Below are 115,343 nucleotides of genomic sequence, written 5' to 3' on the forward strand. Positions count from 1 at the left end.
CGCGCGGTCTGCTCCGCAGACACGACGCGCCGCCACTACGTGGCGGAAAGACGGCCACGCTCCGCGTGCCCCACTGGCCGGCTCCGCCGTCCAGTGCCGGCCAACTCCGTTGTCCGGGGCTCGAATTGCTCCGCAATTCGGCCTGCAAAAAATTCGCTCCGCGAATTCCTGAAGCTGGCTACTGGGCAAGATCCCCGTTTACCTCCTTCCCGATTGACCTAACTGGCCGTCAGATCCCTTGACACCAGGCCAATTTGATCTGGGCGAAAATAAACCCCGATTTCCCCGCTCCCCAAGCTGAGGCCACAGACCCGGCCCGCTGTCCCAGCGAAGACAAGCCCCGCCTGCCTCCCCTGACCCGAGCTTGAATTTCCACCAAAACCGGCTGCGCGACAACCACGGTATGCCAGACTCGCCCGGCGCGCAGCGTACGGTCGCAGTGAGAACCATTGACGCAACCCAGCACATCCTCAGGCCCGGATCGCTACGCGACCCGGCTGACAACGACCCGCGCCACGCGCGGATCGTAGGCTGGCCGCGAGAGTGGGGTCAGGGTGCCCCGCCCGATGCCGTACACGTTGGCCGTACTAACCGCTCCACACCTCAGACCTGCACAGCGCCACCCGAGACCACCACAGCATCCAGGATGCGCCAGGAGGCCCGTCTCTGCTCCGTGAGCTGGGGTCCCCACAGCAGCTTCATGTGTACGCGGGCATGTTCGCTCTGGACAGCGAGCCGAAGAAGTCAGTAGCCGACGATGGTGGTTCGGAGGCCGAGGGACTCGCGAATGTCCATAGCCGAGCGCGACTGGGAGCGAACGACGAGATCCTCGAAGAAGACCATGTAATCCATCTCTCTGAGTTCCGCTTCTTTGCGGATGTATGGCTCCATGATGTGCCAGAACTCGTCGAGAGATCCGAAGAATCCGGTGACGAGTTCTTCCGGCACCACCCCGTGGGCGATGAGCAGGCCGAAGTTGTCAAAGAGAAAGCCGACTTTGCGGAGGGCTGCGCGGGCTTGTGGTGGTTGCTGTGACACGCCTAGGTCGGGCGGGAATTCGGCGGCCAGTCGCTCGTAGATGAAGTCCCGCGCCTCGAACCACTCGGGGCTGCGGGCCTCCCGAAAGGCTTCTAGGACCACTGGAAGAAGACTCTGGCGTGACATCAGTCGCGCCTGCCGAATGGACAGCGCTACCGCAACAACAGCCGCTAAGGCGCTGGCCACGCTTACGACGCCTGTGACGCTCATTGTGCCCTCCCTACCAAAGGTGCTCTGCGTCGTCGCTTGAGCGCTCCGCCGCGCTCCCTATCCGCGCACCGGGGCTCCTTGCACTGCATGGCCGAAAGGCAGAGCCGAGGGAAGGTCCGACTGCACGGGCGCCTCGTTGCCCCGCGCCTCACGGCACGTACTGCACGCTCCCCGGCGCGATCAGCGTCATGGGCCCTATCTGCCACAGCCGGCCGGGCGGTTCTGGCTGGATCGCGTCGAACTGCGTCGGCCAGGCCCCGCCGGCCGGCAGCCGCGGCTGTTTGAAGGTGTATCGCGTCCGGCCGAAGGTGTAGCCCTGGAACGCGGCCAGGGAACGGGTGGGGTCCCAGACGTCGCAGATCTTTTCCACGTCCGTCCGGTAGCTCAGGTGGTTGGCGGCGACGTAAAAGCTGATGAGGTTGGACGGCAGGTCCTCCTCGGAGAACGACGAGCCGGTGAGGAAGTCCGTCGAGGCCTGCGTCTCCTCGAACACGGTGGAGACGGCCATGAAGATCGCCAGGGACACGCGCAGCACCTGGTCGGGCGTGAGCGGTTGGAGGATCTTCGCCATCACGCTCGCGGCGTTGACCGTCACCCCGTGGGTCGCGCTCCGCTGCGAGGTGACGACGTGCTCCGCGGGCAGCGGGCGGAGTATTTTTATCGCGACGGCGCGGTTGCGACGCCGCCCTTCCTCGTGGGTGTTGCTCGCCAGGTACTGCTGCGCGCTGGCGAACGTCGTCGTCGTGAAGCGCTTCTGCAGCTCCTCGGGGAACATCCGGAGCACCGCCAGCGCCCTGGCCGCCCGCAGGTCCACGTTGGCGCGCTCCACGCCCACGCAGTCCGAGAATCCGTAGATCTCCCCCGACGCCTGGGGGTCGGCGGCGAGTTCCGCGGCGATCGGAGAGAGGGCACCCGCGAACAGCGCGGCGTCGGACTGCCCGACCTCGAAGCCGTACAGGTCGGTCTCCGCGTGGTTCGGGAACTGCGTGCGCTCGAACAGCGGCGCCCGCGGGTGAGCCGAAGCGGTGCGCTCGCCGGGCGCGTACTGCCCCGGGCAGTCCTCGTACACGCCGACTCCCGGCTCGTCGTGCCGTACTGCGTGGTGGCCGGGCTGCCCGGAGCGCCCGGCCTCTTTCGCGCTCAGCACCGCGGACGCCGCTCGCACCTGGCTGATCAGAAGCTCGGCCGCCTCCGGCCGGACGTGGCCCCAGTCGATCCATCCGCAGTGCGTGGAGTAGCTGTAACGGGGCCGGGCTTCCTGGACGCCGTCCGCGGTGACCTTGCGCTGGACGGCCGGGCCCGTGCCGCCCGTCTGCTGCACCACGTGGGTCAGTTCGTGTGCCAGCAGCCGCTGTCCCTGGCTGGTTTCCGGCGCGTATTGTCCGGCGGCGAAGACCAGATGGTGGCCGAGGGTGTACGCGTCGGCGTGCACCGCACGTGCCGACGCGGCGGCGCCTGCGTCGGTGTGGACGCGTACACGGCCGAAGTCGTGGCCGAAGCGCGGCTCCATGAACGCGCGGGTGGCGGCCGACAGCGGTTGGCCACCGGTGGTCGGCGCCGCGGTGTCGCCCGGCGCGCCCGCGTCGGTCGACACGCGCCGGCGCACGAGGGGCGTCCCCTCCTGCGTACCCGGCGACTGGGTGATGCGCTCGGCGATCCGATCGGCTTCGCGCTCGTACGCGTCGCCAGCCGGCCCGACGGTCAGCTTGGGCTGCGCGGCCCCGATCCGCCCACAGCCGGCGCAGCCGCCCCCGCAACCACAGGGCGCGGCGGGGCTCATGGCGTCGTCGTCCCAGTCGCCCGTCCCCCGGCCCTGCGCGGCGGCACGTTGCAGATAGCCGTTGCCGAGGCTGCGCCGAAGCGTCGGGCCCCCGCTCCCCGCGTCGGGCACCGGCGCCGAGGACCGCTCCCACGTCACGGGCGCCCGGTAGGGCAGCGGCCTCTGGTGCTCCTCGGTGGTCAGCATGATTTCCCTTCCGGCGGCCGGGTTGCGGATCATCCCTGCCGGCTGGCGTCCCTCTCGCCTGTGCCACCGCTGCGCGCGCCGCCGTCCCGCAACAGGTCCGTGAGGTCTGGCGCCGGCTCCACTCCGAGCTCCCGCTCCAGGAGGCGCGCGTACACCTCCAGGCCGCGCCGGCCCTCCACCCAGTTGCCGGCGGCCAGGTGCGCCAGGAGGAGTGTGCGTTGCGCGCTCTCGCGCAGCGGCTCGGTGCTGACCGCCGTCATCGCGACGTCCACAGCTTCCGCATGGCAGCCCATGAGCCGCAACTGCTGACTCTGCGAGTCCAGGGCGTGCAGGAGACGCTGCCGGACGCATTCGCGCTCCATCAGGGCCCAGTCGTCGTACCAGCCGGGCAGCAGCTCCAGCGCCTCCAAGCCGGGCGGCGCGGAAAGCAATTCATCCTGCGCCGCGGTGTGTTCGATGACGCGGGTCGCCCAGGCGCTGACCGCGTGCAGATCGACCACCACGTCATCGTGCACGATCAGCCCGTGCTTGTCGGCCGACAGTAGGTTGACGTCCACGCGGTTCAGCCGCCACAGCGCTGAGCGCAGGTTGCCGTGAGCCCGGTCTCCATCGTTGACCGGCCACAACGAGCCCGCGGCGTAAGCCCGGTCTACCCGAAAGCGGCGCAGGGCGACGAAGGCCAACAGGCGTCGGCAGCTCATCGGAATGTCCACCCGACGTGTTCCCACGCTTACGTGGAGTTCGCCGAACAGGTGGAGCACTGGAGGTGGTGTGCCGATGTTTCCAGAGGTCAGGAGGTTCGGAAAAGCTGGTTCCATCAGTCCCCCGTCCGGAATGCACCGGTCGGAGAAATCAGGCGATGGGTCGCCGTTCAGCCGCCAGGTGCCCGGAAGCTGGTTGTATCAACTCCCGGGTGTTTCGGCGAGGAAAGACTGCAAGAATTCCCGCATTGTCTGTAAGGCGGATTCGACGTCTGCGGTAGATGATTCAGCACCCATCGAGAATCTGTCGATGTCGGGGTTGATCCGCAACGTGATCAGCGCTCCGTGACTCTGCACCAGGATGCGGACCACGCACACTCCCGTTCTGCCTCTTCCGGACGTCATGATGCCACCCTGTCGCCGCCTCGTCACCGTGGCGTCGCCGCGGGCGGCGCGGGGTCGGGCACCGGCCCGCGGTGACGCGCGGGTGACGGCGCAGGGTGATGCTGGCGTTGTGGGTCCTGCGCTGCCGCCGCGGGACATGGCGTGGCGTGAGCACACCCGCAGCGAGGAGAGTCGACGTGGCCGTAAGGATCAGAAGTCTCCTTCCCTCCGTGCCAGTCATGGTGGAGCTGGCTTCGGGGAGCGCGGTACGGCTGTCTCCCGGGGAGGTCTCCCGGGAACTGCCCGACGCGGAGGTCGCCGGCAGCGCCAAGGTGGAGAAGCTGCGAGCGCAGCGGGTGATCGTGGTCGAGGATGTACCGGCACAAACCACCGAAGAGGTCGCGCAGGAACCCGAGTCGGCCCCGGGGCCCGCCGAATCGCCGGGTCGCAGGGGAAAGGCCGCCGCCAAGCGGTCCGAGGTACAGGACGGCTGAAGGAGCCCAGAATCGGCCATGAGCGTGAATGCGCCGGGTCGATGTATGGCGACAGGAGACGACCATGGCGACTCTGACTTATCCGGGTGTCTACATCGAGGAGATTTCCGGCGGGACGCGCCCGCTGGACGTCGCCAGCACGTCCACGGCGGCCTTCGTCGGTTTTGCCGAGATGGGCCCCGAGGAAGCCACCCGCATCACGAATTGGACGGAATTCCAGCGCCGGTATGGGACGTACACGGACGATGGATATCTCGCGCACAGCGTGTTCCAGTACTTCAACAACGGCGGGCGGCAGTGTTACGTCGTGCGCGTCACCCGCACCGACGCCGCGACCGCCGCCGTCACCGTCAACAACCGAGCCACTCCGGTCGCCGGAGGTATGACGTTCTCGGCCCGGAGCAAGGGCTCCTGGGGCAACACGCTGTTCCTCCAGATCGAGGACGGAACGCTCGACCCGGGCAACGAGTTCAAGGTCAGCGTACGGCGCCAGGCCGACCCGGCGGTCGTGCCCGCCAACTTCAAGGACACCGCCCCGTTGGAGGTCTTCGACAATCTCAGCGTCGACCCGACCGCCCCGAACTACGCGGTCAGCGTCCTGGCGCAGGACTCCACCCTCATCAGCGCCCAACCGCTGTCCGGCAACCTCAGCGTGCAGCGCGGCATCCACCGGGGCGGCTTCGCACCGACCCTGCCGCTGAACGGCAACCTCGGCTTGCAGATCAACCTGGACGCCGACGGGTTCCAGGCGGTCACGCTGCCCGCGGCGGTCGGCGCCTCGACCGTGCCGGCGGACGTGGCGACGGCGGTGCAGACCGCGGTGCGCGCCCTGACCCGGAAGAAGACGTCCACCGACGCCACCGCCTTCACCGCCTTCACCTGCGCCGTGGAGACCGTGGCCGGGCAGTCCCGGTTCGTCCTGCAGTCCGGCACCACCACCCTCGCCACCTCGTCCGTACGCGTCCAGCCGACGGCGACCGCGGACGCCACCGGCCTGCTCAAACTCGGCGCAGGCAACGGCGGGCGGTCCGAGGACGGGGCGGCGGTCCGGCGCCCCGCCAAAGCCGACGTCGTGCAGATCGGCGACGCGGCGCTGACCGCTCCGGTCATCGCGCCGGTGACGCTCGGCAGCGACGGCGTCGCCGCGGCGACAGAGACGACGTTCAGCTCAGGCTTCCCCCGACTGGACAACGTGACGGACTTCAGCCTCCTCGCCGTCCCCGGCGAGGCGACGACGTCGATGCTGGACCTCGGCATGGCGTACTGCGCCAATCGGCCGCTCCAGGACGTGTTCTACATCGGTGAGACGGGCTCCCACGACGACACCGCCGACGAGGCCGCCGCCTTCCGCACCAAGCTCACCGTCGCCAACTCGTACGGTGCGCTGTACTTTCCCTGGGTCAAGGCGCTGGATCCGACCGGCCGGTCCCGGGAGCCCGTCCTGCTGCCGCCCTCGGGGTTCGTCGCGGGGCTGTACGCCCGTATCGACGCGAGCCGCGGCGTGTGGAAGGCGCCGGCCGGCACGGAGGCGAGCCTCAACGGCGTGGCCGGGCTCGCCGCGGAGCTCGGCGACGTGCAGCACGGCAACCTCAACCCGCTGGGCGTGGACGTCATCAGGCGCTTCGCCGGTGCGGGAGTGGTCGTGTTCGGCGCGCGCACCATCACCTCGGACCCGGCGTGGCGCTACGTGCCCGTCCGCCGTACCGCGATCATGCTGCGGGTCAGTATCTACAACGGCATTCAGTGGGCGGTGTTCGAACCGAACGACGAGCCGTTGTGGTCGCAACTGCGGCTGACCATTGGCTCGTTCATGACGACACTCTTCCGCCAGGGGGCCTTCCAAGGTGCCACGCCGGCGGAGGGATTCTTCGTCAAGTGCGACGGCGAGACGACGACGCAGACCGACATCGACAACGGGGTGGTGAACGTCCTGGTGGGGTTCGCGCCCCTGAAGCCGGCGGAGTTCGTCGTCGTGAAGATCAGCCAGAAGGCGGGCCTCGCGTCCGGGTGAGTGACGACCGCCAGCGGAAGGAGAGCGCCCGATGCCCAAGTTCAGCGTCAACGCGACGCGGTTCGACCCGTACCTCGGGTTCAAGTTCAAGATCAAGGTGGATGGCCAGTACGTGGCCGGCTTGAGCAAGTGCAGCGCACTCAAACGCACCACGGAAGTCACGCCCTGGTACGAGGGCGGGGATTCGAGCGGGCCGCACCAGATCCCCGGCAAGACGAAGTACGACGCGCTCACCCTGGAGGCCGGTGTCACGCACGACACGACCTTCGAGGCGTGGGCGAACAAGGTCAACAACTTTCAGGGTGACGCGGCGATGTCCCTGGCGTCCTTCCGCAAGGACATCAGCATCGAGGTCTACAACCACCAGGGGCAGAAGGTGTTGGCGTACAACATCTTCCGCTGCTGGGTCTCGGAGTACCAGGCGCTGCCGCAGCTCGACGCGAGCGGAAACGCCGTGATGATCAGCACCGTCAAGCTGGAGAACGAGGGCTGGGTGCGGGACACCTCGGTGACCGAGGCCAAGGAGACGTAGGGGTGTCCGTGGGGGTACTGCCGGGCGGCTACTGGGACGCCGAGGGGCGGCTGCACCGCGACTTCGAGCTCGCGGTGCTCACCGGGCGCGACGAAGAGCTGCTCGCCGAGGCGCGTGCGCCGAGGCCCGCGGCGCTGGTCACCGAGGTCCTCAGTCGCTGCGTGCGCCGACTCGGCGGCGTCTCGCCCGTACCGCCCGAGATGGTCCGGGGGCTGCTGGTCGCCGACCGGCAGTACCTGCTGCTCCACCTGCGCAGGGCGAGCTTCGGCGACACGGTCCGCGCACATCTCATCTGCCCCTGGGCGGAGTGCGGTGAGCGGGTGTCTTTGGAGTTCTCGCTCGCCGACGTGCCGGTGGAGGAGGCCCGCCGACGGGCTCCGTCCCACACGATGACGCTGACGGCCGAACCCCTGGAGGTCACCTTCCGGCTGCCGAACGGGGCCGACCAGGAAGAGCTCGCGGAACTGTCCGCGAGCAACGAGGCCGAGGCCCTGACCTCGCTCCTGGCCCGCTGCGTGCAGCGGCTGGGACCGGACGGCGACCCGCCGGACCAGCAGCGGATGGCCGAACTGCCGGCTGCCGCCCGGTCCGAGATCGAGCAGCGGATGTACGAACTCGCCCCGTCCGTCGAGCAGTCGATGGAGGCGCGGTGCGTCCACTGCGGCCGGGTGATCATCGCACCGCTGGACATCCAGCGCTTCTTCCTCGGCGAACTGCGCACCGACAGCGGGTTGCTCTACCGCGAAGTGCACTACCTGGCGTACCACTACCACTGGAGCGAACACGAGATCATGGAGCTGACCCGCGACAAGCGGCGCACCTACATCGAGGTGCTCGCCGACGCGATCGAGGTGCTCAACAGTGGCGCATGAGGGCTACCTGCGGAGTGTCTTGGCCGACGGGCGGCGGCCGTTCCGGCATCGCGCCCGGGTACGCGCGCTGCTCGGGCTCCCTGAGGACACCGGGGTGCGCGTCACCTTCGTGCCGCCGCTGCCGGGCGTCGGGTTCGCGTACCTGCGGCCGTGGTACGGCACGGGGGAACCGTACGGGGGGCCTGGGGGCTCGGGGATCGGGTACGGGATGCCGAGTGGTCCGGAGGTGCCGTACGGGCGGTCTGCTGGCGGGGATGTGCTGCCGGCCCGGATCGAGTACGACTCCTTCGACGCAGACGCAGACGCAGACGCCGACACGGCCACGGGCAGCGGCGCGGGCGCGGGCACAGACATGGGCGCGAAAGCCGACGCGCAAGCCACCGCGCGTCCCGTGGCTGTAAGCGACGGCCAGGAGGACGAGCAGAACCAACCGGCGCCGACCACTGCCGTGTCGTCCCCAAGGAAAGGTGACGACGAGGCGGCGGACGTGGTTTCTGTGACGCTTCCGGGGATCACGGCGATGCCGTCAGCGCCTCCGTCACCGTCACGGTCATCTGGCGGGCAGGAGCGCCCTCGACAGCGCGCGCCAGAGGAAGGCGCCCCACCGAAGCACCCATCAGGCAACGCCCCAGCACCAGCACCGACCACAAGCGGCGTACCGAGCCACGCGCCGCACCAACCGGCCCCGCGGTCGGCGCCCGCCCCGGCCGTACGCACCACTCCGCCACAAGCCCGCACCACCCCGCGGGAGCAACCCGCCATACCCCCGTCCGCACCGCCCCACCCGACGACGCCTCATTCGACGGCGCGCCCGGCGGCGCGTCCCGGCCCGGAACCCACCCCCGCCCAGCACCGCGGCACACCCCCACCGCCGCCTCCCGACCGCCGCCCGCGCCTACGGCCCCTCCCCACCCAGCCACTGCGCAGCGTCACCCCGCCCCGCCCCGGCCCCCCGGCGCGGATGCCGCGGCCGGAGGAGACCGCGGCGGCACCCACTGCCGAACCGCCGGCCTCCAGCCCCCTCCAGCCGGCCCCGCCCGTCATCACCAGCCCCCCGCCCCCGTCCCCTGACGGCATCGCCGCCTTCTGGGTGCGGCGCCATCTCCCCCGGCTGCGCGGCAGGATCCTGCGGTGAGCGCCGGGACCGCGATCGGCATGGTCAGTGCCTCGCTGCGCAGTCTCCTGGTCGGTGAGATGCGGCTCGCCCCGGCCATGGACGTGACCGTCCTCGCCCCTGACGAGCCGGGGGGCGGCCGACGCATCAACCTCTTCCTCTACAAGATCACCGAGAATCCGTACCTCAAGAACCAGGACTGGGCACTCCGGCCGGGCACCACCGACCAGCTCCTCGACGCCCCCCTGTCCCTGTACCTCTTCTACCTGCTGACGCCCTACGCGCCCAACGACCCGCTGAGCGGCAACGTGACCGCGCACCAGAGCGTGGGAGAGGCCATGCGGGTTTTCCACGAGAACCCGGTCGTCCCCCGCACCTATCTCGACCCCGGTCTTCTCGACGCCCGCGAGCGGTTGCAGATCGCGATCGCGCCGCTGGACCACGAGGAGCTGAGCCGGATCTGGAGCACCTTCGCCCAGCCGTTCCGGCTCTCCGTGCTCTACCAGGTGTCCACCGTCCAGCTCGACCGGCTGCCGGGCGCGGCCCGCCCGCTGCCGAAGCGGGTACGGCGGGTCGGCATTCCCGATGTACGGGCGCCCCTCAGCCCGCCCGAGGTCACCGCCATGTCGCCGGCCGCGGGGCGGGCGGGCTCGGTGCTCACGTTCACCGGTACGCACCTGGCCGGGTGGCTCGCCGACGTGCGTCTCGGTGGCGAGCCGGTCGGGGCCGCGGTGCCGCTGAGCGGTGACGCGTTCACGGTGACGCTCGCCGCGGGCCTGAAGGCCGGGTTCTACGAGGTGCGTGTGGACGTCTCGCACCTGTTCCGCCGCACGTTCGTTTTCGAGGTCACGCCATGACCCACCGCGCGTACCGGGACAACGGCGAGCATCTCGCCGACGAGTTGCGCCGCCTCGACCTGCTGATCGAGCGCCGTCTCGCGACGGTCAGCCTGCAGAACGAGGCGGCCCCGCAGCAGCAGGCGGCCCGCACCGTCTACATCACCCGGCAGGAAGTCGACTGGCTGCTCACCCACCAACCCCAGGAACCGCCCTCCCCCGCCACCGAACTCGACCGGCTGGACGCGGAGATCGACGCGCGCGTGCAGCGCAGCGCCGCCAACGGCGTCACGCTGGCGCTCCCCGCGCTCGGTGCGCTCTTCGCGTTGAGCCCGTGGGAGCTGCGGGCCGTCACCGTGTGCCTCGGCCCGGAACTGCGGCGCAAGTACGACCGGCTGTACGCCTACCTCCAGGACGACATCACCCGCAAGCGCCCCAGCGTCGATCTCGTCCTCGACCTGCTCTGCCCAGGTGAACGGCAGCGCTGGGCCGCTCTCGGCGCGTTCCAGGAGACGGCGCCGCTGCTACGCACCGGCATCCTGCGGAAGATCGACGACCCGCAGAGCCCCTCGGGGTCCACCGGCCTCGCCCAGTTCCTGGCACTGGACCCGCGGATCTGCCGCTTCCTGCTGGACGCGGACGCCCCCGACGCACGGCTGTACCGCGCGGAGGACGCCGCCGAAAGCGATATCGATGCCGAAGACGCCGACACGGATCTCGCGCAGGGCCTGCGCCGCCTCGCCGAACATCACCTCAAACAGGACGGCAACGCCCGCCCGCTGGTGTTCTACCTGTACGGCCCACCTGGCGCGGGCAAACGCGAACTGGCCCGCCGTACGTGCCGCGACCTGGGCATGGGGCTGCTCAGCCTCGGCGATCAGCCGGCGTACGGCACCGACCTGAGGGAGGCGCGGCTGTGCCGGGCCGCCGTCCACCTGCCGCACGCCGACGCGCTCCGCCACGACGACGCCGCACCGCTGCGCGCGGCCTTGGCAACGGCCGTCGCCGACTTCGGTGAACTGGTGTTCCTGACCGGCGAATCGGCCTGGGATGGCGAGGAGAGCTTCGCCGGCGCCCTGTTCCAGCCCGTCCCCGTGCCGCTGCCCGACGTGGCCCGCGGCACTGCACTGTGGCGCCGGCTGCTCGCCGAGTACACCGCCGAGCCGGGCGCGTGGGCCGCCGAGTTGGCGACGCTCTTCCGCCTGTCGCCCGGCGGGATGCGGGCCGCGATCCGGTACGCCCGCAACCGGCGGTTGATGGAGCCGCTGCCGCGTGGCATGACCCTGGCCGACCTGTCCGCCGCCTGCCGGGCGTTGTCCCGTCGGCGGCTCGGCGACCTGGCCGTCGAGGTGCGGCCCCGAGCCGGCTGGGACGACCTCGTCCTGCCCACCGACCAGATGGAGCAACTGCGGGAGGTCCGTGACCAGCTCCGCCACCGCCACCAGGTGTACGACCGTTGGGGCTTCGGCGGTGAGACCCACCGCGGCAAAGGGCTGAGCGTGCTGTTCAGCGGGGTCCCCGGAACGGGTAAGACGATGGCGGCGGAGGTGCTGGCGCACGACCTCGGGCTCGGCCTGTACGCCGTGGACCTCTCCGGTGTCGTCAGCAAATACATCGGCGAGACCGAGAAGAACCTGGCCCGCGTCTTCACCGAGGCGCGCACCGGCAACGCCATCCTCTTCTTCGACGAGGCCGACGCGCTGTTCGGCAAGCGCACCGAGGTGTCGGACGCGCACGACCGGTACGCCAACATCGAGACGAGCTACCTCCTGCAGAAGATGGAGGAGTACGAGGGCGTGGTGGTGCTGGCGACGAACCTGCGGCAGAACCTGGACGACGCGTTCACCCGCCGCGTCCGCTTCATCATCGAGTTCCCGTTCCCCGACGCCGACAGCAGGCTGCGGATCTGGCAGGGGCTCTTCCCGCCGCAGGCGCCGGTCGCGGCGGACGTCGACTTCGCCGCGCTGGCCCGGGAGTTCCCGGTGGCCGGCGGCAGCATCAAGAACATCGTGCTGAACGCGGCGTTCGTTGCCGCGGCCGACTGCGGACCCATCGGCCGGCGGCACATCCTGCGGGGAGTCCGGCGGGAGTTCGAGAAGATCGGCAAGCTCTGGACGGAGCCGGCCCCGGCCGGTGACCCCGTCGGGGCCGCCGGAGGGGTGGGGCCATGCTGACGATGCCGCACCGGACCACCCGCTCCACGGAGACGTACGGGCCGCGCCCCGCACCACCGCAGGCTCCCCGGGCGAGGGCCGCGACCGACCTAGCGTTGCGGCGCAGTCTCGGCAGCGAGTACCTCCAGCGCCTCGCCGAAGACAGCGACGGCGAGCACGACGTCCCCTCGGGGTGCGGTTGCTCGGGAAGCTGTTCCGGCTGCGGTCCCGTGCAGGCCAGCGCGCTCGTCGGGCCCGCCGGCGATTGGTACGAGCAGGAGGCCGAACGGGTCGCCGAACGGATCGTCGCGACCCCCGGCCCCGCACCCTCCGGCCCCGCGCCCGCTGCCCCGCGCCCCGCCATCCAGCGGCTGCCGACCGGGCACGGCGGCACGCCGACGGCCTCCCCGCCCACCAGCGGCGGGCGCCCGCTGACGCCCGCGTCCCGCGCGTTCATGGAGCCCCGCTTCGGCCAGGACTTCGCGCACGTACAGCTACACACCGACACCGCGTCCCATCAGTACGCGGCCGGGATCCGGGCCCGCGCCTTCACCTACGGCCACCACATCCACCTGGCGCAGAACGAAAGCGAGCACGACCACCGGCTGCTCGCCCACGAACTGACCCACGTCGTGCAGCAGCGCGGTGGCGCGGCTCCGGCGGCCGGGACCGTACAGCGGGCGATCAGCCCCGGACTCGACCAGATCGAGGACTACCTCGGCTACGGGCTGTTCGACTGGGCCATCACCGACCAGGACGCCACCCGTTCGCTGGACCTCCTCAAGTCACTGGCCCGACTCCAGCAGGCCGTGTTCTTCAACGACCCGACCCACGCGCGGCGGCTGCGGGAGAACCTCCCCGACGGGCGGCTCCCCGAGTACGACCGGCTCGCCGCCGATGTCGCGGGGCTGCAACCGCCCGCCACCACGCTGGAGACCATCGAGGACCGCCTTTCGTACGGGCTCTTCGACTGGGCCGTCACCGACCAGGACGCGGTGGTCGCCCTCGACCTGCTGAAGCAGCTTTCGGGAAACCAACTCGCGACCGCCATGGCCGCCATCGACTACGACCGGCTCCTTGACAATCTGCCGAACGCCCGCCGACCCGAGCTCACCGCGCTCTACGACCGGGCCCTCGGCACGGGCGGCACCCGGCAGACCGAGGAGGGCAGCCACCCCGGCACGCTCCTCAGCTCCGTCACCTTCCGGTCCGACCACGGACTGATGAAGAACAACGAGGACGACTGGGAGAGCGATGGCAACGCGTACGGCGAACCGGAGTGGTTCTCCGACAAGGGGCTCGCGAACAGCCGCCCGATCAGCCAGACCATGAGCACCGGCGTCCGCGCCGACGTCAACCTCGACATCACCCCGCTCAACGCGCCGGCCGCGCCCGTCCGGCTGACCGGCCGCAGCACCGAACCCGCGCTGAACTTCGAGTTCTCCGGCACCCTGCACGGCGGCACGGCCCAGATGCTGCCGCTCGTCGGCACCACCGCGCTGCCCGGCACCGTCACTTCGCTGGAGAACCGGCAGATCGTGTGGGATCTGGAGTGGCAGCAGTGGAAGCGCGAGATCGCCCGGACCCGGCACAGCGTGTACGTCACCGCCGGCCCGCCCCACGCACCGGCGGAGGTCACGCTCCGGCGCATGCGGACGTCGACGCGGATCGTCGGCGAAGCCGCCCGTGAGGCGGGCTCCCTCGACCCGCACGCGCTGGTGTCGAGCGTCATGAAGCGCTGGAACAGCTACAACCTGTTCGTCCGGCTCGACAACGCGTGGAAGCTGGCGGACGACCTGGCCACCGGGGCGCAGTGCATCGACATCGTGCGCTTCGTGCAAGGGGTGCTCCTCCAGGTCGGTCTGGCAGGCAGCACCGCGGCCGTCGTCGTCTGGGCCAGGCCCAGCAGCCCCGAGCACGCCGAGGAGACCTTCGGCGGCGGCCTGTCCGGCACCAGGCACCCCGACAACCCGTGGTACGCCGCGCTGATCGACGCCAACGGGTGCGGCAACAACTTCGAGGCGGCGCTGCGCTTCGCGCACGGCGGCGTGACCCGCTACTACCCGGGCGGTGCCGACCCGAACAAGGTCTACTCCACCCCCACGGACGTCCTGCACGTCTTCCAGTGCTTCGCCTGGGTGGAGCCCCTCGGCCCGCGCCGCATGAACGTACGTCAGATCCTGACCACCTATCCGCACGGCCACTGCACCACCGGAGAACTGACCTGCAAGGGCGGGGAGGACTAGGCGAGATGACCGACGGCTTTCCCAACAAGCCCCGCATTCTGCGCGGCGCGTTCGTGGAGTACGGGCTGAGCCTGCCACCGCTGCTGGTGGTGTTCCAGTTCAACCCCGTGCAGCTCACCCGTAACCGATCGCTGTCCTACACCTTCGCCGGCGCCGCCGCGGCGGCAGCGGCGGCGCAGAAGTCGGGCGCACTGCCGCGCACCCTGCGCACCGAGCACGGCCGGCGCTCCAGTCTGCTGGACGTCCAGCGGGAGCAGTTGGTGACCGTGGAGGAGCAGAAGCTCGGCTTCGACATCCGCCTCGACGCCACCGACCGGCTGGACGACGGCGACTCGGTCACCGAACAGTTCGGCATCGGCCCGCAGATCGCGACGCTGGAGCTGATGACGCAGCCGAAGCGGGAGAGTGTGCTCGGTGGCCTCGCCGCCCGGCTGCTGCACAAGCCCGACGGGTTCAGCTTCACCCGCAGCGCCAACCCGCCGCTGATCCTGTTCATCTTCGGCCGCAAACGGGTGCTGCCGGTGAACATCAACTCCCTCAACATCACCGAGACGGAGTTCAGCGCCGATCTGAACCCCGTCCGGGCCACCGTCTCGGTCTCCCTCACGGTCATCGAGGGCAGCAGCATCCCCTACCGGTACACGCAGACCATGACGGAGGTCATGTCGAGCGTGGGGTTCGCCAGCGCCGTCACCGATGCGGCGAACGTCGTCGTCCCAGGGTGAGTGACACATGTTCAGCAAGCTGTCCCGCTACCGCACCGTCCCCGACGTGGTGTCGCCCGACACCCGTGGCCGGATCCTGCCCGCCAAGGGTGTTCGGCCGCTGCCCGACACACCCGGCGCGCTGGAGCACACCGTGGACTCCGGCGACCGGCTGGACCAGCTCGCCGCCTCCTACTACGGGCAGCCCCTGCACTACTGGCACATCTGCGACGCCAACCCGCTGTTCCTCTCCCCCCTGGAACTCCTCGGACAGGAACCCGTGAGGTCCACCCGCTTCCCGCTCACCACGGCGGCGAAGGACCCGCCGTGGGCCGCGCTGATCGCCGCGCTGGCGGCGGTGAACGGGGTGCGCGACGTGACCGTGGCCGAAGACGTCGAGCTCGTCCCGCAGACGCAGACGGTGAGCGGGCAGCAGGTCACCGTGATCGTCGAGCGATTCGTCCGTGCCGTCGTCGTCACGTACCACTGCATCGACGTCCAAGCGCAGGACCTGGCCGCGCTGATCGCGGCGCGCGGCTTCGACGTCGGGCCGCCGGTCGACCGCGGGCGGCTCGGTCAGTCCATCGCGATCCCCGCGGCAGTGAGCGGATAGGGGGCCGGAGTGCGCCACGACGAGCTGCGCATCGACATCGACGGCGTGGAGGCCGCGGACCTCTACGCGGATCTGCTGGGCCTGGAGGTGGAGCTCGACGAGGAACTGGCCGGGATGTTCCGGATGACGCTGGCGCTGCTGCTGCGTCCCGACGGGTCGTGGACGTACCTGGACGACGAGCGGCTCATGGTGTGGCGGCGGGTGCAGGTGACCGCGGGCTTGCAGGACGATGTGCAGCCGCTGCTGACCGGCTACATCACCCACGTCCGCCCGGACTTCGGCCCCGGGCTCGAGGCCTGCCGGCTCCAGGTGTGGGGTACGGACGCCAGCGTCCTGATGGACCGCGTGGAGCGGCTCAAGGACTGGCCGAACAAGAAGGACAGCGACATCGCGACCGAGACGTTCCAGGCGTACGGGCTGACGCCGCAGGTGACCGACACGGGGATCGTCCACGACGAGGCGGTGTCGACCGTCATCCAGCGCGAGACCGACATCCAGTTGCTCAGGCGGCTGGCCCTGCGCAACGGTTTCGAGTGCTTCGTGGACGGCGACAGGGGCTACTTCCGTCCGCCGGCCGTCGACGACACGCCGCAGCCGGTGCTCGCGGTGCACTTCGGGGAAGAGACGAACGTCAACCGGTTCAGCCTGGAGGTAGACGCGCTGGCCCCCACGGACGTCGCGATGTTCCAGATCGACCACATCGCCGGTGACGTGCTGGAAGCGCACGCGGTCCCCGGCTCCCAGACCGCCCTGGGAGCGGTGCCGGCCGCCGGTGTACTCGGCCCCGGCATGGGACCCGGGCTCGTGTACGTGGCGCAGAGCGTGGCCACCGGCGTACCGGAGATGACCGAAATCTGCCAGAGCGTCTACGACCAGGCCGAGTGGCTGGTGACCGGGGAGGGCGAGGTCGCCGCCAACGAGTACGGCAGCATCCTGCGGCCCCGCTCCACCGTCACCGTCAAGGGCGTCGGGGCGACGCACAGCGGCGTCTACTACGTCGCGCACGTCACCCACAGGTTCACCCTCGACGGCTACCTCCAGACGTTTCGCATCAAGCGCAACGCACTGGCGTCCAAGGGCGACGAGGACTTCTCGACCGGTGGGGCCGACGCGGCGGCCGGACTGCCGGCCGCGGGCGCTCTGGCCGCGGAGGTGTCGCTGTGACGCTGGAGCGCATCGTCGCCGGCCTGGTGGAGGACACCGGGCGGCGCTGCTACGGCAAGTACCGGGGCACGGTGGTCGACAACGACGACCCTTCGCGCCTCGGCCGGCTGCGGCTCACCGTCGCGGACGTACTGGGCCCGGAGGTCGTCACCGGCTGGGCCACGCCCTGCGTCCCGTACGGAGGGGCCACGGGGCAGGGGTTGCTGTTCATTCCGGAGCGCGAGGCCGGGGTGTGGGTCGAGTTCGAGCGGGGGGACACGGAGTTCCCCATCTGGGTCGGTACGTACTGGAGCAGGCCGGGCGACGAGAGCCAGGTGCCGAAGCCGCGCTCGGACGCCGGCACCGAGGACGCGGAAGCGGTGCAGTCACCCCCGACCTCGAAGATCCTCGCCACTCTCAAGGGGCACACCATCCAGTTGGAGGACGCCGACGGCAAGGAACGGGTCCTCGTCCGCGAGGGCAGCCGCGGCCATCTCCTGACGATGGATCAGTCCGGAGTCACAGTCACCGACGCGGGCGGCAACACCGTCTCGCTCACCGACGACGGCATCCGCATCACCGACGCCACCGGCAGCTTCCTCCAGATGTCCTCCGACGCCGTCACCCTCACCGCGAAGACGCCCCTCACCATCAACGCCGCCGGTCAGAGCATGACGGTGGTCGCCGCCAGCATCGACCTGAAGAAGGGCTGAGCCGATGGCCAAGAGCATCGTCGTCAAGGGCGACAGCGTGCGGGGCACCGACACGCACCAGGTCTCGGGCACCCTCGAGAACGGCACGACGCCCTACGCGGGCCTCGGCAAGTACGCCTACCGGGGCTCGATCACGGAAGGGCTCAGCGACTTCGTACGGATCAACGGCGTGCCGGTGGCCCTGGTGACCAGCGGCAGCACCCTCGACGCGGGCCAGACGGCGCCGGGCCCGCCACCCGGCGGCCATGCCGGTCCCGCCGGCAGCGACTTCGTGCCCGCCGCGCCGAAACCACTCGCCACCTCGCTGTCGATCCTCGACGCACCGCTCGGCGGCGGCACCCCCGGCGCCGGTGCGGGCAGTGGGCTGCTGACCATCGGCGGCGTCAAGGTGCTGCTCGACAAGGACGTGATCGACACGTGCAGCGGCCTGCCCACACCCGGCGAGTCGAAGGTCAGCGCGGAGCAGCAGTCGCTGGTGGCCTGCTCCCAGTGACCGGCGTACGAGCGGCGGAGCGAGAGGGAGGGGGCGAGCGTGGCCACAGGGTTCGGGTTCCCGTTCGGCGTCGACGCGGCCGGTGCCATCGTGCCGGAGCCCGACGAGAGCGCGGAATTGCGCGGCAAGGTCATCCAGGTGCTGTTCACGGCGCCCGGGGAGCGGATCAACCAACCGGAGTTCGGGTGCGGACTGTTCAACCTGGTCTTCGACCCCGCCAACACGATCCTGGCCGCGGCCGTCGAGTTCACCGTCGGGCAGGCGCTGACCCGGTGGCTGGGAGACGACCTCGTGGTCAGCGGAGTGGACGTACAGGCGCAGGAAGAGACGCTGTCCGTCGAGGTGGCCTACGTACGGCGCCGGGACCTCGCCCGGCAGGCGGTCAGGGTGCAGTTCCGGTGAGCGGGAACGGGAACGGACGAGCGGGGGCGCGGCATGGCTGAGATCAAGAGGACGGACGACCGGCCGGTCATCGACTACATGGCCCGCGACTACGAGAGCCTGCTCGCGTCCATGCGCGGGCTGATCCCGCAGAAACTGCCGGAGTGGAAGGACTTCGCGGACGAGGCCGACTTCGGCAACGTACTGCTGCAACTGTTCGCGCATCTCGGCGACATCATCAGCTACTACCAGGACCGGGTGGCCAACGAGAGTTTCCTCGGCACGGCCCGCACCCGGCGCAGCGTCATCGAACACCTGCGGCTCATCGGCTACGAACTGGGCACCGCGGCCCCCGCGGCGGCCTCGCTGAGCCTGACCGTGCCCGGCAGCGTCACCGCGACGGTCACCGTGGCGCGGGGAGACGCGTTCGCGACCAAGAGCCGGCGCGACAAGCCGAGCGTCAGGTTCGAGTACACCCGCGAGGCGCCGCTCGTCATCGACTTCTCGAAGCTGACGGCCGACCCTGCGACCGGCCGGAAGGTCTTCGGGCCGGCCCAGGGCGGCATCCCGGTCGAGGAGGGCCGGCTGATCAGGGACGAACTGCTCGGCACGTCGGACAACGCGCCCAACCAGCGCTTCCCCCTCGCCCACCCGGGGCTGATCCTGCGACCGGCGGGCCAGGACGTGGTGGTGGAGAGCCGGCTCGCATCGGTGCCCTCCGTGTGGACGCTGCGGGAGAGCCTGGCGTTCAGCCAGGCGGGACAGCGCGACTACCGGGTGGAGATCGACGACGCCGACCGGGCCACCGTCGTCTTCGGCGACGGCACGTTCGGCGCGATCCCCCCGCAGGCCGCGGCGATCCGGGCCACGTACCGCGTCGGCGGCGGCTCGGCGGGCAACGTGCCCGCGGGCGCGGTGACCACCATCGTCGGTGCGCCCCAGCTCGCGCTGCTAGGCGCGACGGTCGGCAACCCGGCCCCCGCGACCGGCGGCGCGGAGCGCGAGGACATCGCACACGCCGTGCAGCACGCCCCCGCCGTGTTCCGCTCCCTGCGCCGAGCGGTGACCGCCGCCGACTACGAGGCGCTCGCCCGCAGCTTCAAGGGCGTCGGCAAGGTCCGCGCCGAGGCCACCGGCTGGAACCAGGTGACGCTGCACGTCGCGCCGCAGGGTGGCGGCAAGGTCAGCGACGTGCTGGAGGCCGACCTCAAGGGCTTCTTCGAGGACAAGCGCATGCTCAGCCAGCTCATCGAGGTCTCCGACGTCGACTACGTCCCGATCCGCGTGACGGCCGAGCTGGCGGTCGAGAGTTTCCACGTACGGGAGGACGTCGTCGCCCAGGTCCAGCAGGCCGCCGCGCGCCTGCTGGACTTCGAGCGGGTCGACTTCAACCAGACGGTGTACCTCAGCAAGTTCTACGAGGAGACGCAGGACGTCCCCGGCGTCGTCTTCGTGAACATCACCGAATTCCGGCGCGGGGACCGGACGGGCGCGCCGGTCGAACCGCACGGCACCCTCGTGCTCGGCCCCAACGAGGTGCCCGTCATCCCGCCGGAGCCCGAATACCGCCTCGGCCTGAAGGTCATCGTCCTCGAACAGGGAAGGAGGTGACGGACGGTGCGGCTGACGGACATCACGGCCACGGCCCACCCCGCCGGCAACAGGATCGACCTGAGCTGGCACAACCCCGATCCGGGGCGCGCGCCCGGGATCCGCGTGGTGCGCCGGGAGGGCACCCATCCGACCGGCCCCGACGACGGCCGGCTCATCGCCCACACGATCGGCCCCGACACGCGCACCGTCGACACCGGCCTGAGGGGCGGGACGGTCTACTACTACACGCTGTTCCCGTTCAGCGGCTCCCCCGTGCCCACGTACGACCCCGACCCGCACAACCACGCGTCCGCCATGGCCACGTCGCGGTACGACTTCGCGGGTCTGCTCTACGGCATGCTCCCGGCGATCTACCGCCGCTACGACGCCGACCGCACCCCTGTGGCGGGCAGCGGCCTGCCGGCCGACCGCGACAAGGGGCAGCTCCGCCGCTTCCTGGACCTGCCCGGCGGTGAACTCGACCGGATCTACAGCCTCGTCCGCGCCGGCCTCGACCTCGGCGACCTCGACCGGGTCGACGGCAGGCTGCTGCCGCTCCTCGCGCAGTGGATCGGCTGGCAGACCGATTTCGGGCTGCCGGTGGACGCGCAGCGCAACGAGGTCAGGTTCGCGCCGCGCATCTACCGGACCATCGGCGGGGTGCCCACGCTGGACGCCACCGTGGCCCGGGTCACCGGTTGGACCAGCCGTACCAAGGAGTACGTCCACAACGTGGCGCGCACCAACCAGCCGGAGCGGCTGAACCTGTGGTCCGCGCTGCGCGATGCCTCCGGCGTCTTCGCGCCCGCGGCGCTCGCGTCCGTCAACTTCGCCCATGACGGGCGGCCGGTGGCGCTGCGCGAGGCGGACGGTTCGTCGCTGTTCTTCTTCCACACCCGCCGGCCGCACGGCTGGGACATCTGGATGAAACGGTTCGCGGGCGGGTTGTGGGAGCCCAGCGCCCCGCGCGTGGACCGGCCGGGCATCGACAAACACCCTTCGGTGGCCGTGCAGGGCGGCGGCATCGTGTGGCTGTTCTGGCAAGGGTACGACCCGGAGCAGCCGCCCGCGGACCGCAAGTGGCGGATCTGGTACAGCGTGCGGACGGGTCCTGCCACCTGGTCGGCGCCCGCCGTGTTCGGGGACACCGCCACCGAGCGGCGGATGCCCACCGCGGTCGCGGACAACGCCGGCGGGCTGTGGCTGTTCTGGCTGGAGGCGGTGGGCGACGGCTGGGAGCTGCGCTACAACCGCAACGTCGGCGGGGCCTGGCTGCCCGCGCCGCTGACCCTGCCGGCGGACGGCGGCCGGCCGCCGCGGGTGGAGGACGACTTGTTCGTCCTGTTCCATCCGACGAGCACGACCCAGCGGTTGTGGCTGTTCTGGGCGCGGCACGAGAGCGGCGGCCCGCCGGGCCAGTCCCGTTGGAGCATCGTGCACCGGGTCAAGGCGGGGCTCGACCCGGCGGTCTCGGACTGGTCCCCGATCCGTGCGCTGCCGAAGGCCGGTGCCGACTACCACGACCGGCAGCCCGCCGCGCTGCTGACCGCCGACGGCAACATCGAGGTGTTCTGGAGTTCGACGCAGAACGGCGGCTGGTCCCTGAGCCGCAACGTCCTCGCCGTGACCCCGCTCACGTGGGGGGTCAACCAGCGGATCGGCGGCGGGCCGTACGCGCGGCGCGGGCCGTACGCCGTGGACACACCGTCCGGCACCCTGTTGGTGCACCGCTCCAACGAGAGCCTGGAGTACGCGAGCGCGGACTACGGTGCGACTCGCACCGTGGATCACCGGTACGCGGGGACGACCACCGTCGACGCCACGGGCGCGGCCAAGCTGGGGCTCCGCGGCCGGTTCGAGGACTTCCAGACGTACACGTACGACGCCGGGGCGGGCGGCGTGCGCACCAACGACGACCGCATCGGGCGGGACACCGTCGGCCTGTTCCTCGCGCCGCCGGGCACCGCCGACCCGGACCAGGTCAAGGCGATGGTCTCCCGGCTGGCCGGCGTCCTCGCCGACGCCATGCCGGTCACCGCGCGCCCCGTCTTCATCATCCCGTAGCCGTCTCGCCAAGCCATCACGCCGTACCGGAGCAACGCCGCAGAAGGAGGGGGACCGTGGCGGACTATTCGCAGTCACCGCTGGAACTGCTGCTGGCCAACCAGCAGAAGGGGTACGTGGGCATCCACGTCGAGCAGGGTGTGCCGGTCCTGGACCGGGACCTGAATTTGTTGCAGGACCTGATCTCGGCGACGGTCCGCGCGGTCATCAGCCGCTACGTCGGCAATGGGGCCGCGGCCGGGGCCAACGGCTTCGCCGTGCAGGCGCTGCCCACCGGGCAGAACGGTCAGGACTTCCTCATCGCCGCCGGCGACGCCGGGGGGCCCGGCAGCGCGCTGGTCGGCGGCGTCGAGGTGGTCATCCCGGCGGCGGTGACGTACAGGAGCCAGCCGGGCCTGCCCGCGCTCACGGCGCCCACCGCGGCGCAGCCCGATCCGCGGACGGACACCGTGTACCTGGACGTGTCGCTGGCCGAGGTGGACGGCACGGTGGACGCGGAGCTGAACAACAGCCGCGACGTGGGTGTCCAGACGTCCGTACGGCTCAAGCCGGTGTGGGTGGTGCGGGTCAGTGAGGGGGACGCGGTGCCGGCGCCGCCGTCCGGGCACAGCTTCTACCCGCTGGCCTCCCTCCTGCGGCCCCGGGGGGTGGCGACCCTCGAAGCGGCCATGATCGGCGATCTGCGGCAGCGCCGGCTGACCGTCTCCGACATGGAGCGCAGGATGAGCCTGATGGAGCGGACGCTGCTGCTGCCCGCGTTCACGGCCCCGGCGCCCGGGCAGCCGCAGTTCGTGCCCAAGAGCGGCGTCATCGGGCAGCCGATCACCCTGAACGGCAGCAACTTCGCCGTCGCCCCGGTGACCGTGCGCTTCGGCGACCTGCCCGCGAAGATCGTGGGCGGGGCGTCGTCGACGCAGGTCGTGGCCCGGGTGCCGGGCGGGCTGACACCGGGGGGTGTCTCCGCGGCCGTCAGGATCACCGTCAGCAACCTGGGCGGCGCGGTGATCAGCGACGACACGTTCACGGCGGATCCCGCGCCGGCGTTCGCCGAGCCGACCACCCAGTTCAGCCCGGGCAATGGCACCCCGGGCACGCAGGTGACGCTCAACGGGTTCAACTTCAACGCCGCCGGCACGCAGGTGCGCTTCGCGGCCGTGGCCGCCACGGTGGTCGGCGTGCCGACCGCCACCCGCATGGTCGTCCAGGTGCCGGCGGGCCTGGTGCCCGCGGGCAGCACCAACGCCGACGTCAAGATCACCGTGACCAACCCGGCAGGCAGCATCGTCAGCGACGACCCGTTCCGGGCCGAGCTGAACATCCCCGCCCCGACCTTCGCCACCACGCCGCCCCAGTTCTTCCCGAAGTCCGGGGTGGCCGGCCAGCAGCCCATCATCCTCAACGGCAACAACTTCAACTTCGCCCCGGTGACGGTCAAGTTCGAGACCTTCACCGCGGTGATCATCGGCACGCCCTCCGCCACCCAGATCTCCGTACGGGTGCCCGCAGGGATGACGCCGCCCGGCACCACCAAGGACTTGAAGCTCTCGGTCACCACCGCGGGCGGCACCGCCACCAGCACGGACATATTCACGATCAACGGTTAGGAAGGGAATGCTCATGGCGTTCCACGTCTATCCCGATCCGCAGACCGCCGCGCTCACCGTCAACACCGGGCTGCCGGTCTTCGTCGGCATCGACCAGTTGGCCGGGCCGCGCGACCAGGGCGGCTACGCGAAGATGATGTACGTCCGGGTGTGCGCGACGGGCGCCGTCGAACTCCCGACGCTGTTCATCCGGGCGGGACACCCCGACACTCCGGCCACCCCCGGCGACACCGAGGGACCCGCGGTGGAGATCAACGGATTCACCAGCGGGGTGTTCAACAAGACCACGTACCTGGGCGACGTGAAACGCGACGTCGAGGCCGACAACGTGGCCATCATCCGCATGGGGTTCGACCAGGCGGGCACCACGGAGACCTGGCGGCTGGGTTTCCAGAACAACAACGTGGGCGGCGCGCCCGTCGAGTTCACCTGGGTGGTGGCCGACGCGGCCACCGACACGGCCCAGCCCTGGCTCGACATCTCGCCGGGCACGGTGTCCAGCTTCCTCTCCCTCGTCAACAAGTCGGACTCGGACAGCGTGCAGGTGTCCAACAAGGGCACCGCCCCGCTGACCATCGCCACGGCGGGCTCCCTTCCGGCCGGCGGCTTCACGGTCACCTCGCCCCTGCCGCTGACCGTACGCCCCTCCCGCGCGGAGACCCTCTCGCTCCGGTTCACCGCGCCCGCCGCGCCCCCGCCCGACAACAAGACCACCCTGACCACCAACATCGTCGTGACACCACCGGACCCCACGGTGGGCACCTCCGCCGGCCACAACCAGCAACTCGCGTTGACCGCCGTCACGCAGAAGCTGGAGGTCGTCCTCCTGCTCGACTCCTCGGGCAGCATGGGCGGCGACCCACTCGGTGGTTCCCCCGCCACCGTCGCGGAGTCCCGCTGGGGGGAGCTGACCACGGCGACCAAGGGGTTCCTGCACCTCCTCGGCCTCTTCGCCGACAACGGCGGCCGGTTCGGCATCGCCCGCTTCCCCGCCGTGGGCGCCGGCCCCGCCGGCTTCGACATCGTCCCGATGAAGCAGATCGCGGCCTCCGAGATGGCCGACGCGGGCAGCGCCGTCGAGGCCATCGTGCCCACCGGCAGCACCCCGATGGGCGACGGCCTCGACCACGTCCTCGCGCCCGCCACCAGCTACTTCGGCACCGACCCGCTCAGCGTCAACACCAGCCGCCGCTGGCTGATCATGATGAGCGACGGGGCGCACAACTCGGGCACGCACAACCCGAAGGAGTTCACCGCACCACCCAACGGCACGGCGCCCACCGGCACCTCGCTCGCCGAGAAGAAGATCACGATGTACGGCATCGGGTACGGCGTCGAGGGGCACACCGACGTCGACCACATCCTGATCAAGACCCTCGCCGACGGCTCGTTCGGCGGCGTCTCGCACAGCGTCACGGAACCGGGGTTCACCCCCACCCAACTCGGCGCGGTCCTGCGCAACGCCCTCAAGGAGGGCCTGACCGACGCCTCCTCCCCCGCCGACCCGCCGGGCGTGTTCGTCTTCGGCGAGCGGGAGATCCGCCACGAGACGGTCATCACCCCCTACGACGACAAGGCCGCCTTCGTCCTGGACTGGAACACCCCCGACGCCAGCAGGCTACGGCTGGAACTCCTGACCCCCAACTGCGAACTGATCACGCCGGAGAACGCGGGCCAGGGCACGTTCTCCCAGGTCACCTTCCACGGCGGGACGCGTTCGAACATGTACCTGATCCCCCGGGACTTTCTGCGGGGCGACAGCGGCTCCGAGGTCGCCACCGGCACGTCCGGCAGCCGGGGGCGCGACGGCACCTGGCGGTTGCTCGTCAGCTCCGGCGGCGGAGTCATCGGCGCCGCCGACAAGACGGGCGCGACGAGCGCGACGAGCGAGGGCGATCCCGACGTCGAGCACTACGTCTACGACGTGCTCACCGACTCGACGCTGCGCCTGGAGGTCAGCCAGGACAAGGGCACCTACTTCGCCGGGGATCCCATCACCGTCACCGGCCGCCTCACCGCCGAAGGCCGGCCGGTGACCGGCGCCGCGGTATCGCTGTCCACCACCGCGCCGGTACGGTCGACGGACAACCAGATCGCCGCGCTGCGCGTACCCGCCGAGGCGCTGAAGCGCGCCGAGGAGCTGCTCGCCGGCAAGGACGCCACCCCGCTGCTCATCAGGCAGTTGGGGGCCCAGCTCGCCGGGCTGAACATCGACGGCAGCCGCCGCGAGCACGTCCAGGCGATGAGCGACGCGGACGGCACCGGCAACTACCGGGCCACCGTCACGGACACCTCGGTCCCCAAGCAGTACGTCTTCTACCTGTCCGCCACCGGCATCACCGCCGACGGAACCAGCTTCCACCGCGAGAGCAAGCAGGAGACGCTCGTCATGGTGCGGCCCGAGCCGCAGCACACCCGGATCGACCTCAACCAGACCGGGCCCGGCCAGATCGACGCGACCGTCATCCCGCGGGACCGGTTCGGCAACGTCCTGCTCATCAACCCCGACACCGCCGGCGGCTTCGGCCTCACCGCGCTCGGCGGCAAGCCCGGCGCGCTGACCAGCCGGCTCGACGGCTCGTACACCGGCACGGTGACGTTCGACCCGAAGGTCAACCCCGCCATAGGCCTGCAGTTCGGCGGCGAGGACGTGCTCGTACCGAAGCACACGCCGCCGGTCGGTGACCTGCGGTACGTCAACCGCGTCATCAAGTTCGAGGCAGGCGCGATCAAGGACGCCAACCAGCACGCCGACGCGCGCGCGGTGCTCGGCAGCGTCGTCGACAAGCCCGCGGGTACGTTCGTCTCGCTCGGCGCGGCGGGCCGGCTGGAGGTCGGCATCACCCGCCTGGTCATCCTGGCCGCCGGCGGCGACGACGACGTCACCGTGTTCGTCCGGCCGGACACGGACCTGCGCGCATACCGGGTGGAGGCGTACGCGGTGGAGCGCCGCGCATGGGTGGAGCTCGGCGAGTCCATCGGCGTCACCCAGTCGTTCGGGCTGCGCCCGGCCCACCTGAAGTTCACCATCGCCCTGCGCATCACCGACATCAGCGGCCGTACGCGCGACGACGCGTTCGTGGCGCTGACCACCCCGGGGGTGAGCCTGCGCGGCGTCGGGGCGCTGAAGACGGCCAAGGACCTGCCGTGCCGACCGGACCAGTTGCCCAATTGGTTCCCCTGGGCACGGTAGGCACGGGCCGCCCGCGCCGTGAGGGGCGGGCGGTTCTCCGTCGCGATGTTACGAAACTGCAAGTCCCTTGAGCGCGATATTGAGCTTGAGGACCCTGACGGTGGGCTCGCCCAGGACTCCCGGAGTGCGCCCGTCGGTGTGGTCGGCCACGAGCTTGCGCACCTCGGCGACGGTCAGCCCGTTGTGTTGCGCGAGCCTGTGGGCCTGGAGGGCGGCGTACTACGGGGAGATGTCCGGGGCGAGGCCGGCGCCGGAGATGAAGCTTCCCCTTGATCGTGGACACCTGGAGACTGGGACTTGAGGTTCCAGAGGAAGTAGTGCCAGGTGGGAAGCGAGAACAACCGCAGCAAGCGGTACACCGAGGAGTTCAAGCGGGACGCGATCGCGCTCGTCGCCTCCACGTTGCCGCACGGTCACCGAGGTCGCGCAGGAGCTCGGGGTGAGCCCCGAGTGTCTGCGGGGCTGGTACAAGCAACACCGCGCCGCTCGAGGTGCGGGCCGACCCGGCGAGCTCTCGAGCGAGGAGCTCAAGAGCTCAAGCGGCCGCGCAAACTCTGCGCCTGCCGAGAATGTCGTCCATGCAGCTCGCGAGCCTGGTCGGTGGTGCGGCAGGATGATCACCTGTGTTGCTTCGTCTCTGCGGATGCCGAACAATCATCCTGCCTGGTCGGAGGCGTGATCGGCGATCTCAAGTGCGGCCGGTGATCCAGGGTCCATGAGAAGTCGTGAGGTGAGCGGTTCGCCTGCTGAGCACGGGATGTGACGGCTTGTCGGCTCCTGCTGCAAGCGACCCCTGGACGCAGAACAGGCGTGGCCGCTGGTGATCATGTGGGTGTCGAGTCCGTATGAGCACCGAGCGAGTCCATGCCTGCGCACCCATCTTCCCGTATGCCGTCATGCCTCCAGCAACTGGGGGACGCCTCGAGCCCTTCTCTGCCAGAGAGTACTGCTGACCTGCGGAGTTACCTGGCCGCCGTGCCTGCCCCGCGCGCCCGTCCCTCCCGCCGCTAGCCGGAGTTCATGGCCACCCGCCCCGAACCAAACGATCACGTTCGGGAAGCGGAAGGCGTCTGAGAACCGCACAACTTTCACTGCGACAGCATCGAACTTTTCGCGGAGACCGCTCAAGTCGACATCGTGCTGGCCTCGGACGAGGTGGCGGTTGCCAAGGGGATCACGAAGAAGACCAGTGCTGCGAGGGCCGCCACGCTCGCTGCGAGTGCCAAAGTGCCGGGAAGAGACCAAGTCGCGACTGGTCCGGCAACTGCTGCCCCCAGGGCGAACCCGGTGATCTTCAGGCTGGCGCCGGTGGTGAAGATCTGGCCTCGCAGGTGATCTGGGGCCTCCCGGTGGCGGACTGCGAACAAGGCGGCCAGTTGGGGTCCTTCCCCTATGCCCACGATGAGTACGGCCACGATGAGTACGACTGGTCGACCCCACGCGGCCAACGCCAGCGCGGCAGCCTGGACAAGGGCACTGGCCCAGATGATCGTGTCGGGGGCGACTGAACGCGGGAACCCAGCAAGTACGACGTTGGCCACCAAAGCTGCGATCGCCACACAGGAGAGCAGCACCGCGCCGCGGCTGGCCCCGCCCAGAACGTGTTCACCGAGGAGTGGGATGCACGCCATCAACATTCCCTGGGCGATGCAGGAGACGGTCGAGGTGAGAGTGGCTCGGGCCAAGGACGGTCTTCCGAGGATGACCCGTACTCCGGCAACAAGGTCGCTGGTCACCGATGTTGGCTGCACTCCCAGCACTCGGCCGGGACGGGCAGGCAGCATCCATGCGGCGGGCAGCGCCAAAGCGATGAGCACTACAGAGACCACCACGGCCGTCGGGGCGCCCAGCGCCTCTGCCACGCCGCCGGCGAGAGCCGGACCGGCCAGGCTCGCCATATTGAACGTCATGGCATCGAGCGCGTTCGCCCGGGGCAGGTGGTCACCCAGCACCACACGCGGAAGTTGGGCCGTCCATCCCCCCGACAGGGCCGGGCCCAGCAGCCCTGTCACCGCTGCGATCAAGAACGTGACAGCGAACGGCCACCGTCCTAGTCCCCCAAGAACCATCCCCAGCCCCACCGCATAAAGAACGAGGGCACCAGCCAGCAGGCGTCCCGGCCGATCTGCTCTGTCGAGGAGCGCCCCAAAAATCGGCCCCCCTGCCGCGGCAGAGATCGTGATGCCTGCGAGCAGCGACGACGCGGCGACGGTCGATCCGGTCAAAGCAAATGCTGCCAGCATCAGCGCCGGTCCTGACATCTCGTCCCCGGCACGGGCTGCCACCGCTCCAACGAGATAGAAGCGGAGTGAGTAACGCTTCCCCATCAGCAAGACGTTACGGAGGTAACTCCATCATCCGCAAGATGCGTTACATTCCACAGGTGTCATTCCACAGCGACGATTGGTCCACCCGGCACTCCGTGCTCACCACAGCCCGGCGCACCGCCGCCCTGATCAACGCCCTGGCCGACGACTACCCCGACCCAGGCGATGTCGCCGGCGTGCTCCGCGCATATGGCGAGACCGCCCCCCTCGACCTCACCACCCGCGACGTCGCAGAGATGCAGGCAGCCGTCTCCCTGCTGCGGCCGGTCTTCGCCGCCGAACACGCCGATGACGCCGCGGCCACCCTCAACCAGCTCTTGAAGGACCACACCGGACCGCTCCGCCTGACCTCACACAGCGGCAGCACTCCCTGGCACCCCCACCTCGACCGCGAGGACAACGCCCCCTGGGGCGAGTGGCTCCTCGCCTCGTCCTGCATGGCCCTGACCGTTCTCGTCTGGGACCACCAACGTCCGCCCGGCGGGCTCTGCGCATCCCCCACCTGCCAGAACGTCTTCGTCACCCAGGGCAGCGGCCCGGAGCGTCGCTACTGCTCCCGCCGATGCGCGACCCGCGAACGAGTCGCAGCCCACCGACGCTCCCGCTCCGCCGAGCAGCCGAACGAAGATACATAGGGCGCCAAGGCCCAGCGCAACAGCGCTCAACCTTCCCTACGTTGTTCTGCGGGAGGCGGTGAGCCCTTCGTATGGTTCACCCACCCAGGGGCGTCGGGTGTGGCTTTCAAACTTCTGCCGTTGGTGGCTTCCATCGATTGGCCGCTCGACGCCCCACGACGACTCGGCTGCCAATTAGGAATTGCGAATGATCGCTCCGTAGGGAATCGACAGCGAGGTCGTCCGTCGGGAGGTACCAGCAGCACACCGTACGGAGGCACCACATGGCCGCGATCTGGGCCGGCATCGACGCAGGCAAGACCCATCACCACTGCGTCGCGATCGACGAGAGCGGCCGCCGGCTGCTGTCGCGACGCGTCGCCAACGACGAGACCGAACTGCTCGAACTCCTCGCAGACGTCCTCGTCCTGGGCGACGAGGTGACCTGGGGCATCGACCTGGCCGACGGCGGAGCCGCCCTGGCCATCGTGATCCTCCTCAACCATGACCAGCCGGTGCACTACATCTCCGGCCGGGCCATCCACCGCGCCTCCGAGAGCTACCGCGGCGAAGGCAAGACCGACGCCAAGGACGCCGCTGTCATCGCCGACCAGGTCCGCGTCCGCCACGATCTGCACCCCTTACGCACCGGCGACGAGACGGTGACCGATCTCAAGATCCTCACCGGTCGGCGCATGGACCTGGTCGCCGACCGCACCCGCACCGTCAACCGGCTCCGCGCCCAGCTCACCGGCATCTTCCCCGGCCTGGAGCGCACGCTGGACCTCACCAACACCGGCCCGCTCACCCTACTGACGGGCTACCAGACCCCGGCCGCCATCCGCCGGATCGGCACCAAGCGGCTGGAAACCTGGCTGCGCAACCGCAAGGTCCGCAGTGCCGACCAGCTCGCCGAGACCGCCGTCCAGGCCGCAGAGCGCCAGCACACCAGCCTGCCCGGGGAGAAGCTGACCGCTGAGCTGGTGCACACAATGGCGAAGGAGGTGATGGCCCTCAACCAGCAAGTCGCCGAGCTCGACAAGGCCATCGAGGCCCGATTTCGCGACCACCATGCCTTCGACGTGATCACCAGCATGCCTGGCCTGGGCGTCATCCTCGGAGCCGAGTTCCTGGCCGCCACCGGCGGCGACATGGGCGTCTTCGGCACTCCGGACCGCCTCGCCGGCTTCGGCGGCGTCGCGCCGGTCCCCCGCGACTCGGGCAAGATCAGCGGGAACCTGCGGCGCCCGCAGCGATACAACCGCCGACTCCAACGGGTCTTCTACACCTCGGCGTTATTCAGCATCCGCCACTGCGCCGAATCCCGCCGCTTCTACGATCGCAAACGAGCCGAGGGCAAGCGCCATACCCAAGCCGTCCTCGCCCTCGCTCGCCGCCGCGTCAACGTCCTCTGGGCCCTCCTGCGCGACGGCCGGCGCTACGAGCTCACACCGCCTACCGCCCTCGCGGCTTGACAAACAGCATTAGGAATCGATGAGAAGCACTCAACCTTCGCTGCGACGGGTCAACAGGGTGTGCGAATCTCGTCACGTGGGAAGCACGGGGGCTCGAACCGGCGCGAATCGAACATGGTCGAGCTGACAAGGCGACACCAGGTCAGACACCATGACCGGGACGCCAACTTCCATATGCGAGTCGGACCGCCCCGCGCGAGGCCCCGCCGCCGCGCGTCAAGAGTGTGAAGAACGAAGAAGAAGCAGCTCAGAGGCTTGGCGTTTCTCACTGATCAGCAAGAATCAGCAAGCTCTCAGATCTGGTTCTGCCCGCCGTCGACGTAGATGTTCGCGCCGACGATGTAGCTGCTCTGTTCGGAAGCGAGGAACGCCACGGCGGCGGCAACCTCCTCGGGACGCCCTATACGGCCCTTGGCCACGGTCGCGGCGACATTCTCCTTGACTGCGGACAGTGTCTCCTCGCCGCCGAGAATATTGGCGAGTCCGGGAGTCTCGACCCCGCCCGGCGACACCGCGTTGACCCTGATGCCCCGGCCCCTGAGTTCGTTGGACCATGTCCGCGCGAATGACCGAACGGCGGCCTTGGACGCCGCGTACGCACCGAACGCCTCCATGCCGTTGTCGGCGGCTGTGGAGGAGGTCAGGATGACCGAGGCGCCGTCATTGAGCAGCGGGAGCGCCTTCTGCACGGTGAACACAGTGCCCCGGACATTGACTCCGAAGGTCTGGTCGAAGTGGTCTTCGGTGGTCTGCTCCAGCGTGACGAACGCACCGACCGCCGCGTTCGCGACGAGCACATCCAGTCCCTGCCCCCGGGCGCGGACCGCGTCGTAGAGCCGGTCCAGGTCGGCTGCCTTGGAGATGTCGCCCGCCACCGCGGTGGCCCTCGATGCTCCGATGGTCTCGATGGCGGCGTCCAACTCGGTCTTGCGCCGACCTGTGATGAACACGTGCGCGCCCTCGTCTGCCAGACGTGCGGCGGTGGCCAGACCGATTCCGGTGCTGCCGCCGGTGATCACAGCCGTCCTGCCCTCAAGCTGTCCCATGCGAGTGCCTCCATAGCCCTCTGTGCTGACCTGCTTCGACAGCCATACTTCAGGAACACCCCGGTACGGTGCATCATGTGTAGTCCTTATTTCTTTATGTATCGTCCAGGAAGGGGGTGGGCGTGCTCGGCTCCAGCGATCCGATCACCGACGCCATCGGTCTTCTGCGCCCTCGCACCGTGATCGACCCCGGTCTCCATGCGGCAGGACCGTGGGCCCTGCGCTTCGACCAGCCCTCACATGTCAAGCTTGGTGTCGTCGCGCGCGGCACGTGCTGGCTGACCCTTGACGGGCACAAGCCCGTACTGCTGGAAGAGGGCGACTTCTACCTGCTGGGCAACCCCCCGCCCTACGTCCTGGCCAGCACACTCAGCGCACCATCGCGTCCCGCAAAGCCGGTGTGGGAGAGCGCCAGGGACGGTGTCGTACGCATCGGCCCGGAGGCCGAGGAAGACACATACCTCTGCGGCGGGCACTTCTCGTTCGAGGACACGAGCACCCCAGCCCTGACCCAAGTCCTACCGCTGCTCGTGCTTGTCCGTGCCGAAGACCCCCGCGGCAAGCTCCTGGCACACCTCAGCGAGCTCCTGGTCTCCGAGACCAGGACCGCGGCCGCCGGCAGCTCTCTCGTCCTGAACCACCTCGCACAGGTCCTGTTCGTCCACATGCTGCGCGCCCACGCCGAACAGGCCGATCAGCCCACCGGCTGGCTGGGAGCACTCAACGACGACGGTATCGGTGCAGCCCTTCGCGCCATGCACACCGACGCGGCGCACCCCTGGACACTCAAAGAGCTTGCCGGTATCAGCCACATGTCACGTTCCGCGTTCGCCTCATCCTTCAAGAGCCGGGTCGGAACCACCCCGCTGGACTATCTGATCCAGTGGAGAATGAGCCTCGCCCGCGACGCCCTGAGCCACGGCACGCGCACGATCTCCGAACTCGCATTCATGATCGGCTACAAATCCGAGAGCGCGTTCAGCACCGCATTCCGTCGCGTGGTCGGCTCCTCACCCAGACAATTCCGGATCAGTAGCAGTGGGGCCGACGACCCGAAGGTCGCACAAGCGCACGGGTGACCGAAAGGCGTCGCGCGCGGTGCGTCATGCGTCGCTGGCTGCGGTGGCGTAGTCGTCGTAGAAGCCGCGGCCGGTCTTCACGCCGAGGCGGCCGGTGTCGACGTACTCGTGCAGCAGTCGGCGGGGCCCCTCGGGCAGGTGCGGATTCTCCGCGGCGTAGTGGTTTTCGATGTCGAGGACGACGTCCAGGCCGACCTGGTCCATCATCCGGAACACCCCGACCTTTGCGCCGGTGTTCACCTGGAACATCGCGTCGAAATCCTCCGGCGTGGTCACCCCTTCGGCCACGACCGACAGTGCCTCGCGCTTGATCGCGGCCCAGACCCGGTTGAAGATGAAGCCGGTGCTTTCCCGGCGGGCCTCGAAGGGGTGCACTCCGTAGCGCGGCAGCTCGGCCTTGAGCCGCTCGATGATGGCGGGGTCGGTGGCGCCGTCGCTCATCAGGTCGACCGCGTTCTGCGCCGGCGGCATGTAGAAGTGCATGTTCAGCACCCGCTCCTTGTGCTCCACCCGGTCGACGAACAGGCGGGAGGCGTAGGAGGAGGAGTTGCTGGCCAGGATGATGTCGGTGGGGGCGATCCGGTCCAGATCGGCGAACAGGGTGCGCTTGAGGTCCTGGCATTCTTCGCCGCGTCTTGGCAGGGGGTGAGCCCGAAGGGGTCCCTCCACAGGTGCGGGCTGTGGACGTTGGTTACGGGATTGGGTGCGGCGGCCAGGCCTAGGGGATCCGGCGTCAGGTAGCGCGCTGTTTCCGGGTCGACAACAAGGCCCCCCTCGGCAAGGACATACCCACCCGCGAAGAAGCATCGGTCGGTAGCACCCCCGACCACAAATACAAGCGGACCTTCTTCGCAGAACACCCAGAACTCAAGGGCAAGGTCGTCGTCCACCACGCCATCGAACAACAAGTCCTCAAACGCTACCCTGGCCTCTTCTCACCGGACGAAATCCACTCCCTTGAAAATCTCCGAGGAATCCCCAAGGGCGACATAAACAGCAAGGTCCATCTCAGCGAAAATCCGCGTGGAATGGAACGAGTTCTACCGAGCGCACCCCAACCCGACCAGGCAAGAGGTCCTCGATCACGTCACGCACGTGGATGATAGGCTCGGAAACTGGTTCAGTCCCAGAATCAGGTAATGAACCGAAGAGCGGAGCGAAAATAACATGTGGCGCGAACTCGCCTCGGAATACCCTGGCGCAGACCTTCAGGGCCCCGCCGATGAGGCTTCACTGGCCGCAGCCGAGCGTGGACTGGGGCAGGCCATCCCGCACGCGTTGCGCGAACTCCTCCTCGAGACCGACGGTATCACCGACGACTACGGGACGGATGTCGTATGGAGGGCCGAGAAAATCCTGAGCGAGAACGAAAGCTTCCGGCAGAACGCACAGTTCCGCGACCTCTATCAGTCTTTCGATGCGCTCATGTTCTTCGGAGACAACGGCGGCGGAGACCAATTCGCCTTCGTCCGCCAGACGGCTCGCGACGACGAAATCTTCGTGTGGGACCACGAGACAGACAGTCGCACGTGGGTCGCCGCGTCACTCGAAAACTACCTGCGAAGTGCACTGGGCAGTGACGGTGAGGATTGGTACCGAGACTGACCGCTCCTACTGCTGCGTCGGATGGATACCTTGCCGACGGAAGTCACCGCTCTGTGATCGGTGACTTCCGTCGGCTCTCCATCCCTCTCATGCTCCGCCAGGTCCACTGCGGGAACAGCCAGAACAATGGTGAGCACCACGACTAAGCTGGATCCGAGTCCTCTGCATACCAGCAGTGAGACGGTGCGGGCGGCCCAGCTCTGTCATGTCAGTGGCGAAAAGCTTGCCGGGCTCTCTGCCCGTCGGAAGTCCCGCTTCGGCTTGCGCGGTTCGCGGCGACCGGATCGACATCCTCCCGCGCGCACATCACCACTTACTCGGCCAGTCCGCAGGCGTCAATAGTCCTCGACGCCCCACCGAGATCAGTCCAGATCTACAGCCACACTGCCGCCTGCTCATGTCGGCGGCCCAGCACCGGACCCTCCTCCGTCAGCGCTGTCGTGCCGCTCAAGCCATCTCTTAAGTCCATGGTTGCACCGGGGAGACATGATCACCCCGGACAGATTCCACGTCACCTTTGAGACGATCAAGCGAGCTATGGATGGCCGGGCCTCTTTTCGCCTCCTCCAGAAATACTTCCTTCGGCAAAGTACGCGACAATATCATTCACCTCAACGACGGGTACTTAGTTCACCTGACTATAGATGGACCCCTGTTTTTGGAGATTCGGTATGTCCTTTTGGGGGTGCCGTCCTCGGTCGACTTTCGCCATAGCGTCTTCGACTGCGGCGCCAATTTCTCAGGAACCCGTTAGCGATCTGGCCCCACCACTTGCACGGCCTGATCCGGGCCAATCACGCCCACCACCAAACGGTGCACGTTTGTCTGTACTTGGCGGAGCACTCAGAGGAGTACGCCGACACGGGCCAAGGCCCAGCGTGACCTCGGCCGCAGCGCCCAGTCCCGCGAGGGTATGCAGTACGTCGCCGACCGCGGCGGCCGGCTCGCCCCCGCCGCCCGGCGCGGCCTGGTCCACCTCGCCCGCCTCGCCGGAGACTTCCGCACCGCCCACACCGCGGCGCAGGTGTTGGGCTGGGAGGGACGCCAGCACCGTGACCTGGGAGATGTGTACTGGCCCCAGGGCGACATGGACCGCGCGGCCGCCGCCTACCTCGCCGGACGCACCGAGGCCGAACAGCACGGCCACACGGGAGAAGCCGTGCACAACCAGGCGGTGCGCGCCTTCGCCCTCGCCTTACCGGCCCCGCCCGCGCCGATGGCGAGATCGATCTCGTCCGCCACCTGCTGCACGGCCGCAGCCTGCGCGCCACCGCGCTGACCGTGCAGGTCGCCGCCCTGGTCCGGGACGCCGGACTCGCTACGGACGTCGAGGACCGCGGCCGGTTGCTGCGCACCGAAGTGTCCAACGCCGGCCTCCACTCCGTGCGCCCGGTACTCGAACTCGCCCTCGCCTTCCACCACACCGTCCTCGCCGACCACGACCGGATCACCGCCGACCTGGAACGCCTCGAGCAGCTCAGTGGCACCGGTGACCATGTCCACTGCGTCGACCTCGTCCACTTCATGGATGGCCGCCCGCTCGCGCCCCGCCCTCAGCCGGGGGCGAACTGGCTTGCCGAGGAACAGACCGTGCGAGAGCGGTGGCGGGCCCTCGTCCTCACCCGCCGCAGCCTCGCCCTCTTGGAGGGTCCCTGACCTGCGAGCGGAGCTGAACTGGGTGCTTCAGGCGGCAAATTCGCCGAGGGCGTGGCCTTGCCCTCGGCCCAGCGCTTCAGGGTGCGGTCGGTGACGGTGAGCCCGGCCGCGCGGGCGGCCGCCTTCGCCCGCTCGCTGCGGGTCAGGTAGTGCAGGCGGGCCAGCATGCCGCGACGCTGGCCGTCAGTTCCTGCTTGCGAGCCGCAAGTCGGCAGAACACACCCATCAGCGGCTTGCCCAGCAACGTATCCCCGATCATCACCCGGTGCATCACGTACAGCGAGAACGGCAGTCCGACCCTCTCGTCACACGTCGCCTGTGCCCAGCTCTCCAACGCGGTCGTCGTGTCGACCGCCACCTGCGCGCCGCGCACACCCCCCGACCCGCTTCCGTCGCCGACCACCTTCACCGGTACCTCCAGCGCCCCCGCCACCCCCTATGCCACCCGGCACTCGTGCTCCGACACCGAGGCGATCACCGCACCCCAGTCCACCCGGTCGTACAGCTCCGCCAGCACGTCCTGTAGCAAAGCCTCGATCCGCGCCGGCTGCGCCTTGACGTCCGCCATGTCCTGCGACCGTTGTCCGCGTTCCCCAACGTCGTGGCGAACCAGGAGTTCATGTCCGACCACACGCCCTCCACCTGGCGGGACACCTTCGCGATGTTGGCGTTGATCTGCGCCGCCAGCCTCTGCTGCTCGGCCATCATGTCCCCGAGTCGCTGCCTCAGAGCGGCCTGCTGCTCACCGGTGAAGGTTTCGATCTGCTTGATGAGCTCGCCGATCTCGCCTACCTGGTCGGACACACCGCCGACCTGCCCGGACACCCATTCCAAGCCTTCGAGCATCTCGCCCTGGCCGGCGAGGAGCTGCTCCAACATCTCCCCGTGATGTGCCAAGCAGGTCCTCAATGTCGATGCCCGACCCGTGCCGCCTCCCGTCAGCTTCGACACCAGGTCGACCAGATCCAGAACCGTGCCCGCCACGCCCAGGAACCCCATCGAGCCATGAAGCACCTCAGCGCCCCCACGTAACAGATGCCTGCCCTGGGGCGTCGTCAGCAGGACGCGTCCCGTGGTGCGCTGCCCAGACATATGGTCTGTCTGTGGAGCAATGGACCGAGTCTCACAGATCTATTACGTGCCGTGCCGGGCTTTTTACGGCAAGCACCGTAAGGGAACCAGAGGAACGGCCTCCGAAGACACCGCGCATACGGCGCGGCCGGTGCGCAGGGGAGCCCGTCACCGTCCCCGATCCGCTTGCCGCCGGCTGCCGCTTGGCCTGCTCCTGGCGGCCTGCCGGCCCCGCTTTCCGAACGACCCGGGACAGAGAGGCCCGCGAGGAGCGGACACAGGACCGAACCGTGGGAGGTCATGTGATCCACATGCCGGGCCTGCCCGTCCCGCCCCCTACGCCGTCCTCGTATACAGGGCGTCGCTGAAGCGGACAGGGAACCGGGTCCGGATCGATGACTGCACAGGCGCGGTTCGCCTCCCGCTGCGTGAAGCCGGCAGGGGCAGTTCGCGGCGCTCACCGGTATGTGGAGCGGATCTGGCTCAGGTACTCCTCCGTGTCTGTGTAGGCCCGGTCCTGTGCGCCGCTGCGGTGGAGGTCGATCAAGCCGTCGCTGTGCAGGCGCAGGGTGGTCGTGGCGCTGCGGGGACCGGGGCTGGCCTGGAGGGGATCAGGTCCGGCGCCGGCGAGCGACATGCTGTCCAGGACCGGGGTGTGGGGGGAGAACATCGCAAGGGCGTCGGTGGCGGTGGCCGCGGGCGGGCGTCCGGTGCGGTTGGCGCTGCTGACGTACAGGGTGGAGAAGTCGGCCAGGACGGGCAGCAGCGGCGCCCACCGGGCGCCGAACAGCAGGGCCCAGCCGTCCTTGGCCGCCGGCGCCAGCCAGGCGGGAACGGACACGTCCGCACGGAGCGGGACGAGGAGGGTGACGCGTTCCTCCACCAGGAGCCTGCGGGCCACCGCAAACCGGGCGGTGTCCAGCGTGAGGACACCCTCGAGCGCGGTGAGGATGTCCCGGTCGTGGGCCCACAAGGCGACGGCCTGCCGGGCCGGTCGTCCCTTGGCCGTGTTCACCGCGTCGGGACGGGTCGCCGCCACGGTGTAGGTCAGGGGTTCCGGGTTGGGCAGGACCACGGCCGCGCCCTGCCGCAGCCACGCGCGCGCGGCTGCGGCATCCACGGTGCCCGCGCCCGGCATCACCGGCCACCCGCGGTGTCGCACAGGCCGTCCAGGTAGCCCGCGAAGTGCTGGTCGTCGACGACGGCCCGGCCCGAGCGGTACGCCTGCCTCTTCACCCAGCCCATCGCGGCCTGTGCCTGTTCCCGGGTCAGCGTGTGGCCCAGCCGGGCGGCCACCGCGGTGACGACACGGGCGCTCGCCAGGTGGGTGAGCACCACACGCGCTTCAATTCCCAGCAGCGCCTGCGGGTCGTAGGGCTGGAAGAGCGCGGGGTGCACGAACGGGGTCCCGGTGGAGATCGAGCCCACCCCGGTGCCGACGACGGGGGTCGTCACCGTCAGCGGCACCCCGGTCTCGGACGAGACCATCCGGGCGATACCCGGCAGCCGTGTCAGCTCCGGGGTACTCCACCACGGTTCGCTGCCCTCGCCGAGGATGTCCGCGGTGCGATGAGCCAGCAGGAACAGCAACTGTTCGGTGGCCACCAGACCGCTGCGCTCGGCCATGCCCAGCCAGGAACTGGAGACGACCCGGACTCCGGCCCGCAGCGCCTGCAGGGTGTTGGCCAGCCCCAGGCCCAGGTCGTTGTGCGCGTGGGAGGCCAGGACCACATTCTGCCCGGCACCGGCTGCCACCTGCGTGAACAGGGCACACGTCTGCTCGGGCGTCTGGTGCCCGACGGAGTCGGCGAGGATCACCGTGCCGGCCCCGGCTTCGGTCACCGCGCCCGCGTAGGCGGCCATCAGCGCGTGATCGGCGCGGGAGGCGTCGGCAAGACACATATCCACCGCCACCCGGTCGTCCAGACCCCGGGCCTCCTTGACGAGCTCGACTCCCCGCTCCAGCGCTTCACGGGCGGTGCGATGGGTCATGACCGCGGCCATCGCCTCCGAAGCGGGCACGATGACCATCACCCGGGCCTGTGCACTGCCCCGCACCGACGCCACCGCCTGATGGACGTCCTCCGTTGTGCCCCGGCACACCGCCGCGACGCTCACCGCGCCCTCGGCCTCCACGGCGACCTGGCGCACCGCCTCGAACTCCTCGGCACACACCGCAGGGAATCCGGCCGCGAACACCACATGCCGCGGCCCGTCCGCACCGAAGATCCGCCCCTGCTCCCGCGCCAGACGGACCCGGAAATCCGCGCTCATGAGCGTCTTCGCCTGGGCACCGTCGCGTGCGGACTCCTCCCACACCACCACGCGCCCCGCCCGCGCCGACTCCCGCACCGCATCCACAGCCACAGCCCCCTCATCCTCTCCCCTGCCCGCACCGGGCACTTGTCGGAGAAACGATCCCCCCGCCAAAGCAGCGCGCGCGGCACAGCCGACCGCCTGCCACTCCTACGGGTGACAGGCGGCCACGGGACACGTCCCCTCTGCGCGCCTTCGGTGCATTTGACCGAAGCGACGCAACTGGCTCTGCCAGCGCGCCGGCCACGAAGACACCAGCGGCCTCCGGGCCCTATCGCCGTAGGTGGCTGGTCGGCAGGCTGATATTCAGCAGACCGGGAGTGACCTGTGCGGCAGGTAGGACGTTGGCAGAACATGTGTACTTCGAAGCGTGTAGCAGTCGCCGTCCTGACGGCCGCAACGATGTGGATGTCCACCGGACTCGCTCAGGCGGCCGACCCACCTGCCCCGCAACCACAGGTTCTCGTCGTGGACGGGAAACAGATTCCCGTCGACCAGAACCTGCGGAACCAGATGAACGAGGCCCTGCTGTCGGGGCGCGACACGATCACGGTCAACGGCGTGCGCTACAAGATGACGTACGAGCCCGGCCCCGGCCCCAACACGGTACTCACCAACGGCACATACGTCCGGCTGACCCCCGCCCGCTCGTAACATTGCATCAACCGGGTGCGGCCGACGGCAGATCGGGGTCGAGCAGCGCAAGGCGGACGTCTGGCGCCGCTGACGGGCCAGCACATGGCTCCCGGCAGCGCACCAGGGCCCTCACCGCCGGAAACTCCCCTGCTGCGGCGCTACTTGCAGGGGGGGGTGACCACCACTGCAGGCTGCGGCGTTGTTCGGTCCCGATCACAAGATCTGGCTGGCCGTGGCCCTGGCCGCCGCTCTGCTGGTACCCGCGACGGCAGTCTCTGCCGTTGCAGGCGGCTTCGTACAGGATGTCAGCCGGTGTACGCGTTCTGGAGGTGCCGGGTGCACTCCTCACGGGTGAGGAAACCATCACCATCACTGTCGGCCTGCTGGAAATCCCGCATGGCGTCGATCTGGGACACGCCTGTGGCCGACGGGCGTAGCTCTCCTCCAGTGAGCCCTTTCGAACGGGGTCGGTGCTCATCGCGGTGATGTGCCGGATCGTCGTGTCCAGGGCTCAGGTTCTTGGGGGCGGCGATGGTGTCCTGGCTGGAGGGGTTGGAGCGGCGGGAGGGGGGCGCGCTCGGGAGTAGATCTCGGAACTGCTGTGTCAGATCGAAGAGTTGTCGGGCCATCTGGCCGAGCGGGAAGCCGTGGTGTCCAGGCTGGAGATCACCCGGGAGACGATGAGCGAGATCCTGTCCGGGGACGATCCGGTCCTCGGCCCGGACGCGGGGACTGTGCCGGAGGGCGAGGCCCGGACGCCCGCTGTGGAGGCTGACCGGTTCGAGGTCGGTTCTCCGGTGGGAGTGCGTCTGGTGCCGTCGCGGTCGGACCAGTTGGGGGTGGATGTACTGCCGCCTGGTTATGTGGACATCGTGGAGGTGCTCGCGGATGCGGTGGATCCGATGCGAGCGCATCAGTTGTGTTCCGCATGGGGGCTGTCGACGGGCAAGAGCAAGGTAGAGGGGTTCCGGTCGAAGCTGACGCGGCTGAGTGGGTGGGGCTGGAGCGCGGAGATGTCGCCGGGCGCCTGTTCGCTTCTCGGGATACGCCTCCGCAGGGGCGTGCGCCTGAGCGGGGCAACGATTCCGTGGTGTCGCCGCGCGCCGGTGAGAGAGAGGGCTCTCGCGCCTAGCGTCGAGGGTGACGAAACCATTCGATGCCCTGGAACGAGAGCCCGATGGAAGACTACGAGCAGGCCGCGCTGGCTGACCCGTTTGCCCGTGCGGTTTCTTTCTTCACTCAGCTGATCTCCGATCCTTCCGGCCCCGCCGTGCTGGACCTGCCGCGTCAGGATGTAGAGGAGGTGGCCGCGGAGCGGGGCCGGGAGCTGGCCCGGCTATTGCTGCAGGCTCATCTCGATCCGCGGGCCCGCCGTGAGGAGGCGGAGCTGGCCGCACTGGATCCGTGTGCGCGTGGGGCACTGACCGGCGGGCGCACCCGGTTGCAGCGCGGACATCACCGTGAACCGACGACCCTGGTCGGGACGGTGAGGGTCACTCGGTGCGTGCTCAGGTCGCCGGGCCAGGTCACCTGTTATCCGGCCGACGAGGTGCTCGGATCGTGGGCTCTTCTTCGGGAGTGATTCGTTTGGTTGGCACCTTCGGATCTACGGAGAAGAGCCCCTTGGTGACCGGAAGTTGGTGCGGTCGTGTCCCGGACCTTGTCGGGCGAGGGTGAACTGTCCCGGCGCGTCCTCGTCCAGCCAGCCGCGCTCGACCAGACGCTTCAGCTTTCCCCGGGTGCCGTCGATCTTCCCGGTCGTCGTCGGCAACCCGATCCGTGGCACGATCTGTTTGGCCTGCACCGGTCCCGGCGCATCAGCGATGATCTCCACGATGTCCCGGTAGACATCCGGCAGCACCGCCACGGCCAGCCCTCGCGCCGCGGCGGCACCATCATCACTCCGGTGCGATGAGGCGCCGACGTCTCGTTCGACTCCGGAGTGTCCGGCTCAGCCGCAGTGTCCGCGGCCGACAGCTCCGCCAGCACCTTCGCGACGGTATCCCGCGTGATCTCCAGCCGTGACAGATCCTCCCGCGCCTTCTCCAGCCGGATGGCCGACTCTGCTGCCTCGATTTGGAGTTTCTCGACCTTCTGCCGAGCCGCGGCCTCTCTCGCTTGCAGTTCCTCCGGCAAAGACACCATGGCGCGCCGCCTCCACTCTGCAACGGTAGGAGCAAGCCGCCGTTTCCCGCACTGTCAGTCAGCGTCTTCCCAGGTCATCCACCCCGAGAGGCAGCACACATGAATTTGTTGGCGCTGATGCGACGAGGATGCGAGGCTGCCGTCCCAAGGCAGCGACGAAGAAGGCTCAGATGACGCACGCCGAGGCACTCAAGCTGCTCAGCCGCCTTGCGCGCGAGAGTGCATTCGGCAGGTACGTCGGGTCCGACCGCCTCATTCAGATCGGGCTGGATGCTCTGATCGCCGGCGTTGAGAGCCCATCACTCGCCATGCTGGCGGGACTCCTTCGCAGCGAGGAGCCCGAAGCACCCGAGCTCTTCGCCCAGGTGCTGGAGGAGCTGGGGCTGGCCTTTCACCCACCGGCCGACTCCCGGGCCGCGAAATGGGCGATGGCCTACTGGGTAGCTGCGGCCAGACGCCGGCCTCGGTCCAGTCCCGCAGGCGCCGCCAGGCCGTCACGCCACCGCAGCCGACCTGTTCAGCGGGCACGTCCCGCCAGCTCACGCTCATTCACAGCACGTAGACAATGCCTCTCAGCGCAGCCCGTCGCCTGCGGCGTCATGATCCCGGGTCGTCAGGCGAGCCCCCACTGACCTGCGCACGATGAAGCCCGTCGGACCGGTGGCGTCATGCGATGCGGGAAGGCGGAGTGCCCGTCCACCTTCCCGCCGCGCCGGTCGGCATTCGTTCCGTCCACCCTGGTGGGCAATGAACGCACCGGGCAGATCGAGCCCGTCCTCGACGGGAGAGGTCGCGTCCTCGCGTACGCATCACGGCGAGACGGCCGCCCCCTCCGTCAGGAACCGTTCGCCATCGCCGCCGGAAGCGAAGTGACGCTCTGCGCCTGTTTCGGCGCGGTGGCCCTCGCACGCAGCGCCTCGAAAGCGGCTGCCGTCGGGCTGGCCGGCTCGGCCTGGTACACCACAAGCTGCTGATGCGGAGCACCGTTGACAGTGAAGGCGGCGAACGCGATGTGCAAGTCCCCCACCTCCGGATGTCTCAGATGCTTGCCCTCCTGCGACTTGCTCTTGACCTCATGCAACTGCCAGAGATCGGCGAACTCCTCGCTTTCCGCGCTGAGTTCTTCGACGACCTCCGCGATGCGGGCCGAGTCCGGGTCGAACCCGTAGGCGGCCCTGATCTCGGCGACACAGGAGTGCGCCGCGCGCTCCCACTCCTGGTAGAACTCGCGCCCCGCCGGATCGACGAACACCATGCGGGCCAGGTTGTCGAACTGCTCGAAACCGCCATGCAGTGCCGTGGCAAGCGAGTTGCCTGCGAGGACGTCCAGGGCGGGACCCAGGACAAACGCAGGTGTGTGCTCCCACCCGTCCATCAGCTGCAAAAGCTGACTGCTCACCTCGCCGTGACCGTAGTCGCGAGGACGCTGCGAGGTGGCAAGACACAATCGGTTGAGGTGGTCGGTCGCTTCCGCGTTGAGCTTCAGCGCTTGCGCCACCGCTTCCAGGACCTGCGGGGAAGGGCTGCATTCCCGGCCCTGCTCCAACCTGATGTAGTAGTCGGAGCTCACCCCGGCCAGGAGTGCGACTTCCTCCCTGCGCAACCCCGGAACTCGGCGCCGGCCGTGTTCGGGCAAGCCGACGTCGTGCGGCTTCAGTGCCTCGCGGCGGGCTCTGAGAAATTCGCCCAAAGGCGTCCCATTGCTCATGCGCCAAGGTTAGACCGAATGTGGCTGGTTTCGAGTGCCAGCAATGTAAGGTCACGCGGGGTGACACTTGTTTCACTCAATGCAGCAGAATGTCTTGTGTGCCGGGATATCCGCAGGTCATAGCAGTGGCGTGGGTCACATCCCGCCTGTAAAGCCCCTCTGTCGCCTAGGCGATCGGCGGCCCCGTGGCTCGATCTGAGCTCTTCGGAACATCTTCGGAGCCTTTGATCCTGGGTGTGATGCACCCACAATCGACGGTCCCTTTCGGAGGCGCTTCCCTCTAGCCTCGATGGCATGAACGATGACAAGCACCCTGACGCGGTGGAAGGACTGGGCCGGTTTCTGCGCTCCCGACGGGAACTTCTCAGCCCCGCCGCCGTGGGACTGCCCAGTACCGGACGCCGACGGGTGCCGGGGCTCCGGCGCGACGAGGTCGCCGCCCTCGCCGGCGTCAGTGCCAGCTATTACATGCAACTGGAACAGGGCCGTGAGCTGAACCCCTCGCACCGCGTACTCGAAGCGGTGGCCCGGGTTCTGCAACTCGGCGACGAGGACCGGCTACGTCTTTTCCGCATGGTCCAGCCCTCATCGCGACGAATGAAGGCGCCCGTCAGGGTCGAGCGTGCCAGTACCCACATGCGACAGCTGATCGAGAGCTGGACGAGGACACCCGCGTTCATCATCGGTCACGTTCAGGACATCCTGGCCACCAACAGGCTGGCGGACGCCTTGTACTCCGACTTCACCCAACGGGACAACGTATTGCGCATGCTGTTCCTCGACCCGGCGGCCAAGGCCTTCTATCGCAATCCCGCGCGGGCCAAGCACCGCGCCGTGGCCGATCTCCAGCAGACAGCGGCACAGACGCCCGACGATCCACGCATCCTCGAACTCGTTGGCGAACTGTCGGTGCGCAGCGGCGAGTTCCGTTCGCTCTGGGCGCGGGAGTACACGCGTGTGCCCCCCTACCAGCTCAAGCAGATGCACCACTCGGAAGTAGGCGACCTGGAACTTCGGCACGAAGCTCTCAACGTTCGCAGCGCCCCGGGTCAACAACTCATCATCCTGCAGGCGGAACCCGGCTCCCCTTCGGCCGACGCGCTGGCCCTGCTCGGCTCCATCAGCGCCCCGGCGCTCCCTCGGCGGCAACCGCACGAGGACGGCCAGACGCCTCACGGGTCATAGGCGAACATCACCGATGCCAGGCCCTGCCGCCCCGAACAGACTGGAGTCACCACTGCGCGAGGGTCTGCCGCGGCACTGTGCGGTTCGAGCGCAGTTGCCTCGAGGGACCCTCTCACCCGCAGCGAGTGGGGCGAAAGCCGAGCCGACCGGCGGCTGTACCGGCGGCCATGGCTGTGTCGGCGCGGTAGATCCCCTGCTGCGCCGACCGCCCGGCCCACACTCCTCGCGTCCGTCGCACAACGCGTCCCTCTTCCGCCCTTCAGCCTCGAAGGAGACACCGTCTTGTGGGACCAGGAAGACCGGACAGGACCGGAAGGCGACGAAGAGACAGAGACGAAGATCGCACTCGGCCCGCTGGCCCTGTTCCTCGTGGCCGTCCTGGCCGCGTTCACAGTGATCCCACACTGACCGCTGACAACCCGTTCAGCACCTGCCGGCCATAGCCGGTCCGAACCCCGGGGCTTTCGCCCCGGGGTTCGGTCATGTCCGTGGACGTCGCTGCCGCCGCTCTTCCTAGGAGTGGGATCCCCAGGAAAGTCCCGGCCTTCTTACGGACCTCGCCCCCGAGCAGACTTCTGTGCGTAAGGAAAAAGCCCCGCTCACGGCGGGGAACGCAAGGAAAGAAGGCTTTCTCATGGCTACGTGGTTTGTCACCGGAGCTTCCCGCGGTATCGGCGCGGAAATCGCACGGGCCGCACTGAAGGACGGCAACAACGTCGTGGTCGCCGTCCGCAACCCCGAACGCGTCCCCGACGACCTCAAGGCCTCCGACACCGTCCTCCCCGTCGCCCTGGACGTCACCGACAACGCCAGCATCCCGACCGCCGTCCAGACCGCCATCGACCACTTCGGACGCATCGACGTCCTGGTCAACAACGCCGGCCGCGGCCTGCTCGGCGCTCTCGAGGAAATCACCGACGCCGAGGCCCGCTCCCTGTTCGACCTCAACGTCTTCGGCCTCATCAACGTCACCCGCGCCGTCCTGCCCCACATGCGCGCACAGGGCTCCGGCAAGCTCGTCCACATCGGCTCCCGCTCCGGCTTCGAAGGCGAACCCGGCGTCAGCCTCTACTCCGCCTCCAAGTTCGCCGTCGCCGGCATCAGCGAAGCGCTCTCCGCCGAGATGGCCCCCTTCAACATCCAGTCGATGGTCGTCGAACCCGGCGTCTTCCGCACCGACTTCCTCGACTCCAGCTCCCTGTCGGTGGCCGCCCGCCGCATTCCCGCCTACGACAACACCCCCGCCCACGTCACCCTCGACTGGATCGACCAGGCCAACCACGCCCAGCTCGGCGACCCCGTCAAGGGCGCCGCCCTCATCGTCGAAGTCACCAACACCGACACCCTCCCCACCCACCTCTACCTCGGCCAGGACACCCTCGACCGCCTCGACGTCAAGTACCAGCAGGTACAGAACGACCTCAAGCCCTGGCGCGACAAGTCCGCCGCCACCGCCCACGACGACACCGCCGCCTGACAGACGAGGTGCCGTTCAGGAGGCGCCTCTCCCCCCATGCCGCCCGGCCGGGCGTGTCCGCTCGCCCCGCCCCGCCGGGCGCCGTTTTCCCGAAGTGACCATCAGAAGCACTGAATTCGAAGAGGTAACCGTCATGTCTGCCGCTGTTCTCACCGGTACCCCGTTGTCAGGCCGTGTCGCCGTCATCTCCGGCGCCTCCAGCGGCATCGGCGCCGCCACCGCCGAACGCCTCGCCGCCCTCGGTGCCACCGTCGTCGTCCTGGCCCGCCGCAAGGACAAACTCGACCAGGTCGTCAAGGACATCGAGGCGGCGGGCGGCACCGCCCTCGCCCTCGCCGTCGACGTCACCGACCGCGCCGCGGTACAGAACGCCGCCGACCAGGTCGCCGCCGCCTACGGCCACGCCGACCTCGTCTTCAACAACGCCGGCGTGCAACTCATCTCCGGCATCGAAGAACTCAAGGTCGACGACTGGCAGCGCCAGATCGACCTCAACATCACCGGGTTGATGAACGTCATCGCCGCCTTCCTCCCCCACCTCACCCAGGCAGCGGCCCAGGGCAAGTCCGCCGACCTCGTCAACACCTCCTCCATCGCCGCGACCCGCATCCTGGAGAAGTTCTCCGTCTACTCCGGCACCAAGGCCTACATCAGCCACCTCACCCGCCTCCTGCGTGTCGAACTCGGCCCCAAGATGGTCCGCGTCGCCACCATCGAACCCGGCATGGTCGACACCGAACTTCCCGACCACGTCACCGACCCCGACGCCTCCCAGCTCATGGCCGGCCTCATCCACGACATCGACGTCCTCCAAAGCGCCGACATCGCCGAGACCGTCGCCTTCATGGCCGCCGTCCCCCGCCACGTCAACCTGACCGAAATCACCATCCTCCCCACGGCACAAACCGTCTGACTCGTGCCCCAACACGTGTGAGGGACTGCCGGGGCAGTCCCTCACACACGTTTGCCGGGGTGTCCGGCGGTCACAGCCTCCCAGGTACTGCGGGACGGTCCCGTGGCCGGCTGCGGCGCATCGTCGCGGGACTTCAGCCATCGCTCGATACGCGTGCGCACCTCCTCGGCACCGAACGCCTCGGCAGGTGGCCGAAGCATGTGGCGTGCCTGTGCCCAGGCCCGCATGACGACCGGATCCTCAAGAGCACAGGGGAAGCGGGCCGCCCTCCGCCGCGCCTCGTCGTCCGCGGCGGCTTGCGCCTCGCCGGAGAGTCGCGTCTCGTTGTCCTTGTCCGCCGACACCTGTAGGTCGAACCAGGGTTTGAGGACGGTCCGTGTCCACTGATCATAGGAGCGGGCGAACTCTTCATGGCGGTGCGCCCTGTGGGCTGTCTCGGCGACGTGTTCGGCCGCCCACAGAGCGAGGGATATCCCCTGTGTGAGGGTCGGGTTGGTGTGGATGAGGGCATCTCCCACCCGAACGAGGCCGGTGACGACGGGCCCCGATCCATCCGCCGTGGGGCTCCAGCGATTGTCGAGGCCCGCCATGACGTGTACGTCCCCCACAGGCTGCGGGGCCTGGGCGGACCAGGCTTCGACGGCAGGGAAGAGACGGGCCAGTTCGTCGAAGACCCGGGGGGCGCGCAACGCCGGGAGCGTGGGGTCCTTGACCGCGCAGACCAGGGCCACGCCCAACAGGTCGTTGTCCGAGGGGAAGGCGATGCTCAACGCCCGGGGCGTCGCGGAGGTGTAGGGCACCCGGGGAAGCCGCTCCCGGCTACGGGAAGTGAGGCGGTACCAACGGCACGCATAGGCGAGACCGACCCGGTGGGTCTCCGCCTCCGGCGTGCGCGTACCTGCTCCGGCCAGCCAGTTCGTGACCGGCGAGCGGCGCCCCCCGGCGTCGACGACCAGATCGGCTTTCAGCTCCCCGTCCGGGAGCCGCAGCCCGGTCACCCGTGGGACATCGTTCCTGCCCGGCTCGGTCACCAAGCCGTGCACTGCCTCACCTGTCTTGACCAGGATGTTGCTCTGCGCGTACACCGCCTTCCGGAGCGCTGTCTCCAGGACGATGCGCCGCAGCCGCACCAGAACCAGATGCTCGTCCCCGTGCCGATAGGGAGGATGCTCGGTGAACCAGTCGAACTCGTGCTGCTCCCAAGCGCCCAACCGCAACAGGTCCGCGTAGACGTCGGGAGTCCTCGCCTTCAGGACGGCTCGGGCCGGTCCGAGCAGTGCGTGCGGCTGGACGGCCTGAGGGACATGTGGACGCGAGCGGCCGAAGAAGTCCTCGTCCAGAGACCCGCTCGTCCCCATGACGTCCTGCTCCACCAACGTCACCTCATGCGCGCCACGCGCGAGGAACAATGCCGTGGCCAGCCCGGCGATCGAGCCACCCATCACAGTGACGCGCGTCATCCGTACTTCCCTTCGAACTCCGGTACGCGCTCCATCCGGTGGCGCGCTGTGGCTGTGCCTGCCGGCACGTTCCCCGGATCCTGCCGTGCGCGGGGCGTTCGTCGCATCGGCGAGACTTGCGGAGATGCCCGCGGCCCGGCGCCTCTCGCGCCGCCAGCGGTGGGCCGGGAGCCGCCACCGGCCCCGTAGTCGGTCAGGTCCGTACCAAAACCCGATAGCTGCGCAAAAACGTGTACGTACTAGTCGCCGATGCGCGGCAGGAACGTCCGGTGAGAGCTTGATCAAGGCGGCCGAGCAAGGCCGTCGGCCTCGACGATCATCGGAGATTTCATGGCAGCCAACGGCATCACGTACACCGGCCTCGACGCGCTTCTCACCCCGGAGAAGTCGGTGCTGCTGCTGATCGACCACCAGGGAGCCCAGTTCGCGGGTATGCGGAGCATGGACGCCGGCCTGGTCGTCAACAACGTGACCGCGCTGGCCAAGGGCGCCAAGCTGTTCGACGTCCCCACCATCCTCACCACCGTGGTCGAGGACCGCGGCGGTCGCATCATCCACCAGTTGCAGGACCTCTTCCCCGAGCAGACGCCGATCGACCGTACGACGATCAACACCTGGGAGGACCAGCGCGTCGTCGACGCCATCGCGGCCACCGGGCGCAAGGATCTGATCATCGCCGGTCTGTGGACGGACATCTGCCTGGCCTGGCCCGCGATCCACGCGCTTGCCGACGGCTACCGGGTCTTCGCCGTGACGGACGCCTCGGGCGCCACCACCAACGAGGCCCACGAGCGTGGCATCCAGCGCATGATCCAGGCGGGCGTCATCCCGACCTGCTCCGGCACCGTCGTCTCCGAATGGCAGCGGGACTGGGCCCGGGAGGAGACCGTTCCCGGCATGACCGAGATCCTCCTGGAGCACGGCGGCAGCTTCGGCACCAGCCTCGCCTGGGAGCTGCAGCTCCTCGGCCAGAACAAGGGCTGATCCCGCACAAGCCTCGGACTCACCCGAGGTACCGACCGGCCGACCACCGACGCAGGTCGGCGGCCGGCCGGCTCTCCAACCGTTCGTAACGGCAGGCAGCAAGGGTGTGACGGTCCCTGTGTGTGCCGTGACACCTCACAGAAGCACAGGACCACTGATGATCGACACGTCCCGCGTCGGGCCGCCGCCCCCCTTCGACCCCGAGCTGGTTCCCGCCCTGGAAGCACTGGGGAAAGCCATGCCTCCCGGCATCCTGCCGGAGATGATCCCGGCCCTGCGCACGTTCATGGCGGGCACGGCACCGAGCGACGACGAACTGCGCCGGGGCGGCGCTGTCGAGTTCGAGGAGCGCTTGGTCCCGGGCGTGCAGGGCGGGCCCGAAATCCCCTTGTTGCTCTGCCGTCCGGCCGGCTCCACCGGCCCCTTGCCCGCGGTCTACTTCACGCACGGCGGCGGCATGATCCTGGGGGACAACCGCAATCTGCTGGGAGAGATGCTGGACTGGGTGGAGCACTTGGGAATGGTGCTCGTGTCCGTCGAGTACCGGCTGGCTCCGGAGCACCCTTTCCCCGCCGGTCTCGAGGACGTGCACGCCGGACTGCGGTGGGTCATGACGCACTCCGACGAACTGGGAATCGATCCCGGGCGCCTCGTCGTGTCGGGCCCCAGCGCGGGGGGTGGCCTGACAGCGGCCCTGACCTTGCTCGTACGAGACACGGGCGGCCCCTTTGTGGCCGGTCAGTTGTTGTTCTGCCCGATGCTCGACGACCGCAACGACACCCCCTCCTCACACCAGATGGCGGGCTTGGGCGCATGGGACCGGACCTCGAACAACACGGGGTGGAGCGCCTTGCTGGGAGACAAGCACGGAGGGCCGGACGTCTCCGCCTACGCGGCACCGGCGCGCGCCGACGATCTGTCCGGTCTGCCTCCGCTGTTCATCGACGTCGGTTCCGCCGAGACGTTCCGGGACGAGGTCACCGCCTACGCGACACGCTTCTGGCAGGCCGGTGGCGAGGCGGAACTGCATGTCTGGCCCGGCGGCTTCCACGGCTTCGACGCACTCGTGCCGGACGCGGAGCTGTCGAAGCGGGCACGTGCGGCGCGAGTGCTCTGGCTGCGCCGCCTGCTCGATCTCTGACTCATCGCGTCCCGACACGGCGTTTTTGTTGATGCGACAAGAACTTGTGACAACAACTCGCGGATCGTTTATTGACGCGTCACCTACTTCTACCGAGGAGCCCAGCATGAACATCACCGTCATCGGACGAGGACGGGTCGGAGGCGGTCTGGCCCGGCTCTGGCAGCAGGCCGGCCATCAGGTGACCGGGCTCGGACGCGACGGCGGCGATGCGTCCGGCGCCGACGTCATCGTCGTGGCCGTCCCCGGCGACGCGATCGACGATGCCCTGCGAAAGATCACCGGCCTCGACGGCCAGGTGACCATCGACGCCACCAACCTCTACAGCGAGAGAGACGACACCTACCCGTCCCTTTCCCATCAGATCAAGGCCGTCGTCGGCGGTCCCACCGCCAAGTCCTTCTCGACCGTCTTCGCCACCTCCTACGACGCGATCGCCACCCAGCGAGTCACGCCCAGCAACCTCTACGCGGCCGAACCCGGCGCCAAGAGCATCACCCAACAGCTCATCCGGGACGCGGGCTTCGATCCGCTGTACGTGGGCGATCTCACCCCCGGCGCCCGCCTGATCGAGGACAGCTCGGCCCTCACCCGCGCACTCGCAGGACAGATCGGCCCCTTCTTCTACCGCTACGGCCGCCCCGGCGAGCTGTAGGACCCGCGGCACCCGGCCGCCGACCCGTCCCACGCATCGACGACTCACAACGGAGCCATCAGCCATGACCCGTATCGCCATCATCCTCGGCAGCACCCGCCCCGGACGCAACGGTGAAGCCGTTGCCAACTGGGTTCTCGACATCGCCAAGCAGCGCACGGACGCCGAGTACGAGCTCGTCGACATCGCCGACTTCAAGCTCCCCCACCTCGACGAGGTCACACCTCCCTCGCTGGGTCAGTACACCCAGCCCCACACCAAGGCCTGGGCCGAGAAGATCGCCTCCTTCGACGGCTACGTCTTCGTCACACCGGAGTACAACCACTCCACCTCCGGCGCCCTGAAGAACGCCATCGACTTCCTCTACAACGAATGGAACAACAAGGCCGCCGGCTTCGTCAGCTACGGCAGTGTCGGCGGCACCCGCGCCGTCGAGCACCTGCGCCTGGTCATGGGCGAGCTCCAGGTCGCCGATGTCCGTAACCAGGTGGCCCTTTCGCTGTTCACGGACTTCCAGAACTTCAGCCAGTTCACCCCGGCCCCGCACCAGACGGAGGCTGTCGGCGCGGTCCTCGACCAGGTCGTCGCCTGGAGCGGTGCCCTCGCCCAACTGCGCACCACAGCGTGAAGGCGGCGATCCTCACCATGAGCAACATCCTCGAAGGCAAGGTCGTCGTGGTCACCGGTGCCGCCAGCGGCATCGGCCGGACCATCGCGATCCGCGCCGCCGCGCACGGCGCCAAGGCGGTCATCGCCGCCGACATCAGGCAGACGCCGCGCGAAGGCGGCGACCCCACCACCGCAGCGATCGAAAAGCTTGGCGTCCCCGCTCGTTTCGTCGTCACCGACGTCACCCGGCGGACCGAGGTCGACCGGCTCGTCGAGGCCGCCGAGGAGTTCGGCGGCGTCGATGTCATGGTCTGCAACGCGGGCATCACCCTCAACGAGGACGGCGCGGACGTCAGCGAGGACGACTTCCACCGGCTGATGTCCGTCAACGTCGACGGTGTCCTCTTCGGCGCCCAGGCCGCGGCCCGGCAGATGAAGAAGCTCGGCAAGCCCGGCAGCATCGTGCTCATGGGCAGCATGGGCGGAATCGTCGGCGCGGGCATCACCGTGGCCTACTCCACCAGCAAGGGCGGTGTGACCTTGATGGCCAAGGCGCTCGCGGACGCTCTGGGACCCGACGGCATTCGCGTCAACGCCGTCGCCCCCGGCCCGATCGACACCTCCCTGCTGCGCGAGACACCCGACATCGGCGCGGCGGCCGAAGGCTTCAGACAGCGCACCCCGTTGCGCCGGCTCGGCGCTCCTTCCGAGGTCGGCGACGCGGTCGCCTACCTCGGATCCGATCTGTCGAGTTACGTCACCGGCACCGCGCTGGTCGTCGACGGCGGCCTCACCGCCGTGATCTGACCCCACTCCCCCGGCCCACCGCACCCAAGGAGCCGTCATGGCCACCACCGATATCAGCGAAGCCGCCAAGGCCGTCATCCGGCGCAACACCGAAGAGGTACAGGGCGGCGGTGACTACGCCCTGTACGACGCGTTGTTCTCCGACGACTTCATCGACCACACCCCGCAGCCCGGTCGAACCCCGGACAAGGCGGGCGCGCTGGAGCTCTACCAGACGCTGCGCGCCGCCTTTCCCGACTTCCACGCCGTGATCCACTGGCAGGCTGCCGACGGCAACCTCATCACCACCTACAAGACGTACCACGGCACCCACAAAGGCGAGTTCTTCGGCATCTCGCCCACCGGTCGCGTCATCCAGTTCGAAACCGTCGACGCCATGCGGGTGGTCGACGGAAAGATCACCGAACACTGGGGCGTGGCCAACCTCTTCTCCTTGATGGAGCAGTTGGGCGCCCGGCCCGGCACCCCGTGACCCGCACGGCCGTCCCGGACGACGCCGTCCACCCCCGCCGGAGGAACCACCGTGACCACTGACATCCCCGTTTCCGTTTCCACGCACGATGCGATGACATCGCCCGACATCCCGCCGCGGTTCGACGTCACGCACTGGCCACTGCGGGTGGAGGAGTACCTGCGCAAGACCGAGAACCCGCTGCACCGCGCCATGCTGAAGAACTACTACCGGCATCTGCTGCTGGAGCTGTCCGGCTACTGGGATCAGATCATCGTTCCCGAACTGACCATCGAGCAGCCCGCCTACCGGGTCTCCGACCATGGCACCGTCGCCGTACTGAACGGCAAAGAAGCGGTGGAGGAGTTCTACCGCGAGACCTACGAAGCGCGCGTGAACGTCATGGGGGCACGCACCATGAACATGTGCGTGGAGGACTTCGGCGTCACCACCGAGGCGTACTGGGCCCACGTGGTGCCGGGCCAGTACCTCATCGACCAGGGCCATGTCGCCGACGCGGACCCCGACGCCCACTACCTGATGAACTACAACATTTTTCAGGTCTTCGCCTACACCACCGACGCCAAGCTGATCGGCGAGCGCATCTACGCCGACGCTGCCAGCTACTCCTACGAGAAGCTGGCACCGGAAGACGTGGTGACCCCGGAGCAGGCGCGTGCGGCCCTTGCCCCTCTTCTGGAACGGGCGACGCTCGACTGAGGCCAGGAGCGGTCACCCGGGGTCGAGGTCCTGTCTGCCGCGGAGCTGACGTCGTGAGGTGATGTCGAGCTTGCGGAAGATGTTGCGCAGGTGAGCGTCCACAGTGCGCGGGCTGAGGAACAACTGCATCGCGATCTCTTTCGAGGTCGTGCCGATCGAGGCGAGGTGCGCGATATGCAGTTCCCTCGGCGTCAACTGCCGCAGCGGGTCATCGGGCCCGCGTCTCACCGACTCACCGGTGGCCTGCAGTTCCTTCGCCGTCTGAGCGGCGAAGGCTCCGGCGCCCAGGGAGGTGAACGCCTGGTGTGCGGAGCGCAGATGACCGCGCGCCTCCCGTCGTCGCCCGGCACGTCGCAGCCACTGGCCGAACAGCAGGCGTGCCCGGGCGGCGTGCAGGATGAGGGCGCACTTGTCCAGATGGCTGATCGCGGTCAGGAAAAGCTGTTCCGCTCGCTGGTGGTCCCCCGCGGTGATGGCTCTGCAATAGGCCTCGATGCCCTTGGCCCAGTCGGTCCGGGCAGGCCCGGTGAGTTCGACGAGCGCGTCCAGCGCGCGGTCGGCCTCTTCCTTGTGCCCACATCGTGCCGCGGCTTCCACCAGTTCCGCCAAGGCGCCGCCGGTGATGGCGAGTTCGTCGCGCTGCACCGCCAGGCGCGCGGATTCCAGAGCAGCCGGGTACTCCGACAGAGCGTTGCACAACACTGCGAGGGAGCGGTGAGCCATGGCGATCACCGGGCCGTCGCCCCGGGCCATCGCCTCCTGCAGAGTCCGCTCCATGAACTTCTTCTTGGAAGCCGTGGCCCGTACGGATTCGAGGTGGAGTTCCGCGCAGGGTACGGGTGTCGTACCGATGACGGAGACGATCGCCTCTTCCTCCGCGATGAGCGCGGTGGCCTCCGTATGGTTGCCGGCCTGCGCGGCCAAGGTCGCCATCATCGACAGCCCCACGGAGAGGTTTCCCAGGGATCCCGCCCTCCGGGCGGCTTCGACCTGAGCCCTGGTCAGTGCCAGATAGGCGCCGTCCTCCCAGCTCTCGACGGCGATGAGCAGGGCGAGGAAGGGACGCCGCAGCCATACGGAGTCATGGGGGTCCGCGATCGCCTGCCGCAGCAACGGCGCCGCCGCCGTATGTCCTTCGTCGAACAGGGCCAGCAGACCCCGCAGCACAAGGTCGATAGTCCCTTCGGGCCCGGCCGGCGCGGGTGCCCGGCGCGCCGCCTCGATCGCCACACCCATCTCGGGGCTGTGCCGACCGATCGTCGCGGCAGCGGCCAGCGCGTCCACCAGGCACTCGCGGGCCAGCTGTGCGTCGAGTGGTGCCACCCGCTCCGCGATGTCCACCAGCATGCATGGCGTCTCTCGCACCCGTTGCTGGGCGAAGGCGACCTGGCAGCGCACCAGATCGGCCCGGGCGTCACGCAGAGGCTCCGCCGGACCGGTCCGCGCCTCGACGGCGAGGCGCTCCGCCTTCTCGTAGTCCCCTGCCTCGAACGCCGCCTGGGCGGCGCCGAGAGCACGCTGGGCACGTACCGCCGGTTCCGGACTGAGCAGCGCGGCACGCTCCAGGAACGCCGCGGCGGCCGAGGTGCCGGCGCGTGTTTGAGCGCGTACGGCCTGTCGTTCCAGAGCTACGGCGATGTCCTCGTCCGGCGACACCACTGACTGCGCGCGGTGCCATACTCGCCGGTCCTCGTCCGCGGCTGTCCGTATGCACTCGGCCAACACGCGGTGCGCGCGGCGGCGTTCAGCCGGCTCCGCGACCCGGTAGACCACCGAGCCGACCAGAGGATGCCGAAAGCGCAAGGAGCCTTCCGCCACGGTGACCAGGTCGGCGGCCTCGGCGGGAGACAAAGCGTCGTCGCCGACCCCGAGCCGTTTTGCGGCGCTCCACACCAGGGCCGTGTTGCCCGTTCCTTCCACGGCCAGGACCAGCAGGAGCAGCCGCGTCGCTTCGGGCAGCTTCTCCAGACGTTGTCCGAAGCTGTCCTCGATACGGCCCGACAGCGACGCGGCTTGAGGAAGCCCGTAACCACCGGCCGCACGTGAGGGTCCGACCGTCCGCGGGAGTTGCAGCAGAGCCAGGGGGTTTCCCTGCGCTTCGGCCAGGATGCGCTCGTGCACCCGCTTGTCCAAGGGGGCGTGGAAGGCCGACGTGAGCAGAGTACGCGCTGCCCCGTCCGGCAACCCGGACAGCGCTGTGCGAGGAAGGCGGGCCAGCTCGGGAACGCTGTCCACGTCCCGGGTCGCGAAGGCCAGGGCGATCCGGTCACTGCTGATCCGGTTCGCGACGAACGCGAGGACTTGGGCAGAGGCCCGGTCCAGCCACTGGGCATCATCGATCACGCACACCAGCGGGCGTTCCTCACCCGCGTCAGTGAGCAGTGTGAGGAACGCCAGCCCCACCAGAAGACGGTTCGGTGCTTCCCCTTCCACCATGCCGAACACCACCTGCAACGCCCGGCGTTGCGGCTCGGGCAGCCGCTCCACTCCCTGCAACAGCGGTGCGCACATGGTGTGCAGCGCCGCGTACGAGAACGCCGCCTCGAATTCCAGTCCCGTGACCCGCAGCACGGTGAAGCCTTGCAGTTCCGCGAAGGCATGCTGCAGCAGGACCGTTTTCCCGATACCGGGCTCGCCCGCGACCACCACTGCGCCGCCACGGCCCGCCGCGGCTTCGGCGGCCAACGCACGGAGCCGGCCGGTCTCCCTCTCACGGGCCAAGAAGCCCGTAGATCCCAGGGATTGACTGATCATGTGGTGAAGCATCGCATGGTAGATCCATCCTTCCGAAATGACCGCTACACGGCTTCCAAGCTCATCACCGGTAGAGCCACCGGCCGAGAGCTTTGGTGAGCCCGGGCATGACGGCGTAGGACATGAGGCTGCTGAAGAGGACGGCTATCAGCGCTGTGCGCACAAGCAGCGGCAGATCGCCCAGCAGGGGTTGGAGAACGGTGCCCGCGAAGAGCGAGATGGGGAAGATGCCGAGGACCGCCGTGAGCGTCATCTTCCAGCGGGGCGGCGCCGCCTGCACGGAGCGGCCCGGAGGGACGAACCAGCCCTCGATGCCGCTCAGTCGGCGACGGTCGACCTCCCTGTGGTGACCGTCGGCCCGGTCGAACCAGGCGGCACGCTCCTCGGAGTCGTCCCATCGGGCGTGCGCCTCCGCGTCACGGAAGCGGTGGACCAGGAACCACGGCTCGCCGGGGCCGTTGGGCCGGAACAGCCCGTATCCGAGGTGCCCCGGGAAAGCGGCGGCAGCGGTCAGGATGCCCCTGGCCCACCGCTCGAAATCCGCCTCGTGCCCGGGGTCCACCTCGCGGGCGATGAGCAGGCCCACTTCTCCCGAGGGCGTGGGGGCCGATCGCCGCTCTTGGTCGGCGAGCTTCGTCATGGCTGACTCCTCATCCTGCGTGGCACGGGCGACACGGATCGTCCTCGTGCCGTGTACGCCGGTCCGGTCCTGCTGCGCGCGACGGGCCTGCGGCCCCCGGCGGAGCGGTTGTCAGTGGGCCGTTTGTCCGCCGTCGACGGGAAAGACTCCGCCGGTGGTGAAGGAAGCCGCGGGCGAGGCGAGGTAGAGCACCATGCCGACGATCTCCTCGGGGTCGGCGGCGCGGCCCATCTGCGGGCCCGCCATGACGATCTCGCGCTTGACCGGATCGTCGAGCCACGCCTGCGTCATAGCGGTACGGGTCAGGCCGGGCGCCAGCGCGTTGACCCGGATGCCGGCCTTCGCGTAGTCGACGGCAGCGGCTTTGGTCAGTCCGATGACTCCGTGCTTGGCCGCCACGTAGGGCGCCATGTCCGGGTCGCCGATGATCCCGGCGATCGAGGCGGTGTTGATGATGGCGCCGCCGCCCGCGGTCTTCATGTGGGCGATCTCGTACTTGAGGGAGAGGAAGACGCCCTTGAGGTCGACGGCGATCGCCTTGTCGAAGTCCTCCTCCGACTGCTCCGCCAGCGGGGCCGGCGGTACGAAGACGCCCGCGTTGTTGAAAGCGATGTGAAGGTCGCCGAAGGTGTCCACAGCCGTCGAGACGAGCCGGGCCACGTCCGAGGCGCGCGTCACGTCGGTGGGGACGAACAGGCCCCGTCCCCCCTCCTTCTCGATGAGGTCGACGGTCTCGCTGCTGCGCTCGTCGATGTCGCCGACGACGACTGTGGCGCCCTGCCGGGCGAACCCCAGGGACACTGCCCGGCCGATGCCGGTGGCGCCGCCGGTGACCAGTACTACCTTGTCGGTGAAATCGAAGAATTGTTGCGTCACGCTGTCCAGCTCCTGACTGAAGGTGCCGATGAACGGCCGGTTGCCTCGGGCCCCCCGGCGGGGCGCTCGAAGAAGGCGAGCGCCCGGCCGGGGGCGGTCGGGGTGTCAGAAGGTGACAGTCACCTTGCCGCGGATGTGCTTCGACGCGAAGTCGACCAGGGCCTGACCGGCCTGGTCGAAGGAGTAGTCGCTGTCGATCGGGACGCGCAGTCGGCCCGCGGCCGCCAGCGCCGCGAGTTCTTCGAGTCGGCCCTCGGGGGTACGGGTACCGCTGTAGACGGCGGTGACGTCCCGCTCGAAGGCGGATGGGCCGCCGAGGGGAGACACGATCCGCCCCCCGGGCCTTGCCGCGGCGGCCGTCGCAGCCAGCGCGGGACCGGCGTTGGCGAGGTCGATCACCACATCGACGCCCTCGCCCATCAGTCGGTGCGTCTCCTCGGCCACCTCGACCTTGCGGTAGTCGAGGACGTGGTCGGCACCCAGCCCACGCAGGAACTCCTCGTCCTCCGAGAGTCCCGTGGCAACCACGATCAGACCCGCGTGCTTGGCGAGCTGGACCGCATAGGAGCCCACGCCACCGGCCGCTCCCACGATCAGGACGCTGCCACCCTGGGGGGCACGGGCCTCGGCCAGCAGGGCCGCCGCCGTGAGCGCGCCGGTGGGCAGGGCCGCCCCCTGAGCCGGACTGAGTCCGGCAGGACGCCGCGTCACAGAGGGAGCGTCGTTGATGACGATGTATTCGGCCAGGGCTCCGGCAGTCACACTGTTCCACGCGATGACGGCGTCGCCGACGGAGAAACGGGTGACGTCCGCCCCGACCGCCTCGACCACACCGCTCACGTCCACACCGGGGACGAAGGGGTGCCGCACCGGCAGGGAGTCCCGCATGGCGCCCGTCACGAGCACCTTGTCGACGGCATTGAGTGCGGTGGCCTGTAGCCGGACCAGCAGTTGGCCCGGGCCGGGGACCGGGGTGGGCAGGTCCGCGAACTCGAGGTCCTCGAGCGGGCCGTACGCCCTGGCGACAAGTGCCTTCATGACCGTTCTCCTGACGTGTTCGCACGGCCGCCGAGATCTGTCACGGCCGACTTGGGTGGAGGCCGGTGCAACCCCGACCACTTGGGTGATGCGTCAACAATAATCATTGTTGTTGATGTGTCAACAATTGGAGTGGCGGCAAAGTCGCCTGCTCCGCACGTCCGGCATACGCGCACGTCAGTCCGTGACGCGGCTGGCGGACCGGTAGCGCCACGGCTCGTACTCCGGGTGCCGGTCCGCCCACGCGACGATGAAGGGACAGACAGCCAGGAACTTCATGTTCGTCTCCCTGACCATGTCCAGAGCCGACTTGGCCAGCGCGGACCCGATGCCTCGCCCCTCGAAGGCCGGGAGCACCTCCGTGTGCACGAAGGCGAGCAATCCCTTGGCGCGGATGTACTCGACCACGCCTGCGAAATGTCCGTCCACGTACGCCTCAAGACGGTTCTTGTCGTCCACCCTGACTACCTTGACCGGGTCTTTCTCGCGCTCCATGGCTTCTCCGTCTCACCCAGGTTCAGCGACGAACCACCGACGGTCCGCTCCGGGTTCCACGCTGCCAGGCGGGCCCGCGGCGCCACATCGGCGATCACCGCCTAAGAGATTCCGCGGGTAGAGGACGAGGTGCCATGGTCGGCGGGCTGGCCGTGTGTCCCAGCGCTGGTTGGTCCAGGCTTCGCGGATGAGGCGTCGGATCACGATGATCGCGGTCATCAACGCGAGCAGTGCGTTGAAGACGACCGCTCGACGTTCCGTGCAGGACAGGGTGAAGTTGAAGCCGGGGCTGTACCAGGAGTTGGTGCGCTCGACGGCCCGGCGGCGGGTGTGATGGATCGGGAGCACGGCGCCCTTGGGCTGGATCCGCCACTCACAGCCGAGATCGGTCGGCGGTTTGCGGGTGACCGAGGAGTCGTAGCCCGCGTCAAGGTGCACCGTGATCTGCTCAGGCAACGCGAACTCGAAACGCCCGAGCTTCTCTGGCGTCGGGCGCAGCAACGGGAGTCGTGCGAGTTCGCCCGCCGGCTACGACGCACTCCAGCGGGATCCGGCGTCCGTCGGTCATCCGTGACCACTTGATCCCGAGTTTTCCTCGGTCGAGCGGTGACTTCCCGGCGACCTCGCCACCGCAGGGCGATGTGGGTTCTCAGGCTGTGCAGGCCGAGGCCGAGGACTCGTCGAAGCCGGCGGTAACCCGGACTACCGGGAGCCCGCCTCAGGGCGCGACTTGTAGAAGGACTCCTCCAGGTAGGCGACCTCGTGCGGCTGGTAGGGCTCCTCCAAGTAGGCGGCCTCGTCCTCGTCGAGTGCGACGTCCACCGCGGCGAGTGCGTCGGCCAACTGGGCCGGCTTGGTGACCCCGACGATGGGCGAGGTCACCGCCGGGTTGCGCATGACCCAGGCCAGGGCGACCTGGGCCGGGGACAGACCCCGCTTGCCCGCGATCTCGTGGACGCGCTCGGCCACTGCCTGGTCCCCGTCGCGGTAGAGGATCTTGCCGCCCTTGTCGGTATCGGCACGCGCCGTGGCGGTTTCCCGGACCCGGGTCAGCCTGCCCCGCGCCAGCGGGCTCCACGGGATCACGCCGACGCCCTGGTCGACACAGAGCGGGAGCATCTCCCGCTCCGCTTCCCGGTGGATGAGGTTGTAGTGGTCCTGCATCGACACGAACCTGGTCCAGCCGTTCACATCTGCCAGATACAGGGCCTTGGCGAACTGCCAGGCGTACATGGAAGAGGCTCCGATGTAGCGGACCTTCCCGGACTTGACCGCGTCGTGCAGCGCCTCGAGGGTTTCCTCGATCGGGGTGTCGTAGTCCCAGCGGTGGATCTGGTACAGGTCGATGTAGTCGGTCCCCAGCCGCTTCAGGGAGGCGTCGAGCTCGGCGAAGATCGCCTTGCGGGAGAGCCCGGCACCATTCGGGCCGGGGCGCATCCGCATCCAGACCTTGGTGGAGAGAACGACCTCCTCGCGCCGGGTGAAGTCCTTGACCGCCTGGCCGACGATCTCCTCGCTGCTTCCGGCGCTGTACCCATTGGCCGTGTCGAGGAAGTTGACGCCGCCCTCAAGGGCCTGCTTGATGATGTCCCGGCTGGCGTCCGCGCCCAGCGACCAGGGCTCGCCACCCCGCTCCGGCTCGCCGAAGCTCATACAGCCGAGGGTGATGGCGGAGACTTCCAGTCCGGTCGTTCCGAGTTTGATGTATCGCATGCGCCGAAACTAGGAGTTGGAGTGCGCTCTAACGCAAACTCGGAGGCGTAGGGCATGCTAACGCTGGTCCGGGCGGCGGTATCGCAGCACTCGCGACCGCGCCCCTACCCGCGAGATCCCTGAAGCAACGCCAACGCTTCGGGCGGCGACCGTGTGCCGGGCGGATTCACTCCCGGGCGGCGAGCAACGACACAGGGCTGTGCCTGGTGGCGATCCACGCGGCGGACACGCTCGTGATCACGGTGACCAGCAAGCAGGCGCCCCCGATGCCCGCGGCCAGAGCCCAGGGCACCCCCACGGCAGGTGTTCCGACGACCGAGGCGGCTGTGACGGCCATCGCCGTCAGGGTTCCCGCGGCGGCCACCGCCCCGAGGAGAAGTCCGATGACTGCCACCGCGCCCGCTTCCAGTCCTGCCGCGCTCAGAACTTGGGCACGAGTGAAGCCGGTGACCCTCGCGGAGGCGAAGTCCGTACGCCGGTCGGACACGGCCATCACCACCGTGTTGATGACTCCGAGGAAGGCGAACAGCCCACCCAGACCCATGACCGCGGTCAAGGTGCCCGCATTCGCCGACGCGCGGTCCTGCGCGTCCCTGGCCGCCCACTCGGACAGCGTCGACACCGTACCGATCCGTGCCAGCTCGGCTTCGACGGTCGCGGTGTCCGCACCGGGCCGCACGGAGACGAAGCTCCGAGACGCCGCTTCCTCCAAGGTCTCGGCCGACAAGAGCCCGACGGGAATAAGCAGGGCGGCCCCGCCGCCCATCCGCTGGGGAACCGTGTGCGACACCGGGAGCCGTCCCAGGTCGGTCTCTCCCACCCGCACTCCTACGCGGTCTCCGGCCGAAATGCCCACCGCACCCGGCCCGGCAGCCACCGCGCGGTCACCCAGGGCGGCCAGCGAGGTACCGCCCGAGTGCACGCGCGCGTACTCCCGCGGACGGACCACGAGCGCTCGGTTCAGCTCGGTGAACGCCATGTCGCCGTTGCCGGTCGTCAGCGAGACGGGCACATCGATCTCCGTGGACGTCAGCGCCACACCGCGCACGGCGGTCAGCCGCGCTCCCACGTCGCCGCGGGCGTCCACCACCAGGTCGGCCAGCGTGTCGCGTCGCTGCTCGCTCACGGCCGCCGCGGCCATCGAGTCGAAGGCCGCGGCCTGACCGAGGACCAGCCCGATCAGGACGACCACCGGGGCGGCGGTGGAAGCACTGCGCCATCCGTTGTCACGCAAGCCGGCTTTGGCGAACAACGCGACCGTCGAGGCTGACCGTGTCGGCAGCAGCCGGACAAGAGCGGGCACCACCACCGGGCCGAAGCAGGTGAAAGCCAGCACCGCGCAGATCGAGACGGACATGGCCATCGCCTGACCACCTGCCGGACCGGCCAGCGGAGCCAGAGCGATCAGGATGACCGATCCGAGCAGAGACACAGACCCCGCGCCCGTCCGGAGTCGACCGAGGGACCGGACCGTGGTGTCGGTGTCCCGCAGTGCTTCGAGCGGCCGGATGTGCCCGGCGCGCCGAGCGGCGAAGTAGACCCCGATCAGGGCCAGACCCAGGCCCGTCGCCACAGAGACCCCCACAACCCAGATCCGCCACTGGCCGGCGAAGCCGGCCGGGACGAACTTCAGCTCGCGCAGCACCCATTCCTGTAGACGCATGACCACGACACCGAGCGGCACTCCCCCGGCCACGCCTATCAGACCAAGGAGGGTTGCCTGCCCCATCAGCAGACTTCTGATCTGCTGCGCCGTAGCACCCGTCAGCCGGAGCACGGCCAAATCACGGCGGCGCTGAGCCACGGTGAAGGCGAAGGTCGAGCTGATGATGAAGATTGCCAGGAAGGCCGCGCAGCCGAGCATCACGGAGATGACCGTGGCGGCGACCAGGGAACGCTGGTCGAAGTCCATACCCTCCAGCGCGGACGCGCCCCGGGGAGGATCGAGGGTGGCCGCGGAGAGGAGGAGAAGCAGAGAGGACTGCACCAGGGCGGCACCCAGACACACCGACAGAACAGCGCCGACGAACAGTGTCCAACGCTCGGTGAAGCTCGCCCAGCTCAAACGCCACACGTCAGGCCTCCAGGGCGACGAGGTGATCGGCGAGGGTGCGGGCATCGGCTCCGATGTACTGATCGACGATGCGGCCGTCGCGCAGGAAGACCGTGGTGTCGGCTCGGGCGGCCGCCGCTGGGTCATGGGTGACCATGATGATGGTCTGCCCTTGCTCGGCCATGTCACGGAGAAGCGCCAGAACGTCGGCCGCGGATCTGGAGTCCAGAGCCCCTGTGGGCTCATCGGCGAAAAGGACTTCCGGCCGTGTGATCAGTGCTCGCGCGATGGCGACGCGCTGCTGCTGACCGCCGGAAAGCTGTTTCGGCCGATGACCGAGTCGGTCGGCCAACCCGACGGCGGCCAGGGCCTCGCGCACACGCTCGGTGTCCGGGCCCGCGTGCCCGAGTCTCAACGGCAGGGCCACGTTCTGTTCCGCGGTGAGGGCGCTGATCAGATTGAAGTTCTGGAAGATGAAGCCGAGGCGTTGTCGCCGCAGCAGGGTCAGCTCTCGCTCGGTCGCGGTGGCGATGTCCGTCGTACCCAGCCAGACGGTTCCCTCGTCGACGCGCTCCAGTCCGGCGGCGCAATGCAGCAGGGTCGACTTGCCCGAGCCCGAGGGGCCCATGACCGCCGTCCAGGTCCCCTGTTCGAAATCGGCGCTCACCCGGTCCAGAGCGCGCACCCTGTTCTGTCCACTGCGATAGGAGCGGCTGACGTCCAGTAGAGCGACAGCCGCCGTCGCGTGAGGTCTTGTAGTAGTGGCCAATGCGTTTCCGCCAATCTGCGCACAAGTGAGCTGTAGAACAGGACACCGGCGCGGTGACGGATCACGGCGACCGGGTCTCGCTGCGCGGTCTTGCGCGGCATACCTCACAGGATCGACGCGAGGGACAGAGCCGGACATCGGCAAAGTGTGCGTAGATCCCCATGTGGCCGGAGCCCTCGGACGCAAGACGGAAACAGGCCGCTGATGGAAGCAAGAACGCGGCCGCCCTGCGCCTCGGCCGACGGCGCCAGGAAGCCGTGCACAAGTTTCTGGTAGTGGCCTGATGCACGGTTTGCACTGCCTGACGGACGTTCACGGACTTGAAACCTCACGTAGGTGACGATCGCCGATGTCCCGGCAGGGGGCCGATGCCAGCGTGGTCAGCAACAGGTGCGGGCGGGCCGCACGTCGAAGACTCACGGGCGCCGACCGGGCGCCTCAGGTCCGTCGGCCCGTCGGTCAGGGCAGGTTCGCGCTCGCGGGGCCTCCCCAGCACCTCTGTCGCCCTCAGAGCCTCATCGTTCAGGAGCTGTCTCGGTGAAACATGCTGTCGTCGTCGGAGCGGGTATCGCAGGGCTGCTGGCAGCCCGGGCACTGGTCGGTGTCTATGACCGGGTGACGGTGTTCGAGCGGGACGAGTTGCCCGCGGGGCCGACGAGTGTCGAGGACAGCGAGGCGCGCCGGGGCGTTCCTCAGGGCAGACATGCTCATCTTCTGCTGGCGCGCGGTCTCATCGCCATGGAGGAGCTGCTTCCCGGGCTGACCGAGTCGCTGCGGCAGGAGGGCGTTCTCGCTGCCGACCTCCAGCAGGACATGCGGTGGACCGGCAACGGCTCCACCGTTCGCCGCGACAGTTCCGGGCTGCGCACCATGCTGGTGAGTCGTCCGGGACTCGAAGCCGGGCTGCGACGCCGGCTGGCGGCGTTGGGCGGAGTGGACGTCCTGGACCGGCACGAAACGGTCGGGCTGCTCCGCGCTTCCGGCACCCGTGTGGTCAAGGGTGTGTCGGTACGGGCCGTAGGGGAAGACCGTCCGCCTCGTGGCGTCACAGCCGATCTTGTCGTGGACGCCACCGGGCGCGCGTCGCGCGGGCCCACCTGGCTGGCACAGGCCGGGCTTGCCGTCCCCCCGGCCGAACGTTCTCCGATCGACCTTCGCTACACCACACTTCGGTTCGAGGCCACGACGGATCGTCTCTCGGGTGACCTGGGGGTCGTGGCCACGGCGACCGGCACGGTGGCCCGGGGGATGGTGGCCCTCGCACAGGGCGGGAACGAGTGGGTCGTCACCCTCCAGGGCCGGGGCGAGGACGCCCCGCCCACGGGCAGACAGGGATTCCTCGACTTCGTCTCGTCACTCGGCGTCGCGGATGTGCGGGACGCACTGGCCGGTCTTCGCCCCGTCGGCGAGGCGGTGCCCGGCCGGTACCCCGACGTCACGAGCCACCACTATCACTCTCTGGAGGAGCACCCGTACGGCTTCCTCGCTCTTGGAGACGCCTTCGCGGGCCTGGACCCCGCTCACGGTCAGGGGATGACCTCGGCCGCGGTCCAGGCATTGCTGCTGCGGGAGTGCCTGCTCAAGGGAGAGGAGTGCGTCGAGTCCTCGTACGCCGGTCTGGCGGCGGAGCTGACCGGCACACTGAGGGCGGGCGGTACGGCCTCCTACGCGCCGGTGGGCGCGGACGAGCGGTGGCGGACACGGGTCTCCCAGCGCGACTGGTACATGGGCCTCGTGTACGAGGCCGCGGCGAAGGACACGGAGGTCGCGCGGACCCTGATCCGCCTGGCACATCTGCTGGAACCGCCAGGAGTGCTCCTGCGGGACGACTTCCGGCAGCGGATTCTCGCTCTCACCACCGAAGCGCGATGAATCAACGAGTCGCGACCCTGGCGTCTCGGACGGCCGCGAGGACGCTGTCGAGCAGGCCGGGAAAGCGCGCGTCGAGATCTTCGCGACGCAGACTGTGCAGGATGATGCGGCCTTCCCGGCGCGCCCACAGGACGCCTGCCTCACGCAGAACATGCCAGTGACGGCTGGCGGTGGACGGCGACACGTCGGGCAGCACGGTTGAGCAGGTCAGCTCCTCTCCGTCGGCCAGCCGCTCGATGATCTTCAGTCGAGTGGGATTGGCCATGGCGTCCAGTACGGACTCGATACGTAGGTCCGCTCGGCCGGGATGCGTCAAAGCTTTCACACTTCGAGTCTACGCATGTTCGCGGACTGACGAAGTGATGTGCCGGACCTCACACGTCGATTATTTGGCATCGGCCACCCCTCCACAGTTCAATAGTTCACACAAGCACGAACTAACGAACTAACGAAGGGTTAGTGATGAGCGCCTACATGGTCATCAGCGTCTCCCCCCGAGACGAGGAGAAGATGCGTGACTACGAGACCAGGACACTCGAGGTGGTCTCACGCTACGGAGGCAAGCCCGTCGCACGTGACACGGACTGCTTCGTCCTCGAAGCCGACCAGCGCCCCAGCATCGGGGTGATCCTGGAGTTCCCCGACAAGCAGGCCGTCCTGGACTTCTACAACTCGGATGACTACAAGCCCCTGAAGGAGTTCCGGCACACCTTCGCGACCGCCAGCGCCCTGGTGGTCGACTCCATCTGATCCACACGTCGCACGTACAGGACCGGCCGGACCGCCGTGGAGCGGTCCGGCCGGTCCTGTACGTGCCGGGCACCGATATCCGCTCACATCTGGTCACCGACAGGGCGCGCTAGGCGAATATCACCGAAGCGGTCGTCACGTGGTTCGAGGCACGGTGGCATCCCGTGCGCGAACCCGCGGAGACGTATCGTGCCCGCTCCCTCGGCCGATCCCTTCCGCCCTCGCGCGATCCGGCCGCCGCCACCGGGCTTCCGCTCGGTCTGCCGGACGGGGATCGAAGGAGAGCGCACGTGGAGCAGTCATGCCGCCTCGGGCAGCAGACGCAGGTCACCTTGCATGTCACTGTGCCGAGGGATGACAAACGCGATTCACGTACCTGCGAACTGTGGATCGTGCGCGTGAGCGACGGGGTGTACGTCCGCGCGCTGCACGGTCCGCGTTCGTGGTGGTACAGACAAGTGCTGACCACGCCCGCGCAGTTGTGGTGTGTGGAGGGCATCGTCGACGTGCGGTTCGAACCGGTCGAAGACCCTGCCCTGCTCGATCTGATCGACTCTGCCTACGAGGAGAAGTACGGGCTGGGTTGGCCGGGGCCGGTTGGCTTCATCACTACGGCGGACGCGCGTGCGGCCACATTGCGCGTCATCCCGACACCGGACCCGGACGGGACCTTCGCGCCCCGGACCACCCGCTGAACGGGCTCGTCATCGAGGTGGTCGCATGAGGTCGCGCTGCCAGGAGAAACCACTGCCCACCGCTTGCCCAGCCGATCCACACGCACCCCTCGCGACCAGTTGCGCACCTCGGCGATGAACGCCTTTTGGCCCGGCGCCGTCATCCTCGGGATGCATCGTGCCCCGAAGGGAGGCGTGCCGGGCCACGGCGCACACCGGAGCTGACCGTCCGCGCTTTCAAGCGGTTGACGGCGGCGAGAAATCGGGAGAACTGTCGGCGAGACGCTTGAGTAGAGTGTCAGCCATAAGCCGAGCTCCTTGAGCCTCCAAAATCGCCAAGGACTCCCGCCAATGAGATATCGCTTCATCGGGCCGGTTCATCGCTGACTTGACATCACCCAGCGTACGTAGCGAAAGCGCTTCCAAATGCTCATGACGGACCTTCCTGCTCAGCAACAACCCGTCCTCCGCATACCGCAGGGCGATGCGCTGTTCTCCCGTTTGCAGGAACGCTTCGCCGAGGCGCATGAGGCTGCCGGCGCGGACGAAACCGTGCTCTCCCTCCTCTGTCAGGGCCAATACGTGCTGGTGGGCAGAGATCGCGTCGTTCGGCCGCCCCCGAAGTATCAGTACCTGACCTTGCCGGAAAGCGGCGAAGGCTTCCCCATATCGGTCGCCGAGTTGGCTGAACAGTCGAACCTGCCGCTCGGAGTCGGCCACGGTCTGTTCGTCGACATCCTCGCTGCGCACCCGTATCTGTACCATGTTCCCCAACGCCGTGGCTTCTGTGGAGAAGTTCCCTTGTTCCCGCGCCAGGGCCGCCGCTTTCCTGAGAAGAGGAATGGCGGCGGCTGAATCCGAGAAACTGACGATGAAGGCTTGGACGTTCAGCGACATGGCATAGACATCATCATCGCGGCTGGCCAGTTGCAGCGCCCGGTCCGCATGCTCAAGCGCTTCGTCGAGCCGACTCACTTGCGCCAGCGCGCCGCTCAGCATGTAGCGAGCTCGCCCTTCTGCACGCTTGTCCTGCGCGTGGGCGGCGGCGTCGGCCAGGAGCGAGGCGACAGGTACCACCTGATGCCACAGATAGGAGCTTTCAAGAACGGGGTCCAGCATCAGAAGCAGCGTCGTGGCGCTTTCGGTGTGCGAGACCGCAGTCTGCCTGAGCAGCAGAAAGATGTCATCGAGTACGGAAGCGCTCCATGCCAGTGCCTCGCCGACACTGTTGAAGTGCGCCCCTCCCGGCACAACGGGCAGCGCCGTCTGCGTCAAACTATGGCCTGGGCGCATGACACGGTAGGCCTCTGTAGCGGTGACGATGTGCAGATGGAGAAGGCGCGCCAGGGCGGCATGTCGCACCTGCTCGGGATCCGTCTCCAGGGCCAGACGCCGCGCGAAGAGACGTACCAGGTCGTGGTAGCGATAGCGGTCCAGAGCCGGCGACTCCAGCAGTCCGACGCCGACCAGCCGTTCCATGAGTGCTTGCGTGGCGCTCACAGGAGCGTCGAGGACAGCGCCGGCCGTCTGCAGGTCGTACACACCGTGGGCGGGCAGGGCCAGGATCCGCAGTGCCCGGCACGTGGCCTGGTCCAACTGGCCGTAGCCCAGGGCGAAGCTGGACTCGACAGTGACCGAGTCCACCCTCAGTTCGGACAGGCGGTGCTGCTCGTCGGCGAGCCGCTCGGCCAGCTCCGAAAGCGTCCACGCGGGCCGGGCGGCAAGGCGGGATCCGATGATGCGTACGGCCAGCGGCAGCCCTCCGCAGGCGGTGAGAATCCGGTGTGCCGTGGGTGACTCCGCCGCAACCCTGGCGGCTCCGACCAGCCGGGTGAACAGGTGCATCGCCTCTTCCCAAGGCAGCGCTCCGACATGCAGACGCAAGCTGACCGGAAGCGTCGCCAGTCCGTTCCGGCTGGTGATGACCACGGCACAGGTCCCGGCGCCGGGAAGCAGCGGGATCACCTGTTCCATGTCCGCCGCGTTGTCCAGGACGATCAGGACCCGGCGCTGCGCGAGCGTGGAGCGGTACAGGGCCGCGCGCTCGTCGAGGTCGGCGGGAATGAAGGAGTCGCGCTCACCGAGGGCTCGTAGGAAGGATGCCAGCACCACGCCCGGGTCGGCGGGCGTTCCGTCGGCTCCCCGCAGGTCCGCGTACAGCTGACCGTCGGGGTAGGCGGCGAGCACGGTCTGGATGCTGTGCATGACCAGTGAGGTCTTGCCCGCGCCTCCCATTCCGGTCACCAGCACGATGGGCATGGCCTCGGCGGACGGGTGCAGCAGGGTCTCGCGGATACGCTCCGTCTCCTCGACCCGGCCGGTGAAGTCGGCCACCGCGTGCGGGATCTGCCGAGGGGCTCGTTCCTGACGGGACACGACCTGACGGACGGACGGCGTGGTGGCGTCGAGGATCTCGGCGTGCAGCTCCTGCAGCCGCGGATTCGGTTCGATGCCCAGTTCCTCGGCCAGGACGCGGTGCACGCGGCGGTAGGCCGCCAGCGCCTCGCCCTGGCGCCCCGTGCGGTAGAGCGCGCGCATGAGCAGGTAGTGCAGGCCTTCGCGGAGCGTATGCCCTTCGATGAGGGGGACGAGTTCGGTCGCGGCGTCCGCGCACTCCCCGAGCTCCACCATGGCTTCGAGGCGCGCCTCGACCACGTCCAGACGGTGTTCCTCCAGGCGGGAGCGTTCGGCTTCCGCGAAGGGACCGGGCACTCCCATCAGTGCCACTTCCGGCCACAACTCCAGGGCGGTGTCGAAGAGACGGCGTGCCGCCGCGATGTCGCCGTTCGCGGTCAGGACCCGGGCTTCGGCGACGCGGCGCTCGAACAATGCCCAATCCAGGCAGCCGTCGGCGAGGCGCAGTGAGTAGCCGCCAGGGACGGAGACGAGGAGCTGCCACGGTTCACCCTGTGCCCGAGCGGGTTCCAGAAGGTGCCTCAGGCGCCAGATATACGTGCGAATCACGGTTTCCGGGCGCCTCGGGATCCGGTCCCACAGCGCGCGTACGAGTTCGTCGATGCTGACGGCGCGATCGTGCCGAAGGATCAGGATCGCGGCGACCGCTCGCTGCTGGGGCGAGCCGAGATCCAGCTCGGCGCCGTCGCGGTGCGCCCGGAGACGGCCGAGAACCGAGAAGTGGACGCCTGAAGTGCCTTCCGCCCCCATGTGTGAACCTCACGTGGTTGAGACGCCGACCCGCTCCCCTGCCCCCAGAGCGGAACGTATGTTCATCAGCATACGAATTATGGCAATGATGCCACAGCCAAACTCTCCTGAGCTGCGGTTATCGGCCACGAGGCCTGCCGCTCGGGCAGCGGCGGGAGGTCAAGAATGCCCGCAATCCGTGGCCGTGTCCATCGCCGCAAGCAGCGCGGCACACGTCGGTGAGACCGCCGGGATAGGCGCAGGCCACCGATGCGAAGCGGCGTGAGCGGTGTGAGCGTGGGCCCTGAAGACACGCGGGCGACCACCGCCCGCCGCGGTCCCGTGGGGCCCGTCCGCCGCGCCGACGAAATGTCAGGCGCACGCTCCGAGGCCCGCGTGACCAGCCCGCACATCCGCAGAAGCAGAACCATCCCTAGGAGAGCGCCTCCGTGTCACCGCAGCAGCAGGCCGAGACGTCCCACGATCCGAACGCCATACCCATCGAGGCCGAACTCGTCGCTCGCGCTCAGGCTCTCGGGCCGGTCCTTCGCGCCAACGCCGAACGTACGGAAACAGATCGGCGCGTGGCGCCGGAGAACCTGGAGGAGCTGAGGAACGCCGGCTTGCTCCGACTGACCGCCCCGAAGACACGCGGCGGCTTCGGGGCATCGATCCGTACCCAGATCGAGGTCGGGCTCGCACTGGGCCGGGCCTGTCCTTCCACCGCGTGGGTCGCCGCCATCTACAACGGCGTCAAGCCGATGACCCTGATGCTTTCCGATGCCGCGCGTGAGGAGTTCTATCGTGACGGTCCCGATGTCACGGTGTGCTCTGTCGCCAGTGTTCACGGGGAGGCCGTCCGCGTGGACGGCGGCGTCCGCTTCTCGGGCACCTGGGCAGCCGCTTCCGGTTGCGAGGACGCTCGCTGGGCGCTGCTGGGCATCCCACTGCCGGACGCGGCGGGCGGCCGTCCCTCGGCCGCGACCGTGCTCGTGCCGCTGGAGGACTTGCGGGTGAAGGACACCTGGCACGTGGCGGGGATGCTGGGGACGGGCAGTCAGAGTCTGGTCGCCGACGAGGTCCCGGTACCCGAGCACCGCATCATCAGCGCGGCGGTCGCTCCCAGCGGCGGCTCCGGTTTCCCGGCGGCTCTGAAGTTGGCCGCCACTCTGAACCTGCTGGCACCCGTGGTCGGCGCGGCTCTGGGCGCTCTGGACACCGTGCGCGACACGCTCGGTTCCGGTCGCGGCATCATCGCCTCCGTCTACCAGGACACCACCGCCTCCCCCTCAGCGCAGATGTGGCTGGGCGAGGCGGATCACCTGATCGACCGCGCGGTCCGGCTCGTCACGTCGGCGGCCGGCGCCGCCGACGCGGCGTTGACCGGCGACCCGCTCACGCCGCGTGAACGGTCCGCCCTGCGCATGGACATGGTCGCGGCCGTCGAGAACGCCCGGTCGGCGATGAGCAAACTGCTCGACCTCAACGGCACAGCCGCGTTCTCCCGGTCCAATCCCCTCCAGCGTTACTGGCGGGACATGGAGACCGGAAGCCGTCACGCGCAGTTCAACCCGTTCATCACACGGGAGGACTACGGGCGGCTGACCGTCGGTATCGAGAGCACGGTCTCCCTCTTGGTGTGACACACGTCACCGGGACGTCCGGCGGCGGGCGGACAGGTCCGGGCGTGGAACATACCCAACGCGCCCGCATACGGGCCGGTGACGCGCAGGCGTTCTCTCGACTCTTCCACGAGCACGCGCAGGCCGTGCACGGCCATGCCGCACGGTGGCTGGGAGACCCGAGTACGGCCGAGGACGTGGTCTCGCTGACCTTCTTGGAGGCCTGGCGCCTGCGGGAGAAACTGCTCTCCGACGACGAGTTCGCGGCTGCCCGGCCCGAGCGCGGGAAGGAGAGCGACGACGGCCTGCGAGCTTGGCTGTTCGGCATCTCGGCCAACGTGTTGCGCAACACCCGGCGCGCCGCCCGCCGACACAGAGCCGCACTCGACCGTCTCCCGGCCCGCCCCGCTGATGTCGATACAGTGCCCGACTTCGCCGACGCGCTGGTCGACCGGATGGAGGACACCGAACGGCTCGCGACCGCACGGGCGGCTCTGGGCAGGCTGCGCCCACGGGAGCGAGAGGTCTTCGCCCTGTGCGTCTGGTCCGAACTGAGCTATGCGGACGCCGCCGCGGCCCTCCAGGTACCCGTCAGCACAGTGCGGTCCCGGCTTTCCCGTGCCCGGCAACGTCTTCGGCGTCTGGCCGAGGCGGAACTCGCGCGCCGTACGAGCCCCCCAGGCGGGCAACCGGCCGCCACCGAAAAAACGAGACGCCTCCGGAGCAGCGGACAGGAACCGGTTGACCGCACCGAAGCGGCCCGATCGATACAGGAGAGACGCCGATGAACCGCGCAGAACGCGAAGAGGCGGCCCGGCTGCTGCCGAGCCCGGGCGATCCGGTCCTGCCGAAGGGCCGCTTGACGCAACTGGAGGCCCATCTCATGCGAGAGATCACCCGCGAAGCACCCGCGCCCGCCACTCGCCCCGCCACAGCCGACACGCCGTCCACCCGGCCACGTCGGCGATTCGCCGCTGTCGCCCTTCCCATGGGCACCGCCGCCGCGGTGGTGGCGGCAGTCCTCGCCCTCGGGAACAGCGGCTCCGGCGAGCCGTCCACCAGCCCGGAGGCCGTGCGGCTGCTGGACCGTATCGCCACGGTCGCCGCGGCCCAGGACGTCCCGTCCGTCCGGGACGACCAGTACGTGTTCACACGTACCCAGGGCACGCAGCAGATCATGAACGAGGGGCGGGACACCTTCCGCCGCTCGGACTGGCACGCCGTGGACGGCAAGCGGGACGGGCTCGCCCGGATCACCGTCCTGTCCGGCCCCTCCGGCAAGAGCACGAAGGACATGAAGCTGGAGGCCGACCCCCACGGGACCGCCTACCGCGAACTACAGGCACTGCCCACGGACCCCGACAAGCTGTACGAGCACATCTGGACGGCCACGGACGGCCAGGGGCCGACCCATGAGGAAGCCGCGCTGGAGATGATCGGCTCCATGCTCCAGGGCGCCACCCTGCTGCCGGAGGTGGATGCGGCCCTGTACCGGGCCGCCGCCAGGATTCCGGGAGTGACCGTGGTCCACAAGGCCAAGGACGCCGCCGGCCGCACCGGTGTCGGCCTGGCCTTCGGTGACGGGGGCGACCGCGACGTCTGGGTCTTCGGTGAGAAGAGCCTCGACTACCTCGGCTCCGACGAGGTGGCGCTGCTCGACATAGGCGTGGTCGACAAGGCCGGTGACACACCGGCCGGTTGAGCCCGTCCTCTCGGTGTACGTGCCCGCCCTCGACCACCGTCGAGGGCGGACCCCTCCATCAGGGCAGCGCCGCGCACATCGGCCCACCGGGACTCCGGCGGGCCGATGTGCGGTTCAGCGTCGCTGGTCAGGCGGCGGCCGTGCTCGCTGTCGCTCCGGTGAGCGACTCGTTCGCGGCGACGGCGGCTACGCCGAGCGAGGCGCCGAGCAACGTTCTGGGGCGAGGGTCACGATGGTGCCTTCCGATGGGGGAAGAGTCGGCCCGGCCCGGCTCGGCTCGGTCCTGTCCGTTCATACGTGTCCGTGCGGCGCCGGCGTTGCGGGACGGCACCGGGAGACACCGGGCGGAGGTTTCGTCGCTCTCCGCCCGGTGTGCTCGGCCATGTGTCGAAGGTGTCGGCCTTCGACCAGGTCGGTGCGGTGCCGTACCGGTCAGGTGAGCGGTGCGGCGGAGGGAAGGGCGGCGAGGACAGACGGGTAAGTGGTGCGCACCGCCTGCTGGTTGAAGCCGAACTTGTCGATGGCCGTGGCGGAGATCTCCCGCTTGTAGCCGTTGGAGACCAGGTAGACGGTGGTGTCGTCGGTGCTTCTGGCGAGGTAGGCGTACGCGGTGAGCGGGCCTCGGTCGGCGATGTTCGCGGTGGTGAGCACGAGGCGTACACCGTCGGTGCTCTCGAAGAGCGCGCTGTAGGTGACGGAGCTCGGGATCAGGTGCCGTCGGCCGTCCAGGACGAGGTAGACGTCGTTGGAGTTGACCGCCTTGATCCGGAGGCCGTTCAGTTCGGGGAAGAGTTCGCCTTGGCTCTCCGCGGCCGTGGACACGCTCGCCGTCGGTGTCTGCGAGGTGGCGGCCTGGGCGGAGAAGGCGGAGCCGGCCGCGACGGCACCCAGGGCGGCGAGAACCACGGCGACGCGCGGCATGAGGGACTGCTTGTTCATGATGATCCTCCGGTCAGCTTCCGAGAGGGGCGAACCGGAGTGTTTTCCGGTTCCCCGTCCCCCTCGGGCGATAGTTGAAATCTAACCTAGTTTTGATGACGCGTCAACAAGATTGCGGTGTGGGAACGTTGTCGAACGGCCGGTTCCGAGCGACCGGTTCACGCAGACGCAGCCCTTTGAGCAGCAGCACCTGGAAGTTCTCCGGCGGGCCGCGGGAACGATCACGCTCCCCGGAAGATGAGCCGCTACGTCACCGGGGCGTCGTCCCGGGGTGGTCCGGCGGTGGAGGCACACCCGGTGCCGGACGGCGCCCGGGACGCCTTGATCCTGAGCCGCACGTCTTCGGCGTCCAGCACATCCTGGACGCTGCGATGCACGATGTCGTCGATGCGTCCGGTGTCTCGCAGTTCCGACAGCGCCTGCCGTTTGACGTGCAACAGCGCGGTCTCCAGGCGGAGGGCGCTACGACTGCGCCGTGCCGCGTCCTCACTGGTGTCGATGCGGTCGTTGATGTCCCGTTCGAGGTGAGCCACCGTGCTCGGTGCGGCGGAGTAGCGGCGGGCCAGACCGGGCAGCTCGCGCAGGGCGGCGACACTGAGGTACCGGTGAGCGAGGGCCGATTCGGCTGTCTGCTCATGGTCGTCGCCGTACCCTGCCCGCCGGACCACGGCGGGCAGGGAGGGGCCCAGAACGGTGAGCGTCACGACGATGACGACCACCGTCGTGAAGACGATGGCGTCCCTGTGTTCCACGGCGCGTCCGTCGGCGGTCACGGCCGGGATGGTCAGGGCGGCCGCGAGCGAGATCGCACCGCGCATACCGGCCCAGGCCAGCGGCAGGCGCTGCGCCGCCCCGATCCGGCGTTCCTTCTGGACGGGCCGCCGGTCGACGAAGCGCACGGCATAGGGAACGGTGTAGAACCACAGGAACCGCGTGCCGAGGACCGCAGCGCTCACGGCGGCCGCCACCACCACGGCCTGCAGTAGGGCTGTCGAGGTCAGCGCCCGGACCGCGGCGGGCAACTGCGTCCCCACCAGAACGAAGAGTGCGCTGTTCAAGAGGTGGCTGGTGACTTCCCAGAAGGCTGTGGCCTGCACGCGGGCGTCGGGGCTGATCACCCGAGGGCCGTACCGGCTGCTGACCAGGCCACAGGTGACGACGGCCAGTACGCCGGAAACGTGCAGTGACTCGGCGGGCAGAAAGGCGAAGAAGGGCGTGACCACGCTCAGGACACTGTGCAGCAGCGGGTCGTCGAGACGGCGTCGCACCAGCCTGAGCAGCAGCGCGACGACGACGCCGATGGCGATGCCTCCCGCGTAGGACTCGACGAAGCGCAGTGTCGTAGCTGTCCAGTCGAAGGGTGCGTCCTCGGTCACCACCTCGATGGCGACGGCTAGCAGTACCAGTGCCGTGCCGTCGTTGAGGAGGCTTTCCGTGCGCAGCACGGTCAGGATCCTCCGGGGCATCGCGCGGGCCACAGCGGCCACGGCGGCCGCGTCGGTCGGCGCGAGTACGGCTCCCAGGGCGAGGGCGATGGGCCAGGGATAGCCGAAGACGTGGGCCACGGCCCCCACGGCGAGCGCGGTGACCAGGACCAGCACGGTGGACTGCAGGGCGATGGTGCGCAGGTTGTGCCGGATCTCCCGCACGGACGAGGTCAACGCCTCCCAGTACAGCAACGCGGGAAAAAACAGCAGCAGCACCACTTCGGGGGAGAGAGTGACGTCGGCGAAATACGGCGTCAGTCCGATCGAGCAGCCGGCACCCAGCAGAAGCAGGGGCTCGCTCAAACCGGAGCGGCGGGCGAGGAATCCGGCGACGAGTACGGCTGCCGCGACGGCGACGACCAGTTCCAGGCTCTCCATGTCCGTGTGCCTTCCGGGGATGTGACAAGTACGGGGGGACGAGGGGGCCGCCCAGCCACGAGGTGGCTGGGCAGCCCGTCAGCGGCCGTCGCGGCCCGGCACCTGGTCCTCGCGGTACAGGACCAGGTGCTCGTGGTAGAGCACTCCGTCGCGCACATCTCCGGTGGCGGTGAATCCGGAGTCGTCGACGTAGTCGATGTGGTCACCGGTCACGGTGTAGCTGCCCGTGTAGGCGCTTCTGCGGGTGCCTCGGGCTTCGTCGTAGCGGCCGTCGGGCAGCAGTTCCTGTCGGATGTAGCCGTCCTCGGTCACCCACATGCCGACGTAGGGGTGGGAGACGGTGGGGTTGGTTTCGTCGGTGTTCATGGCATCTACGTTCTCTTCCGCCACTACCGGTCACCAGGCCTTGTGTTTCCTGGGTGTGCGTCACCCAGGCTCGCCGGTGGCGGGGCAGCCGACGGTGCTTCGGACGGCGGGTTCGGCAGCGCACAGGTCAGGTGCCGGCAGGTAGGCAGTCGCTACCGACGCGGCATGCCGGTAGCCCGTGCCAGGGTCGCTGCAGAAACGTTGTCACCGGTCCGCGTGCGGACCGGTGCTTCCGTTCTCGGACCCCTGTCACTCTCAGCAGCACCGAAGGGCACCATGAGCCTCACCACCACTACCCGCTCCCTGTTCTCCACGGCCACCGGCAACCTGGCTTCCCGCGTCTATCTGACCGTCACGGCCGCCGTGCTGGCGTGGGCCTACGTGGATGCCGCCCTTGTGGCCCAGGCGGACTCCTCGTTCGTGGGTGTCTACGCCATCGTGGTCACCGCCCCGCTGAGCGTGCTGCTGCTCTGGACCGACGCCTTCTCGGCGCTGCCGTTCTTCCTGCTGATCGCGGTCTGCGCCCTGGTGAACGCCTTCCTCATCGGACTGGCGGCGCGCCGCGTCCCGGCCCGCCGCTAGGGCGGCACGCGACCACCCCCCTCACGCACCTTGGACGGTCACACCCTGCTTCGATCGGACGGACGCAACGTCTCGATGTGGCGCAATTGACGCCGGGAGGAGACGTCCAGCTTGCGCAAGATGCTTCGTACGTGGGCGTCCACCGTGCGGGGACTGACGAACAAGGCCGTTCCGATCTCGCGGGATGTCTCGCCTCGCGCGACCATGCGTGCCACCCGGAGTTCCTGGACCGTCAGGGTATGCACACCTGTGCTGGAACGTACCGTCCGCTCCCCGGCCACACCGAGTTTGGTGGCGGCTCTGGCCTGGAAGGCACTGACACCGACGTTCGAGAACGTGCTCCACGCCTGACGCAGCGGCTCACGCGCTTGCGGGCGACGCCCGGTCTCCAGGAGCCACTCACCCCACAGCAGGCGGGTACGGGCCACCTGCAGCACCGCTCCGGCTTCGGCCAACTGCTCCGTGGCACGTTGGAACAAAGCGTCCGCTGCGGAGCCGCGATCCAGCAGTGCCTGTGCACGCAGGTACATTCCCTCGGCCCAGGGAGTGCCGCACGTCTCGGCGTTCTCCCTGAGCAGGTCGCACACGGTCCGGAGGCGGGCCGTCCGGCCACAGGCCGCCGCGGCCTCGGCCAGTTCCGTCGCCAGCAGGCACCCGTATCCCGTCTCCGTGCTGTCAGGAAGTTCCCCGATGGCCGCGAGAACCGCCTCCGGCCGCCCCGCTCCGTTGTGCAGTACGGCACGGGCGTGTTCCGTGGCCGTCAGCAGCCGGCCTTCGCGGCGTTCCGACGCCTCTCGCGTCGCGAGATCCACCAGCGATGCGGTCGCCGCTTCGTCGCCCCGCCAGGCGGCGTGGGCGAGTTCCGCGTAACGCAGCGGTGGAATTCCGAGAGCTTGAGTGAGGTCATTGGCTTCCGCGATCCGTTTCGCCGCGTCGTCCATGCGGCCGACATACATGTCCACCATGGCTTGTTGGTCGAGGCTCACGGGCAGCGCGGCGAGGTCCCCTGTCGAGCGCGCTCCGTGCAACTGACGGTCCACCAGCCGTCTCCATGCCTGCATGTCCCACGCCTGTACGGCCGCGTCACTGGCGAGCCGCGCCACGCCCGGATCGTCCAGCAGTCCGGTGTCGGAGTCAGCCACGCAACTCCTCACCGCACGTGCCATCAGCGGCGCCGCGGCGCCCCCTGTGGTGATTGAGGTGATCAACGCCTCAAGCAACAGTTCCGCCGGAGCGTCGGCATGCCTGTCCGTATCCGGTCTCGGTCTTCTCGGCACGTCTTCCTGCGCCCGGTCGCGCGACAGGTACCGCCCGGTGAGGGCCAGGGCTGCGACCGCGTCCAGCAGAATGCGGCGGCCCGCCACGGGGTCCCTGTCCGAGACGACCCGCGCCGCGTCGAGCAGCGACCTGACCGCCCTCTCGTCGCGCTGCACCACGTAGGCCGTCCGCGCGTGCAGGAGAACCGCTCGGGTGCGTTCGGAGTCGGGAAGCGGCTCGTGCGTGAGAGAGACCAATATGGCCAGGGCTTCCTGGAACGCGCCCGTCTTGCGTTTCGCACGCGCCGCCGAGAGCAGGCGGGACGCTCTGGTGCGTGGATCCGCGGTGAGGGCCGCGGCCAGTTCCCAGAATCCTCCGGCAACGCCCGCGCCGGTGTGCTGCGTCGCCCTGCGTGCGGCTTCCTCGAGGTCCCCGGCCGCGTTCTCGTCGAACCCGGAAGCGGCCTGACCTCGGTGCCAGGCGTGACGGTCAGGGTCTTGAAGGACGTCACAGCATTCGGCGAGGGCGGCGTGGGCCTGCCGCCGCTCGGTCACGGAGGCCGCCGAATAGACCATGGACCGCAGCAGCAGGTGGCGGAAGCTCACCCGGGTGTCGACGTCCAGGATGCCGGCGGCTTCGGCCATCGCGGCGACATCCGGTCCGATACCCGTCGCCGCCGCGGCCTTGCGTACGAGGAGGGCGTTGCCGTCCGGTTCCGCCGCCGCGAGGAGAAGGAACCGCCGCACAGCGGGCTGAAGCTGGGCCAACCGGTTGCGGAAGTATTCCTCGAGCCGCTTGGGGCCGCTGCCGCTGTCCCCTGTGGCCGACCGGGACGTCATCTCCGTCGGGCCGATCCAGCGGGGCAGATGAAGCAGAGCCAGAGGATTTCCGCGCGCCTCGGTCAGGACCCGCTCACGGACCCGCTGGTCGAGTGGTGCGCGGACCCTGCTGTCCAGCAGCTCACGCGCGTCGCGGTCGCTCAGCGGGCTCACGGCACGGGCCGGCAGATCGGCCAGCTCCGCGCGTTCCGCGATGTCTTCCACCGTGAACACAAAGGCGACGCGGTGGGGGGCGAGTCGCCGGGCGACGAACGCGAGCACGGCGAGCGACCTGTGGTCCATCCAGTGCGCGTCATCGATGAGACAGATGACGGGTCGGTCCTCGGCGGATGCCGACAACAGGCCCAGTACGGCCAGCCCCAGGTACAGATGATCGGGGGCGCCGCCCGAACGGCGCCCCATGGCCACCCCCAACGCCTCCCGTTGCGGTTGCGGCAAGACGCTGAAGTGCCGCATCAGGGGACCGGTCAGGCGCTGCAGTCCGGCGAAGGGCAGATGGGTCTCGGTCTCGGAATTCTGGACGCGCAGTACTTGCAAGGACTTGTACTCGGTCTGCGCTCTGTCCAGCAGGGCGGTTTTGCCGATGCCCGCCTCCCCGTGCAGCACGAGGGCGCCTCCGGTGCCGACGCCGGCCTGCGCGACAAGGTTCCTCAGCGTGGCCATCTCCCCCCGCCGGCCAAGAAGTCCTTCGTCCACGGGCCCCTGCGCCGGGCGAATGTGCAACGTGTCGACCTCCATGATCGTCCCCCCACAAATTCCGTGTCCGCTTTTTCGTGTGCTCGTCACATAAACGGGCACGATCGGATCTGATCCGATCTTCAACGAAGCGTGTCTATGACGCGTCTACGAGCCGTCTACAAGGGATCTCGGACACTCGATCCTCGTGCGGCGAGACCGTCTCTGTGCCTGCGTCACCCGGGGGTTGTGCCGCGCACGGTCGCCGAACCACAGCACCGCCCCCGGGCACGGACCACCTCGCCGGGTCGTCGGAGGCGGCGATCGGTACCTCGCGACACGCGCCGACGACAACCGGGCGAGCGCCGTGCCGACTTCGCCGACGCCGAGGACGCCGATGGTGGCCCTGGCTCAACCCGCCACGATGTCGCGGACCATGGGCGCCACCTTGGCGCCGAACAGTTCGACGGCACGCATCCGGGCATCGGCCGACTGGGGTCCGGAGCTGTAGACCATGTCGAAGCGTCCGACGCCGAGCGTCTTCACCGCTCCGGCGATCTTGCGGGCGACCGTCTCCGGCGCACCGATGTAGAGGGAGCCGCTCTCGACCTCGGCGTCGAACTCCGCGCGGCTCAACGGCGGCCAGCCCCGCAGCGCGCCGATCCGGTCCCGGATCACCTTGTACGCCGGGTAGAACAGCTCCTTGGCCTCTTCGTCGGTGTCCGCCACGAACCCGGGCGAGTGCATGCCGACGGGGTGCGCGACCGTGCCGAACCGGTCGGCGGCCTGCCGGTAGAGGTCGATGTACGGGCCGAAGCGCTCGGGGCTCCCACCGATGATCGCGAGCATGAGCGGCAGCCCGTGCCGTGCCGTGCGCACGACGGACTGCGGGGAACCACCGACGCCCACCCAGGTGTCGAGGCGTCCGGTCTCGGTCCTGGGGAACACCTCGGCGTCCTTGAGTGCGGCGCGGGTGGTACCGCTCCAGGTGACGGGCTTTTCGTCGAGCAGCTTCACGAAGAGGTCGAGTTTCTCCTCGAACAAGACGTCGTAGTCGCTCAGGTCGTAGCCGAACAGGGGGAAGGATTCGGTGAACGAGCCGCGGCCGAGGATGACCTGCGCTCGGCCTTGTGAAACGGCGTCGACGGTGGCGAAGCGCTGGAAGACGCGGACGGGGTCGTCGGAGCTGAGCACCGTCACGCCGGAAGCGAGCCGGATGCGAGAGGTACGTGCGGCGATCGCGGCCAGCACCGTCTCCGGAGCGGAGATCGAGTACTCGGGGCGGTGGTGTTCGCCGACCGCGATGACGTCCACGCCGAGTTCATCGGCGAGTACGGCTTCTTCGACGACCTGCCGGATCGCGGCGGCGTGGGAGAGAGGGACGCCGGAGCGTTCCGGGACGTCACCGAAGGTGTCGAGGCCGAGCACGAGGTCTGTCATGGGACCCTCTTCCAAAGTTGTTGATGCGTAAACTACACCTCCTTTGTTGACGCGTCAACAATGCTTTCCCGGCAGGCGTTAGGGAACGGCCGGTCCGGTCACGTACTGCCCGTGCCCGCTGTAGGGCCATACGTTGGGCACACACCCGTGCATGCCCTTGATCTGCTGCATCATCACGGGAGCCGGACGCCCCGCGCCCGGACAGCCGACGTGGCCGTGGCCGAGGAAGTGGCCGACCTCGTGATTGATGATCAGTGCGCGGTAGTCGGTGATGTCGTCGGCATAGACGGGAGTGGCCAGCAGCCAGCGCTTGAGGTTGACCATGACGTGCTTCGCCACGTTGCAGTTGACCTCACCGCCCGTCTCCAGGCCGTACTGCCCGCAGATCCGGTCGACGGTGCCGGCCGTGGCGACGCGGACGACGAAGTCGGTCACGCCGCCGGAGACCCGGCGGAACGCCGAGCGGCCGTCGGCCGTCCAGCCGCGTGCGTCCGCCAGGATCCCTTCCACCTGCCGGGCGACATCTCGGGCCGAGAGGTCGAGGCCGTCCTCCACCTCCACCTGATAGCGCAGAACGGTCCCGTTTCCCGCCGGGGCGCTCTCGCCGGGCGCGACCGTGAAGGTGCCCGGTCCGGTGGCGGGGATGTCCCGCTCGGCGGGGGTCGCCCTGGGCCGGGGGGAGGCGGGCGTGCTGGACGGCCGGGTGCCGGGCCCGAGATGCGCGGGTCCGGCCGACGCGCCGGAGGGCCGGGGCCCATCCGCCCCCGGGGAACTCCGGCCCACGGCGAGCCCCGTGGCGCCGAGCAGGGTGATCGCGGCAGCCGTCCCGGCCCACCATCGGCCCTTGCGCGTGCGCCGGGAGGCGTGCGCGGGGCCGTTGCGGCGGCGGTCGGAGGCGGATGTCGCTCGGTACGTGGTCATGGCGGTCAGGCTGGGATGCCAGTGTGATCACCCTTGGCCGAGACGATAACGAGGGGATAACGAAGGTCCGCCCCGAGGCTTTATATGATCATCCGGTAACAGAGTTCCCGCTGGTCGCTGGGTTGTGCGGATACTGGGCGCATGCCACGCGTGCTGCTGATCGAGGACGACCGTGCCGTGCGGGAGGGAGTCACCCTCGCCCTGCACCGCCAGGGCCACGAGGTCGCCTCCGCCGTCACCGGCGAGGACGGACTCACCCTGTTGCGGTCCTTCCGGCCGGACGTCGTGGTGCTGGACCTGATGCTGCCCGGCATGCCGGGGCTGGACGTCTGCCGCAGGATGCGCGCCCTGGACCCGACGCTCCCGATCATCATGGTGACCGCGCGCGGTGACGACGAGGACATCGTCGTGGGACTCGAGGTGGGAGCCGACGACTACATGGTCAAGCCCGTCCGGGCGAGGGTGTTGCAGGCACGTATCCGTGCCGTCCTGCGCCGGGCGGCCGGGCCTGTCGGCGAGAGCGGGATACCGAGGATCGACACGTACGGGGACCTGACCATCGACCGGGCCGGCCTCACTGTCACCTGGCAGGGCTCACCCGTCGCCCTCGCCCCCTCCGAACTACGGCTGCTGCTGACCCTGTCCGCCGCGCCCGGCCAGGTGTTCAGCCGGCAACAGCTCCTGGAGGCGGTCTGGGAACACAGCTACCACGGGGACGCCCGCCTGGTGGACGCCTGCGTCAGACGACTGCGCGTCAAGATGGGCGAGCCTCCGCGGGATCCGCGCTACATCGGCACAGTGCGCGGCTTCGGCTACCGGTTCACCGCGCGATGAGACGTCCGGGCACAGGCGCGGCGGACTCCGCGGGGCACGGCGCTCCCGCCGCCGCCCGCGGTCGGCGGTTCGCAGCGGTGCGCCTGCGCGGTCTGCGCACGCGGCTGGTCGTGGCCTTCGCGCTGGTCGCCGTCCTGACCGCCGCCTCCACCGGCGCCCTGACCTTCCGCGAGGCGCGCACAGGCGTCCTGCAGCAGAGCCAGGACACCGTGATCAAGCTGCTGCGCACCCAGGTCGGGCGGCTCGCACCCGATCTCGGCCTCCCCCCGGACGAGGCCCGGTTGCGGCGGTTCGCGTCCGACGTGGCCCGCGCCGAGCCGTCCGGGAGCTGGCGCGTCCTGGCCTCGTACGGTGGTCTGGGGGCCACTTCCGTGCCGGGCGACCACTTCGAGGAGTTGACCCCGGCCCTGCGCGAGGCTGTCGGTTCCCGCCTGGCCACCGTCTTCCAGCGGGTGAACCGGGGGGACCGCACCTCGCTCGTCGTCGGCATGCCGGTCACCCTCGCCGTGCCCGGCCTGTCCGCCTCGGGCGTCCAGATCTTCCTGGCCGTCCCGCAGACCACGGAACGCGCGTACATCGACGCCCTGGTCACCGCCGTCGAGAGGGCCGCGCTGCCCGCGCTGGCGCTGGCCGTGGTGCTGGCGCTGCTCGCCGCGCGTGGGGTCCTGCGGCCGGTGCGGGCGCTGCGCAGTGCCACCCGCAGCATCGCCGAGGGACGGCTGGACACCCGGCTCACCGTCGAGGGTTCCGATGAACTCGCCGACCTGTCGCACACGTTCAACGAGACGGCCTCCGCGCTGGAGGCCTCGGTGTCCGAGCTGCGCGACATGGAGGCCCGGGCCCGCCGGTTCGCCGCGGATGTCTCGCACGAGCTGCGCACCCCCCTGGCGGCCATGTCCGCGGTCACCGACGTCCTCGACGAGGAAGCCGCCCACCTGAACCCGGACACCGCTACGGCGGTCCGCTTGATCAGCGAGGAGACCGTCAAACTGGCCCGTCTGGTGGACGACTTGATGGAGATCTCCCGCTTCGACGCCGGCGCGGCGGTGGTGCACCTGGACGAGATCGATCTCACCGAGTCGCTGGAGCGCACCCTCGCCGCGCGCGCCTGGACCGACCTGATCGATCGTGAGCTGCCACGACCGGGCACCCTGCGAGGCAACGTGGACCCACGCCGCCTCGACGTCATCGTCGCCAACCTGGTCGGCAACGCGCTCCGGCACGGCGCGCGCCCCGTGCGCCTGCGCCTGTACGCCGAGGCCGACGGCGGGCGACGCGTCGCCGTCATCGAAGTACTCGACAGCGGGCCGGGCATCCCGGACAGCGTGCTGCCCCACGTGTTCGAGCGCTTCTACAAGTCGGACGCCGCCCGTACCCGCACCGAGGGCAGCGGCCTGGGACTCGCCATCACCGCGGAGAACATCCGCGTGCACGGCGGCACCGTCCACGCGGGCAACCGCCCCGGTGGCGGCGCCGTCTTCACCGTACGTATTCCCCTGCCGGACGAGCCGGCCGGTGAACCGGCCCGAGGGGACGCGTCGTGATGCTGCACCGCACGAGGCGGACGCGGGCCCGGTGCCGACCCGCGCTGCTCCTCCTTCCCGCCCTCTGCACGCTCAGTGCCTGCGGGATCCCTGCGACCGGCGTGGTGGAGGCGGGTGAACCCGCCGGTGGCGTCGTGCCGACGGTACGGGTCTTCTTTCTGTCGGACGACCGCTTGGTGGGTGTCCCCCGCCGGACCGCCGGGCCGGTGGACATCGATTCCGCGCTGCGAATCCTCTTCCAGGGGCCGACCGCCGCGGAGGGCGCCAAGAAGATGACCACCCAGGTCGCGGCGGCTCCCGCTACTGCCCTTACGGGGCAGCCGGTCGAGGTGCCCGGGGAGCCGCTTCCCGCGGCACCCGTGAAGGTGACGGTGCGCCAGGACCGCGTCACCGTGGAGCTGTCCCGGCGGGCCGGCAAGGCGACCCGCCTCGCGGCGTGGCAGATCATCTGTACGACCGGCGCGGCACAGCGGCTCGCCACCCCCGGCGCCCAGCCCGCGCCGGTGACCGTCGTGACAGCGGACGGCAGGCGGTACGCGGGCGATCCGACGCGGTGCCCGGACGGCTGACGGTCGTCAGCGGAGCTTCATGATGTAACCGGCGTGATGGAGCTCGTCGCCGATGAACTCCCCGAAGGCCCAGAAGCCGAGATCGTCCAGGTAGTCGATGCGGTCGCCGTCGATCCAGTAGCGGCCCTGGTAGGCGTGCGGCCGTCCGCCGCGCGTCTCGTCGTAGCGGCCGTCGGCGGTGAGTTCCTGGTGCAGGAAGTCACCGCGGTCGATCCAGACGCCGACCCGTGGACTGCCGGTCAGGTCCTGAGCGGCGGGTATGCCCGCGGCGGGCGCCGTCCCGCGCCCCGGCACGTCCTGGCCGGCCCACACCACGGGTACGCCGTCCGCGACCAGCGCCCGGACCTCGGCCGGCCGGGTGAACAGTGTCGCCACCGCCTCCGGTACATCCCCGGCGAGCGCGTCGGGCACCACCAGCAGGTCCGCGGCGTTGCCCGGCGTCAGGGTGGCCACGTACTCCGAGCGGTGGCGGCGTCCGCCGGCCAAGGCGACCGTGTCCACGACCGCGGGGACGACGGTCATCCCGGTGCAGTCCACAACGATGGCACCGTCGTCCTGCGCCGCGGTCACGATGCCCGGGCCCACCCCGACGACGACGGAGCCGACCAGCAGCACATCGGCCCCCGTCAGGGTGCCGATCAGGGGATCCGCGGTCAGGACACGGGCGTTGGTGAACAGGACGGGGCGCTGGGCCTCGCCGGAGACGATCTCCTGGAGGGCTCGTGCGTTCCAGGTCATGCTGTCGGGGACGGTGGCGCTCATGCTTGCTCCTCGTGCGCGTGGCCGCCTCGTCCCTTTGACGCGTTCTGCGCGTCCGGGTCTCGGAGGCCGTGGTGACACAGCCTCGACCGGCTGCCGAACACCAGCCTCGCCATCGGCGTCCCACCCGAACAGGCCGGAATACACCTGGGTATGGCACACCCAGGAACAGTTGCCACGTGCTTCGGAGGAGAGAACTCCACCCGCTGTCACGAGCATCCCTGCCTCGCCGATGTCGCCACGACGACCAGGACCTTGCTGAGCTGCCCAGCCCGGGATGTCGTCGCGGCTGCGGGGACGTCCGTCGTCCGAAGGCACGTTCAGCGCGCTGCCGCAGGGGGAGGCAACCGCAGGTGGGCCAGGTCCGGGGGGATCGGGGCATCGGGGCGGAAGAACGGCTGGGCCTCGCCGTCCGTCGCCGTCGCGGGTGCGTCGGTGAGCCGGAAACGGTCGCGCAACCGGCCGTAGAAGTCGGTCGGATGCAGCCGGATCAGCCGCACGCGGCGCGGTGCGCGGAAGACGCCGATCCAGTCGCCCGGGTCGAGGATGCCGCGCAGTTGGCCGTCGACACTGACCGCGGCCTGCCCCGAGTTCGGCAGGACGCGCAGGGCGACAGGTTCGTCCGGGGCGGCCACGACGCTGCGGTCGAACGTCATGTGGGGAGCGATCGGGGTGAAGACGACCGCGTCCATATGGGGGGACAGGACGGGGCCTCCGGCGGCGAAGCTGTAGGCGGTCGAGCCCGTGGGCGTGGCGACCGCGAGGGCGTCCGCCGCGTAGGACGCCAGGAGGCGGCCCGCGATGTAGACGCCGACGCTGACCTGGCGGTCACGCGTCAGCTTCTCCAGCACCACGTCGTTCAGGGCCGTCACGTCCAGGGCGACCCCCCAGCCCGCTTCCTCGGTGGTCTCCTGCCGTACTTGGGGAGGGGGCAGGGCGGGTCCTCGGCCGTAGCGCAGCAAAGCCCCCTCCTCCGGCGGGATCTCCAGCCTGCGTGACGCGCGCATGGTCAGCGTCATCCGCTCCTCCACCACGGCTCGCTCCTCGTGCACGGCGTCCAGAGCGGCGGTGACATCGGACGCCGGTACCTCGGTGAGGAAGCCGACCTTCCCGAGATCGACGCCCAGGACGGCGGCCTGGCTGGTGAGCGCGATGTGCGCCCCGCGCAGGAAGGTTCCGTCGCCGCCGAGGGTGACGACGAGGTCCGGATCGCCGGCGGCCAGCGCCTCCTCGCGGCCGGTGCGACGCTGCCGGCCCTCGGCCCATACGTCGATGTCCGTACTGCGGATGCCGTGCGCACGGCACCAGGAGTGGACGACGCGGGCGGCGTCCAGGGCGGCCGGGCGTCCCTGGTGGGTGACGACGCCGATACGCTGCACAGCCATGGCACCTCCGAAGTGCGGGCTCTGGTGGGCGGGGTGAGGAGGTCCGCCGCCCCGGTGGGTCAGAGGCCGGACCTGATGCGGGCGGCCTCGGCCGGGCGCTCCTCCTCGGGAACGAGGCTCAGAACGATCTTTCCACGGGTGTGACGCCGCTGAACACGCTGATAAGCGTCCCGCACCTGTTCCAGCGGCAGGGTGGCGCTGATGGGCACGGTCAGCAGCCCCTTGGAGGCGAGGTCGGCGAGTTCGGCGACGACGCTTCGGGAGAAGGCGCCTTCCTGGGCCTCGCTGCGAACGCCGTAGCGTGCCACGGCGCGCCCGTCGGCGATGGTGTTGATGCGCCGCGGGTCCACGCCCAGGGCGATGGCGATGTCGACATTGCCCTGCCCGAAGGTGTCGATGTAGGCGTCGATGCCCTGCGGAGCGGCGGCGCGCAGCCGGTCGGCCAGGCCGGGGCCGTGTTCCACGGGGGTCACGCCGAGCGATTCGAGGAAGGCGGCGTTGTGGGGTCCCGCGGTGCCGAGGACGGTGGCGCCGCGGAGCCGGGCCAACTGGACGGCGAGTGATCCCACTCCCCCGGCGGCGGCCGACACGACGACGGTCTCCCCCGGGCCCGGGCGTACGGCGTCGACGGCCGCCCAGGCGGTCACGCCGACGGCGGACAGGGGTGCGGCCGACTCGAAGGTGATGTCCGCGGGTTTGGGTGTGAGGCTGGCGGCGGGCGACACGACGTAGTCAGCCTGTGCCGCGCGGGGGAGGTAACCGATGACCTCGTCCCCGACGGCGAAGTCGCTGACGCCCGCGCCCAGTTGGGCGATCCATCCGGCGAAGTCGTTGCCCTGGCCCTCGGGGAAGTGCGCGGGCCACATGTCGGCGAAGACGCCCTGCCGGATACCGGCCTCGCCCGGGTTGACGGAGGCCACCGCGACGCGTACGAGCACTTCGCCGGGGCCGGCTTGCGGGCGCGGGACCTGATGGATCTCCAGGACCTCGGGGCCGCCGTATCGGGTGAACTTCACTGCTCTGGGCATGATCGTCTCCTGCTCGTGCACGGGAAGGGCCCGGCGCCCGCAGGCACCGCGCGGCCCGGCCGGAAAGGCCTCCGTGACGCTTTGATGATACGTCAACAAACACGTTGCCGCTACAAAAGGTACTGCCACTTGGTCATGCGTTCCTGGAGGTCGAGCACCGGGCCGTCCACCGTGAACGTCCCGTCGCCGCGATGGTGCAGCATCTGGGGAGTCGGCCGGGAGGGGTCGGTCCAGGCCGCGACCGGCTGCAGCAGGAACAGGTGATGCGATCCCACGAGGCTGGTGTCAGCCACCCGGCACTCGATGTTGGCGAAGCATTCGGCGATCAGCGGCGCTCGCACCACCTCACCGTGTACAGCCGTGAGGGCGAACCGCTCGAACTTGTCGATGTCCGCGCCGGAACAGTTTCCGATGTCGACCACGGTCGCGGCCAGCTCGGACGTCGGCACCGAGATGACGCACTCGCCGGTCTCGACCAGGGCCGTGTAGCTGTGGTCCCACGGGCCGACGGTGCAGGCGATCACGGGCGGCGCGTGGCGGACCATCATGTTGAAGCCATTGGTCATCACGTTGGGTACTCCCCGGTGTTCCGTACTGATGAGGATTACCGGGCCGGGCTCGATCAGGCGGTGCACCTGGTCCAGGGGGTGGGCCCGCAGGTCGTTCACTGTGATCATGGCTGCTCCTCGGCGTCGTGCGCAGCCTCCTTCCGGCCGGAGGCGGTTCGCGTTGTGCCACCTCTCGATCGTCGACCGGGCGCGGAGCGGCGGGAAGGCCATGATTCTCCTGGGTGTGCCACTGCCAGGCTCATACATCGGCATACGTGTGCGCGGCCGGACCGTCACGGTCGGACGGGGAGACTCCGCTTCGTCGCCGACGACCCGCGCCGCCTCCGGCCCTGTCGCCCGGTCCGTACGGATGTCTCCGTGCCTGACGGCACAGTTGCCCTGACCGGGTTCACGAGCGACATCGGTGAGGCCACGGCACGTCGTCGCGCCACCACCGGGCGGCTCGTCCTGCGGGCCCGAGAGCCGCGCCGAGTCCACCCGCTTCCGAAGGGATCGCGGCGAGCGACACGTCGGCTCTCTTCCGCCTGGGCTCCGCGCGTCTTCGATCCGGCTCCGTACGCCCGGTGACGGGGATCACAAGGACGGTGGCGGGCGGGCGGACAGGTCCTCATGACGGTCGCGGCTGCGGCCCGACTCCCCCGACCCAGGAGGCTTCTGCTCGTGCGCAGAAAACCGAGACCCACCCTGACAGCGGCCCTGGTGGTGACCCTGCCCGCGGCACTGCTCGCCGGGCCGCACGCCCTGGCGCAGGCTTCGCCCGGCGGTGGCGGCACCGGCGCCCCGCGGTCCGTCACGCTGCTGACCGGCGACCGGGTCAGCGTCGACGGTCGCGGCCGGGTGGCGGTCGATCCGGCCGAGGGCCGCGAGGACATCGTCTTCGCGACGCAGCGCGTCGACGGCCACGTACGCGTCGTGCCCTCCGACGCCGAACTCCTGCTCGCCCGCGGCCGGATCGACACCCGCCTCTTCGACGTCACCGCGCTGACCGGCATGGGGTACGACGACGCGGCGCGCGCGGACCTGCCGCTGATCGTGACCTACGACAAGGGGCGGACGCTCACGGAGAAGGACGCGGCCCGTGCCCGGGCCACGGTCGAACGCCGCCTGCCCGCCGTGAACGGCACCGCCGTCAGCGCGCGCAAGACCGACGCCACCGCGCTGTGGGAAACCCTCACCGCTACGGCCGACGACGCCCGGCACACCTCGGGCGGGAGGCGTGACATCGCCCCCGGGGTGGAGCGGATCTGGCTGGACGGCAAGCGGGAGGCGGCACTGGACCGCAGCGTGCCGCAGATCGGCGCGCCCGCGGCGTGGAAGGCGGGGTACGACGGCACGGGAGTCACTGTCGCCGTGCTGGACACAGGCATCGACACCACCCACCCCGACCTGGCGGACCGGGTCGTGGCCGAGCGGAACTTCTCCGATGACCAGGACACGGTGGACCGCAACGGCCACGGTACCCACGTCGCGTCCACCGTGGCCGGCTCCGGCGCCGCGTCGGCCGGCACACATCGGGGCGTCGCCCCAGGGGCCAGGCTGCTGAACGGCAAGGTGCTCGACGAGAGCGGCTCGGGCTACGACTCGGGCATCATCGCCGGTCTCCAGTGGGCTGTCGACCAAGGCGCCGAGGTGGTCAACCTCAGTCTGGGCGGAGAGGACACCGAGGGCACCGACCCCTTGGAGGAGGCCGTCCAGAAGCTGTCGGCGGACACCGGGACGCTGTTCGTCGTCGCGGCGGGCAACGACGGCGAGTCGGGGGCGCGCACGCTGGGCTCGCCGGGCACCGCCCCCGCGGCGCTGACCGTGGGCGCCGTGGACCGCGCCGACGTCCCGGCCCGCTTCTCCAGTCAGGGGCCGACGGCCGACGGGGCTCTGAAACCGGACGTGACCGCGCCCGGCACCGCCATCGTGGCGGCCCGTGCGGCCGAGGGCCGGCAGGGCGACCCGGTCGGCGAGAGGTATACGTCGATGTCGGGCACCTCGATGGCCACCCCGCATGTCGCGGGCGCCGCGGCCATCCTGGCTCAGCGCCACCCGGACTGGGACGCACAAGAGTTGAAGGCCGCGCTCACCGCGTCGGCCAAGCCCGCGCCCGCGGTCTCCGCCTATGTCCAGGGCAGTGGCCGGATCGACGTGGCGGCGGCGCTGGAACAGCGCGTGACCACCTCTCCGACCGCCCTCGACTTCGGCACGCACCGCTGGCCGCACGGGGACGACCCGGTGACCGGCAAGGAGGTCACCTACCGCAACGCGGGCGCGCGGGAGGTCACGCTCGACCTGTCCGCGCAGGCCGTCGGCGGCGACGGGAAGCCCGCCGTCGAGGGCATGTTCGCGGTCTCGCCGGCGCGGCTCGTCGTCCCCGCCGGGGGCACCGCCACCGCCACCCTGACCGCCGACACCCGGGCTGGTGACACCGACGGCTTGTTCAGCGGCATCCTGCTCGCCGCCGCCGAGGGGCAGCCGGTCGCCCGCACCGCGTTCGGCACGGAACGCGAAGTGGAGTCGTACGATCTGACGATCCGCCACCTGGACATGGCGGGCAGTGCGACCGGTGACGCCTACACGACGGTCAAGGGCACTCAGGAGGGCACCGGTTCCGTCTGGCGGGCCGTCGAGGACGCCGACGGTGAGGTGACGATCCGGCTGCCCAGCGGCCGTTACGCCCTGCAAGGCACCGTCTTCGCGGGCGCCGAGGGCACCGCCGTCCTGGCCAGGCCCCGCGTCGACCTCACGGGCGACACGACCGTCGTGATGGACGCGCGTGATGCCGGGCCGGTCGCGGTCACCGTGCCGGACGCGCGCGCGACGAGCACCGAACGGCATGTGTCGTACGGGGTGACGGGGCCCTTCGGATACGGCAGCGTGTACCGGCTCCCGCCGGGCTCGGAGCCGTACCGCTTCGGCGGGACGGGCCCCTCCGTGCCGGCCGACGAGGCGTACTTCCAGTTCGCGGAGAACTTCAGCGGGCCCTCGGCCACGTACCGGCTGGCCTGGAACCGTCCGGCGTCGCCCCTCAGCGGTTTCACCGCGCGCGTGCAACGCTCGCAGTTGTCCGAGGTCACCGTCGCGCTCGGGGCACCTGCCCAGGGTCGTACGGGCATGCTGGTCGCCGGGCCGTGGACGCTCGACGGCGGGACGTGGACCGGTTTCGACGCACCGGACACCGCCTTGCCCGCGAGGCGGACGGAGTACCTGTTGCGCGGCAGCGATGTGCGGTGGGAGTACGACCTGTACCAGTACTCCCCCGGCGCGGACGGATCCGAGCCGACCTGGGACGCCTCCCTGTTCACCGCTCCTACGAGGTTCACCCGTGAACGTCACGCGCTGCGGTTGAACTTCGGTGTCTTCGGGCCGACCCTGAGTTCGGGCGATGTGCCCGAGCACCTGCGAGCGGGGGCGGTCAGGCGGGGCGACACCTTGCGTGGGGCCCTGCCGATGTTCGGTGACGGCGACGGTCACACCGGCGAGTCCGTCTACAGCCGGGCGCGCACCTCGCTGACGGCGGACGGCAAGGAGGTCTTCTCCTCCGACCGCCCGTTGAGCGCCTCCGACGCGCCGGTCCTGCCGTCGGACGAGCACGGCTATCTCCTGCGCACCGAGGTGTCCCGCCCGGCCTCCGTCTCTCCGCTCAGCACGCGGGTGGCCGCGGAGTGGACCTTCCGTTCCGCGCGGGCGGCCGACGGCGCGGAGGTACGGCTCCCGCTGTCCGTCGTCCGGTTCTCCCCGCCCCTCGCGGCCGACGGCACCGCGCCCGCGGGCGCCCGCTTCGAGGTTCCGTACGAGGTGCGGGGCGCGGCGGCGTCCTCGGGTGTCCGCGCGCTGGGGTTCGAGGTGTCGTACGACGAGACCGCCACCTGGCAGCCGGTCGCGCGGGCCGGTGACGGATGTCTGGTCCTCGACCATCCGCAGGGCGCGGGCTCCGTTTCCCTGCGGGTGCACCTGACCGACGCTGAGGGCAACACGGTGCGGCAGACCGTCGAGCGCGCGTACCTGCTGCGCTGATACGGCGGTGCGTCGGCCCGCCGCCGGAAGGCGGGCCGACGCGGCGCCGGTCGGGTGAGGGGGCGGCGGAGGCGGGGCCGCGCTCAGTCCGCGTCCGTCTCCTCGGCGTCGACCTGGGCGAGGACGCGGTCGAGGAAGTCGCCGAAGAGGAGTACCTCCTCATCCGTGAAGGGGTCGAAGAAGAGCCGGCGCACCGTTTCCGCGTGCCGGGGCGAGGCCTCGTCGATGGCCTGCCGTCCCGCAGGCGTGAGCCGGACCATGGAACCGCGGGCGTCCTCCGCACACGCCTCCCGGGCGACGAGACCGCGCTTCTCCATACGGCTGATCTGGTGTGAGAGGCGGCTGCGCTCCCAGTCCACCTCGGCTCCGAGATCCTTGGTCCGCAGCAGACCCTCGGGGGCCTCGGACAGTGGAGCCAACAGGGCGTAATCCGCCGCGGACAGGCCCGAATCCCGGAGGAGTTGCCGCTCCTGCGCCCGGTGCAGTTCGCGGCGCAGGCGCCGGTACTTCGCCCATACGTCAGCTTCTACGGGGCTCAGCCATGGCGGTTCGGTCATGCCCCGAGACTATCACCTTGTTGACACGTCACCGAAACGCTGTGGCCGTGGATCGACGGGAAGCGACCACTGTCGGGGTCGCTACAGATGCCGGGGCCGCTCAGCGACGTAGGTAATTGCTGCCGAGGTGCGGCTGCGGCATGACGTGTCAGGGTCGGTGCATCCGCACGCGGTTCTTGCCTCGCCCCTAGGCACGAAGCCGACCCCAGCACAGGAGAGTCCATGGACCCGCAAGTGACCGACAACCCGTCCCAGACCCGTTTCGAGATCCATGAGGGCGAGGATCTGGCCGGCTTCGCCCAGTACCACGCGTACAAGGATGAGATCGCCTTCCTGCACACCGAGATCAGTGAGCGGTTCGGGGGCCGAGGCCTCGCCGGTCTGCTCATTCGCGGCGCTCTGGACTCGGCCCGGGAACGCGGCTTGAAAGTGCTGCCCTACTGCCCGTTCGTCCGCGGGTGGATCACCAGGCATCCCGACTACGTCGGGTTGGTTCCCCAGCAGGACCGCGCCCGGTTCGGGCTGTGACGCCGTGAGCAACCTGGACACCACACCGGCGCTCCTGCGTCGCGGAGGCCGCGACGATGTCTCCGCCGGTCCTGTCCGCGAACTGCTGCGGCCCCGGATCACCCCGCTCGGCGAGAGCACCGTCGTACGCCGGTTGCTGCCGAATCTCGGGCGCAGGATGGTCGGAGCGTGGTGCTTCGTCGACCACTACGGTCCCGACGACATCGCCGCCGAGCCCGGTATGTGGGTCCCACCCCATCCGCACACCGGGTTGCAAACCGTCAGTTGGTTGCACGACGGGGACGTCCTGCACCGCGACAGCGTCGGCAGCCTGCAAACCATCCGCCCCCGTGAACTCGGACTGATGACGGCGGGCCGGGCCATCGCCCACGCCGAGCAGTCCCCCCGCGCGCACGCACCGCTTCTCCACGGGGCCCAGCTCTGGGTGGCCCTTCCCGAGGCGCACCGGCAGGTCTCTCCCGCGTTCGAGCACCACACCGACCTCCCGCTGATCACCTCGCACGGCGGGCTGCGGGCCACCGTCATCCTCGGCGGGATCGACGGGGCCGCCTCCCCCGGCACCACCTACTCGCCCCTGGTCGGAGCGGACCTCTCACTGACCGGGGGCGCAGACGTGAAACTGCCCCTCGAACCCGACTTCGAGTACGCGGTACTGACCATGTCCGGCACGACACACGTCGACGGCGTGCCACTGGACCCGGGCTCCATGCTGTATCTGGGATGCGGCCGGCGCGAACTCCCGCTGCGGGCCACCACCGACAGCGGGCTGCTGCTCCTGGGCGGCGAACCCTTCGACGAGAAGATCGTCATGTGGTGGAACTTCATCGGCCGGAGTCCCGAGGAGATCGCCGAGGCCCGTGCGGACTGGAACGCGGGACGGCGCTTCGGTACCGTCCACGGTTTCGACGGAGATCCCACCCCGGCACCGGATCTGCCCGAGGCCCGTCTCAAGGCCCGCGGCCGCGTGCGCTGAGCCGCACACCGGACATCGCGGGAGGCGATGCTTCACTCACGGCGGGAACGCAGTTTCACGGCCGCCCCTGGTCGACGCCGACACCGACCGGTCGCCGGTGAACGTGGGCTTCACGTCCCGTCACACCCGCCGACACCACCGCTGGGGCAGGCCGCCGCGCATCCGGGCGGACGCGTGACGCGCGCTCGACCGCACGCCGACGGGCGGCGCCCCCACTTCGGTGACGCCGCCCGTCCACGGGCGAGCCGGGTCAGGAGGCCTTCCCTGCGTCGAGGACGAAGTCGCGGGAGGCCGAGACGTCGTCGCGCAGGGCGGCGAGGTCGACGTCCAGAAGGCGCCCGTCCCACTTGCGGACCTGCCCGGCGACGAAGACGGTGTCGACGTTTCGGGCGTCGGTCCCCAGCACCAGCGTGCCCACCGCGTCGTTCAGCGGCATGTTGTTGATGTCTTCGGCGCGGACGACCAGCACGTCGGCCTGCTTGCCCGGCGTCAGCGAACCGGTCACCTCACCCAGCCCGTTCGTCCGAGCCCCTTGCAGGGTGGCGAAGTCCAGCACGTCGAAGGTGCTGATGCGGCGCGGCTCGGTATCGGTGCCGTAGGCGGCGTTGACCGCCCGCATCCGCTGAATGGCATGCAGGGTCCGCATCTGCGTGAACATGTCGCTGGCCAGAGCGACTTCGACATCGATGCTCAGCCCCGGCCGCACCCCCACCGCCAGGGCCTCGTCCACCGCCGGGATCGCCGATTCCAGCCCGATCTGCGCGTCCGACGTGGGCGCCAGCGCGATCGTCGTCCCGCTGTCGCCGATGGCCCGCCACGCGCCGGGAGTGAGACCGGTGGCATGGATCAACGTCAGGTCCGGGCCGAGCAGTCCCTGTCGCTCCCACTCCAGGACAGCCCGTGAGGACGGCAGCCCGAAGACCGCGTCCACGCTGACCCCGACCCCCAGCTCGCGGGCCGCCGCCGCCAGCTTCGGCCCGTACTCCAGCTCCGGGCCCGCGATCTCGCCCGTCGCCAGGGTGGCGAGGCGGAAGGTGAGAAGGCCGTTGCCGTACTCCTTCTGGAGCCGCGCCACATCCGCGGGCCACTGCCTGTCCCAGTCGCCGAAGTGCGGGGCCATCGCCGCATGCACGCCCCGGATCCCCGAGTCCACCAGCGCCTGCACCGCCGCGTCGGAGTGCGCGGGTGTGCGTGAGTTGTGAGAGAAGTCGAGCATGGTGGTGATGCCGCTGTCGAGCGCCGTCAGGGCCGCCAGCCGGGTACCGACGTACATGTCGTGCGGGCGGTACACCGGCGCGTACCCCAGCAGCGTACGGGTGACATAGCCACCCAGGTCGTCCACGTCGGGCATGACCCGGCGCAACTGCGTCTCCCAGGCGTGCCGGTGTGTGTCGACAAGGCCCGGCGCCACGACGCAGCCGGTCGCGTCGATCACCACCGCGTCGGACTCGGCGCCCTGTGCGCGCAGGTCCTCGCCCACGGCGGCGATCACCTCGCCCTCGATCAGCACGTCGCCTCTGGGCAGGACTCCCAGGGCCGGGTCCATGGTGACGACCGTGGCGCCGGTGATGAGGACACGCCGACCACGCTCGCCGGCCGAGGCACGCAGTCGGTCCAGCAGGTTCTTGCGGACAGAGTCGTCGAGGTACATGGCACACATCCAGATCGGTAGGAGGGACGTCGCCGGGACCGAGCGGCCGGCGCTGCAACCACCGTCGCCGCACCCCACACCCCCGCACCAGGCCGCCATATACCTGGGAGCACCGCACCCAGGAACCGCCCGGACGCACCGCAGGACAGGAAGAACACGGCCAGCGCGAGAGCCCCCGCCGCGATATGCCCACAGCCTCTCGAAGGATCGCCGAAAGCCCTCCTACGCGCTCGCCGAACAGCGGCGCCATTCCTCATCAAGCCTCAGGTGCGGCGCACTTGAGTCGCGGTTGAGCCGTCTCGAACGGCCCCGTGCCAGACTCGGCCCATGCTCCACAGGCGTGCTGACAAATCGCTGATCGAACAGACCAGGCACATTCGCAAGGGCCTCATGGGAACCCCTTTGATTCCGCTGCCGGACGAGCAGTGCGACCTCGTCGCGAAGCTGGAATTCTGCAATCCGACGGGCAGCAGCAAGGACCGTTCGGCGCTGTGGATCCTGGAACAGGCGATCGGCCGCGGGGAGATAGCGCACGACACCACGGTGGTCGAGTCGTCGTCCGGGAACTTCGCGCTCGCCCTTGCCTTCTACTGCCGGATCCTCGGCATCTCGTTCGTCCCGGTCATCGATCCGAACTGCAACGAGGCCACCGAGACCCAACTCCGGTTGCTGTGCGAACGCGTGGAGAAAGTCACCCAGCGTGATACGGCGGGCGGTTATCTACGGAGTCGGCTCGCCCGCGTACAGGAACTTCTGATGGAGAGCGATTCGGCCTATTGGCCCAATCAGTACGTCAATCCCGATGCCCGCGACGCGCATTACCGTTTCACCGGCGGCGAGTTGATCGCCCAGGCCGGTCCCCTCGACTATCTCTTCGTGGGTGTGGGAACCGGTGGCACGATCGCAGGGCTCTCCCACCGCGTCAAGGAATCCTCGCCGGGCTGTGTCGTCGTCGCGGTCGACGCCGAAGGTTCGGTGATATTCGGCGGGCCGCCGAAAAAGCGGCGTATCCCCGGTATCGGTTCCAGCATCGTGCCGCCGCTGTGCGGGCAGGCGCTGATCGACGAGGTCGAGATCGTCCCCGAGACACGCGCCGTCGAGGCCTGTGGCGTCCTGGCCGCCACGTACGGCTTGTACGCGGGCGGTTCGACCGGCAGCACCTACGCCGCCATCCAGGACTATTTCGCCCGTCGGCCGCCCACCGCGCGCCGCCCCCGGGTCGCCTTCCTCGCCGCCGACCGCGGCCATGCCTACGCCCGGACCGTCTACGACCCCGTCTGGCAGCAGCGCCTGCGTGCGGAGGTGGTACAGCCCTCCGACTTCGAGACCCTGGCCGTCAACTGAAGGAGTACGCCCCCGTGTCCAGCCTGGCCCCGCCGCCCATGACCGTGATCGGTGCGGGCGACATCGCCGCCGAGACGGACCGCCACCGTGCGGAGCTCGTCGAGGTCGTCCGTGCCGCCTACCTCACGCACGACGCCGGTGAGAGCGCGAACCCCCACAGCTCGTTCCTGCGCTTCCCGCACCAGGAACGGTCGCGCATCATCTCGCTGCCGGCCTACCTGGGCGGCGCGTTCGAGGTCGCCGGCAACAAGTGGATCGCCAGCTTTCCGGACAACACGCGGCACGGGATCCCCCGCGCGTCAGCCACGCTAATCCTCAACGACTGCGTCACCGGTTACCCGTTCGCCTGCATGGAGTCCTCCATCGTCTCGGCGACGCGGACCGCGGCCTCCGCGGTGCTCGGCGCGCAGACGCTGCTCGGCGCGCGCCGGGCCCGCCGTGTCGGCATCGTCGGTACGGGGCTGATCGCGCAGCACGTATGGCGGTTCCTGCGTGATCTCGACTGGGAGATCGACGCCTTCCGGCTCTTCGACCTCGACCCGGCCGCGGCGCACCGCTTCGCCGCCGCCGTGGCCAAGGACACCGAGGCCGAGCTCGTGATCGCCGACAAGGTGGAGGAGGCGTTCACCGACTGCGACGTGGTCGTGCTGACCACCGTCGCCGGTGAGCCGCACCTGCACGACCCGCGGCTGCTGGCCCACAACCCGGTGGTTCTGCACCTGTCACTGCGCGACCTCGGCCCCGACATGATCCTCGCCGCCCAGAACTTCACCGACGACATCGACCACGCCGTACGTGAGCGCACCTCGCTCCACCTGACCGAACAGCGCACAGGCAACCGTGACTTCGTCGACGGCACCCTTGCCGACCTCCTGTGCGAGCGGCTGCGCCGGGACCAGGGGCGAGCCGCGATCTTCTCCCCGTTCGGACTCGGCGTCCTCGACCTCGCCGTCGGGAAGTGGGTGCACGACCGGGTCGTCGCCACGGGCGGGGGCTACCGTGCGAGCGGTTTCTTCGCCGGGGTGGGTGTCTGACGTATGAGCACCTCATCAGCCCCGCGCCCCGCCGAGGACCGGTATGTCGTCGTGCTGAACGACGAGGAGCAGTACTCCGTCTGGTTCGCCGAGCGCGCCCTGCCCGTCGGCTGGTCCGCCACGGGTGTGCAGGGCACCCGCCAGGAGTGCCTGGACCACATAGAGCGGGTGTGGACCGACCTGACGCCGCGTTCCGTACGGGCGGCACGATGACGGCCACCGCTCCCGCCACGGCCTGGCTGCGTGGCCTGGGCAGCCGGGGAGGCACCGCCGGCCGACGCCTGTTCGTCTTCCCGCACGCCGGAGCGGGCGCCTCTGCCTACCGGCTGGCGGCGTATCTGCCCGACAGCGTCGAGGTCTGCACGGTCCGGCTGCCCGGACGGGAGGGACGCTTCGCCGAGCCGGCCCTGACGTCCCTGGACGAGGCCGTGGCCACGCTCGCGCCGCTCGTCGCGGGCCACACCGACCTGCCGTACGCCTTCTTCGGGCACAGCATGGGGGCCCTGCTCTCCTTCGAGACGGCCCGGCGGCTGCGGGCCCTCGGCACACCGCTGCCCGAGCGGCTGTTCCTGTCGGGCATGCGGGCCCCCGGACTGCCGGACCGCGAACCGCGGCACGCACTGCCGGACGCCGAGTTGCTCGCCACGGCCGAGTTCGCCGGTGTGGACCCGGAGTTGCAGGAGTTGTTGCTGCCGATCCTGCGGGCGGACCTGACGCTGTGCGAGACATATCTGTCCCGTGCCGAGGCGCCCCTGCCGTGCCCGCTGACCGTGCTGGCCGGCTCCGACGACGAGAGCGTCACCGAGGCGGAGCTGGCCGGCTGGCGCGAGCACACCTCGGCCGGCTTCGAAACGCACCTGTTCCCGGGTGCTCCCCACTTGTATGTGCGCGGCGCGGAACCGCAACTGGCGGAGACGATCACGCGCGCCTTCCCTGTACAGGGCTGAGAAAGGATCGTTCATGGCGCCGAGCACCCTGGTCGCACTCTGGGAGCGGCAGGCGGCCGCGACACCCGACGCACTCGCCGTCGTCGCGGGAGCGGACCGCGCCACCTACGCCGAGGTGGACCGCCGGTCCGCGGCGCTCTGTGCCGAGCTGCGGACCCGCGGCGTCGGAGCGGAGAGTCTGGTCGGTGTCTGTCTCGGCCGGTCGGTCGAGATGGTCGTGGCCCTGCTCGGCATCCTGAGGTCGGGCGCCGCGTATCTGCCGCTCGACCCGGGCTACCCCGCCGAGCGGCTGCGGTACATGGCCGCCGACTCGGGGGCCGAGGTGTGGGTGTGCGACGCGGACCGGCGTGCGCAGGCCCTGGCGTCCGGCGCGGCCGACGTCCTGCTGGTCGAGGACCTGCCCGCGCGGCCGTCCCCGCCGCCGGCCCACACGGTGCGTCCGCACGACCTCGCGTACGTCATCTACACCTCCGGGTCGACCGGGCTGCCCAAGGGGGTGGCCGTCGACCATAGGGCGCTCGCCTCGTTCCTGCGCAGCGCGGCCGAGCGCCCCGGCCTCACGGCGGACGACCGCGTGCTCGCCCTGACCCCGCTGTCGTTCGACATCTCCGTCCTGGAACTGTTCCTGCCGCTGACCCGGGGAGCGACGGTGGTGATGGCGCCGCCCGCCGCCAACACCGACCCGGAACTGCTGGCCGCCACGCTCACCGACGCGCGGATCGACGTCGTCCAGGCGACTCCCACCACCTGGCGGCTTCTGCTGGCGTCCGGCTGGACGGACGGGCACGGCCGCGTCCTGCTGTCGGGCGGCGAGCCGCTCGATCCGCAACTGGCCCGCGATCTCCTGGCGACCGGCGGCACCCTGTGGAATCTGTACGGGCCGACCGAGGCGACCGTGTGGGCCACCGCCGCCCGCATCGACACCGTGGCCGACCGGATCGGCGTCGGTACGGCCCTGTCCGACACCCGCCTGCACGTCGTCGACGAGGACGGGCACGAGGTCGGCCCGGGGGCCGTCGGTGAGCTGTGGATCGGCGGCGACGGAGTGGCCCGCGGCTATCTCGACCGGCCCGCCCTGACCGCCGACCGGTTCGTCCCCGACCCGTTCGGGGACGCCCCCGGGCGCCTGTATCGCACCGGCGACCTCGCCCGGTGGTCCACCGACGGCACGCTGGAGGTGCTGGGACGCACCGACCACCAGGTCAAGGTGCGCGGCGTCCGCATCGAGCTCGGTGAGATCGAGGCCTGTGTGCGCAGCCACCCCCTCGTCGCGGACGCGGTGGTCGTCGTCGACCGCCAGGCCGTGGGCGGCGACCGGCTGGTGGCCTGCCTCGTCCCCGTGCCCGGCGCGCGGGACGACTCCGCGGACCTGCCCCGCGACGTCCGCGACCACCTCGCACAGCGGTTGCCCGCCGCCCTGGTGGCCCAGGGCTACGCGGTGCTCGACGCCCTCCCCCGCACCCCGGCGGGCAAGGCCGACCGCGACGCCGCGCGGCGGATCCCGTACGGCCCGGTCCGGGCGAGCGGGCCGGTGCCCGAGGAGGCTGCGCCGCCCCCGCACACCGCGGTGGTCCGCCGGGTGTGGGCCGAGGCGCTCGGCCTGGACGACGTCTCCCCGTACGACGACTTCTTCGGCCTGGGCGGACAGTCGCTCACCGCGGTTCGGATCGTGGCCCGGCTGCGTACGGAGCTGGGCCTGTCGGTCGATGTGCAGTCGCTTTTCGCGCATCCGACGCCCGCCGCGCTGGCCGCCGCCCTGGACAGCTCGGCGCCCGCCGCCGACGAGCCGATCCCGGCGGCCACGACGGCCACGCTCTCCTTCGGCCAGGAGCGGATCTGGTTCTTCGAGCAGATGAACCCCGGGGCGCCCGCCTACCACCTGCCCGTCGCCCTGGGCCTGCCCGGTGGCCGCGTCGACCTGACGCGGCTCCAGGACTGCCTGTCCGTGCTGGTGCGCCGCCACCCGGCGCTGCGCACGGCCGTCGTCGACGTGGCCGGCCGGGCCCGCCCCGAACCGCACGAGCCAGGGCCCGTCCCCCTGGCGCGCACCGAGGTCGCCGAGGAGGACCTGGACGCGGTCATGACCGAGCGGATCCGCGCCCCCTTCGCCCTCAACCGCCCGCCCCTGCTGCGCGCGGACGTCCTGTCAACGCCGAGCCGCGACGTGACTCTACTGACGGTCCATCACATCGCTTGCGACGGTGCCTCGATCGACCTCATGGTGCGGGAACTAAGCCATCTCTACGCGGAGTTGACCGAGGGCCGTCGCCCCGCCGCGGCGCCGCCCGCCGTGACGTACGCCGACTACGCGGCCTGGCAGCGCGAGCGGCTCACCGGCGCCGAGCTGGAGCGGCTGCTCGACCACTGGAGAACCCGGCTGTCCGGTGTGCCGGTCCTGGAGCTGCCGACCAGCCGTCCCCGACCGGCCGTCGCCGGCCACCGCGGCCGCCGGGAGATGCTGCACGTCCCCGCCGGCCTGGCGGACCGCCTGCGCACGCTCTGCCGGGCCGAGGGGGTCACCCTGTTCATGGGCCTGCTGGCCCCCTTGCAGGTGCTGCTCGGCCGCTACGCCGAAGAGAGCGATGTCGCCGTCGGCACCCTGGCAGGCGGGCGGCCGCGCCCGGAACTGGACGACGTGGTCGGCTACTTCGTGAACACCGTCGTCCTGCGCACCGACCTCACGGGCGATCCGACCTGGCGCGCACTCCTGGGCCGGGTCCGCGAGGTGGCACAGCAGGCGTACGCGCACCAGGAGCTGCCCTTCGAGAAGCTGGTCGCCGAGGTGAGCCCGGAGCGCGACCTGAGCCGCAACCCTCTCTTCCAAGTGCTGTTCGCCCTGCACGAGGAGCAGCGGGCCGCAGGAATCACCGAGCTGTACGACCGCAAGGAGCTGGAGGGACGCCTCGGTACCGCGCGCTTCGACCTCGCCCTCGACGTGACGGACCACGCCGCGGGCGCCGGTCACCTCAGTGTCTCCGTCGAGTACGCCACCGACCTGTTCGACGCGGACTTCGTCCACGGCTTCGGCCGGCACTATCTGCGGGTCGTCGAGCAGATGGTGTCCGGCGTCACGGACCGGCTCTCCGAGCTGGAGATCGTCTCCGCCGCTGAGCTCCGCGCCCTCTCCGGGGGCGACCGGCCCGGGCCACTGTCCGAACCGGCCACCCTGGTCCGCCTCTGGGACCGCCAGGTGCGGGCCACCCCGGACGCCACCTGTGTCGTCGGCGACGACACGTCGCTGACGTTCGCCGAGACCGACGCGCGGGCCTCGGCCCTCGCGCGCGAGCTGCGGGACCGCGGCGTACGCCCCGAAAGCCTCGTCGGCGTCTGCCTGGAGCGCTCGGTGTCCCTGGTGGTCGCCCTGCTGGGCGTCCTGAAGGCGGGCGGCGCCTACGTTCCGCTCGATCCGAACCACCCCGCCGACCGCCTCCGGTACCTGCTGGCCGACTCGGGCGTACGCCTGGTCGTCGCGGACCCGCGGCACCCCGCCTCCGCCCTGTTCGGCGACGCCGTACGGCTCGTGGCGGTGGATCAGGAACCCCAGGGCTGCGACGTCGCCGACCCGGCGCGGGCCGAGGAAGCGCAACCGCACCACCTCGCCTACGTCATCTACACATCCGGCTCCACCGGCAACCCCAAAGGCGTCGCGATCACCCACGCCAACATCACCGGCTTCCTGGAGTGGAACCAGCGGCTGTGCCGGCTCGACCGGCACGACCGGGCACTGCTCAACCACTCGGTGGCGTTCGACAACTCGGTCTGGGAGATCTTCCAGTGCCTGGTCTCCGGCGCCGAGCTGCACCTGGCGAGCCCCACCGCCGCCTACGACCCCGAGGAGTTCCTGCGCGAGGTCGCCGAGCGCCGCATCACCACCCTCAACGCGACCCCGTCACAGATGCGGGTCCTGCTGGAGTCGGGCACGGACGCCGCTGCCCGACTCGCCTCTGTACGCCTGGTGTTCACCGGCGCCGAGGCCGTGCCGCACGAGGTGGCCCGCCGGATCCTGGCCGCCACCGCGCCCGGCTGCCAGGTGTTCAACGAGTACGGGCCCACCGAGGCCACCGTCACCTCCGGGTTCTGCCCCCTCACCGACGAACTGCTCGACCGGCACGGGCACCTCCCGAGCGTCCCCTTCGGCCGCGCCACCGACAACGCGCGCCTGTACGTGCTGGACGCGCGGCTGCGCCCGGTCGCCCCCGGCTGCCGCGGCGAGCTGTACGTCGGCGGCAAAGCGGTCGGCCGCGGCTATCTCGGCAGACCCGCCCGCACCGCCGCGGCGTACCTGCCCGACCCGTACGCCACCGAGCCCGGCGCCCGGATGTACGCCACCGGTGACGTCGTACGGCTGCTGCCCGACGGCAACCTGGTCTTCCTCGGCCGCAACGACCACCAGGTCAAGGTGCGCGGCTTCCGTATCGAGCTCGGCGAGATCGAGTCCGCGCTCCAGAGCCACCCCGCCGTGGCCGACTGCGTGGTGGCCGTACGCCGTGCCGACACCGGCGATGACCGGCTGGCGGCCTATCTGATCCTTGCACGCCCCGACCGGCCGGCGCCGGACCCCGCACAGCTCCGCGCCCACCTGGCGGACCGTCTGCCGCCGTACATGCTGCCGCAGAGCTACACCGTGATCGACGAGATTCCTCTCAGCCCGAACGGCAAGGTCGACCGGCCCGCACTGCCCGACCCGCGCCCGGCGTCCGACCCCGACCCCGATCCGGCGGCGCGCCAGGCCCTCACCGCGGGACAGCTCCTCGTGGCCGAGGTGTGGCGGGAGTGTCTGGGTGTCGAGGACGGCTTCGGGCCGCAGGACGGCCTCTTCGACGTCGGCGGCACCTCGTTGACGCTCGCCACGATCGCGGGCCGTCTCGGTGAGCGGCTCGGACGCCGTGTCTCACCGGTCCTGGTCTTCCGCCACCCGACGGTGGCAGGACTGGCCCAGGCGCTCGAAGAGGCCGTGGAAAAGGACACTCGGCCCTGAGCGGGAACGGTGGGCAGCACGGAGCGGCGTCGACATGGTCGACGCCGCTCCGTGCTGCCCGTCGGCCCTCAGCCGGTCGGATCGCCGTCGAGCTGCTCCACGCGCCCTTGATCCGGTGCGGTCTCGTGGGTGGCAGCCGACCGCTCGTCGAGCCCGAGCACGACCGGGACGGACAGCACGCTGAGCGCGGCGAGGAAGACCCAGGGCAGCGCCGCGCCGCCCTCCAGCAGCGCGGTGAGCAGCGCCGGCGCGAGGGCGGTCCCGACCGACCAGGACATCTGGTAGACGCCCAGGTAGCGACCGCGCAGATGGTCGGGCGCCATCACGACGCTCAGTTCGCTGATCGGCGGTGAGCTGAGGATCTCGCTCACGGTGTAGCACACCATCGCGATCACCAGTCCTGCGATCACCGCCCAGCCGGACAGCGCGAGCAGTGAGCCGAAGACGGCGAACGCCGCCACGTTGAGCATCAGGGCCCACACCAGCACCGTCACCGGTCCGCGCGTCTCGGTCCATCGGCTGGCGAGGGTCTGGAGCAGCGCGACCATGGCCGTGTTCAGCACGACGAGCACGCCGACGACCCATGAGCCGACATCGAGGTTGTCCGCGACGTAGACGGCGAGGAGCACCGCGATCACCGTGGAGGAGAAGACGAAGGAGATGTTCGTCGCGACCAGCCGCAGATAGCGGAGGTCCTTCAGGACGGTGCGGTAGCCGCCCGGGGGCGGGGCAACGGTCTCACGCACCTTGTCCCTGGCGTCCGTGGCGTCCGTGGCGTCCATGGCGTCGCCCGGGTCCGCTCCCGGCAGGGTGAGCACGAGCCAGCCCGCCACGGCGAAGGTGACCACGTTCACCACCATGATCGCCTGGAGGCCGGTGACGGTCCCGATGCTCAGGGCCACCGCGGAGACGGCGCCGCCGAAACCCACGCCGACATTGCGCAGCGCTCGGACGAAGCCGAACCAGCGGGACTGCTCGACACCCCGGGCGACCAGCACCGTCAGCGGGCTGCTGCCCATCCAGAAGGCGGTGGAGCCCAGTTGCACGACGAACTGCCACACCACGATCTGCCAGGCGGCGTGCGAGAACAGGAACCCGATGAATCCGGCCACCGAGATCCAGTTGCCCACAGCGACCACGGTGCGCGGACCGAAGCTGTCCAGCAGGCGCCCGAGGACGAGCGGGACGGGCAGGGCGAGCAGTTGGCCGACGGTCAGCGCAGCGCCGATGGCGACCAGTGACAGCGACGTCGTTTTCACGAAGAAGACGAGGGTGAACGCCCCCACAAGCCCGTTGCCCAGAGCGTCGATCAGGTTGGCCGAGACGAAGCGGCCCTGGCCCGTGAGGTCGGGCAGGCCCCATGCCGTCCGGATCCGCCGCCGTGCCGAGGGCGCGTGAGAGGTACGCGGCATGTCGTCCCTACTTCACCGTGGTGCTGGACGCCTCGCCCACGGCGGGGACCTCGCCCCAGGCGGGTCGTTCGCACTGATGGAAGACGGCGGCGCTGCGCGCCTTGGCGTGTGCCGCTACGGAGATGACGCCGCCCGAGCCGGCAGGCACCACCTTGGCGTAGGCACCCGCGCACCCCTGCGGGGTGTAGAACATGCCGTAGGCCGCCTGCCACTCCTCGGTCTTCCCGGAGACCGGGTCCACCACGAGTTCGGTGCGCGGGACCACCCGCTGCTGGACGACACATCCTTCGACCGCGAGTTCCTCCAGGGCGCGCCGCCAAGCGGCGTCGTCCGTCTCCCAGCCCACCACGACGCCGACCCCGCCGCCCCGCCCGTTGACCTTGAGGATCAACTGCTCTCGGCGCGCCAGGCATTCGTCGACGAGGCCGGTGTCCGTCTTCAGCACCTCGGTGTCGATCAGCCGGGTCCAGGGCAGCACCCGGTCGATCACCCGGCACTCGTCCTCGCTGAAGTTCCGTCGCCGTACGGGGTCCGAGAGCAGCGCCATGCAGGCCTTGTTGGCGAACACGTTGCTGGACAGGGGGGTCCAGGTCAGCGTGCGGCCGGCCCGGTGCGCACGCAGCAGCGGCGCGGCCAGCTCCCATCCGCCGGGCTCCTCGGCGATCTGGTCCGGGACGAAGGCGCGGTAGACCACGTCGATCCTCGCGTCCCCGAGATGGAGCGCCCCGTCACGCTCGTGCACGTCCGAGACCTCGCCGAGCAGGATGTCGAGGCCCGCCGAGCGCAGTGCGGACTGGAAGTTGAGCCAGAGCTCGCCGTAGTCCTTCATCCCGTCGCGCCACTCCAGCACGGCCACCACGGGCTCGCGGTCGGGTGCGACCTGGGCCCCGAAGTTTCGTAGGGACTCCACCACGGCGTGAAGGGGATGCACGTAGGCGAGCCGGTTGCGGCGCGCGAAATCGGCGAAGGCGTCGACCTCCATCGCCGCCTTGGACATCTCACTCGCGAGGGCCCAACCGCCGGATTCGCTGCCCAGATTGGTTTCCAGGAGTTTGAAGGAAGTGCCGTCGTGATACATGTCGGCGCGGCCGAAATAGGGCGGCAGCATGTCTTCGAAACACCGAATCGCTTCCCAGCGTCCGTCGTCGATGCCGAGCACCGCCCGGAACCGGTCCAGATCGCCGCCGAACATCCGGTCCGGCAACGAGAAGATCATGTCGACCAATTGCTGCAGATCGTCGGCGAACGCACGCAGCTCTCGTTCGGCGACGAAGAGGGGTCTGCCCAGGTATTCGCCGTGCCAGGGCGCGAGCGTGGGAAATTGCCTGATGTGCTCGGCGACCCGGGGCAGGTCACTGCCCGGGGTACGGAACTCCTCGTTGTAGTGGGCTGTTACCCGCTCCGCCGACATGAATTCTCCACTCCTGCCTCGATCGCGTCCGGGTCCTCGGACCCACGGAAGCCACTCTTCCACCCCGTCTGGAGAGGCGACTAGATTGCGACTCAATTGCCACACAACGCCCCCTGCGGACAAAGGAATTGCGCGTTAGGATCCATGAATTCGAGATCAGATTATGGGAGGCGTGTCATGACGGCCACGACGGACACTTTCGCCGACGCCATCGGCGGCCTCGGCGACACCGAGTGGAACCGGCTCGCCGACGACAGGTTCTACTCGTCGGCGCTGTGGCTGCGCGTGTGCGCCCTCGATCCCGGCGGGGTCTCGGGCGCGGTGCACGTGACGACCCCGGCCGGCGATCGCGCCGCGGTCCCGGTGGCGGCCGTGACCGACGAACCCACCCCGGACCTGCGCTGGCACGACATGCTCACCGCGCGCGGTCTGCCGGCGCCCGAACCGGGCGGTCTGCTCATCGGCCAGCGCCGCGGTTATCTGGCGCACCTGCTGACCAGCGACGGAGCCGACCGCGTCGAGGCGGCCGCCGAGGTCGTCGACGCGGTCCGGGCGGTGCGCTCGCCCCTGCACGCGGGGGCGAAGTTCGCCCGCGTGGCGATGTACCTGACCACCGCGGACGTGACGACCCTGCGCGCGGCCGGGGTGCGTACCACGCCGGTCGCCCTGAAGACCGACGCCTGGATCGAGATTCCGCCCGGCGGTTTCCCTGCCTGGCTGGACTCGCTGTCGGCGCACCGGGCCCGTCGGATCCGCAGCGAGATACGGAAGTTCGAGAGAGCCGGATACGTGCTGGAGCACCGGACCCTCACCGAGTCCTGGCAGGACGTGGCCCGGCTGCTGGCCCGGTCGTTCCTGCGCTACGGCAGGGCCGTCGACGTCGCACCGATGGCCGAGTCCTTCCGGCGGCAGGGCGAACTCGCCGGTGCGCGTGCCCAGGTGGTGCTGTGCTCGCGCTCCGGTGAGGAGCCCGTCGGCTTCTGCATGTACTACCGCTGCGGTGACACCGTGTACCTGCGGGCGCTCGGTCTCGACCACGAGCGGCTCGTCTCGGCCGCCGAGTACTTCAACCTCACGTACTACATGGCGGCGCGGCTCCCGGGAGTTCGCCGACTGCACGCGGGCACCGAGACCGCGGAGGGCAAGGCGCTGCGGGGCGCGACACTGCGGCCGCTGTGGCTCCTCGACCTGACCGAGGACAGCCCGTTGGCCGGGTACGACGACGAGATCCGCGCGCACAACCGCGCCCTGCTGACCCGCCTGCGCGACTCCTCCCCCGCCATTTCCGGGGCCCTGGAGTACGAGCTCTGGGAGCCGTACTGCTGAGAGCCATGTGCCGCCGGGCGGCGGGTGTCGGCCATCTACGATCATCTGCCGCCGCACACGGGCTCAGACCGCCGGGTTGAAGTCGATCTGGAGCATGTCCCGTACGCCCGAGACGCCGTCGGGGACGACGGGTGAGACCTCGTGGGTGATCATGTCGTCGTCGAAGAACACGGAGTCGAGCGGCTGGAGCAGGGTCGTCCGCACCGGGTGGCTGCCGTCGTTGGGATGGATGGTGGACAGCCCTCCGCTGACGCCGTCACGGCGCATCAGGTGCAGGCCGACGAAGGAGTGGCCGTCACGGTGGCGGCCCTCGGGAGTGGGCAGGCCGTCGGCGCCGACGCGGGCGACGACACGGACCAGGTGGACCCCGACCTGCCAGGAGGTGTTCCCGTCGGCGGCGGTCGCCATCCGGGCGTCGAACTCGACCAGGGCGCGGATTCCGCCGCTGAGCAGCACCTCTTCGGAGACCGGCTCGAAGACGCGGTCCTTGCCCCTCCAGAGCGGGATGGCGTCCTGGCGGAAGACGGCGTTGGGCAGGACCTCCAGGGAGACGGTGTCACCCTCGACGTCGACGCGCAGGCGGCCGTAGCGGCGCTCGCGGTACACGTCGACGCCGTCGGTCTGGGTGTCGACCGGCAGGTTCTCGAAAGCGCCGCGGAGTTCTTCGAGGTCGGTGTCGCGGACGAGTCCGGCGAGTTCCTGTCGGCGCATGACGACGAAGCCGTCGCGGCGGACCTGGTCCAGGAAAGTGGGCACGCCGTCGCGGAACTGCTGCCCGGCGCTCGACGTGGTGACGGTGTCGGTCATGGTCTTTCCCCTCTGCACGAATGTCCCGGCAGACCGGCGTCTCCGGTCGTGCGGGTGCGGTTGATGGCGGGTGCGACCGGCGGTGCGGTCACACCCGATGGCTTCTGGCGCGTCCTCAGTCCCGCTCCTCGTACTCGACGCGCAGTGTCCGGCCGAGGTGGTCGAGGAAGGCCTTCGCCGCCGCGTCCGACGTGTGGTGGGAGAGCACGACCGCCGGGTTGCCCGACCAGTCCGGGTAGGGAAGCAGCTCCGCGCCGGGGCCCGCGGTCCGCACCACGTAGTCCACGTGCGGATCGGCGCGCACCACGTCCAGGCCGTGGATCTCCTTGACGCGTCCGCCGTCGCCGATCGGTACCAGGTAGCAGGCCGCGTGGCCACCCGGGACCGGTTCCTCGGTCCAGCAGAGCGGCTCGTGGCCGAGGTGGACACGCAGCGCCTCGGCGGCCAGGTCGATGCCGCTGCTGACGTGGACGAGGTGGTGCATGTTGCCGCCGCCGCCGAGGCGCGCGGCCATCTCCAGGAGCACCGGGCGCACCCCGCCGACCAGCCGCAGTTCGGTGTGCATGCTGCCTTCGGTGACGCCGAAGGCGTGGTGGGCTGCGATCACCTCCGCCTCGATCGCGTCGAGAATCTCGGCCGGCAGTTGGGCGGGGGCCCGCAGCGTGGTCTCCTCGAAGTAGGGCCCCGCCAGCTCCCCCTTCCAACTGACGGCGCAGACGCGCACCTGCCCGTGGTGCACGAGGGATTCGGCGGAGAGTTCCGGGCCGTCCAGGTACTCCTCGACCAGCACGCCGGTCTCGCTGTCCGGTCCTTCGGTCGCTCCCAGGTGGTGCGTCTCGATCAGCTTCCAGGTGCGGGCCACGGCCTGTTCGAGGCCGGCCGCGTCGTCCACGCGGATCACCGCGAGGCTGGAGTGACCGTTCGACGGCTTGACCACGAGAGGGAACCGCAGGGTCAGCGCCTCGTCCCAGCCGTCCGGCTCCTTGATGACGACGAAGCCGGGCACGCCGAGCCCCGACTCCAGCAGGAGCCGGCGCATGCGGCGCTTGTCGCGCACCACGGCCGCGGCCTCCTCGGTCAGGCCGGTGAGGCCCAGTTCCCGGGCGGCGCGCGCCACGAACGGCACGACTCTCTCGTTGCCCGCCATGATGCCGTCGAAGGGCTCCCGCCGATGGCGCTCGACGAGCGCGTCCAGCGCGTCGTCGGGGTGGTCGTCGACGTCCAGCGGCAGCACCTCGACGACCGCGTCGGGCCGCCCGGCGGACTCCACCGTGTCGTCCCCCCGGGGAATGAGGATCAGGTCGATCTCGGCCCGCTCGGCCGCCTCGAACACCCACGGGTACGTGGAGAGCTGGCCGACGAGGACGAGCTTCGGTCGCTGGGACATGAACGGTTCTCCAAGGTGTGGGTTGCGTGGGCGGGCCCGGCCGTGCGCCCTGGGCGTGGCCGAGTCCTCTGATCGGCCCGGGGAGGGGCGCGTAGGGTCGAGCGGGTGTGGGGCCGTGACCGTCGGGGTCAGGCGGAGCACATGGCAGGTGCGCTGCTCAGCCGCGCCGCCAACTGACGGATCCCCGGCTCCCATGCGTAGGAGAACCGGCCGTCCACACCTGCGTGCTGTGCGCGCATGAGGTATCTCTCCGCCAGTTCCTCCAGCAGGTCCTCGGCCTGCTGGTCGCTGATCCCCATGACCGCCGCGCCGAGCGCCGGTGTGAGCCGGTCGGGAACACCGGGCGACAGCAGTGCGTGGACCAGGGGCCGCAGGTCGGCGGGCAGCGTCGCGAGCGTGCGGTCGAGGCCGGCCCGTACCCCCAGCGGATCGCTGTCGGTGTCGCCCGAGGCCAGGGCCCAGGCGGTGGCCTGGCGGGCCGTCCAGTGCGGGCGGCGGCGCAACTGCGCGGCGAGCGCGAAGAGCGCGCCCGGCAGGCCACGGCAGAGCCGGGTCAGCCGGCGCAGCCCTTCCGGGTCCATCGTGATGCGATGTCTGGGCACGGAGGACTCCAGCAGATGCAGCGAGTCGTCGAAGGAGAGTCCGCTCAGTTCGACGTGGGCGGCCGATGAGGAGACGAACAGTCGCTGGCGGCTGCCGATCAGCACGCCGCAGCCCGCGCCGGACGGCAGGAGCGGCGTCAGGTCCCCCACGTCGCACACGTCGTCGAGCACCACCAGGACCCGGAGGTCGGCGGTCCAGGTACGGAACAACAGGCTCAGGTCGGTCGTGCTCAGCCGCAGCTCCTCCTCGGCCGCGCCGAGTCCGCGCAGGAACGAGCGGAGGATCTCGCCGGGCGGCACCCGCCGCCCGGCGCCCTCCCGAAGGCGCGCGTAGAGCCGCCCGTCGGGGTAGTGGCCGCTCGCCTTGTGCGCGGCGTGCAGGCACAGCTCGCTCTTGCCCGTGCCGGGGGCGCCGCCCACGATCACGACCGGCCGGTCCTGGCGTCCCTGCCCGGCCAGGACCGCGGTGACGCGCGCCAGTTGGTCGGCGCGTCCGGTCAGCCGCTCCCGCGGGGCGGGCAGATGGCGGGGCGCCCGCCTTCCGACGGTCACCGCGGTGAGCCGGCCGGCGGGGCGCAGCAGCGCCTCGTCGGAGGCGAGCATGGCCGTGTGCAGGGCCTGGAGCTGGGGCGAGGGGTCGAGACCCAGCTCGGCGGCGATCCGCTCGCGGGCCCGGCGGTAGACCTGGAGGGCCTCCACTCGGCGGTCCATGCGGTAGAGGGCCGTCATCAGGTTGCCCTGGGCCCGCTCGTCCGTCGGCTCCCGACCGGCCAGCACCGAGAGCTCGCCGAACACCTCGTGGTGCCGGCCCAGGTGCAGATCGGCTTCGATCCGCAGGTGGTGGGCGCTCGTGCGCGCCTCCCGCAGGCGGTCCGCCTCGGCCTGCAGCACGGGCCCCTTGCGCACATCCACCAGGGCGTCGTCGCGCCACATCCGCAGCGCCTCGTCGGCCGTCTCGCGGGCCCGTGCGAAGTCCTCCTTGGCGAACTCGGCGCGGGCACGGGCGAGCAGCGGCTCGCACCGGAAGACATCCACGTCGTCGGCGGGCAGCGACAACTGGTAGCCGCCGTCGACCGTGCCCAGCAGGGGTCCGGCCGCCCGCACCGCGCCGCCGCGCCGTGGATTGCCCAGCGAGAACCGCTTCCTGAGCTGGTACACGTACGTCTGCAGCGCGGTGTGTGCGCTGGCGGGCGGGTCGCTCTTCCACAGCTCGTCCATGAGGTCACCGAAGGGGACCACCCGGCCCGCGTTCAGCACGAGCATCGCCAGTGTCTGACGTACTTTCTGGGCGGCCGGCGCCATGTCGACGCGGTCATCGTCCCCGTAGGCCTGCAGCGGCCCCAGAAGGTTGATTCTCATGAGATTCGCCCTGCTTCATGATCGTTCGGTCCCCGTCGGGCCAGGTGGAGGCGTCACCGCGCGGCCCGGTCCGGGCCGGCGGTGCGGAGTGCTCGGCCCCGGGTCAGGAGCTCCTGGAGCCGGTCGTGGTGGCCAGATCGGGGTGGTGGCGGGCCACGATGTCGGGGAAGGAACGGATCAGCCCCTTCATCACGTTGTCGCCGTACAGGGCGA

96 protein-coding genes and 5 pseudogenes (1 of these 101 running past the window's edge) are annotated in these 115,343 nt (G+C 69.7%); 56 read left to right on the top strand and 45 right to left on the bottom strand.

The features are described from left to right. Positions 1–744: 744 nt before the first annotated feature. From ACIRF8_RS08590 to ACIRF8_RS08600, 3 genes are all read right to left on the bottom strand, one after another. Positions 745–1,248: a hypothetical protein gene (locus ACIRF8_RS08590; protein ID WP_404212379.1), complete on the bottom strand. Its 504-nt coding sequence runs from the start codon at positions 1,246–1,248 to the stop codon at positions 745–747. 148 nt (positions 1,249–1,396) lie between these two features. Then, positions 1,397–3,214 carry a DUF4157 domain-containing protein gene (locus ACIRF8_RS08595; protein WP_404212381.1) on the bottom strand — a complete coding sequence of 606 codons (1,818 nt, stop codon included), beginning with the start codon at positions 3,212–3,214 and terminating at the stop codon, positions 1,397–1,399. 29 nt (positions 3,215–3,243) lie between these two features. Beyond that, positions 3,244–3,927, bottom strand: a complete 684-nt coding sequence (locus ACIRF8_RS08600) for a BTAD domain-containing putative transcriptional regulator (protein WP_404212383.1) — start codon at positions 3,925–3,927, stop codon at positions 3,244–3,246. 602 nt (positions 3,928–4,529) lie between these two features. Between ACIRF8_RS08600 and ACIRF8_RS08605 the strand changes: the two genes are divergently transcribed. The 17 genes from ACIRF8_RS08605 (at position 4,530) to ACIRF8_RS08685 (ending at position 27,058) form a co-directional block, all read left to right on the top strand. After that, positions 4,530–4,793 carry a hypothetical protein gene (locus tag ACIRF8_RS08605; RefSeq protein WP_404212384.1) on the top strand — a complete coding sequence of 88 codons (264 nt, stop codon included), beginning with the start codon at positions 4,530–4,532 and terminating at the stop codon, positions 4,791–4,793. Between the two features lie 64 nt (positions 4,794–4,857). After that, positions 4,858–6,804 (top strand): phage tail sheath family protein, encoded by a 1,947-nt coding sequence (locus tag ACIRF8_RS08610; RefSeq protein ID WP_404212386.1) that lies wholly within the window; start codon positions 4,858–4,860, stop codon positions 6,802–6,804. Between the two features lie 31 nt (positions 6,805–6,835). Next, positions 6,836–7,336, top strand: coding sequence for a phage tail protein (locus tag ACIRF8_RS08615; protein WP_389908035.1), 501 nt, complete (start codon positions 6,836–6,838; stop codon positions 7,334–7,336). Between the two features lie 2 nt (positions 7,337–7,338). Continuing rightward, on the top strand, positions 7,339–8,208 hold the full coding sequence (locus tag ACIRF8_RS08620; RefSeq protein ID WP_404212389.1) for a hypothetical protein: 870 nt from the start codon (positions 7,339–7,341) through the stop codon (positions 8,206–8,208). A gap of 1,131 nt (positions 8,209–9,339) precedes the next feature. After that, entirely contained in the window at positions 9,340–10,179 is an 840-nt protein-coding gene (locus ACIRF8_RS08625) for a DUF4255 domain-containing protein (protein WP_404212391.1), read from the top strand. After that, positions 10,176–12,332, top strand: coding sequence for an ATP-binding protein (locus tag ACIRF8_RS08630; RefSeq protein WP_404212393.1), 2,157 nt, complete (start codon positions 10,176–10,178; stop codon positions 12,330–12,332). The genes ACIRF8_RS08625 and ACIRF8_RS08630 overlap by 4 nt, the downstream gene beginning before the upstream one ends. Next, positions 12,326–14,557: a DUF4157 domain-containing protein gene (locus ACIRF8_RS08635; RefSeq protein WP_404212395.1), complete on the top strand. Its 2,232-nt coding sequence runs from the start codon at positions 12,326–12,328 to the stop codon at positions 14,555–14,557. The genes ACIRF8_RS08630 and ACIRF8_RS08635 overlap by 7 nt, the downstream gene beginning before the upstream one ends. 5 nt (positions 14,558–14,562) lie before the next feature. After that, positions 14,563–15,282, top strand: a complete 720-nt coding sequence (locus ACIRF8_RS08640) for a hypothetical protein (RefSeq protein ID WP_404212397.1) — start codon at positions 14,563–14,565, stop codon at positions 15,280–15,282. A gap of 7 nt (positions 15,283–15,289) precedes the next feature. Continuing rightward, a complete protein-coding gene (locus ACIRF8_RS08645; protein WP_404212399.1) occupies positions 15,290–15,874 on the top strand; it encodes a hypothetical protein in 585 nt (194 codons plus the stop codon). Between the two features lie 9 nt (positions 15,875–15,883). Next, positions 15,884–17,038, top strand: coding sequence for a phage late control D family protein (locus ACIRF8_RS08650; RefSeq protein WP_404212401.1), 1,155 nt, complete (start codon positions 15,884–15,886; stop codon positions 17,036–17,038). Further along, complete coding sequence (locus ACIRF8_RS08655; RefSeq protein WP_404212403.1) at positions 17,035–17,730, top strand: phage baseplate assembly protein V; 696 nt, start codon at positions 17,035–17,037, stop codon at positions 17,728–17,730. Before ACIRF8_RS08650 ends, ACIRF8_RS08655 begins: the two co-directional genes overlap by 4 nt. 4 nt (positions 17,731–17,734) lie before the next feature. Then, a complete protein-coding gene (locus ACIRF8_RS08660) occupies positions 17,735–18,223 on the top strand; it encodes a hypothetical protein (RefSeq protein WP_404212405.1) in 489 nt (162 codons plus the stop codon). Between the two features lie 39 nt (positions 18,224–18,262). Continuing rightward, positions 18,263–18,625 (top strand): GPW/gp25 family protein, encoded by a 363-nt coding sequence (locus ACIRF8_RS08665; protein ID WP_404212407.1) that lies wholly within the window; start codon positions 18,263–18,265, stop codon positions 18,623–18,625. 33 nt (positions 18,626–18,658) lie between these two features. Then, positions 18,659–20,215 (top strand): baseplate J/gp47 family protein, encoded by a 1,557-nt coding sequence (locus ACIRF8_RS08670; protein ID WP_404212409.1) that lies wholly within the window; start codon positions 18,659–18,661, stop codon positions 20,213–20,215. 6 nt (positions 20,216–20,221) lie between these two features. After that, positions 20,222–22,261: a hypothetical protein gene (locus ACIRF8_RS08675; RefSeq protein WP_404212411.1), complete on the top strand. Its 2,040-nt coding sequence runs from the start codon at positions 20,222–20,224 to the stop codon at positions 22,259–22,261. A gap of 56 nt (positions 22,262–22,317) precedes the next feature. Continuing rightward, positions 22,318–23,865 carry an IPT/TIG domain-containing protein gene (locus ACIRF8_RS08680; RefSeq protein WP_404212413.1) on the top strand — a complete coding sequence of 516 codons (1,548 nt, stop codon included), beginning with the start codon at positions 22,318–22,320 and terminating at the stop codon, positions 23,863–23,865. Positions 23,866–23,878: 13 nt separating this feature from the next. Continuing rightward, positions 23,879–27,058, top strand: a complete 3,180-nt coding sequence (locus tag ACIRF8_RS08685; protein ID WP_404212415.1) for a hypothetical protein — start codon at positions 23,879–23,881, stop codon at positions 27,056–27,058. 48 nt (positions 27,059–27,106) lie between these two features. Here ACIRF8_RS08685 and ACIRF8_RS08690 read toward each other — a convergent pair. Continuing rightward, positions 27,107–27,265, bottom strand: a pseudogene (locus ACIRF8_RS08690) (potassium-transporting ATPase subunit C); the annotation flags it as partial. 211 nt (positions 27,266–27,476) lie between these two features. On the opposite strand from ACIRF8_RS08690, the pseudogene ACIRF8_RS08695 reads away from it, so the two are divergent. After that, a pseudogene (locus ACIRF8_RS08695) lies at positions 27,477–27,737 on the top strand (hypothetical protein); the annotation flags it as partial. A gap of 445 nt (positions 27,738–28,182) precedes the next feature. Here ACIRF8_RS08695 and ACIRF8_RS08700 read toward each other — a convergent pair. Next, positions 28,183–29,385 carry an MFS transporter gene (locus tag ACIRF8_RS08700; protein ID WP_404212417.1) on the bottom strand — a complete coding sequence of 401 codons (1,203 nt, stop codon included), beginning with the start codon at positions 29,383–29,385 and terminating at the stop codon, positions 28,183–28,185. A gap of 38 nt (positions 29,386–29,423) precedes the next feature. Between ACIRF8_RS08700 and ACIRF8_RS08705 the strand changes: the two genes are divergently transcribed. Both ACIRF8_RS08705 and ACIRF8_RS08710 read left to right on the top strand, forming a co-directional pair. Further along, positions 29,424–30,020, top strand: a complete 597-nt coding sequence (locus ACIRF8_RS08705) for a CGNR zinc finger domain-containing protein (protein WP_404212418.1) — start codon at positions 29,424–29,426, stop codon at positions 30,018–30,020. 263 nt (positions 30,021–30,283) lie between these two features. Then, positions 30,284–31,474: an IS110 family transposase gene (locus ACIRF8_RS08710; RefSeq protein WP_404212420.1), complete on the top strand. Its 1,191-nt coding sequence runs from the start codon at positions 30,284–30,286 to the stop codon at positions 31,472–31,474. Between the two features lie 293 nt (positions 31,475–31,767). On the opposite strand, the gene ACIRF8_RS08715 is transcribed toward ACIRF8_RS08710, so the two are convergent. Continuing rightward, positions 31,768–32,520 (bottom strand): SDR family NAD(P)-dependent oxidoreductase, encoded by a 753-nt coding sequence (locus ACIRF8_RS08715; RefSeq protein ID WP_404212422.1) that lies wholly within the window; start codon positions 32,518–32,520, stop codon positions 31,768–31,770. Positions 32,521–32,642: 122 nt separating this feature from the next. On the opposite strand from ACIRF8_RS08715, the gene ACIRF8_RS08720 reads away from it, so the two are divergent. Beyond that, positions 32,643–33,599, top strand: a complete 957-nt coding sequence (locus ACIRF8_RS08720) for an AraC family transcriptional regulator (protein WP_404212424.1) — start codon at positions 32,643–32,645, stop codon at positions 33,597–33,599. A gap of 24 nt (positions 33,600–33,623) precedes the next feature. Here the strand turns inward: ACIRF8_RS08720 and ACIRF8_RS08725 are convergent, their stop codons facing one another. Then, positions 33,624–34,268 carry a 3-hydroxyacyl-CoA dehydrogenase family protein gene (locus tag ACIRF8_RS08725; protein WP_404212426.1) on the bottom strand — a complete coding sequence of 215 codons (645 nt, stop codon included), beginning with the start codon at positions 34,266–34,268 and terminating at the stop codon, positions 33,624–33,626. A gap of 498 nt (positions 34,269–34,766) precedes the next feature. Between ACIRF8_RS08725 and ACIRF8_RS08730 the strand changes: the two genes are divergently transcribed. From ACIRF8_RS08730 to ACIRF8_RS08740, 3 genes are all read left to right on the top strand, one after another. Next, complete coding sequence (locus ACIRF8_RS08730; RefSeq protein ID WP_404212428.1) at positions 34,767–35,204, top strand: SMI1/KNR4 family protein; 438 nt, start codon at positions 34,767–34,769, stop codon at positions 35,202–35,204. A 913-nt stretch (positions 35,205–36,117) separates the two neighbouring features. Further along, a complete protein-coding gene (locus tag ACIRF8_RS08735) occupies positions 36,118–36,483 on the top strand; it encodes a hypothetical protein (RefSeq protein ID WP_404212430.1) in 366 nt (121 codons plus the stop codon). Positions 36,484–36,485: 2 nt separating this feature from the next. Beyond that, positions 36,486–36,860: a hypothetical protein gene (locus ACIRF8_RS08740; protein WP_404212432.1), complete on the top strand. Its 375-nt coding sequence runs from the start codon at positions 36,486–36,488 to the stop codon at positions 36,858–36,860. A gap of 44 nt (positions 36,861–36,904) precedes the next feature. On the opposite strand, the pseudogene ACIRF8_RS08745 reads toward ACIRF8_RS08740, so the two are convergent. From ACIRF8_RS08745 to ACIRF8_RS08765, 5 genes and pseudogenes are all read right to left on the bottom strand, one after another. Next, a pseudogene (locus ACIRF8_RS08745) lies at positions 36,905–37,036 on the bottom strand (transcriptional regulator); the annotation flags it as partial. Further along, a complete protein-coding gene (locus tag ACIRF8_RS08750; RefSeq protein WP_404212434.1) occupies positions 37,003–37,269 on the bottom strand; it encodes a hypothetical protein in 267 nt (88 codons plus the stop codon). The pseudogene ACIRF8_RS08745 and the gene ACIRF8_RS08750, both read right to left, overlap by 34 nt. A 65-nt stretch (positions 37,270–37,334) precedes the next feature. Beyond that, positions 37,335–37,859 carry a hypothetical protein gene (locus ACIRF8_RS08755; RefSeq protein ID WP_404212436.1) on the bottom strand — a complete coding sequence of 175 codons (525 nt, stop codon included), beginning with the start codon at positions 37,857–37,859 and terminating at the stop codon, positions 37,335–37,337. A 529-nt stretch (positions 37,860–38,388) separates the two neighbouring features. Then, entirely contained in the window at positions 38,389–39,051 is a 663-nt protein-coding gene (locus ACIRF8_RS08760; RefSeq protein WP_404212438.1) for a hypothetical protein, read from the bottom strand. Positions 39,052–39,068: 17 nt separating this feature from the next. Beyond that, positions 39,069–40,298 (bottom strand): 2-isopropylmalate synthase, encoded by a 1,230-nt coding sequence (locus ACIRF8_RS08765; RefSeq protein WP_404212440.1) that lies wholly within the window; start codon positions 40,296–40,298, stop codon positions 39,069–39,071. A 417-nt stretch (positions 40,299–40,715) separates the two neighbouring features. On the opposite strand from ACIRF8_RS08765, the gene ACIRF8_RS08770 reads away from it, so the two are divergent. Both ACIRF8_RS08770 and ACIRF8_RS08775 read left to right on the top strand, forming a co-directional pair. Further along, positions 40,716–40,901: a hypothetical protein gene (locus tag ACIRF8_RS08770; protein WP_404212442.1), complete on the top strand. Its 186-nt coding sequence runs from the start codon at positions 40,716–40,718 to the stop codon at positions 40,899–40,901. A gap of 1,159 nt (positions 40,902–42,060) precedes the next feature. Then, positions 42,061–42,465 (top strand): hypothetical protein, encoded by a 405-nt coding sequence (locus ACIRF8_RS08775; protein ID WP_404212444.1) that lies wholly within the window; start codon positions 42,061–42,063, stop codon positions 42,463–42,465. 24 nt (positions 42,466–42,489) lie between these two features. On the opposite strand, the gene ACIRF8_RS08780 is transcribed toward ACIRF8_RS08775, so the two are convergent. From ACIRF8_RS08780 to ACIRF8_RS08790, 3 genes and pseudogenes are all read right to left on the bottom strand, one after another. Next, positions 42,490–42,750, bottom strand: coding sequence for a hypothetical protein (locus tag ACIRF8_RS08780; protein ID WP_404212446.1), 261 nt, complete (start codon positions 42,748–42,750; stop codon positions 42,490–42,492). Positions 42,751–43,469: 719 nt separating this feature from the next. After that, positions 43,470–43,613 (bottom strand): annotated as a pseudogene (locus ACIRF8_RS08785) (transposase); the annotation flags it as partial. A 250-nt stretch (positions 43,614–43,863) separates the two neighbouring features. Further along, on the bottom strand, positions 43,864–44,736 hold the full coding sequence (locus tag ACIRF8_RS08790; protein WP_404212448.1) for a helix-turn-helix transcriptional regulator: 873 nt from the start codon (positions 44,734–44,736) through the stop codon (positions 43,864–43,866). Between the two features lie 294 nt (positions 44,737–45,030). Here ACIRF8_RS08790 and ACIRF8_RS08795 point away from each other — a divergent pair, with 294 nt between their 5' ends. From ACIRF8_RS08795 to ACIRF8_RS08810, 4 genes are all read left to right on the top strand, one after another. Continuing rightward, on the top strand, positions 45,031–45,921 hold the full coding sequence (locus tag ACIRF8_RS08795; protein ID WP_404212450.1) for a helix-turn-helix transcriptional regulator: 891 nt from the start codon (positions 45,031–45,033) through the stop codon (positions 45,919–45,921). Between the two features lie 282 nt (positions 45,922–46,203). Further along, positions 46,204–46,329 (top strand): hypothetical protein, encoded by a 126-nt coding sequence (locus tag ACIRF8_RS08800; RefSeq protein WP_404212452.1) that lies wholly within the window; start codon positions 46,204–46,206, stop codon positions 46,327–46,329. 226 nt (positions 46,330–46,555) lie between these two features. Next, positions 46,556–47,398: an SDR family NAD(P)-dependent oxidoreductase gene (locus ACIRF8_RS08805; protein WP_404212454.1), complete on the top strand. Its 843-nt coding sequence runs from the start codon at positions 46,556–46,558 to the stop codon at positions 47,396–47,398. Between the two features lie 133 nt (positions 47,399–47,531). Next, complete coding sequence (locus tag ACIRF8_RS08810; protein ID WP_404212456.1) at positions 47,532–48,311, top strand: SDR family oxidoreductase; 780 nt, start codon at positions 47,532–47,534, stop codon at positions 48,309–48,311. A 41-nt stretch (positions 48,312–48,352) separates the two neighbouring features. Here the strand turns inward: ACIRF8_RS08810 and ACIRF8_RS08815 are convergent, their stop codons facing one another. Further along, the gene (locus tag ACIRF8_RS08815) at positions 48,353–49,771 is read right to left on the bottom strand and encodes an NAD(P)/FAD-dependent oxidoreductase (protein WP_404212457.1); all 1,419 of its coding nucleotides are present in this window, start codon (positions 49,769–49,771) and stop codon (positions 48,353–48,355) included. Between the two features lie 330 nt (positions 49,772–50,101). Between ACIRF8_RS08815 and ACIRF8_RS08820 the strand changes: the two genes are divergently transcribed. The 7 genes from ACIRF8_RS08820 to ACIRF8_RS08850 all read left to right on the top strand — a co-directional run bounded on the left by ACIRF8_RS08820 (position 50,102) and on the right by ACIRF8_RS08850 (position 55,138). Continuing rightward, positions 50,102–50,755, top strand: coding sequence for a hydrolase (locus tag ACIRF8_RS08820; RefSeq protein WP_404212459.1), 654 nt, complete (start codon positions 50,102–50,104; stop codon positions 50,753–50,755). A gap of 157 nt (positions 50,756–50,912) precedes the next feature. Continuing rightward, positions 50,913–51,896 (top strand): alpha/beta hydrolase, encoded by a 984-nt coding sequence (locus ACIRF8_RS08825; protein WP_404212461.1) that lies wholly within the window; start codon positions 50,913–50,915, stop codon positions 51,894–51,896. A gap of 106 nt (positions 51,897–52,002) precedes the next feature. Continuing rightward, entirely contained in the window at positions 52,003–52,551 is a 549-nt protein-coding gene (locus ACIRF8_RS08830; RefSeq protein ID WP_404212463.1) for a dinucleotide-binding protein, read from the top strand. A 64-nt stretch (positions 52,552–52,615) separates the two neighbouring features. Then, complete coding sequence (locus ACIRF8_RS08835; protein ID WP_404212464.1) at positions 52,616–53,179, top strand: NADPH-dependent FMN reductase; 564 nt, start codon at positions 52,616–52,618, stop codon at positions 53,177–53,179. Then, positions 53,176–53,967: an SDR family NAD(P)-dependent oxidoreductase gene (locus tag ACIRF8_RS08840; protein WP_404212466.1), complete on the top strand. Its 792-nt coding sequence runs from the start codon at positions 53,176–53,178 to the stop codon at positions 53,965–53,967. Before ACIRF8_RS08835 ends, ACIRF8_RS08840 begins: the two co-directional genes overlap by 4 nt. 37 nt (positions 53,968–54,004) lie before the next feature. Further along, a complete protein-coding gene (locus tag ACIRF8_RS08845) occupies positions 54,005–54,439 on the top strand; it encodes an ester cyclase (RefSeq protein WP_404212468.1) in 435 nt (144 codons plus the stop codon). A 93-nt stretch (positions 54,440–54,532) separates the two neighbouring features. Then, positions 54,533–55,138, top strand: a complete 606-nt coding sequence (locus tag ACIRF8_RS08850) for a hypothetical protein (RefSeq protein WP_404212470.1) — start codon at positions 54,533–54,535, stop codon at positions 55,136–55,138. 12 nt (positions 55,139–55,150) lie between these two features. On the opposite strand, the gene ACIRF8_RS08855 is transcribed toward ACIRF8_RS08850, so the two are convergent. The 9 genes and pseudogenes from ACIRF8_RS08855 to ACIRF8_RS08895 all read right to left on the bottom strand — a co-directional run bounded on the left by ACIRF8_RS08855 (position 55,151) and on the right by ACIRF8_RS08895 (position 65,383). Continuing rightward, positions 55,151–57,892, bottom strand: coding sequence for an AAA family ATPase (locus ACIRF8_RS08855; protein WP_404212471.1), 2,742 nt, complete (start codon positions 57,890–57,892; stop codon positions 55,151–55,153). A 64-nt stretch (positions 57,893–57,956) separates the two neighbouring features. After that, positions 57,957–58,532: an antibiotic biosynthesis monooxygenase gene (locus ACIRF8_RS08860; protein WP_404212473.1), complete on the bottom strand. Its 576-nt coding sequence runs from the start codon at positions 58,530–58,532 to the stop codon at positions 57,957–57,959. 111 nt (positions 58,533–58,643) lie between these two features. Next, a complete protein-coding gene (locus tag ACIRF8_RS08865) occupies positions 58,644–59,408 on the bottom strand; it encodes an SDR family NAD(P)-dependent oxidoreductase (RefSeq protein ID WP_404212475.1) in 765 nt (254 codons plus the stop codon). Between the two features lie 105 nt (positions 59,409–59,513). Further along, positions 59,514–60,446 carry an NADP-dependent oxidoreductase gene (locus tag ACIRF8_RS08870; RefSeq protein ID WP_404212477.1) on the bottom strand — a complete coding sequence of 311 codons (933 nt, stop codon included), beginning with the start codon at positions 60,444–60,446 and terminating at the stop codon, positions 59,514–59,516. A gap of 177 nt (positions 60,447–60,623) precedes the next feature. Next, on the bottom strand, positions 60,624–60,941 hold the full coding sequence (locus tag ACIRF8_RS08875) for a GNAT family N-acetyltransferase (RefSeq protein ID WP_404212478.1): 318 nt from the start codon (positions 60,939–60,941) through the stop codon (positions 60,624–60,626). Positions 60,942–61,124: 183 nt separating this feature from the next. After that, positions 61,125–61,581 (bottom strand): annotated as a pseudogene (locus tag ACIRF8_RS08880) (IS5/IS1182 family transposase); the annotation flags it as partial. A gap of 62 nt (positions 61,582–61,643) precedes the next feature. Further along, a complete protein-coding gene (locus tag ACIRF8_RS08885; protein WP_404212480.1) occupies positions 61,644–62,654 on the bottom strand; it encodes an aldo/keto reductase in 1,011 nt (336 codons plus the stop codon). Positions 62,655–62,820: 166 nt separating this feature from the next. Next, positions 62,821–64,728 (bottom strand): FtsX-like permease family protein, encoded by a 1,908-nt coding sequence (locus tag ACIRF8_RS08890; RefSeq protein WP_404212482.1) that lies wholly within the window; start codon positions 64,726–64,728, stop codon positions 62,821–62,823. Between the two features lies 1 nt (position 64,729). Then, positions 64,730–65,383 carry an ABC transporter ATP-binding protein gene (locus ACIRF8_RS08895; RefSeq protein WP_404214230.1) on the bottom strand — a complete coding sequence of 218 codons (654 nt, stop codon included), beginning with the start codon at positions 65,381–65,383 and terminating at the stop codon, positions 64,730–64,732. A 630-nt stretch (positions 65,384–66,013) separates the two neighbouring features. On the opposite strand from ACIRF8_RS08895, the gene ACIRF8_RS08900 reads away from it, so the two are divergent. Further along, on the top strand, positions 66,014–67,348 hold the full coding sequence (locus ACIRF8_RS08900) for an NAD(P)/FAD-dependent oxidoreductase (protein WP_404212484.1): 1,335 nt from the start codon (positions 66,014–66,016) through the stop codon (positions 67,346–67,348). Position 67,349: 1 nt separating this feature from the next. Here the strand turns inward: ACIRF8_RS08900 and ACIRF8_RS08905 are convergent, their stop codons facing one another. Beyond that, entirely contained in the window at positions 67,350–67,613 is a 264-nt protein-coding gene (locus tag ACIRF8_RS08905; protein ID WP_404212486.1) for an ArsR/SmtB family transcription factor, read from the bottom strand. 197 nt (positions 67,614–67,810) lie between these two features. On the opposite strand from ACIRF8_RS08905, the gene ACIRF8_RS08910 reads away from it, so the two are divergent. Next, positions 67,811–68,098 (top strand): DUF1330 domain-containing protein, encoded by a 288-nt coding sequence (locus tag ACIRF8_RS08910; protein WP_404212488.1) that lies wholly within the window; start codon positions 67,811–67,813, stop codon positions 68,096–68,098. A gap of 290 nt (positions 68,099–68,388) precedes the next feature. Next, positions 68,389–68,793: a DUF2255 family protein gene (locus tag ACIRF8_RS08915; protein ID WP_404212490.1), complete on the top strand. Its 405-nt coding sequence runs from the start codon at positions 68,389–68,391 to the stop codon at positions 68,791–68,793. 216 nt (positions 68,794–69,009) lie between these two features. On the opposite strand, the gene ACIRF8_RS08920 is transcribed toward ACIRF8_RS08915, so the two are convergent. After that, positions 69,010–71,937 carry a BTAD domain-containing putative transcriptional regulator gene (locus ACIRF8_RS08920; protein WP_404212492.1) on the bottom strand — a complete coding sequence of 976 codons (2,928 nt, stop codon included), beginning with the start codon at positions 71,935–71,937 and terminating at the stop codon, positions 69,010–69,012. Between the two features lie 428 nt (positions 71,938–72,365). Here ACIRF8_RS08920 and ACIRF8_RS08925 point away from each other — a divergent pair, with 428 nt between their 5' ends. The 3 genes from ACIRF8_RS08925 to ACIRF8_RS08935 are packed head-to-tail and all read left to right on the top strand — an operon-like array spanning position 72,366 to position 75,240. Beyond that, positions 72,366–73,559 (top strand): acyl-CoA dehydrogenase family protein, encoded by a 1,194-nt coding sequence (locus ACIRF8_RS08925; RefSeq protein ID WP_404212494.1) that lies wholly within the window; start codon positions 72,366–72,368, stop codon positions 73,557–73,559. 44 nt (positions 73,560–73,603) lie between these two features. Further along, the gene (locus tag ACIRF8_RS08930) at positions 73,604–74,326 is read left to right on the top strand and encodes an RNA polymerase sigma factor (RefSeq protein ID WP_404212496.1); all 723 of its coding nucleotides are present in this window, start codon (positions 73,604–73,606) and stop codon (positions 74,324–74,326) included. Then, positions 74,323–75,240, top strand: coding sequence for a CU044_5270 family protein (locus ACIRF8_RS08935; RefSeq protein ID WP_404212498.1), 918 nt, complete (start codon positions 74,323–74,325; stop codon positions 75,238–75,240). The genes ACIRF8_RS08930 and ACIRF8_RS08935 overlap by 4 nt, the downstream gene beginning before the upstream one ends. Before the next feature lie 432 nt (positions 75,241–75,672). Here the strand turns inward: ACIRF8_RS08935 and ACIRF8_RS08940 are convergent, their stop codons facing one another. The 3 genes from ACIRF8_RS08940 to ACIRF8_RS08950 all read right to left on the bottom strand — a co-directional run bounded on the left by ACIRF8_RS08940 (position 75,673) and on the right by ACIRF8_RS08950 (position 78,410). After that, positions 75,673–76,179, bottom strand: a complete 507-nt coding sequence (locus tag ACIRF8_RS08940; RefSeq protein ID WP_404212500.1) for a hypothetical protein — start codon at positions 76,177–76,179, stop codon at positions 75,673–75,675. 245 nt (positions 76,180–76,424) lie between these two features. Further along, a complete protein-coding gene (locus ACIRF8_RS08945; RefSeq protein ID WP_404212502.1) occupies positions 76,425–78,044 on the bottom strand; it encodes a Na+/H+ antiporter in 1,620 nt (539 codons plus the stop codon). Positions 78,045–78,122: 78 nt separating this feature from the next. After that, positions 78,123–78,410 (bottom strand): Atu4866 domain-containing protein, encoded by a 288-nt coding sequence (locus ACIRF8_RS08950; RefSeq protein WP_404212504.1) that lies wholly within the window; start codon positions 78,408–78,410, stop codon positions 78,123–78,125. 276 nt (positions 78,411–78,686) lie between these two features. On the opposite strand from ACIRF8_RS08950, the gene ACIRF8_RS08955 reads away from it, so the two are divergent. Further along, positions 78,687–78,992, top strand: a complete 306-nt coding sequence (locus ACIRF8_RS08955) for an SCO4225 family membrane protein (RefSeq protein WP_404212506.1) — start codon at positions 78,687–78,689, stop codon at positions 78,990–78,992. 38 nt (positions 78,993–79,030) lie between these two features. Here ACIRF8_RS08955 and ACIRF8_RS08960 read toward each other — a convergent pair whose 3' ends face one another. The 3 genes from ACIRF8_RS08960 to ACIRF8_RS08970 all read right to left on the bottom strand — a co-directional run bounded on the left by ACIRF8_RS08960 (position 79,031) and on the right by ACIRF8_RS08970 (position 84,124). After that, positions 79,031–81,826 carry an AAA family ATPase gene (locus tag ACIRF8_RS08960; RefSeq protein ID WP_404212508.1) on the bottom strand — a complete coding sequence of 932 codons (2,796 nt, stop codon included), beginning with the start codon at positions 81,824–81,826 and terminating at the stop codon, positions 79,031–79,033. A 348-nt stretch (positions 81,827–82,174) separates the two neighbouring features. After that, positions 82,175–83,203 (bottom strand): LLM class flavin-dependent oxidoreductase, encoded by a 1,029-nt coding sequence (locus ACIRF8_RS08965; RefSeq protein ID WP_404212510.1) that lies wholly within the window; start codon positions 83,201–83,203, stop codon positions 82,175–82,177. 78 nt (positions 83,204–83,281) lie between these two features. Further along, positions 83,282–84,124 carry a DUF3152 domain-containing protein gene (locus tag ACIRF8_RS08970; protein WP_404212512.1) on the bottom strand — a complete coding sequence of 281 codons (843 nt, stop codon included), beginning with the start codon at positions 84,122–84,124 and terminating at the stop codon, positions 83,282–83,284. Between the two features lie 141 nt (positions 84,125–84,265). Here ACIRF8_RS08970 and ACIRF8_RS08975 point away from each other — a divergent pair, with 141 nt between their 5' ends. The 3 genes from ACIRF8_RS08975 to ACIRF8_RS08985 all read left to right on the top strand — a co-directional run bounded on the left by ACIRF8_RS08975 (position 84,266) and on the right by ACIRF8_RS08985 (position 87,071). After that, on the top strand, positions 84,266–84,958 hold the full coding sequence (locus ACIRF8_RS08975) for a response regulator transcription factor (RefSeq protein ID WP_404212514.1): 693 nt from the start codon (positions 84,266–84,268) through the stop codon (positions 84,956–84,958). Beyond that, positions 84,955–86,502: a sensor histidine kinase gene (locus tag ACIRF8_RS08980; protein ID WP_404212516.1), complete on the top strand. Its 1,548-nt coding sequence runs from the start codon at positions 84,955–84,957 to the stop codon at positions 86,500–86,502. The genes ACIRF8_RS08975 and ACIRF8_RS08980 overlap by 4 nt, the downstream gene beginning before the upstream one ends. A gap of 206 nt (positions 86,503–86,708) precedes the next feature. Beyond that, positions 86,709–87,071 carry a hypothetical protein gene (locus ACIRF8_RS08985; protein ID WP_404212518.1) on the top strand — a complete coding sequence of 121 codons (363 nt, stop codon included), beginning with the start codon at positions 86,709–86,711 and terminating at the stop codon, positions 87,069–87,071. Positions 87,072–87,077: 6 nt separating this feature from the next. Here ACIRF8_RS08985 and ACIRF8_RS08990 read toward each other — a convergent pair whose 3' ends face one another. From ACIRF8_RS08990 to ACIRF8_RS09005, 4 genes are all read right to left on the bottom strand, one after another. Then, positions 87,078–87,833 (bottom strand): Atu4866 domain-containing protein, encoded by a 756-nt coding sequence (locus tag ACIRF8_RS08990; protein WP_404212520.1) that lies wholly within the window; start codon positions 87,831–87,833, stop codon positions 87,078–87,080. Between the two features lie 317 nt (positions 87,834–88,150). Then, positions 88,151–89,215: an NAD(+)/NADH kinase gene (locus tag ACIRF8_RS08995; protein WP_404212522.1), complete on the bottom strand. Its 1,065-nt coding sequence runs from the start codon at positions 89,213–89,215 to the stop codon at positions 88,151–88,153. 59 nt (positions 89,216–89,274) lie between these two features. Continuing rightward, positions 89,275–90,243, bottom strand: coding sequence for an NADP-dependent oxidoreductase (locus tag ACIRF8_RS09000; protein WP_404212524.1), 969 nt, complete (start codon positions 90,241–90,243; stop codon positions 89,275–89,277). Between the two features lie 110 nt (positions 90,244–90,353). Next, positions 90,354–90,920: a flavin reductase family protein gene (locus tag ACIRF8_RS09005; RefSeq protein ID WP_404212526.1), complete on the bottom strand. Its 567-nt coding sequence runs from the start codon at positions 90,918–90,920 to the stop codon at positions 90,354–90,356. A 552-nt stretch (positions 90,921–91,472) separates the two neighbouring features. On the opposite strand from ACIRF8_RS09005, the gene ACIRF8_RS09010 reads away from it, so the two are divergent. Beyond that, positions 91,473–94,814, top strand: coding sequence for a S8 family serine peptidase (locus tag ACIRF8_RS09010; protein ID WP_404212528.1), 3,342 nt, complete (start codon positions 91,473–91,475; stop codon positions 94,812–94,814). 83 nt (positions 94,815–94,897) lie between these two features. Here ACIRF8_RS09010 and ACIRF8_RS09015 read toward each other — a convergent pair whose 3' ends face one another. Beyond that, complete coding sequence (locus tag ACIRF8_RS09015; RefSeq protein ID WP_404212530.1) at positions 94,898–95,371, bottom strand: MarR family winged helix-turn-helix transcriptional regulator; 474 nt, start codon at positions 95,369–95,371, stop codon at positions 94,898–94,900. A 222-nt stretch (positions 95,372–95,593) separates the two neighbouring features. Between ACIRF8_RS09015 and ACIRF8_RS09020 the strand changes: the two genes are divergently transcribed. Continuing rightward, entirely contained in the window at positions 95,594–95,899 is a 306-nt protein-coding gene (locus ACIRF8_RS09020) for a GNAT family N-acetyltransferase (RefSeq protein ID WP_404212532.1), read from the top strand. Between the two features lie 4 nt (positions 95,900–95,903). Then, positions 95,904–96,872 (top strand): pirin family protein, encoded by a 969-nt coding sequence (locus tag ACIRF8_RS09025; RefSeq protein WP_404212534.1) that lies wholly within the window; start codon positions 95,904–95,906, stop codon positions 96,870–96,872. Positions 96,873–97,122: 250 nt separating this feature from the next. Here ACIRF8_RS09025 and ACIRF8_RS09030 read toward each other — a convergent pair whose 3' ends face one another. After that, entirely contained in the window at positions 97,123–98,523 is a 1,401-nt protein-coding gene (locus tag ACIRF8_RS09030; protein WP_404212536.1) for an amidohydrolase family protein, read from the bottom strand. Between the two features lie 327 nt (positions 98,524–98,850). Between ACIRF8_RS09030 and sbnA the strand changes: the two genes are divergently transcribed. From sbnA to ACIRF8_RS09055, 5 genes are read left to right on the top strand one after another with little or no spacing between them, the layout of a single operon-like run. Beyond that, positions 98,851–99,867, top strand: coding sequence for a 2,3-diaminopropionate biosynthesis protein SbnA (gene sbnA, locus ACIRF8_RS09035; protein ID WP_404212538.1), 1,017 nt, complete (start codon positions 98,851–98,853; stop codon positions 99,865–99,867). Between the two features lie 38 nt (positions 99,868–99,905). Continuing rightward, positions 99,906–100,901 (top strand): 2,3-diaminopropionate biosynthesis protein SbnB, encoded by a 996-nt coding sequence (gene sbnB / locus ACIRF8_RS09040; RefSeq protein ID WP_404214232.1) that lies wholly within the window; start codon positions 99,906–99,908, stop codon positions 100,899–100,901. Positions 100,902–100,904: 3 nt separating this feature from the next. Further along, positions 100,905–101,114, top strand: a complete 210-nt coding sequence (locus ACIRF8_RS09045; protein WP_404212540.1) for an MbtH family protein — start codon at positions 100,905–100,907, stop codon at positions 101,112–101,114. Next, entirely contained in the window at positions 101,072–101,848 is a 777-nt protein-coding gene (locus ACIRF8_RS09050; protein WP_404212542.1) for a thioesterase II family protein, read from the top strand. The genes ACIRF8_RS09045 and ACIRF8_RS09050 overlap by 43 nt, the downstream gene beginning before the upstream one ends. A gap of 13 nt (positions 101,849–101,861) precedes the next feature. Next, positions 101,862–106,826, top strand: coding sequence for an amino acid adenylation domain-containing protein (locus ACIRF8_RS09055; RefSeq protein WP_404212544.1), 4,965 nt, complete (start codon positions 101,862–101,864; stop codon positions 106,824–106,826). 68 nt (positions 106,827–106,894) lie between these two features. On the opposite strand, the gene ACIRF8_RS09060 is transcribed toward ACIRF8_RS09055, so the two are convergent. Then, on the bottom strand, positions 106,895–108,238 hold the full coding sequence (locus tag ACIRF8_RS09060; protein WP_404212545.1) for an MFS transporter: 1,344 nt from the start codon (positions 108,236–108,238) through the stop codon (positions 106,895–106,897). Positions 108,239–108,245: 7 nt separating this feature from the next. Then, positions 108,246–109,649, bottom strand: a complete 1,404-nt coding sequence (locus tag ACIRF8_RS09065) for a hypothetical protein (RefSeq protein WP_404212547.1) — start codon at positions 109,647–109,649, stop codon at positions 108,246–108,248. A gap of 177 nt (positions 109,650–109,826) precedes the next feature. On the opposite strand from ACIRF8_RS09065, the gene ACIRF8_RS09070 reads away from it, so the two are divergent. Further along, positions 109,827–110,975, top strand: a complete 1,149-nt coding sequence (locus ACIRF8_RS09070; protein WP_404212549.1) for a GNAT family N-acetyltransferase — start codon at positions 109,827–109,829, stop codon at positions 110,973–110,975. Positions 110,976–111,038: 63 nt separating this feature from the next. Here the strand turns inward: ACIRF8_RS09070 and ACIRF8_RS09075 are convergent, their stop codons facing one another. From ACIRF8_RS09075 to ACIRF8_RS09090, 4 genes are all read right to left on the bottom strand, one after another. Then, positions 111,039–111,782, bottom strand: a complete 744-nt coding sequence (locus ACIRF8_RS09075) for a 2OG-Fe dioxygenase family protein (protein ID WP_404212551.1) — start codon at positions 111,780–111,782, stop codon at positions 111,039–111,041. A 115-nt stretch (positions 111,783–111,897) separates the two neighbouring features. Continuing rightward, a complete protein-coding gene (locus ACIRF8_RS09080; protein ID WP_404212553.1) occupies positions 111,898–113,169 on the bottom strand; it encodes an ATP-grasp domain-containing protein in 1,272 nt (423 codons plus the stop codon). A 128-nt stretch (positions 113,170–113,297) separates the two neighbouring features. Continuing rightward, a complete protein-coding gene (locus tag ACIRF8_RS09085; protein WP_404212554.1) occupies positions 113,298–115,130 on the bottom strand; it encodes a BTAD domain-containing putative transcriptional regulator in 1,833 nt (610 codons plus the stop codon). A gap of 103 nt (positions 115,131–115,233) precedes the next feature. After that, positions 115,234–115,343 carry the 3' portion of an isopenicillin N synthase family dioxygenase gene (locus ACIRF8_RS09090; protein ID WP_404212556.1) on the bottom strand. Its footprint extends 916 nt past the window's final position, so only the last 110 of its 1,026 coding nucleotides appear in the window; its start codon lies off the right edge, out of view; it ends in the stop codon at positions 115,234–115,236.

This window comes from Streptomyces sp. NPDC102406, from assembly GCF_044765725.1.
GTDB lineage: Bacteria > Actinomycetota > Actinomycetes > Streptomycetales > Streptomycetaceae > Streptomyces.

What these genes read in the sequence shown, in the direction of transcription:
- ACIRF8_RS08590 (WP_404212379.1), bottom strand. Translation starts at nt 1,248, where the DNA reads ATGAGCGTCACAGGCGTCGTAAGCGTGGCCAGCGCCTTAGCGGCTGTT.
- ACIRF8_RS08595 (WP_404212381.1), bottom strand. Translation starts at nt 3,214, where the DNA reads ATGCTGACCACCGAGGAGCACCAGAGGCCGCTGCCCTACCGGGCGCCC.
- ACIRF8_RS08610 (WP_404212386.1), top strand. Translation starts at nt 4,858, where the DNA reads ATGGCGACTCTGACTTATCCGGGTGTCTACATCGAGGAGATTTCCGGC.
- ACIRF8_RS08615 (WP_389908035.1), top strand. Translation starts at nt 6,836, where the DNA reads ATGCCCAAGTTCAGCGTCAACGCGACGCGGTTCGACCCGTACCTCGGG.
- ACIRF8_RS08630 (WP_404212393.1), top strand. Translation starts at nt 10,176, where the DNA reads ATGACCCACCGCGCGTACCGGGACAACGGCGAGCATCTCGCCGACGAG.
- ACIRF8_RS08635 (WP_404212395.1), top strand. Translation starts at nt 12,326, where the DNA reads ATGCTGACGATGCCGCACCGGACCACCCGCTCCACGGAGACGTACGGG.
- ACIRF8_RS08640 (WP_404212397.1), top strand. Translation starts at nt 14,563, where the DNA reads ATGACCGACGGCTTTCCCAACAAGCCCCGCATTCTGCGCGGCGCGTTC.
- ACIRF8_RS08645 (WP_404212399.1), top strand. Translation starts at nt 15,290, where the DNA reads ATGTTCAGCAAGCTGTCCCGCTACCGCACCGTCCCCGACGTGGTGTCG.
- ACIRF8_RS08660 (WP_404212405.1), top strand. Translation starts at nt 17,735, where the DNA reads ATGGCCAAGAGCATCGTCGTCAAGGGCGACAGCGTGCGGGGCACCGAC.
- ACIRF8_RS08670 (WP_404212409.1), top strand. Translation starts at nt 18,659, where the DNA reads ATGGCTGAGATCAAGAGGACGGACGACCGGCCGGTCATCGACTACATG.
- ACIRF8_RS08685 (WP_404212415.1), top strand. Translation starts at nt 23,879, where the DNA reads ATGGCGTTCCACGTCTATCCCGATCCGCAGACCGCCGCGCTCACCGTC.
- ACIRF8_RS08700 (WP_404212417.1), bottom strand. Translation starts at nt 29,385, where the DNA reads ATGGGGAAGCGTTACTCACTCCGCTTCTATCTCGTTGGAGCGGTGGCA.
- ACIRF8_RS08705 (WP_404212418.1), top strand. Translation starts at nt 29,424, where the DNA reads ATGCGTTACATTCCACAGGTGTCATTCCACAGCGACGATTGGTCCACC.
- ACIRF8_RS08710 (WP_404212420.1), top strand. Translation starts at nt 30,284, where the DNA reads ATGGCCGCGATCTGGGCCGGCATCGACGCAGGCAAGACCCATCACCAC.
- ACIRF8_RS08715 (WP_404212422.1), bottom strand. Translation starts at nt 32,520, where the DNA reads ATGGGACAGCTTGAGGGCAGGACGGCTGTGATCACCGGCGGCAGCACC.
- ACIRF8_RS08730 (WP_404212428.1), top strand. Translation starts at nt 34,767, where the DNA reads ATGTGGCGCGAACTCGCCTCGGAATACCCTGGCGCAGACCTTCAGGGC.
- ACIRF8_RS08735 (WP_404212430.1), top strand. Translation starts at nt 36,118, where the DNA reads ATGCAGTACGTCGCCGACCGCGGCGGCCGGCTCGCCCCCGCCGCCCGG.
- ACIRF8_RS08755 (WP_404212436.1), bottom strand. Translation starts at nt 37,859, where the DNA reads ATGGGGTTCCTGGGCGTGGCGGGCACGGTTCTGGATCTGGTCGACCTG.
- ACIRF8_RS08775 (WP_404212444.1), top strand. Translation starts at nt 42,061, where the DNA reads ATGGAAGACTACGAGCAGGCCGCGCTGGCTGACCCGTTTGCCCGTGCG.
- ACIRF8_RS08790 (WP_404212448.1), bottom strand. Translation starts at nt 44,736, where the DNA reads ATGAGCAATGGGACGCCTTTGGGCGAATTTCTCAGAGCCCGCCGCGAG.
- ACIRF8_RS08795 (WP_404212450.1), top strand. Translation starts at nt 45,031, where the DNA reads ATGAACGATGACAAGCACCCTGACGCGGTGGAAGGACTGGGCCGGTTT.
- ACIRF8_RS08805 (WP_404212454.1), top strand. Translation starts at nt 46,556, where the DNA reads ATGGCTACGTGGTTTGTCACCGGAGCTTCCCGCGGTATCGGCGCGGAA.
- ACIRF8_RS08810 (WP_404212456.1), top strand. Translation starts at nt 47,532, where the DNA reads ATGTCTGCCGCTGTTCTCACCGGTACCCCGTTGTCAGGCCGTGTCGCC.
- ACIRF8_RS08815 (WP_404212457.1), bottom strand. Translation starts at nt 49,771, where the DNA reads ATGACGCGCGTCACTGTGATGGGTGGCTCGATCGCCGGGCTGGCCACG.
- ACIRF8_RS08820 (WP_404212459.1), top strand. Translation starts at nt 50,102, where the DNA reads ATGGCAGCCAACGGCATCACGTACACCGGCCTCGACGCGCTTCTCACC.
- ACIRF8_RS08825 (WP_404212461.1), top strand. Translation starts at nt 50,913, where the DNA reads ATGATCGACACGTCCCGCGTCGGGCCGCCGCCCCCCTTCGACCCCGAG.
- ACIRF8_RS08830 (WP_404212463.1), top strand. Translation starts at nt 52,003, where the DNA reads ATGAACATCACCGTCATCGGACGAGGACGGGTCGGAGGCGGTCTGGCC.
- ACIRF8_RS08835 (WP_404212464.1), top strand. Translation starts at nt 52,616, where the DNA reads ATGACCCGTATCGCCATCATCCTCGGCAGCACCCGCCCCGGACGCAAC.
- ACIRF8_RS08845 (WP_404212468.1), top strand. Translation starts at nt 54,005, where the DNA reads ATGGCCACCACCGATATCAGCGAAGCCGCCAAGGCCGTCATCCGGCGC.
- ACIRF8_RS08850 (WP_404212470.1), top strand. Translation starts at nt 54,533, where the DNA reads ATGACATCGCCCGACATCCCGCCGCGGTTCGACGTCACGCACTGGCCA.
- ACIRF8_RS08855 (WP_404212471.1), bottom strand. Translation starts at nt 57,892, where the DNA reads ATGATCAGTCAATCCCTGGGATCTACGGGCTTCTTGGCCCGTGAGAGG.
- ACIRF8_RS08860 (WP_404212473.1), bottom strand. Translation starts at nt 58,532, where the DNA reads ATGACGAAGCTCGCCGACCAAGAGCGGCGATCGGCCCCCACGCCCTCG.
- ACIRF8_RS08870 (WP_404212477.1), bottom strand. Translation starts at nt 60,446, where the DNA reads ATGAAGGCACTTGTCGCCAGGGCGTACGGCCCGCTCGAGGACCTCGAG.
- ACIRF8_RS08875 (WP_404212478.1), bottom strand. Translation starts at nt 60,941, where the DNA reads ATGGAGCGCGAGAAAGACCCGGTCAAGGTAGTCAGGGTGGACGACAAG.
- ACIRF8_RS08885 (WP_404212480.1), bottom strand. Translation starts at nt 62,654, where the DNA reads ATGCGATACATCAAACTCGGAACGACCGGACTGGAAGTCTCCGCCATC.
- ACIRF8_RS08905 (WP_404212486.1), bottom strand. Translation starts at nt 67,613, where the DNA reads ATGGCCAATCCCACTCGACTGAAGATCATCGAGCGGCTGGCCGACGGA.
- ACIRF8_RS08910 (WP_404212488.1), top strand. Translation starts at nt 67,811, where the DNA reads ATGAGCGCCTACATGGTCATCAGCGTCTCCCCCCGAGACGAGGAGAAG.
- ACIRF8_RS08920 (WP_404212492.1), bottom strand. Translation starts at nt 71,937, where the DNA reads ATGGGGGCGGAAGGCACTTCAGGCGTCCACTTCTCGGTTCTCGGCCGT.
- ACIRF8_RS08935 (WP_404212498.1), top strand. Translation starts at nt 74,323, where the DNA reads ATGAACCGCGCAGAACGCGAAGAGGCGGCCCGGCTGCTGCCGAGCCCG.
- ACIRF8_RS08940 (WP_404212500.1), bottom strand. Translation starts at nt 76,179, where the DNA reads ATGAACAAGCAGTCCCTCATGCCGCGCGTCGCCGTGGTTCTCGCCGCC.
- ACIRF8_RS08945 (WP_404212502.1), bottom strand. Translation starts at nt 78,044, where the DNA reads ATGGAGAGCCTGGAACTGGTCGTCGCCGTCGCGGCAGCCGTACTCGTC.
- ACIRF8_RS08950 (WP_404212504.1), bottom strand. Translation starts at nt 78,410, where the DNA reads ATGAACACCGACGAAACCAACCCCACCGTCTCCCACCCCTACGTCGGC.
- ACIRF8_RS08955 (WP_404212506.1), top strand. Translation starts at nt 78,687, where the DNA reads ATGAGCCTCACCACCACTACCCGCTCCCTGTTCTCCACGGCCACCGGC.
- ACIRF8_RS08960 (WP_404212508.1), bottom strand. Translation starts at nt 81,826, where the DNA reads ATGGAGGTCGACACGTTGCACATTCGCCCGGCGCAGGGGCCCGTGGAC.
- ACIRF8_RS08965 (WP_404212510.1), bottom strand. Translation starts at nt 83,203, where the DNA reads ATGACAGACCTCGTGCTCGGCCTCGACACCTTCGGTGACGTCCCGGAA.
- ACIRF8_RS08970 (WP_404212512.1), bottom strand. Translation starts at nt 84,124, where the DNA reads ATGACCACGTACCGAGCGACATCCGCCTCCGACCGCCGCCGCAACGGC.
- ACIRF8_RS08975 (WP_404212514.1), top strand. Translation starts at nt 84,266, where the DNA reads ATGCCACGCGTGCTGCTGATCGAGGACGACCGTGCCGTGCGGGAGGGA.
- ACIRF8_RS08980 (WP_404212516.1), top strand. Translation starts at nt 84,955, where the DNA reads ATGAGACGTCCGGGCACAGGCGCGGCGGACTCCGCGGGGCACGGCGCT.
- ACIRF8_RS08990 (WP_404212520.1), bottom strand. Translation starts at nt 87,833, where the DNA reads ATGAGCGCCACCGTCCCCGACAGCATGACCTGGAACGCACGAGCCCTC.
- ACIRF8_RS08995 (WP_404212522.1), bottom strand. Translation starts at nt 89,215, where the DNA reads ATGGCTGTGCAGCGTATCGGCGTCGTCACCCACCAGGGACGCCCGGCC.
- ACIRF8_RS09000 (WP_404212524.1), bottom strand. Translation starts at nt 90,243, where the DNA reads ATGCCCAGAGCAGTGAAGTTCACCCGATACGGCGGCCCCGAGGTCCTG.
- ACIRF8_RS09005 (WP_404212526.1), bottom strand. Translation starts at nt 90,920, where the DNA reads ATGATCACAGTGAACGACCTGCGGGCCCACCCCCTGGACCAGGTGCAC.
- ACIRF8_RS09015 (WP_404212530.1), bottom strand. Translation starts at nt 95,371, where the DNA reads ATGACCGAACCGCCATGGCTGAGCCCCGTAGAAGCTGACGTATGGGCG.
- ACIRF8_RS09020 (WP_404212532.1), top strand. Translation starts at nt 95,594, where the DNA reads ATGGACCCGCAAGTGACCGACAACCCGTCCCAGACCCGTTTCGAGATC.
- ACIRF8_RS09030 (WP_404212536.1), bottom strand. Translation starts at nt 98,523, where the DNA reads ATGTACCTCGACGACTCTGTCCGCAAGAACCTGCTGGACCGACTGCGT.
- sbnA (WP_404212538.1), top strand. Translation starts at nt 98,851, where the DNA reads ATGCTCCACAGGCGTGCTGACAAATCGCTGATCGAACAGACCAGGCAC.
- sbnB (WP_404214232.1), top strand. Translation starts at nt 99,906, where the DNA reads ATGACCGTGATCGGTGCGGGCGACATCGCCGCCGAGACGGACCGCCAC.
- ACIRF8_RS09045 (WP_404212540.1), top strand. Translation starts at nt 100,905, where the DNA reads ATGAGCACCTCATCAGCCCCGCGCCCCGCCGAGGACCGGTATGTCGTC.
- ACIRF8_RS09055 (WP_404212544.1), top strand. Translation starts at nt 101,862, where the DNA reads ATGGCGCCGAGCACCCTGGTCGCACTCTGGGAGCGGCAGGCGGCCGCG.
- ACIRF8_RS09060 (WP_404212545.1), bottom strand. Translation starts at nt 108,238, where the DNA reads ATGCCGCGTACCTCTCACGCGCCCTCGGCACGGCGGCGGATCCGGACG.
- ACIRF8_RS09065 (WP_404212547.1), bottom strand. Translation starts at nt 109,649, where the DNA reads ATGTCGGCGGAGCGGGTAACAGCCCACTACAACGAGGAGTTCCGTACC.
- ACIRF8_RS09070 (WP_404212549.1), top strand. Translation starts at nt 109,827, where the DNA reads ATGACGGCCACGACGGACACTTTCGCCGACGCCATCGGCGGCCTCGGC.
- ACIRF8_RS09075 (WP_404212551.1), bottom strand. Translation starts at nt 111,782, where the DNA reads ATGACCGACACCGTCACCACGTCGAGCGCCGGGCAGCAGTTCCGCGAC.
- ACIRF8_RS09080 (WP_404212553.1), bottom strand. Translation starts at nt 113,169, where the DNA reads ATGTCCCAGCGACCGAAGCTCGTCCTCGTCGGCCAGCTCTCCACGTAC.
- ACIRF8_RS09085 (WP_404212554.1), bottom strand. Translation starts at nt 115,130, where the DNA reads ATGAGAATCAACCTTCTGGGGCCGCTGCAGGCCTACGGGGACGATGAC.